This window comes from Hymenobacter sp. UYCo722 (assembly GCF_040547115.1).
Lineage (GTDB): Bacteria > Bacteroidota > Bacteroidia > Cytophagales > Hymenobacteraceae > Hymenobacter.
In genome coordinates this window covers 1-115,343 of the sequence record NZ_JBEPPC010000003.1, presented here as the reverse complement: position 1 = coordinate 115,343, position 115,343 = coordinate 1, and the positions used below count along the sequence as shown (strand labels likewise).

The following is a 115,343-nucleotide window of genomic DNA, read 5'->3' as shown; positions in this document are numbered from 1 at the left end:
TTCTGGAATTTGGCCTGCGCCGCGCCCAGGGCTTCGATGGCGGCCTGGGGGCCAGCCGAGCGGCTTTTTTGGGTGGGGCCGATGCGACCAGCAACGTGCTGGCCGGGCAGCGCTACGGTATTCCGGTGCGCGGCACGCACGCGCACAGCTGGGTGATGGCGTTTGCCAATGAAGTGGACGCCTTTAGGGCCTACGCCCAGGCGTTTCCCGACGATTCGGTGTTTCTGGTCGATACTTACGACACGATTGAGGGCGTGCGCCAGGCCATTAAAGTGGCCCGCGAGATGCGCGCCAACGGCCACGAGCTAGCCGGCATCCGGCTCGATTCAGGCGATTTAGCCTACCTGAGCCGCGAAGCCCGGGCGGTGCTGGACGAAGCCGGCTTCACCAAAACGCGCATCGTGGCCAGCAACGATTTGGAGGAAAATCTCATCACCAGCCTCAAGCAGCAGGGCGCGCGTATCGACACCTGGGGGGTGGGCACGCAGCTCGTGACGGCCTACAACCAGGCGGCGCTGGGGGGCGTGTACAAGCTGGCCGCCCTGCGCAAAGCCGACGACTCGAGCTGGGATTTCACCATCAAGCTCTCCGAGCAAGTGGCCAAAACCAGCATCCCAGGCATTCTGCAAGTGCGCCGCTACCTGAACGAGTACGGCAAGCCCCGCGCCGACATGCTCTACAACACGGCCGAAGACCTGCCCCCGCACCTCATGCTCGTCGACCCCGCCGACAGCACCCGCCGCCTGCCCATCCGGCCCGATACGCAGTTCCGCGAGCTGCTGGAGCCCGTGTTCCGGCGCGGCCAGCGCGTACTCGACCTGCCCACCCTGGCCGAGAGCCGCGCCCTGGCCCAACGCGAAGTGCAAAGCCTCGACCCCGGCGTGCGCCGCTTCCTCAACCCCCACATCTTCCCCGTGGGCCTCGAAATGGGCCTCTACGAGTACCGCACGAGCCTGATTCTGGAGAAGCGGCCGATGCGTTCGGCGTAGGCTTTTTCACACTTGCTTTCTCTTCCACTTCCCGCCGATAGCAGTTCGTGTTGCTATATAGTCAGTTGGCAGGTCAAATAACCCGTTTATGGATGGGTCGTGCATTGCAACCTCATTCAGGCCAACAACAATCATTTCATCGCTTGAACGATTAGCAAATGACCAAGAACCATCTTCGCTATCGTGCCACACCCAACGAATTAGTTTTCCCTTACTCAAAACCGTTTTTGCTATGAATGTGGCCGCATTTTTCGGCTCAAAGAATTTGAAATCAAGCTTGCGGTCAAGCAAAGGCTGGTCGAATTCATAGCTCTTGTCAAATTCCGTTTCCCAAGGAAATCTCCCGGCTTTGTCCGTCCAGAATAATTGCAGCGCTGGAAAGGCTTCATAATCATAAAACCATTGGGCATAACCAAAATAATCAGTGGTATTGTCAGCATCAACTTGGCGAAATTGAACTGGGTGCAGCTCCAGTATCTCGAAGTTATCAACAGCTAATTCCAATGGATTTCCAGCCTTGATTATGTCACCGGCATCGTTCAAAATGGCATGCATAGTATTGAGCGGAAGACCAAAGGCGATTATTTCAGGATGGTTGAAATTTTTCCAGAGGCCAATGGTGTAAGCGAACGCAGGAGTAGCAGTATCTGCTTCAAATAAGCAGACAGTCCATCCGTGTTTTTCAACATCATTTTTGATGTTGATTTCGGCTTGGGTATCAGGTTTCTCGTGCGACATAGCGGCAAAAGTAGCTTGAGCTTTATCACAAAAAAGCCCTGTCGTCAATCAGGACGACAGGGCTTTTAATACGATTAATTGAATTTACGCATACCGCAGTTCGCCCGCGCCCACGCGCAGCGTCACGCCGGGCTCGGCCGTTAGGTGGCCGGCTACCTGCGCCGAGTAGCCACTAGCTTGCAGCGAGGCCACCACGGCAGCGGCCGAAGCTTCTTCAGTAACGATGAGCATGCCGGTGCCCATGTTCCAATAGAGGTAGGCGGTTTCGGGGCTGATGTCGCCGATTTCCATCAGGCGCTGCATGGCGGGCAGGGGCTCAAATAAGTTGTCCAGCACCGCGCCGAGGCCGTTTTTGAGCACCCGCTGGAAGTTATCGGCCACGCCGCCGCCTGTTATATGGGCAATGCCGTGCAGTGGCAGGCCGGCATCGAGCAGGGCCGCCACGCCGGGCGAGTAGATGAGCGAGGGCGCGAGCATGGCCTCGCCCCAGTTGGCGAACTGGTCGGGGCCGTCGTAGGGGGCCTCGTGCCAGTTATCACCGAAAAGCTTTTGAAGCGTCTTGCGGGCCAGCGAGTAGCCGTTAGAGCGGAACGAGGGCGAGCGCAGAGCCACCACCACGTGGCCGGCCTGGGCCGTTTTGCCGCTCAGGGGCTGGGCCAGGCTGGGGTGCAATACGCCAATGGCTGTGGAGCACCAGTTGAAGTTCATTTTCGCGCCGGGCCAGCCGCCGATGCGGTTGCCAAGCTCCGCGATTTCGCCGCCGGTGATGGCCACCTGGGCGAAGTTGGCGGCATCGTGTAGGCCGCGCATCATCTGGTCCACCACGTCGTAGTCGAGGTGGTTCACGTCGATGATGTTGGACAGGTTGGTGGGCACAAAACCGGCGGCAATGAGGTCGTCGGCCGTCATGGCGATGAGGTCGTAACCGAGGGAGTCGTACTTATTCAGGCGCTCGGCCACTTCAATCTTGGTCCCGATGCCGTCGGAGCTGATGCCGAGGCGCTCGCTGCCGAAGCGAATTTCATTGGAGAAGCCGCCGTCGAGGTCCTGGGCGGGCTCGCCGGGCTTGCCGCTGCGGTTGGCGAAGGTTTTTTTCGACCAGTTGTAGGCGTTGCGCGAGGCGGCGTTGCCTTCTTCGATGGAGTAGCCGGCGGGGTTTTTAGAGGAAGTGGACATGAGGGGAATCGTCAGTATTTAGTAGGCTAAATAGAACGTCATGCTGAGCGTAGTCGAAGCATCTCTACCGCAGTAGTAATTATTTACTTTTGCGGTAGAGATGCTTCGACTACGCTCAGCATGACGTTCTTCATTCGTTGTTTTGGCAAATAATTAGTGCTCCGTCGGCTCGGGGGCTTTGGCGCTCACCGACTTCTTGTCTTTCTTTTCGCCGCGGTGGCTGGCGCGCTCCTCCTGCACGTGGCGCAGGTAGTGGGTCACGTCGCCGGTGGGGTACTTGCCCGAGAAGCAGGCGAAACAGCTGCCGCCGTGGCCTTTTTCTTCGGAGAACAGCTCTTCCAAATCCGACAAATCCTGGTAAATAACCTTGTCGGCTTCGATGTAGCGGCAGATTTCGTCCTCCGTGTAGTTGGCGGCAATCAGTTCGGTGCTCATGGCCATGTCGATGCCGTAAATGCAGGGCGACACGATGGGCGGCGCGCTGGAAATGAAGTAGACCTCGGTGGCCCCGGCCTCGCGTAGCAGGCGCACGATGCGGCGCGAGGTGGTGCCGCGCACGATGCTGTCATCCACGACGGCCACTTTCTTGCCCTCCACAAATTCGCGGATGGGGTTGAGCTTCTTCTTCACCACGTCTTCGCGCCCGGCCTGGGTGGGCACGATGAACGAGCGGCCCATGTGGTTGTTTTTCACCAGCGCCCGGCGGTAGGGCACGCCAATTGCCTCGGCCAAACCAGAGGCGGCGAAGTAGCCCGAGCTGGGCACGTCGATAACCATATCGGGCTTCAAACCCGCATCGGCCACCTTGCGGGCCAGGCGCTTACCGAGGCGCACCCGCTCGCGGGCCACCAGCCGGCCATGAATCACGGAGTCTTCGCGGGCGAAGTAAATCTGCTCGAAAGCGCAGAAGTTTTTCGGCAGCGCGTAAGGATTTTTGCGGTGAACCTGGTAGTTGTTGTCAATGAAAATGGCCTGGCCGGGACCGACATTCTCCACGAACTCAAAGTCCAAGTAGTCGAAACAGGTGCTTTCCGATACGAAGGCGTACACCGGGCCGTTGGGCGTGTCGCGCCGTCCCAGCGCCAGCGGCCGGATACCCAGCGGGTCGGTAAAGGCCAGCAGGCCGTGCCCGGCTATCATGGTGATGGTGGCGTAGGCACCCTTCACCAGCTCCTGGGTCGTTTCCACGGCATCGAAAATATCGACTACCGAGATGTGGTCGAGGTCCTTCACGCGCAGCTCCGAGGCGAAGGTGTACATGATGAGTTCCAGGTCGTTGGTGGTTTTGGGCAGCACGTGGTACTTTTCGTGCAGGCGCTTGGCCACCTCGCGGAAGTTGATGACGTTGCCGTTGTGCACCATGGCCAGACCAAACGGGTAGCTGGTGGTGAAGGGCTGGGCGAGGTCCGAATCGTTGGCCCCCTGCGTGGTGTAGCGCACGTGTCCGATGCCGGTGTGGCCCTTCAGCTTCTTCACGTGCTTGGGCTTGAACACGTCGTTGACGAGGCCCTGGCCCTTATGCAGGTGGAAAGAATCGTCGAACGTGGCGATACCGGCCGCATCCTGCCCCCGGTGCTGGAGGGCGGTGAGGCCGACAATCATATCTGCCACGACGTTGTCGGGACCGTGAAAACCTACTATTCCGCACATGGGATGGGGTTGTTAATTGGGTATCTAAGGGTAATCCAGCACGTCATGCTGAGCTTGTCGAAGCATCTCTACCGCTTCGTTGAGTCGATTGAATTACTACTGCGGTAGAGATGCTTCGACAAGCTCAGCATGACGTTCTTTTTTGTTGTTTTTGTATCAGTTCAACCAACGCTTGGGCATATAAATGATGCTCCACGGCTAGGCCGCGCCGCTCGACTTCGGCCAGCGTTTCGGCCCCGCGCAAATCCACCGTTTGCTGGGCGAGGATGGGACCGGTATCGAGGCCCTCGTCCACCAGATGCACGGTGATTTTGGTTTCGGGCAGCTGGTTGTCAAAGGCCCACTCGTAGGCGTGCAGGCCCTGGTGCTGGTGCGTATCGGCGGGGTGAATATTGATGATGCGGCCCGCGAACGGCTGAATGAAGGCCGGCGACAGGATGCGCATGTACCCCGCCAGCACCACCAAATCGGGCTGATACTGCTGAAGCAGCTGGGCGGCTTCGGCATCAAATGTCTCGCGCTTGCGGCCCTGGCTGGGCAGCGAGGCCACTGGGCAGCCAAGGGCAGCCGCCGCTTCAAGGCCAAAAGCATCGGGCTTGTTGCTGAATACGACCACGACCTCGGCCAAGCCTTGCAGGACACCGGTTTTAGTAGCTTCCAGCAGCGCCAGCATATTGGAGCCCCGGCCCGAAAGCAGGATGGCTAGGCGGACCGGCTTCCCGGGCCCACTCAGCGATATTTCCTCTCCGGGAGAGAGCGAAAGCCGAACTTGCTCAAAGGAGGTGAGGAGCTTCATGAGTTTGAGTTGCGCTTCTGGTCTCAATTTACGACGGCGGAAGTGAGCACCGGCTCGGGGCGCTGGGCGATGTCGGGCCGCACGTACATATCCTGGAAGCTGACGATACTGCACGCTTCGTAGGTGCGAGCGGTGGCATCGGCCAAGTCAGTGCCGTGGGCGGTGAGCACGAGCACCCGGCCGCCGTTGGTCACCAACTCGCCAGCCTCGTTGCGCCTGGTCGCGCCGTGGTAGGCATGCACGTGAGCCGGCAGATTATCCAAGCCAGTGATGGGGAAACCAATGGGGAATTTCGGGGCCGGGTAGCCACCCGAGGCCAGCACCACCCCCACGAATGCGCCGGGCCGCTGCACCACCCCTTGCTTGGAGAGGGTGCCGTTGAGAGTGGCTTCTATAAGGGTCAGCAGGCTGCTGTCGAGGGCGGGGAGCAGGACTTCCGCTTCGGGGTCGCCGAGGCGCACATTGTATTCGAGCAGCTTGGGGCCGGTGGGCGTGAGCATGATGCCGAAGTAGAGGAAGCCCCGGAAGTCGAACTGCTCATTCTGGATGCCGCCGAGGGTGGGGTCCACGATGTCGCGCCGGATGGCGGCGAGCACGTTGTCGTCGGCGAAGGGCACGGGGCAGTAGGCACCCATGCCGCCGGTGTTGGGGCCAAGGTCGCCGGCAAGCAGCTGCTTGTGGTCCTGCGAAGTGGCCAGCAGGCGAATGGTATGGCCATCGGTGAGACCGATAATGCTGATTTCGGGACCAGTCAGCTTTTCTTCCAGCAGGAAGGAGAACCAGCCCGAATAGCTCGTTTGCAGGTCATCGAAAGCCGCTTCTGCTTCTTCCGGCGACGAGCACACATATACGCCCTTGCCGGCGGCCAGCCCATCGTACTTCACTACCACGTGCCCGCCCAGCTCGGCCGCTTTCATCCGGGCTTCGGCAATGTTGTCGCTGCGGAAAGCCCAAGCCTGCGCCGTCGCCACGCCGTGACGGCGCATGAACTCCTTGCTCCACACCTTCGAGCTTTCCAGCCGCGCCGCCGAGCGCGTCGGACCGAAAACCTGAATATCGGACCCGGCGAAAAAGTCGGTGATGCCGGCCGCCAGCGGCGCTTCGGGTCCTACCACAATCAGCCGGGCCTCGTGGGCCTGGGCGAAAGCTTTCACCGCCTCAAAATCGAGCGGGTCGATTTCGGGGTGGCTGTTGGGAATGCCGGCGTTGCCGGGCAGCACAAGTACCGTGGCCCCGTCGCGGGTCAGCTTTTCGGCCAGGGCATGTTCGCGCGCGCCGGAGCCGAGGAGGAGAAGGGTTTTATTCGATGCGTTCATACTGGATAAGACAAGCACTTAGCTTATGTCTTGGATAGAGGCAATAAGACCGTCGCGGAAGGTGAATACGGATTGGCCGGTGAGTTGCAGGATAGCACCTGCTTTCAATCCATTAGGCCAGTCGATAGCACTAATGGCAAAATACTTTATGTCAACCCTCGCGCAGTCGGCATTCAAGCAAATTGCTAGTATGCTCTGGTTGCGCTCCATAAATAACGCTAACGCTTTTGTCGCTTGTGCTTCAAAAGCATCTTTTCCATTGGTTCGGAGTGTCACACTGCCATCAGTGACATTCTCAAACACCACCGCTGGATGTAAACACGAGAGCATACCAGCTACATCGAACAGATTATATCCTTCGAGGTAATTTTCGATAATCTCTCGTGCTTGCGGTTCCGTCATGATATTTCTTACAGCGTCCGCAGCTCCTCATCGGTGGCTTTCAGCAGGCCAGCAGCAACAAGGTTGGACAACAAGCGGGCGCGGACGTCAGGGTCTTCGGTTTTGGCGGTGGGCAGGGCCTCGCCCACAACGCGCTCGTAGATGTCGAGGTAGCGGCGGCTGGCTTCCTTGGCTACCTCCGGCGTGAGGGCGCGGGGGTACTGGCCGTCCTGCTTATTGGCAATGAGCCACTGGCGCACGTACTCCTTGTCCATCTGCTCGGCCGTTTCGGGGTTGCGGGCGTAGTCCTCGGCACTCCAGAAACGGGAGGAGTCCGGCGTGTGCATCTCGTCGATGAGAATCAGCTGGCCGTTCAGCAGGCCGAACTCATACTTGGTGTCAACCAGAATAATGCCTTTCTCCTTCAGCAGTTCGGAACCGACTTTGAACAGGGCCAACGACTTTTCCTTCATCTGGTCGTAGAGTTCCTTGCTCACCCAACCCTCGCTCACGAGGTTTTCGGGGGTGATTTCGCGGTCCGACTCCTCCTTGGTGGTCGGGGTCACAATGGGCTCCGGGAATTTCTGGTGCTTGGTCAGGCCGTCGGGTACGGTCACGCCCGAGAACGTGCGCTGGCCTTTCTGGTAGCCCCGCAGCATCGAGCCGGTGATGTAGTTCCGCACAACCATCTCCACCTTAATGGGCTCGGCCTCCTTCACCAGCATGGCGTTGGCATCGATGAGCTTGATGACGTGGTTGGGGATGATGTGCGCGGTTTTGGCAAACCAGAAGTTGGCCAGGCCGTTCAGCACCGCGCCTTTGTGCGGGATGGCCGTTTCGAGTACGCTGTCGAACGCGGAGAGGCGGTCGGTCACAATGATGAGGCGGTCGCCGCTGGGCGCACGCAGGCTGTCGCGGACTTTCCCACGGTGGAGGAGCGGGAGTTGGGGCGGAGCGAAGTGGGTGAGCGTGTTCATCAGCTACGTTTCTGAAAGAGGCTAGTGTTGGTCAGCGAGTTGCGCGGCTGGGGCTGTCGAAGTATTTTTCTGGGCAATGTGCGCCACGATATTCTTAAAAATCCGCAGCCCCTCCCCTTCCTCAGAAGCGTCAGGGTTCTGGCGGCGGCGGCGGGCCCAGTCCGGGTGGTTATAGGCCGACAAAAAGGCCTCCGGGTGCGGCATCAACCCAAACACCTGGCCCGTAGGGTCGGTGAGAGCGGCGCAGTTCAGGGCCGCGCCGTTGGGGTTGAAGGGGTACACATCGGTGGCGCCGCCGTCAAAATCGGCATAGGTAAGGCAGTTCAGGCTCGCGGCTTCGATGGCAGCCTGCGTGGCCGCATCCGGAATCACGAGCCGGCCTTCGCCGTGGCGCACGGGCACCTCCAGTTTGTCCATGCCATGCAGGAAGGGCGTGTTCGATAAGGGGTTCACACGGAGTGTTACCCACCGGTCTTCGTAGCGCCCGCTAGCATTATGGGTCAGGGTTACTTCGGGCGTTACGTTGCCACCCAGGTTGGGCAGCAGCCCCAGCTTCACCAGCACCTGAAAGCCGTTGCAAATACCGAACACGAACTTGCCATTGGCGATGAACTGCTTGATATCATCGAGCAGCGTGCGGCCATCGGGGCCGTTCTGGCGGTAGCGCAGCTTGTTAGCCAGCACCACCCCCGAGCCCAAATCGTCGCCGAAGGAGAAGCCGCCGGGGAAGTTCAGAATGTCGAAATCGTGGATGCTCACCTGCCCGTGCAGCACCTGGTTGAGGTGCACGATGGTGGCCTCCGCGCCAGCCAGGCGGTAGGCGGCCGCGAATTCTTCTTCGCAGTTAATACCAAAACCGGTCAGGATGAGCGCCCGCACGACACCCACCGAAGCGGCCGCGCCGGCTTGTGCCTCCGATTGAACTTTATGTGCTCCTTGAGCCGCTTCTTGTACCATTTCAAAAGTCTTTTGGGCCAATGGAAAAGAGTCTTGTGCTTTTAGAGCGAGTTGGAGTGACTTAGGTTGTCCTTTGAAACAACCCCAAGTAATTTGTTGACTGGACCATTGGTCCAGGCGGCGCGCAGCGTGGCGGTGTTGGCCGAAATAACCGGCTGGCCGGCGTGGCGCACGGTCAGCTGGCCATCCAGCGTCACGCGGCCCAGCCGGGTCGCGCGGTCGCCGAGCAGCTGCTCAAACGCCACCACGTCTTCCGGCGCTACTGTCGCCAGGAAGCGGGAGTGCGACTCCGAAAACAGCTGCGTCGCCAGCGGCAGGCCGGCGGCGGGCAGGTCGATGTCGGCCCCGTAGCCATAGCCGAAGGTGGTTTCGGCCAGCGCCACGGCGAGGCCGCCGTCGCTCAGGTCGTGGCAGGATTGGATAAGGCGCTGGTCGTTGGCCTGACCAATGAGGATGTACAGCGCCTTGGCTTTGGCAAAGTCAACCTTCGGCACGTTGGCTCCCAGCTGGCCGTGCAGGGCGTAGAACTCGGAGCCACCCAACTCGTCGTGGGTTTCGCCAAGCAGGTACACCACATCATCAGCCTGCTTGAAATCGGAGGTGATGGCGCGGCGCACGTCTTCCATCTTGGCCGTCATCGAGTAGAGCACCGTGGGGGGCACCGAAATCTTCACGCCATCGGCTTTGAAGTCGTTTTTCATCGAATCCTTGCCGCTGGTGAGTGGGATGCAGTAGGCGGCCGTGGCGTCGCGCAGGGCTTCGCACATGCGCACCAGCTTGGCCAGCTTCTGCTTGCCATCGGGGTTTGAGGCGGGGTCGTACACCGAATCGGGCACGCAGAAATTGTCGTTCACCGACCAGAAAATGCTGTCGCCGGGCGTCAGGTTCGGCAGCTTTCCTCCTACTGCGATAATCTGCCGCACGGCCTCGTCAAACGAGCCGGCCGACATATCATACGCGTCCAAATCGCCGTAGCGCGGGATGATGCCGTTGCTCACGGCCACGCCTTCCCAGCTCTCGAAGTTGAAGCGCACCACGGCCGCGTCCTGCGGAGCCTGACCGGTTGCGCCCATCAAAGGCTTCACAATCGTGCGGCCTTTCACCTCGTGGTCGTACTGGCGAATAACGGACTCGCGCGAGCAGATATTGAGCGAGCCCAACAGTTGCGTCAGCGTCTCGGTGTAGTCCGTAGCCGCCGGAATCTCCGGCTCGGCAGCGGCGGGCTTGGTCCACTCCGCTTCCAAGATTTTGCGCGGCACGCCCTCGTGCAGAAACTCCATATTCAGCCGCGCCACCGGCGCGCCGTCGAAGCGCACATCCAGGAAACCATCGGCGGTGAAGTGGCCGATATCGGTCAGCTCAACTTCCATTTCCTGGCCCAGCGCCGTGATTTCGTCCATTTTGCCGGGCTCTACAACCAACGTAAACCGCTCCTGCGACTCACTCACGAAAATCTCCCAGGGCCGCAGGCCGGGGTATTTCAGCGGCACGCGCTCCAGCTCCACCACGGCGCCGCCGCTGATGCCGGCCAGCTCGCCCACGGAGGACGACAGGCCACCCGCGCCGTTGTCGGTGCTACATTTTAGCAGGCCGCGCCGGGCGGCAAGCAGCAGGAAATCCATCGCCAGCTTTTGGGTGATGGGCGAGCCGATTTGCACGGCCGTGGCGGGCGCGGTTTCATCCAGCTCGATGCTCGAAAACGTCGCGCCGTGGATACCGTCCTTGCCCACCCGGCCCCCGGCCATGATGATGCGGTCACCAGCATCAATGTTTTTCTCCCACGAGTCTTTGCCCGCGAATTGCATGGGCATCACCGCGCCGGTACCGCAGTACACCAGTGGCTTCCCGGCGTACCGGTCATCGAACACAATGGCGCCGTTCACCGTGGGCACGCCCGACTTATTCCCGCCGTCCTCAATGCCCTTGCGCACCCCTTCCAGAATGCGGCGCGGGTGCAGCTGCCCGGTCAGCAGCGGCCCGTCGTACTCCGGGTTGCCGAAGCACAGCACATTGGTATTGAACAGCAACCGCGCCCCGCCAATGCCAGTAGCCAGCGGGTCGCGGTTGTTGCCCAGAATACCCGTTATGGCCCCGCCGTACGGGTCGATGGCCGAGGGGGAGTTATGCGTTTCCACCTTCCACACAAACAGCGAATCGGCGTTAATGCGCACCGCACCGGCGTTATCTGAAAACACCTTCACCAGCCAGTCGTTGCCATTGGCGCGCAGCTGGCGGTCCACTTCCGAAGTAGCGTCCTTGATGTAGGTTTTGAAGAGGGAATCGACCTGCTTCGTCTCGCCTGTTGCCAGGTCTTTGTAGTTGATGAGCGCCGAGAATTCCTTGTGCTTGCAATGCTCCGACCACGTTTGGGCAATGATTTCCAACTCGCAATCCGTCGGGTCGGCAGGCAGGCCGGCAGCTTTCCGCTCAGTCTGCGTGTCAGCGGCGGCGAAGTAGTCGCGCACGGCCCGCATCTCCTCCAGGTTCAGCGCGTAGATGTTCTTCTTCGAGAGCTGCACTAACGCTGCATCACTCAGGCCGGTCAGTGAAACAACTTCGGTAATGGCTTCGGCCCCACCGCCGGGGCGCGGCGTATAGTCGCGGATGCCATCGGCCACGCGGCCCACTTCCAGCCAGTTGATGAGCTTGTTGCCGAGCAGTTCCTCCGCGATGCGGCGCAGGTCAGTTTCGGGCAGGTCGTTTTCGAGCAGGTAGAGCTTCTTGCTGAAAATATGCTGGGTGTGCACGTCCAGCGGCTCATTCAGAATATCGGCGAGGGCATTTTGGGCGGAGGTGCCTTCGTCGTCGGTCACGCCGGGGCGGCGGGCGACTAGGATATACGTGGCGAAGCCTTCGGCACCGGTCAGCTCATTCAGTTGCACATCGTGCAGCACCGGGTCGGCGAGGCAGCGGGTGGCAAAATCGTGCAGCTGGGTTTCGCTTAGCGGGTAGCGCACTGTGTAGAGGGCAGCGCTGCGCACGCGGCCGGTGGCCAGGCCGAGGTGGCGGGCGGCGGCCTCGGCCACGCGCTGGCCGTCGCCGTCGTGCTGGCCGGATTTCAGCGTGAGCTGAATGGTGTGGGTGGCATTGGGGGTGTTATCGGACATTATCAAATTGACAACGGAACAATCCAGCACGTCATGCTGAGCTTGTTGAAGCAGCTCTACCGCTTCGTTGAATCGATTGGATTACTTTGGAGGTAGAGATGCTTCGACAAGCTCAGCATGATTCCCCTTTTTCCTCTTCTAAACAAACGCTACTGCACTCTCCTCTAAAACGCTTTCTCCGGCCGGCTGCCGGGCTTCACCACCGGCACCCCAGCGGCGCACATTGGGCAGTTCTCGGGAGCAAAGGTCGCCGCCTGAACTTGCAGAAGCGCAAAATGCGGGAAATCTAGCCCGCCTTTTCCGCCCGTGCGGTCAATCAGCGAAGCCACGGCCAGCACTTCTGCCCCCATTTCGCGCAGCAATTTCGCTACTTCCAAGGTGCTTTTTCCGGTCGTTACTACGTCTTCGGCGATGACTACTTTTTCGCCCGGCTCGATGGTGAAACCACGTCGCAGAATCATCTTTCCGTCGGCGTCGCGCTCGGTGAAGATGCCGGGTACGCGCAGCTGCCGGGCCAGCTCGTAGCCAATCACCACGCCGCCCATGGCCGGGCCCACTACCACATCGGGCTTCAAGCCCGCGGCTTCCAGCTGAACCGCGAGGGCAGCCGCGGCGGGGGCCGCCAAATCGGGTCGGCGCAGGAAGCGGGCGCATTGCACGTACGTATCCGAGTGCAGGCCCGACGATAGCCGGAAGTGCCCACTCAACAGGGCATCTTCCTGCCGCAGCAGGTACTCCAGCGTAGCCGCATCGAAAGCGGTGATGGCGGAGGTATAGAATTGGTCGGTCATCTGTTGCAAAAAAGCAAAAAGCCGCGGTGAAGCGGCTTTTTGGGTCAGGCGTGTGCCGGGCTTGCTACGGCCCGAAATTCGTTGATTTGTTCCTGCAGCTCCCGGGCGGCGGTTCCGGCGTCGGGAGCCTGCCAAATTCCCCGCGAGGAGTTGATGAGCAAGCCGCTGCCGTCTTTGCGCAGGCCGGCTCGCAGCGTGGCCGAGAGGTCGCCGCCCTGCACCCCGATGCCCGGCACCAGGAACCATTGCTCGGGGCAGGCGGCGCGCAGCTTAGCCACAGTGGCCGGTTCGGTCGCGCCCACGACCAGGCCCACGGTCGAGTCGGTTATTTCCTCGTCCATCAGCTTGGCCAGGCGGGCGGCCCAGTCGCTGATGGAGCCGCCGCGCGTCATGGCTGCATCCTGCAGGCCGTGCTGGGGCTTATTCGAGGTTTTGGCGAGGGAGAAAACGACTTTGCCGGGTCGGGCGAAGGGCCGGATGGTGTCGTCGCCCATGTAGGGGTTCACGGTTACGCCGTCGGCCCCCACGATGTCGTAGGAGAAGCGGGCGTACTGTTCGGCCGTGTTGGCGATGTCGCCAAACTTCCCGTCCAGAATTACCGGAATGTCCTTCGGGATATCGCGCACGGTTTGCTGAAGCAGGGCCACCCCATTTTCACGGCTCAAAAAGAAAGCCAGGTTGGGTTTGAAAGCGGCCGCAAAGGGCGCGGCTTCGGCAATGACTTCGCGCAGGCGGCGGGCCACGGTGGCGTCGTCGCCGGTCGGGTCGAGGCCGACGCAGAGCAGGGAATTAGCCGCTTGAACGCGGGCAATGAGCTTTTGCATAAGAGCGGGTTGGGTGGGATTGTGAGTTAAAAGTTAAGAGTTAAAAGCAGACATCCAATTTTAACTCCTCACTTTTAACTATTTTCAACAACAGCAACGCGCCTGGGCTATCGGGCCAACGAGGCGCTGTGCGTTACCTCGGCCGCCAGCCGCGCCGCGAGGCCCGGCGACAGCCATTCGCCACTGGCCACCTGCACGGCCTGCGCCCCCACGCGCAAATAGTCCTGCACGTCGCGCAGTGTAAAAATACCGCCCGTGCCGAAGATGGGCAGCGTCAGTTTCTCGTCATTGGCCAGCTCCCACACGCAGCGCTGGGCCAGCGGCCGTAGCGCCTCACCCGAGAGGCCGCCCACCAGTGGCGGGGCAGCGCGGTCGGTGGGCAAATGCAGCACTTTCAGCGTGTTGGTGGCAGCCAGGGCGGTCGCGCCACCTTCCTGCGCACCCAGGGCCAGGCCCCGGATGTGGTCGGGCCATGGCGGCAACTTCACAATCACGGCCGCGTCGTCGCGCAGCTCGTTGCGCACGGCCTCGGTGGCTTCACGCACGAAACGGGCCGTTATATCTCCCCCCGAGCCGCCGGCCGGTACGGTAATATATACCTCTACCCCGGCCAGCTGCTCGCCTACTTCCCGTTGCAGGTAGCGCGCAATTTTGCGAAAGCCCGGCACGCCCGGCGCGGTAATGCTCACGAACACCGGCACGCCGAAGCGGCGCAGACGCGGCAGGTGCTCGTGCACCAGTAGTTCGGCCCCTTCAATGTGCAGGTCGGTACGGTTGAGCAGGGTCTGGTCGGCCACCTGCAGAATGCCTTCGTCGCCGGGCAGGCCGGCGCGGGGCTCCATGGTTACGGTTTTCGTAAAAATTGCGCCCAACTGCTCGTACCCTTCGCCGTCGAGCTCCCACGGGGCCGCCGCCAGGCACACCGCATTCTGTAACGTTATGGCTCCGAATTTCATAAGTATAGCGTCAGTAATGGAAACGAATTATCACCCGCACCTAAAGTTGCCTCATTGCGGGTGACGGTCAGCCGGTGTTGGTGTCCATCGGTGAATGAGTAAGAGAGCAAATGAGTGATTTAAACAGCGCCATAGCCCAGGAATGACTTATCTATTCGAACCAACCGCGCATAAAAAAGCCGTTTCGAAATCCGAAACGGTGGCGGGGCAACAACCAGAAAAAACAGCGGAAATACCGGAGGCAAAATCGGAAAAACCGGCGGCGGCGAAGACCTTCCGGTCCTCTCGCGGGTCGCTGCTGAGCAGAGTCCCGCGCTTCATCAACGAGTTTTTGGGTTGAAGCACGATGCAAAATTACGGAATGTTTACGCCGGGCAAAGGTTGGTAATGTTACCTTTTTATTGCGCGGTTTTTTTCGGTTTTATTTAATCCCCTAACTGACTAGCAAACGCACTTTTCGCCTGCTTTTTTTACGCTGAAAAAAATTCGGGCGTTTATAACCAATTGCTTTGCAAGCACAACCCACCGTAACTTTGACGCTTTATTCCGTAAATGCCGGCCCTGGCTACATTTAGCGGCAAGCAAAAAGCCCTGAAATACGATGTATTTCAGGGCTTTTTTGATTTTTCCTCGGCTTACCTGTTAAAAGCGCAACAAGTCGGGCCGAAATCAAGCAACGAGCACAATATCAACTCGTGGGCCCGGCATCTACTTTCGACTCGATGGTGGCCTGCACGGTGCTGCTCACGGCCGAGAGGATGTTGTAGCCCGTAGCGGCTTCGATAGCGTCTACGCTGGTGCGGTAGCTGCCCCAAGCCGTGCCGATAGAATTGGTGTTGGGCATGTTTACGGCGATAACGCGGGTGCTAGTGGTTACGCGGCTGGCGTCGGAACTGCCCTCGGGCAGCACCACCATCACCTTCCAGCAGTTGCTGGGCACGGTGATGCGGCCACTGCTGATAGTAGTGGCGTAACCATTGGAGCCGGTGCCGCCACTGCCGTAGCTACCGGCAATGATGTACACCTCGTAGCCCTGGCCCACGAGGGTGCGCGCGTAGTTTTCGAGGCCGGCCCAGGTTTGCTGGTTGTTGGTGGGGGCCTGGGGCATCATGTTGGTCATCAGAAAGGTGGCCGTGTTGTCGGCTACCGAGCCAGTGCGGTCGGCCGAAGGGCAGTTGTGGCCACGGTCGAAGCCCGAGCCCGAGTAGCTGGTGCTACCTACGTGGTACCACGAAGAAGGCAGGGCTGCGTCGGACGCGAAGTTGTCCTGGCGGGCGGTGCTGCCCAGCCAGGCGCTGCTTAGGTGCCAGCTCACCCAGTTCGGCTTGCCCTTGTCGCGGCTATACGACAGGGTGTACTGGGTTTTAGTCATCAGGTAGTTGTTGGGCGAGTTCGTGGCGTCAGTCACGGCCCCGCTGGGGTTGCCCATCGCCAGGTTACTGTCGCGGGTGGCATTTTGATTGACCGTGGTGGCGGTGGGGTTTTGGCTGGGAGCAACCGGCTCGACGCGCGAACAGGAAACGGCCAAAGCAGTAAGCAGCGCCAAGCTGCTGATTCGGGTGAGCGTAACCTTCATGTAAAAGTGGATTTGATAAAAGGTTAAAATGATGACCGCAAAATTCCCGCGCTGGAATTACGCCACCACGTCCACAATGTTACGCCTATGTTATCATCCGACCAATTCACTGATTTGCACATCATGTCATCACTATATACTTCAGTTTAAGATGCTGCTTTAACGCCCGGTTTTAGACCAAGCCCCCATGCAAATGGCCCCGCCGGCAATGCCAGCGGAGCCACTCGGGTAGATGAGCCACTATTCCAACCAATGTTTTTCTCCCGGCCAGATGCCGGCGCGGTCTGCTGCCCTATTGGCCGCTCACCACGAGGCGCTCGGTGGCCAGCTTACGGCCGGCCGCATCGCGCAGCACCACGTAGTAGAGGCCGGCTTTGAGCGCGGGGAGGGCTACCCGGCCCGCATTTTCGGTCAGCAGCACCTGGCTCACCAGCTGGCCGGTTTCGGCATAGGTGGTGAGCTGGCCGCCGCCGGGCAGGTTGCGGAAGTCGAGGTGCGCTTCCTGGGCCGTACCGGCGGGGTTGGGATACACGTCGAGCTGAGCCAGGCCCGCCTGTTTGCCCACCGCCACGGCTACTACCGCCGAAAACGACTCGCGCCCGTCGACATCGACCTGACGCAGGCGATAATAGAGCGCGTTGGCACCCAGCGTGCCGGCCTCCGCATCGCGCAACTGGTAGCTGCGGTGGCTGGTGCTGCTGCCGGCGGCAGCTACGCGGCCCACGGCCTGGTAGCCGCTTTCGCCGTTGAGGGAGCGCTCGACCACAAAGTGGCTGCTGTTTTTCTCCGAAGCCGTGGCCCAGCGCAGCTCAGTAGCACCGCCGGTCCACTTAGCCTCGAAGCTGATGAGCTCGACGGGCAGCGGGTATTGCAGCGAAATCAGTGGTACGTCTTCGGCAAAGGCGTAATACACGCGGGTGTTGGAAAGTACGCTTACGGCGCTGGTTACCGTTATTTCGGCATACGTGAAATCGCGCGACGCCAGGAAGGAAATACGACTGATGTCGGTGGAACCCAGGAGCGTTACGCCCAGCAAGGAAGAGCCGGTTTTGGTTTCGATAAGCTTATTATTTGCGTCATACGTCGCGATTGTCAGCCGCTGTAGAGCCGTCAGGTCTAACAGGCCACCGCCCTGGCTCACCGCAAAGCCGACCCGGTTGCCGGCTCTACCCGTACCGTTCAGTTTCAGCTTCAAGCTGGCCGTAGCCGGAGTGGCAAGGGGCGTAATAAGCGTGACGGTGCCCACCAAGTTAAGTGAGCTCAGGTTTATCCCCAATGTGTTGAGCTCAGCATAGTTGCCACTAGTAGAACTGGTAGGAATTATATTATCAGCGGCTAATTGTGGATTGACAACCTGTGAAATAGTCAAAGGCAATGCGTTTACTCTAGTGGTTACAGGAACAGTAATACCTGTTAATGGGTCCCTAACGCTCACCGTAAGGTTAACATCAACGACCACTTGCTGTGTAGGACTGGCACTAAAGGCATCCGCGGGTAATGTGCCCGAGAAATTAGACAGCACAGGGTTCATTCCTTCAAATGCCAGCGGGTCCAGCCCAAATGCGTAGTATACATCAAGGTCGTCGAGCACTGTAAGGTCGATAGATTTAAGAAGTCCTACGCGCGCGATTCTTACTCCGTCGAAAGGCTTATTTGCGGCCGTTTTGAACGATACCTGGGCTTTGTTGCCGGACAGCAAGCTCAGATTAAGAAGATTAAGGCCCGAACGGGTTTCGACCAGCGTGCCGCCGAGATAAGTACTAATTTCCAAGCCACTCAGCACGCTCACGTCTATTAGGCTACTCTGCCCAATCACAAACCCGGCGTAGTAGCCACCCGCCGCGCCGCCCACGGGCACTCCTGCCAGTTTAGCATATATGGCCGGATTGCAGGCTACCGTGGCGGTACTGCGCAGGGTTGCAAAATTGGTCAGACTAACATCAGCCACCTGTTCGGGGGAGGTTACATCGGCGTTAACGCAAAGTGCTAAAAGCGGGCCGCCAGCAACTGATGTGCGGTATTCAGTGCCAGCCGTGGGGGTTGCAAAGCGCGACAGGTAACCAATGGCCCGGGTCTGAATACCCGGCCGCACACCGTAGGCATAAAACACATTAAAGCTGCGGTTGAGACTCGCCACGGAAAGCACTTCGAATTCGACGGCATCGAACGACAGCGTACTGGTAAATTCCAACTGCGTAGGCTGGCTGTTACCTCCTAGTGAGGCTTCCAACACATCTACTCTCACCAGCCGGGTTTCGCGCTCAGCTCCATTGAGGTAGGTACGGAGCTTGACTGCGCCAAGCGCCGTTAAGCTCAGGGCACTGCTGGTATTAGCCAGCACCACGCCCGCACGGTAGCCCGCCGGCGCTTCGCCGGTCAGGTTGAAGCGTAGCGATACGGGCGAGCCTGCCACCGATGCACCGCTCACTTGAACCGTAGTAAATGCGCTAAGTGCTCCGGCCGAGGCATTCACGCCGGCCGTGATGGTGCCACCAGTCGTCACCAGGTTAGTAGGCCCACTTGTGGAATAATAGGCGGGCAGCGTAGCCTGCGCCCAAGCCCCGGGCACCAACCCGATGATTAACAGGCCAATTTGAAGAATAAGGCCCGCGAAGCGGGTCGGAACGGGCTTGCCATTGGAAGTAGTAAAGAATTGCATGGCCGGAAATAAAAAATTGAAGGGATAGTGCGTTGTGTCTGCACCTTCCTTGCAATTCCGCCGCCATTACACTTTGCAATGGCGGGCCGGCTGGCAGTCAATTATATACTATTTTAGCTATGAAGATTATTATTCCCATTCGCGGAAAAAAGTCTATTAATGAGAATTTTCTAATATTATCCACTAAATCCGCTTTTGAATACACTTCGTATGTCCGGTGTTTAGCCCAATAATTTGCCCGCTGCGCGATTTGCAGCGTATTTTTGCAATATAATTTTTCCAATGCGTCTACGTTTCTCACCTGCCGGTTAGGGCCTAATTGCGGGAATTTTAACGCTGTGTTAAATACTTTGCCTGGAAATCCTTCGTCATTTTCCACTACTTGTTCATGGTATCAGTTCTACCCTTCAAAATATTTGTTGTTGAGGACAACGAATGGTACGGTGAGCTGCTGGCGCACCGCCTGGGGCAAAATCCCAATCACAGCGTCCATCGGTTCACCACGGCCAAAGCGTGCCTGGAGCAGCTGGGCGAACAGCCCGACTTTATTACCCTCGATTACTCCTTGCCCGATGCCAAGGGCGAGCAGCTGCTAAGTCAGATTCGGGAGCGCCTACCTGGCACCGAAGTACTGGTGATTTCGGGCCAGGAAGACGTGAGCACCGCTGTGAGCATGCTGCGCCAGGGGGCCTACGACTACCTGGTGAAGGACGACAATACCCTCGACCGCCTCTGGAATATTGTGGGCAAGGTAGAGCAGCAGGCCCGCCTGCGCCGCGAAAACACCCAGCTGCGCCAGCAGGTGGGCGCGCGCTACGGGGCGGCCCAGGCCCTTCTGGGCGAGCACACCACCATGCAGCAGGTGCGTACGCTTATAACCAAGGCGGCCCGCACCACCATCACGGTGAGTGTAAACGGCGAAACCGGCACGGGCAAGGAGGTGGTGGCCAAGGCCATTCACTTTCAGTCGGAACGCGCGGCCCAACCTTTCGTGGCCGTGAACATGGCCGCCATTCCGCGCGAGCTGGTGGAGAGCGAGTTGTTTGGCCACGAGAAAGGCGCTTTTACGGGGGCAGTTGCGCGGCGCGTGGGTCGGCTGGAAGAAGCCAACGGCGGAACCCTGTTTCTGGACGAAATCGCCGACCTCGACCTCGGCCTGCAGGCCAAGCTGCTGCGCGTGCTGCAAGAGCGCGAGGTGACGCGCGTAGGTGGCAACCAGGCCGTGGCCTTCGACGTGCGCCTGATGGTGGCCACGCACCGCGACCTGCTGGATGAGGTGCAGACCGGCCGCTTCCGCGAAGATTTATATTACCGCCTGCTGGGCTTGCCCATTACGCTACCGCCGCTGCGCCAGCGCGGCGATGACACTTTACTGCTGGCCGAGGTGTTTGTGCGCGATTTTTGCCGCCTGAACAACCTGCCGCCGCGATATTTGTCGGAAAGCGCCCGCGAGCGGCTACTCGACCATCCATTCCCCGGCAATGTGCGCGAGTTGAAAGCGGTGGTGGAGCTGGCTACCGTGCTGGCCGACGGCGAGCAGATTCTGGGCGACGACCTGCCGCTGCGGGCCGGCCGGATTTTGGTGGGCGTGGGCAGCGTGCTCTCGCTGCGCGAACAGACGACGGCCATCGTGCAGCAATGCCTCGACGAGATGGACGGCGACGTGCTGGCGGCGGCGGCCCGGCTGCGCATCGGTAAATCAACCATTTATCGGATGATTCAGCAGCAGGAGCTCCGGGTGGGCTAGGCTGATGCCTGCCGATGCTACCGCCTACGCCCATAACTTGCCAGGCGGCGGGCCGATGTGGGTTTGTTGAATTACTTTTCCCAATATGCGCCGTTTTCAACATCCGCGTTTGGCCCGGCGGGCCGCTGTTCCGGCCGTACGCCGGACGGCGGGCCAGCCACCTGCCCAAGCTACCCTGGGGTCGCCCACGTTTGGCCAGGGCCTGGCCGACCAAGTGCCACTCCTACTCTTTACCTACGACCTGCGGCATCAGCGCCTAAAGCACTGCAACCGCCACTGCCACACCGTGCTGGGCTACGACAGCGCGGAGATGCTGGCTTTCGGCAACCGGCTGGCCGATGAGCTGATGCACCCGGAGTCGCGGGCGCAGCTACAGCGGCAAGACGTGCTGGGCCGCCTCGCCTCGGGCCAGCCCCTGAGCTGGGACTGCCGCATACGCCATCGCGACGGCAACTGGCGCTGGCTGCGCATCCGGCTGCTGGCCAGTGCAGTGGATACCACCGGTGCTCCTACCGAGGTAATGGGCAGCGCTGAAGACGTAACGCGGCATCGTACGGCCATTGCCGAGCTGCGCCACAACCGCCACCTGCTACGCCGCATCGTGGACCTGGTACCCAACCTGCTCACGATTTATGACCTGAGCCAAGGCCGCAACACCTACGCCAACCGCCACGTCGAGCAGCTGCTGGGGTATACCAGCGACGAGCTGGCGGCCTTCGGCGAAGGCGAGCTGCTCAAAACCGTGCTCCCTCCGCAGTCGCACCAGCTCATTACCGAGCACATCGCCGAGATGACGAACCTGGCCGACGGCGAAACGCGCAGCCTGGAGTACAGTCTGCGCCACCGCGACGGCTCAACGCGCTGGCTCCGCACGACGCATATTTCGTTCATGCGCGACGCGCAGGGCCGGGTGCTGAACCTGCTCGGAGTATCGGAAGACATTACCGAACGCCGGGCCACCGACGAGCAGCACGAGCAGGCCGCCGCTCACCTGGCCGAGCAGCACCGCTTGTTCCGCCAGGTCATCGACGCCCTGCCCCACCCCGTGTATCTGAAAGACTCCACCGGCCGCTACCTACTGGCCAACGAGGCCATGGCTGCTGTGTTTGGCATGACCCCCGACGAGCTCGGCCAGGCAATTCCACCGCCCCATGTGGTAGCGCCCAACGACTGGGCCCGCTATCAGCGGCAGGACAACCAGGTACTGCGCACCGGCCAGGACCTGACCATGGAAGAATCAGTACGCACGCCAGACGGTAATACGCTGTGGTTTAGCAGTGTGAAGCGTTTGTTTTTGGGAGCCGACGGCCAGGGCCAGGTCCTGGGCGTGGACAGCAACATTACCGAGCTGAAACGCACGCAGCAGGCCCTGGAAGCGGCCATTGCGGCGGCCCAGGTCGATGCCCAGGCCAAAGAGGACTTTCTGGCCAACATGAGCCACGAAATCCGCACGCCGCTGCACGGCATTCTGGGCCTGACGGGCGTGCTGGCCAAAACCGCGCTCAGCCGCAGCCAGCACGATTACCTGCGCCTACTGGGCGAGTCGGCTGAGCACCTGCTCACCGTTCTCAACGACGTGCTGACCACCGCCCGGCTGGGGGCCGGCAAGCTGCAGGCCGAGTCCACCTCGTTCAGCCCCGACGAACTGCTGCGTGGCTGCGCGGCCCTGCTGCGCCCCCGGGCCCGCGAAAAAGAATTGCGCCTGCGCGTGGACAAGCCGACGGCGCTCCCGCCGGTGCTTGGCGACCCGCACCGCCTGCGCCAGGTGCTGCTGAACCTGGTGAGCAACGCCATCAAGTTCACCGAAACCGGGCAGGTGCGGCTCAGCTGCCATCTGGTGGCAGGCCCCACCAGCACAACGGAGCCTGCGGGCACGGTCTGGTTGCGCTTCACGGTGAGCGACACCGGCGTGGGCATGGCCCCGGAAGTGATGGACCAGGTTTTTGAGCCCTTCGCCCAGGCCGCCGCCAGCACCGACCGCGAGTATGGCGGCTCGGGCCTGGGCCTAAGTATTTCGGAAGGCCTGGTACAGCTCATGGGCGGCACCCTGCGCGTGAGCAGCGAGCGGGGCACCGGCAGCACGTTTTCATTCACGCTGCCCCTGCCGATGGCCGCATCGGAAGCGGCCCCGGCCAACCTACCCGCTGCCCCCGATGCGCTGGCTCCGGCGGCCGGCAGCCTACTGCTGGTTGAGGACAACCTCGTGAACAGCCTGCTGGCCGAAACCGTGCTGCGCAACTGGGGCTGGCAGGTAACCACGGCCGCCAGCGGCCCGGCCGCCATCCTGCTGTTCGAACACCGCCCGTTCGACCTGGTACTGATGGACATTCAGATGCCCGGCATGGACGGCGAAACCGCCGCCCGGGCCCTGCAGGCCCACCCCGATGCCGCCCGCGCGACCACCCCCATTATCGCCCTCACGGCCCGTGCGCAGGCGGGCGAGGCCGAGCGCCTGCAAGCGGCCGGGTTTGCCGGCTACCTGGCCAAGCCCTACCGCGAAGAGCAGCTCCTCGAAGTCATTCGCACCGTGCTGGCCCGCGCCAACCAGGCCGCCGAGCCCGTTATTGCATACCACAATTCCACTGCCATGCCTTCCGAAACACCTCTCTACGACCTTAGCAACGTGCGCCAGCTGGTGCGCAACGATGAAGCCATTGTGCGCCGGCTGGCCTGGGCCTTCATCGAAACCACGCCCGCCATTCTCACCGCCCTCGACGAAGCCCTGACGGCCGCCAACTGGGAAGCCGTGGGCGACGCCGCCCACCACCTCAAAAGCTCGCTCGATGGCCTCGGAGTAGAAAGCCTGCGCCACGTCATCCGCGAGATTGAGGCCTACGGGGAGGCGCCGCCCGCGCCGACCCAGGCCGCCCAACAGGTGACGCTGGTGCGCAGCACCACCGAGCAGGTGATGGCCGACCTGCGCCACGAGTTTCCGGAGCAGCACTAGGCACCCGCATGAGTTTTACATTGCCCGGCAATTCGCCCCTGGCACCCATCGTGCTCGATGCGGTGGTGATTGGCGCGGGCCAGGCCGGGCTGGCCGCAGCTTATTATCTGCGGAAGCGCGGCGTGGCTTTTCGGGTGCTGGAGGGAGCGGCAACCGCAGGGGCGGCCTGGGCCGCGCGCTACGATTCGCTACGGCTGTTTTCGCCGGCCTGGGCCAGTGGGCTGCCCGGCCGCCCCTGGCCCGGCAACTCGTTGCGCTACCCTACCCGCGACGAAACCGTGGCCTACCTGCGCGATTATGCGGCCCACTTCAATTTTTCCGTCGATACCGGCCAGCGCGTAACCCGCCTGGCCCCGGCCAGCGGCCAGCCCGGCTACGCGGTGCACACCGCCGCCGGCCGTACTTATCTGGCCCGCTACGTCATCATTGCGACCGGGCCTTATGCGCAACCGCGCGTACCGGCCTGGGCCAACCAGCTGCCGCCCGCCGTGGCGCAGCGGCACAGCCGCGACTACCAGCGCCCCGCCCAGCTGCCCGGCACTGGCCCGGTGGCCGTGGTGGGCAGCGGCAACTCGGCCCTGCAAATTGCCGCCGACCTGGCCGCCACCGGCCGGCCCCTATTCGCGGCTTTCGACGAGCGCACCAGTGCCATTCCCAACAACCAGCTGATGTGGACCGGTTTAACCCTCACCGGCTTTATGAAGGTGCCGCGCCATACCGCGCCGGGCCGCTGGCTGCATCGCCAGCCCGAAGGCGTGGTGAGCGGCGACCTGCACCACCTGCGCCGCCTAGGCAACGTGGCTTTTATTGGCCGGGCCACGGGCGTGCAGTCCGGCGGTATCATTCAGGGCGCGAAAGCCCCCACGCCACCGCTGGAGGCCGTGGTATGGGCCACCGGCTACCGCCCCAACTACCCCTGGATTGAGCTGCCCATTCTCGCCCCCGATGGCTTCCCCCAACACCAGCGCGGCCTTACGGCTGCGCCCGGCGTGGCCTTCCTGGGCCTGCCCTGGCTCGACACCCGCAGCTCGGCCCTGCTGAATGGAGCCGGGGCCGATGCTCGGCGCGTGGTGGCGGCCCTGCTGGCCGGGCAGTAGGCTGCGCAGCCAGCCGCCGGAAGCCGGCCGGAATGCCCAAATCTTATTGAAACCTGCTGGCCATTTTTGGGGTTGAAGAACCAGAAGCCTGCCCCGATAAGGCGTGGCCCGTTATTCATCCGTCATTCCTATTCGCATCATGTTTATTTTCATGCTCGGCCTGTTGCTTGCCACGGCCATTCTCGCGCTCAAAACTGCTTCCAACGTAAAGGAAATGCTGGTACCCGTTCCCGTTAGGGCTCGCTAGTTTCCGATGCATTCGGACAATAAAAAAAGCAGCCATCGGGCTGCTTTTTTTATTGTCTATACCTGCTGAAAATTCGGTGGCTGATTAGCGGATAACCAGCTTGCACATCTGGCTGGTGTTTTCGGCTTCGAGGCGCACGTAGTACAAGCCGTTGGCAAATTTGCTCAGGTCGAGCATTTTGGTGTAGCGGTCGTTGAGTTCGGTGAGGGTCTCGCGGTACATCACCGTGCCAATAACATTAAGTACGCTCAACTCCACCTTTTTGCCCTGCAGGTTGTTGATGGTGAGGTGTACGATACCCGTGCTGGGGTTGGGGTAAACGAGCAGGGTTTTGTTGTTGTCGTCGCCCGGCTTGGCCTGCTGGCCGGGGCGGTGGCGCACCACGGCCGCCGCCGCCGGCGCGGCCGACTGAAGCGGAGCCAGGCCCAGGCCCAAACAAGCGCCGAAAAGTAAAGTTAATAAGTAGCGTTGCATCATAAATAGAATTAGTGCCCCTGAGATTAAGCGCAGTGCGCTTGAACTTAACGATATTTTTTTGTTTTGGTTAGCAAAGATACGAAATCGCTTCGGGTGCTCAAGAAAGAATATACGAAAACCTCGATAAACCGGGCTAATTTCGCCCTAGCTGCTCTCCCTTTGCCGACCAAATAAGTGGATATATTATTAATTGGCGGTGGCCTGGCTGGTCTGGCCGCCGCCCTGGACCTGAGTTCCCGCGGGCACGAAGTAACCTTGGTTGAGCGTAAGCAATATCCCTTTCATAAGGTATGCGGCGAGTATGTGAGCAACGAAGTGCTGCCCTACCTGCGCCGCCTCGGGGCCGACCCGGCCGAGCTGGCTCCGGCCGCCATTGCGCAATTCGTGCTGAGCTCGCCGGGCGGCCGCCTGCTCACGAGTGCGCTCGATTTGGGGGGCTTTGGCGTGAGCCGCTACTTGCTGGATAATTTTCTGTATCGGCTGGCCGTGGCCCGGGGCGTAACATTTCATCTGAAAAACACCGTGACCGATGTGGCCTTCGACGCGGTGGCCGACCGGCATACCGTAACGCTGGCCGATGGCCGCCAACTGGTAGCCCGCGTGGTGCTGGGCACCTACGGCAAGCGCGCCGCGCTGGACCGGCAGCTGCAACGCCCGTTTTTCGGGCAGCGCTCGCCCTACCTTGGCGTGAAATACCACCTGCGCCTGCCGGGTTTCGCGCGCGACGTGATTGCGCTGCACAACTTTGCCGATGGCTATGCCGGTATTTCGGCCATCGAAGAAGACAAGCTGTGCTTTTGCTACCTCACCACCCGCACCAATCTGAAACAGCACGGTACCATTCCGGCCATGGAGCGCGAGGTGCTGGCTCGCAACCCCCGCCTGCGCGAGATTCTGGACTCGGCCGAAGTGCTGTACCCGCAGCCGGAGGTTATTAATGAGATTTCCTTCGCCCCAAAGCAGCCCGTGGAGCAGCATGTGCTGATGGTGGGCGACGCGGCCGGGCTTATTACGCCGCTCTGTGGCAATGGCATGGCCATGGCCCTGCACGGTGCGGCGCTGGCGGCTACGGCTACGCACGCGTTTTTGGCGGGCCGCACCAGCCGGCCGCAGCTGGAGCATGGCTACACCCAAGCCTGGCAGGCCCAGTTTGGGGCACGCCTGCGGGTGGGCCGGGCCGTGCAGCAACTGTTTGGCGGGCCGGTGATGAGCGAGCTGGTGGTGGGCGGCCTGCGCCATTGGCCGGCCGCCGTGCGCGCGCTGATGCGGCGCACCCACGGGCAGCCATTCTGAGCTGACGGGCCGCACGCCAGAATGTTATTGGCACAATTTTGCCAGGACAACCGGTAAACGTGCTTCTTTTACCGTAGATACTGAAACCTGTGGCGCGAGCCGGCAGTTTCGCTCCACGAGCGTCCGAACTATCTGACTTTCTAATTTATTTCCGGCATGCCGAGTTATCTAGGTGCCATTGGCACTGCCAACCCTACCCATCGCATTGCCCAGCCGCAGATTGCCGAGTTTATGGCCCGGGCCCTGCAGTTTGGCGAGGGCGACACGCGCAAGCTGCGGGCCCTGTACCGGGTATCGGGTATCGAGTACCGGTATTCGGTACTGCCCGACTATGGCCGGGCACCGGGTGAGTACACTTTTTTCCCCAACACCCCTACCCTGGAGCCGTTCCCGAGCGTGGGACAGCGCATGGCCGCCTACCGCCGCGAGGCTCTGCCGCTGGCCGTGGAAGCCGTGCGCGCCAGCCTGGGCCAGGTGCCCGACGTAGACGCGGCCACCATCACCCACCTCGTGACGGTGAGCTGCACGGGCATGTACGCGCCGGGTCTCGACATTGAGCTGGTGCAAGCCCTGGGCCTGCGGCCCGACGTGCGCCGCACCTGCGTAAATTTCATGGGCTGCTATGCGGCCGTGAATGCCATTAAGCTGGCCGATGCTTTTTGCCGGTCCGAGGCCGACGCCCGCGTGTTGATTGTGAGCGTGGAGCTCTGTACGCTGCATTTCCAGAAGAGCCCGCAGGAGGACCACCTCATCAGCAACGCGCTGTTTGGCGACGGGGCGGCGGCCTGCCTGGTGCAGGCTAGTCAGCTGCCCAATGGCGCGCCCAGCCTTTCGCTCGACGGCTTTCATTGCGGCCTGGAGCCCGATGGGCACGACGACATGGCCTGGCACATCAACGATTTCGGCTTCGAGATGACGCTGAGCAGCTACGTGCCCAAGCTTATTCAGCGCGGCATCCGGAAACTGACGGACGGGCTACTGGCCAGCCTGCCGGTGCAGCTGAGCGACATCCATCATTTTGCCATTCACCCCGGCGGGCGCAAGATTCTGGAAACCATTGAGGCCGAGCTGGGGCTGACGCGCGAGGATAACCGCCACGCCTACCGGGTGCTGCGCGACTACGGCAACATGTCGTCGGCCACGGTACTGTTTGTATTGCGCGAGGTGCTGGCCGCCGCTACCCCGGCCGACAATGGCGCGCCGGTGCTCAGCTTCGCCTTTGGCCCGGGCCTGACGATGGAGGCCATGCTACTGCAATTATCAGTTAGCAGCGAACAGTTAATAGTTGACAGTGAGCGAAATGATGAGAAGGACCAGTTTCAAAAATCCGAAGCCATCCTGGCAACTGCTCACTGATAACTGTTAAATGTTAACTGAAAGAGCCCCCGGCCCCGAGCTGATGGACGACCTGACGCTGGCCACCGACGACCTGCGCCAGAATCTCGACGAGCTCGAAACCATCAATACCTGGCTGGGCGGCTATGCGCCGGTGCTGCACGCGCTGGCCCGGCTACGCCCGCGCTTTCCGGCCGGGCGGCCCCTGCGCGTGGCCGACCTCGGCAGCGGTGGCGGCGACACCCTGCGCCACGTAGCCCGTTGGGCGCGCAAAAAAGGAGTCTCCGCAGCATTGACGGGTATTGATGCCAATGCCTTCATGCTGGAATATGCTGCCGCCAAAAGCCGGGAATTCCCCGAAATCAGCTACCGGCAATTCGATATTTTCTCGCCCGAGTTTCAAACCGAGCCGTTTGATGTGCTCACGTGCAGCCTGTTCTGCCACCATTTCAGTGATGAGGAGCTGGTGACGCTGCTGCGGCAGTGGCGGGCGCAGGCCGGGCTGGCCGTAGTCATCAACGACTTGCACCGGCACTGGCTGGCCTACTACAGCATTAAGTGGCTGACGCGGCTGCTGGGCGGCTCGTACCTGGTGCGACACGATGCGCCGCTCTCGGTGGCCCGCGCCTTTCGGCGGCAGGATTGGGTGGCGCTGCTGGCACGGGCCGGCATCACGCACTACGAGCTGCGCTGGCGCTGGGCGTTCAGATGGCAGCTGATAATTAGTGAACAGTTAGCAGTTAACAATTAACAGTCGTTTCATTTACGCTGACAAGCTTATCTGAGAGGCTGTTAACTATTCACTACTAGCTGTTAACTGAAAAGCCCGGCGGCCACCCGGAAGGTGTTGGCGTGGGCTTCCACGATGTCGATTATGCCCTCGGAATAGCCGCCGCCCATGCACACCACCACCGGCAGTCGGTGCTGGTGGCAGAGGCCGAGCACCAGCTCGTCGCGCTGGCGGCAGCCGGCGCGGCTCAATCCCAGGTGGCCGAGCTTATCGGTGGCCAACACGTCGACCCCGGCGAGGTAGAACACGAAATCGGGCTGCACTTCGGCCAGGAGGCGCGGGAGCGTGGCGGCCAATAGCGGCAGATAGGCGGCATCGTCGGTGCCATCGGGCAGGGGCAGGTCGAGGTCGGACTGCTCTTTGCGGGCGGGGTAGTTGCGGCCACCGTGCATCGAGAAAGTGAACACGCGCGGCTCATCCCGAAAAATAGCGGCCGTGCCGTTGCCCTGGTGCACGTCGAGGTCTACTATCAGCACTTTTCGCGCGTGGCCGTAGGCCAGCAGCCAGGCGGCGGCGGCGGCCTGGTCGTTCAGCAGGCAAAACCCTTCGCCCCGGGCGCGAAAGGCGTGGTGTGTGCCGCCGGCGATGTTGAAGGCCACGCCATGCACCAGCGCCCGCCGCGCACATTCAATGGTGCCCCCCAAAATGGTGATTTCGCGCTCGAACAACTCGCGCGACCACGGGAAACCGGTGGTCCGCTCCTCCTGCCGGGTAAGCTGGCCGGCGCGCAGGCGGGCGTAGTAATCGGCATCGTGCACGCGCAGGATATCCGCGTCGGGCGGGGGCTGGGCCACAAAAAAATCGGCCGCCGTGGCCGTGCCCTCGTGCAAAAGCTGCTCGGGTAGCAGCTCGTATTTCAGCATGGGGAAGCGGTGGCCGGCCGGCAGCGGGTGGGCGTAGCAGGGCGCGTTGGCGATGGAAAGCATGGGGCAAAAGTCGGCCGCGCGGCCGGCAAAATCGGCTACGCAATTTTATAATATAAAACTTGCCGGTGGCGCTTGCCTTTGTGCCCGGCGGTGTGCTTCTTGCTGATGCGAATACGGCGACCAGCTGCTGGCCAAGCTGAGGAAACCCCAGAGACATCACCAAATACCCTGGCCCGGTGGCCGGGGTATTTTGCTTTCCGGCTTAGCGCCAATCCCAGTAAGGAATGACGTTCTTTTAATTCCCAATTCGAATAATTTCTTAGCCGACGAATTTGGCCCGGGTGCTGGCTGCCTTTTCAGGCGCGGGCGCGGGGCGCAGCGATGAGGCCCGCACCAGCAGCTCGGGCCGCAGGGACACCTGCCGGGGCGTGAAGGCCGCCCCCTTCGAGTCGATGACTTCGAGCAGCAGGCGCACGGCGGCCTGGCCCATTTCTTCGCAGCGCTGGTCGACGGTGGTGATGTTGGGCTCGGCTACGAGCGTGAACGACTCGTTGCTGAAGCCGGCAATGGCCACGTCCTCGGGCACGCGCAGGCCCTGGCGGCGGGCCTCCTGCTGGGCCCCGAGGGCACTGAAGTCGCCGGCGGCAAACACGGCATCGGGTGGGTTGGGCAGGGCCAGCAGCTGGCGCAGGCCGGCCGCGCCCTGCTCCTGCAGCATGTCGGTGTAGATGACAAGGTGCTCGTCTTCGGGCAGGCCGGCTTCGCGCAGGGCATCAAAATAGCCCAGGCGGCGGTTCTTATAGATACTCAAGTGCTGCGGGCCGGCCAGGTGGGCAATGCGGCGGCAGCCTTGGGCAATAAGGTGGCGCGTGGAGAGGTAGCCGCCCTCGCGGTCGTCGAGCACCACGGTATTCACGCTGTCGCCCTCCACCACGCGGTCGAAATACACCAGCGGCAGGCCGCGGCTGCGCAGCTGGTCGAAGTGCTGATAGTCGAGCGTAGTGCGCGAGAGCGATACCAGCACGCCGGCAACCTGGGCGCTCAGCAATGATTCGAGGTTGCGGCGCTCCTGGACCACGTCTTCGTTCGACTGGCAAATAATGACGTTGTAGCCGGCCTTGCTGGCCGCCGTTTCGATGCCGTGCACCACCGACGGAAAGAACCGCCCCTCGATGTAGGGCACCACGATGCCGAGCAGCTTGCTTCGGCCCTTGCGCAGGGCCGAGGCCAGGTGGTTGGGCTGGTAATTATACTTTTTGGCCAGCTTGAGCACTTTTTCCTTCATGGCCGGCCCGATGCTGAAATGGTCGCTGAGGGCGCGCGAGATGGTGGTCATCGACACATTCAGCTCGCGGGCCAGGTCGGCCATCGATACCGGACTGGAGGTAGCCGCGTCCGGAGCGTTTTTTTTTCGGGGAGCCATAGGAATGTGCCGAGCACAGCGGAATTTCCAACCAATAATCAGCCAAAAATAAGCGCGTTGCGCCCACTTCGGAGGTCCGGCCGAGGCGTGATTTTTAGCGGGAGACAACGCATATGCGGAAATTTTTGGCGGACTAAGCAGAATCATCCGCCGGGCCAACCCTATCTAGCCCACCGCAAGCGGCAACGCCCGCCACTACGCAGTGGCATTGCACCACAATAAAAAACCCTCACTACACCAGGTAATGAGGGTTTTCGTGAGGCGTATTGGGCTCGAACCAACGACCTCCACCGTGTCAGGGTGGCGCTCTAAACCAACTGAGCTAACACCCCGGGCTGGCAAACCGGCTGCGGGCCGGCACCGCCCCAAAGATAGTATGCCCAACCCACGAACCCGACAGCGACGCGCTTTTTTTTGTGCTACGGACCCCACGACGGCAACTTTCTGGCCCCGGCAAAGTATAGGGCAAAAAGGAAATATTCATCATCCCTTGTTCCAGTGGCACCAGGCCATACACTTCTTACCTCTTTTACTCATGAAAAAGTCTCTTCTATTTTTGCTTTTAGCGCTCACTTCTACCACCGCAGCTTTTGCCCAGGCCCGCCCGGGCGGCAGCCTCAGCTCGAAAGACTACACCGGCGGTAAGTCGACTGAGTCGGGCAATACCGGCTTCGGCGTGAAGGGCGGCTACAACTTCTCGCGGCCCTACGGCGAAGGCATCACCAACGTATCGGCTTACCACAATTTCCACGCGGGGGTGTACGGCCAGTTTGGCTTCAACAATTTCTCGTCGATGCAGGTCGAGCTGCTCTTCAACCGCAAGGGCTACAATTCCGATATCCGAGGTGCTAACGTGCCAACCACCAACAAAACGACGCGCCTGGACTACGTGGAGCTGCCCATTTTGTACGTAGCCAACCTTACCGATAATTTCAGCGTGCACGTAGGCCCGCAGGTATCGTTGCTGATACTGGCCAAGCAGGGCGATACCAATCTGGGCTTGGCCGAGAAAGGATTTAACACCTTCGACTACGGCGGAATTATAGGCGCTGCCTACCGGGTAGGCCCGGCCAAGATTGGGGCCCGCTACGACCTGTCGTTCGGCAAAATCTTCGATACGAGCAAGACTTACCCCGACGTAAATGGCGGCGGCACTTCCGCTACGCCTCCCGCAGTGCACAATCAGGTAGTGCAGTTGTATGTTTCGCTGGGCCTGCGGCAATAACCAAGTACCGCCGCCGATAGTATATGCAGGAGGCCCCCGGTGGGCCTCCTGTTTTTTTTGCCCGACGCGCTGGGCGGCACCTGCTTACTCCTATGAAAAATATATTTCTTCTCTCTGCCCTGGCGCTGGCCACTGGCCTCGAAGCCCGGGCGCAGGGCGGCCTCACGTCGAAAGACTACGACAATGGCGCTACCGGCACCGAGTCGCGCAATACGGGCTTTGGCATCAAGGGCGGCTACAACGTGTCGAATCTAAGAGGCAGCAATGTTGCCCTTTTCCCAAATGCCAACTCGTTGGCGGCCTTCAATGCGGGCGCGTATGGCCAGTTTGGCTTCACCAACTTCGCCTCGCTGCAGGTAGAGCTGCTGTACAGCCGCAAGGGCTACCACACCGATGCCAGCGCCACAACCGGCCCCGGGGCCTACCAGGCTTTCGATACGCGCCTCGATTATGTGCAGCTGCCCATTCTGTTCGTGGGCAATTTCACCGAAACCCTGAGTTTTCATTTTGGCCCGCAGGTGGGCATTCTGACCAAGGTGTTGCAGGGCGACCAGAACCTCGACCTGAAGGCCAATGGCTACAACAGCCTCGACTATGGCGCGGTGGGCGGCGTGGAAGCCCGCCTGGGCCTGGGGCGTCTGGGCGTGCGCTACGAGTTGGGCCTGGGCAATATCTATCAGGAGGGTACAGTTGTGCGGTACCAGGGCGCGCCGGTAACGCTGAGCGGCGCTGGTACCGACGGCAACATTCACAACCAAACGTTTCAGGTGTACCTGGGCATTGGCTTTCGCAAGTAGCGCATGGTGCTAGCCCTACCCGCCGCCGCCGTGGCGGCCCTGTTTATGCGCCGCGAAGTGCTGCTGGGCCGGGGCCTGACCCTGCTTGCCGCCTGGGTGCTGCTGAACCTGATTGGCAGCGGCTCGCGCCTGGCTCGGGCCGACCGCCGCCACGAAACTTACTACTTCCACAGCCTGAACGTGCTGTGGAACCTGGTGAATGCCGGGCTGGCCGCCTGGGGCATCCTACGGCTGCATTTCAGCCCGCCGGCGGGCCTCGACGCGAGCGCGCTATTGCGTGACCAGCACTTCTACGAAACGTTGTTTGCGGTGAACGCGGGGCTGGATGTGCTGTACGTGCTGGCTGGCAGCTACCTGCGGGCCCGGGCCGCGTGGCCCACCCAGGCCCGCCCCGAGCGCCTGTTGGGCTACGGCCGCGCGCTGTGGGTGCAGGGCGGCTTTTTGCTACTGTTTGATGGGGGCATGTGGATACTGCTGCACAGGATGGCGGCGGGTTGGCCGCTTTCACTGAGATGAGCAATTAATTCCCACTACGGGACAAAATGCCCATTTTGAGAAAAAGCCATTTTCGTTCGTTTGGATAAAGTGGACGTAAGGCGACGAAATACAGCTGTTCGGCGTAAATCAGGGTATCCGCACGGGCAGCGCCGGAGCTTTGCTTCGCATCCAGCCACCAACGACTTACCAGCCTTCTGGTGAGCGAGCCGGGCCGCTGCTCCTGCTTATGCGCCTCTTAATCGTTCTGTTGATTGTTTGCAGCATCCTACGGGTGCCCGCTGCCCTGGCCCGCCCCCTCGACCGCGTCGAGGTAGTGCAGCTGACTTCATCGGCCGGCGGCGTGCGCCTGAGCGGGCTGATGCGCCTGCCCACCGGCAAGGGTCCTTTTGCGGCGGCCGTGCTGCTTTCTGAGCGCGGCACCGATGAGCACAACCCGCTCTCGCCCGATAACCAGCTATTGACTACTATCGCCGACCGCCTCGTGGGCCAGGGCGTGATTGTGCTGCGCCTGCACGAGCGCGGCAACGGCGGCTCGGGAGGCTCGGCCTCGACCACCACGCTGGCCGAGCGCGCCGCCGACGCCATCGCCGCCCTCAATTACCTGCGTACCCAACCCCAGGTTGATGTGACGCGGCTGGGTATGATTGGGCACGGCGAAGGAGCCAACGTGGCCCTTCTGGCCGCTTCGCAGCCGCTAGCACCCACGTTTGTGATAGCCGTAGCCGCCGCGGGCCTCACCGGCCGCGAGCTGCTGGCCAACCAGCCCGTGATGTATGGCAAGGTGCTGGGCACTGACACCCTGGAAGCGCACCAGCAGCACGGCTATCGGCTGGCCGAAACCGCCGCTCAAACCGAAGCCGCCAGCCTGCGCGCCCACGGCTCAAATTCTGCCCAGGTGCAAACCTACCTCGACCAGCAGCACCTGCGCCTGAAGGCTCAGCAGCGCCGCGACCAGGAAGCCCGCGTGAAGCACCAGCGCGCCATGCTCGAAATCGTGCGTCAGACACCCGACAATGCGCAGGCTCAGGCCATCCTCAGCAATATGCTGCGCCAGCGCTACCCGGCTATTGCCTCGGCCGACGTACAAGCCAGCGTCCAGACCCTCACCACGCCCGCCTACCGCAGCTACCTGTCGTTCGACCCCCTGCTGACCTTGCCGCAGGTGCATTGCCCAGTGTTGCTGCTGCAGGGCGACAACGACCCGGAAGTGAACGCTACAGCCAACCTGAGCCTGCTGAAGAAAGGCCTGCGTGACAACCCGCGCATAACCGAGCTACGGCTGCCCGGCCTCAACCACGCCCTGCAAATAACGAAGGAGATAGCGAGCTTCGAAGCACCGCTCTCGCCCGAGGCGATGGACAATATTTACGGCTGGCTGAAAAACCAGAAGTAACACCCAAGCCGGGCCTCGGCAGCAGGTTGGGTGAAAAAGGCAAGGAGGCACCGTGGACTGCCGTCGGGCTTTATTGGATAAAAAAAGAACGTCATGCCCCGGTTGCGCCGGGCATGACGTTCTTTTTTGTATCAAGCTGGCCTTACCTGGTCCTGCCTGCAGAGTGCTGCTTAGTTATGCCCGCCGTGCTGGGGCTCCAGCATTTCTTCCACAATCTTCCTGTTGAAGGCCGGAATATCCTCCGGCTTACGGCTGGTGATGAAGCCGTGGTCAGTTACTACTTCCGAGTCTTCCCAGTGCGCGCCGGCATTGCGCAGGTCGGTTTGCAGGCTGGGCCAGCTGGTTACGCGCTTGCCGCGTACTACGTCGGCCTCAATCAGCGTCCAGGGCCCGTGGCAGATGGCAGCGACCACTTTGCCCGAACCGGCAAACTCCTTTACGAAGGCAACCACGTCCTTGTTGGTGCGCAGAATATCGGGGTTCATCTGGCCGCCGGGCAGCACCAGGGCGTCGTAGTCGGCCGGCCGGGCGTCGGTGATGACTTTGTCGACATTGACCTTGCTGCCCCAGTCCTTTTTGGGGCCGTCCCAGCCCTTGATGGAGCCGCTTTTGAGGGAAATGACGTGGGTTTCGGCCCCCTCGCCTTCGAGGTATTTTTTGGGTTCGTCGAGCTCGGCCTGCTCGAAGCCGTCGGTGGCGATGATGGCAATTTTTTTACCCTTGAGTTTGTCGCTGCTGAAGATGCTCATAGTACGTTAGGAAGTGAGAGTTGTGTAGCCGGAAGAATGCCCGGCTACTTTGGTTTACGCCTGAAAAAGCCACAGGTTGGATAAAATTCGGGCTTTCCAAACCGCCTCCGCGATAAGCAGAGCCGTAGCGCAGCCAGTTGGCGGCCCCGCTCCCACCGCCGCCCGGGCCCGACCCGGACGGCCCGGCGACTAGGCTTTTTTGGCTTTGGCCGGGGCTTTGGCTTTCGCCTCGCGCCAGCTGTATTCGGGCTCGTATCCCAGTTCACGGCGGGCTTTTTCGATGGAGAGCAGCGTTTCGTGCTTACCCAGCTTCTTGCGCACTTCCACACCCGGGAAAACCTTGGCCATCAGTTCCGTCGAGGATTTCGACATCACGGTATCGGCGTTGGCGATGATGAAGGCGTGCATGCCAGTGGCCTCCCACTCCACGGCTTTGCGAATGGCCTGGGCCCCATCGCGGGCGTCGATGTAGGCCCACATGTTCCACTTGCGCTCCTGGGGGTCGTCGTCGTAGGCCGGGAATTTGGCGTAGTCGGCGGGCTCCATCACGTTGCTGAAGCGCAGCCCCACGAGCTTCATATCCGGGGTCTGGTAGCAGAATTGGCGGGCCATGTCCTCCATCAGCACCTTGGCCAGGGCGTAGGCACTTTTGGCGCGCAGCGGGTAGTCCTCGTCCACGGGCGCGTAGGGGGCGGCTTCGTCGAAGGGCTCGCCCAGCGTGGTTTCGCTGCTGGCCCAGATAACGTTGCGGATGCCCAGCCGCCGCGCCGCCTCGAACACGTTGTAAGTGCTCATGATGTTGTTTTGGAAGATGTGGGCATCGGGAGCGATGCGCGGGGTGGGAATGGCCGCCAGGTGCACCACGGCATCAAATGCCTGCGGAGCCACGCCCGCGTAAATGTGCTCGCCCACCGACGAGAGCGCATCGAGCGCCTGGCCAAAATCGGCCAGGTCGGCCACCATGTGGGACACGCTTTCGTCGGCCGGCACGGTGTCGACCACGAATACATCGTAGCCGTGGGCCTGCAAATCGGCCACGCATACTTTGCCCAGTTTGCCGGTGCCGCCCGTCACGAGCACCCGCGGGCGGGGCTTTTGGTTGGTTGGTTTCATAAAAGTAGATGGAATGGGTTCGGGCCTGTTATACGGGCCCGGGGGCCACAGCGCCGGGCGGCTCAGCGGGTCCTTGCTCACCTCACCCCGTTCAGCCCCGCCACCAGCCGCTGCATCGCGTGCTGCCGAAACGGCGAGGGCGCTTCCAGCCCGGTGGCAAAATTGTAGCGCACCACCACCATATCCGCGTTTTTAGCGAAGCGGTTGAGATACACTGGCACGGCGCGAAACAGCGTGAGCACCTCGTAGCTCTCGTACACGAGGTAGGTGCGGCGCAGGTTGGACCGCCGCCGCTCTTCGAGCGTCAGGTCGAAGTAGCCCGTCAGGGGCGAGGAGTTGAAGGCAAATACCTTAGTGATGCGCGGGCATACCAGCGCCGCGTGCTGGGCCAGCCCGCCGCCCAGCGAGTGGCCGGCCGCGAAAATCCGCACCCGCCCGCCGTAGGCCGCGTCAAGTTGGGCCACCACGGCCGGCGCGAGGGCCCGGGCCTGTTCGTACTGGTCCCAGAGCCAGGGGTTGTTGGTGAGCGGGCGCGTGTTGGCCACCCAGTCGGCAAATTCCAGGTAGTTGGTACCCCGGAACACCAATACCGCCAGCGGCGGCGCATTGGCCGGCGTGCGCACCCACACGTCGTAGACCAGCCCGCCCGCCATCAGCTTGCCCTTCGCCGGAGCCAGCGGATAGTCGACGGCGAATGGCCGCCAGCCGCGTTTGGCCAGCTCGCGGCGCTCCACGGCATATTTCACGGTATCCTGCCGGTAGTCGGGCCGGTGGCCGGGGGCCAGTGCGCCCGAGTACACGATGGCGCTGAGCATGGCCAGGTCGGGGGCCAGCTGGTAGTCGGCATCGCGCAGCTGAGGGGTGAGCTTGCCCCGGGCCATTTCGGCCGGCGTGCGGTGGTACTGCCGGCCTTTGATGCCGACCACCACATCATCGGGTCGCTGGCAGGCGCTCAGCAACAGCAGCAGGCTGCAGCCCAACAGGCGTTTCACATTCATTCGCGGCAATGTACGCGCGGGAAATGCACTTTCCGGCAGCAGCCGAGCGTCCGTTACGGTAGGTGCAGCGGCATCGGCCGGCCGGCCCTTGCGCTGGAACCTCACCCCTGCTTTTCCGGGCCCGGGCTGGCATCCAGGCTCTTGTCGGCGGGCGGGGTGGTTTTTTTGGCCTCCACGGCCCGGCTGAAATAGTACCCAATAATGACTCCCACGATTCCACTCTGGGAGCTGACAATCTTTTCGTAAAATGGCATGTAAGTACCCGGGTCGACGCCGGCCTTCGTCAGCACCGGATACAGGGAAAGAATGCCCATAATCAGTAAAAAGCTGCCAACCACCAGCAGGGCCAAAAGACCCTGGATTCTCGAACTATCCATAATATGACGGGTTTGCGGGGTGAAAGAATTCGGTGGCGGGGCCGTTATCGGGGCATGGTGTCGAGCACTGATTTTAGCTGCCTGACTTTTTTATCGTACTCGCCGACGCCGGTTAGGGCCGGCGATTCCTGGTCCGCCGGCGTACCCCAGAAATGCATAAAGCTGCCGTATTGCACGAACACCTTTATCGCGGCGCTTTCGACGGCCAGGCTCGTGGCCGGCTCCAGCCACAGTAGGTACCGGTCCTTGCTCATCCCGTCGGTCGCCTTGCTGACGCGGCAGGACAGGCTATCGGGCCGGTAGGCATCCAGCGCGTAGCCATTGGCCGTCAGGGCCGTCTTTATTTTCCGCAGCAGCTTTGCCTTATTCTGGGCGGGCAGCACCACCACCGGGTTTGCGGGCGGATGCTGCCGGTTCAGCGGGTTGGTCGGGGCTTTGGCAATTAGCTGCTGCACGCTGGCAGCAACCACCACCTTACTGGCCGGACTCATTTTCAGCCGCCTGGGGGTGGCTCCTGCCGAATCGGCCGCCGGCTGCCCGGTATGCGAGCCCTGGGCGCAGGCCACCACCGGCCCCAGCCATAATAGCCCGGCAATAAGCAGCGGGCAGTATCGGAAAGCAGCAATCATGGCAGGCGTGGAATTGGTGGTGCGGGTAGTGGTTGCGCTGCTGCAGCGAGCAGTCTGCCAGCTGTTGCGGCTACGGCCACACATCAGGGCGGCAATCAATTTATCATAAATTTATATATTATTATTTTATCTTGTTATTAATCAACCCTCATTCTCTCCAGGCTGGCGGACGAATGCAGGCCGACGGGTACTCCGGAAGGGCATCAGCAGGCTTTGGGCCAGGAAGGCGCCAGCCCGTCGGAACTGGCCCCGGCCCAGCAGCCGTCCGCATTAATGGTTCACAACGGCGCGAAGCCTCACCCCGGCTTCTCAATTGTCCCCCCTTGGCCCCTTCCCCACCATCCAGACCCCGGCCGCATTTCGTATGGCCGACTAGCAGGCCTCGTTCGCCGACGCCCGCCCGCCAATGGCCGGTTTCAGTTGCGAATTAGCCGTTTATCAGACAGCTTTGATTACTACCCGCTATTTATTCCCTTTCGCCATGTCCTTGTCCGTTAGCACCCGCTCCACTACTCCTTCCACCCTGCTCCCGCGCCTGATGGGGCTCACGCTGCTGGCGCTACTCGGGCTGCTGGTAGCCATCGGGACCCACGCTTAGTCCGGCACCGATACCCCACCCGCGCCGGGCAGCTAGCTCAACAACAGCCCCTGTGCCGTGAAGCGCCGGTAAATGCCGGCCAGAATCTCGCTTTTGGTGAGCTGCTCCTGCCGGATGTTGGTTATCCAGAACAGCACTTTCAGCTCGTATACCTGCCCGTTGATGCTGCTGAGCAGGATTTCGGGCGGCAGGCTGTGCAGGGTGTAGGGGCTGGCGTTGATTTCCTCCTCAATCAGCTCGCGGGCCGTTCGCAGGTCGGTGGGCAGGTCGGTGCCGGGGGCTAGTTTGAGGACGAGGTCGACGCGAATGTGGTCGTTGGTGCGCGTCCAGTTGATGACGTGCTGCGAGAGCAAATCGCCGTTGGGCAGAATAATCTCGGAGCCCGTGAGTGAGGCCAGCTTACTGGAGCGGATGCCGATGTCGAGCACCCGGCCCGACTTGCCGGCCACCTCAATGAAGTCGCCGACGTGAAACGGCCGCTCGAAAATCAGGATAATGCCCGATACCAGGTTGTTCACGATGCTCTGCAGGCCCAGGCCAATGCCCACGCTGAGCGCCCCAAACACGATGGCAATTTTGCTGAGCGGCAGGCCCGTGGCGGCCGTGGCCAGCGCGAAGCCCACCACCACCAGCAGCAGCCGCAGCGCCACCAGCCACGAGCCCCGGTGCCGGGCCTCGGCGTTGGCATCTTCGCCCACCTCGCCAAAGAAGTAGCCGATGTAGCGCTGCAGCTGCGCCGAAACAAACAGAATGAAGAAGAACAACCCGATGTTGCCGAGCGTGAATACCGTGCTGCCCAGCGTGTGCGGGGCCGTGAGCACCTGCTCGAGCCCGGCGTAGAGGCTGGTGTACACGTTGAGATTGGAGGTGAACACCAGCAGCCACAGCAGCGCCGCCACGCCGGTCAGCAGGCGCAGCAGGTGCTTCTCAATCTGGTCGAAATCGAAGCTGGCGGCGCGGCCCTCGCCCGAGCGGCTGCCCAGCATCTGGAGGTGAAAGGCCTCGGTGAACAACTCGACGAACACCGCCAGCCCGATGCCCTGCGTGAGCCCGAAAATGGCCGCCGTGCTGAACAGCTTGGCCAGACTCAGCCGCCCGAACACGTTGCCGACCACCGCCAGCAGGTTCAACCCAATAAACAGCCACGTAACGGGGATGAGAAAGCGCAGCAGGGCCATGGTTTCGCGCAGCCGCCACAGCAGCAGCCCCCCCAGCCCGACTGCCAGCCCGTTGAGCAGTAACAGCCCCCAGCGCGCCCCCAGGCCACTATCGGCGCTGGCATTGGTGAGCGTGAGCACCACCACAAACGCCACCAGCACCAGCCAGTACCGAAACAGGGGCCGCGCCCAGCTGCGGGCAAACACCGCCGTGAGGGCCACCAGCAGCAGCGCCTGCAGCAGCGCCAGGTACACGGGCGGCGGGTGCAGCTCCAGGGCCGGGGCCAGGCTAAACATCACCACGCCGGTAGCCGCCAGCGGCCCCGGCCGCAGGTAACGAAAATCCTCCTCCAGCTCCAGCGTCCGCTGTTGTACCCGCCGGTAGTTGAAGCTGACCCAGCCGTAGAACACCAGCCCGATGAGCAGCATAAAGGCCCAGTTGTCCCAATTGTGAACGAAGTAGTAGCTGATAATTTCCTGCTTATACCGCTCATCATCCAACTCATCGTGGTCGAGCGGGGGCGGCGAAATGGCGCGCGCCGCCCACAACGGCGGAAAGGCGGCCTTGATGGTGGCGCGCCCGAAGCGCCGCAGCTGGTCGCCCACCTCGTCCTGCAATTCCAGGGTCTGAATGTAGTTGGCGGCCACTTGCGTTTGCAGCTGCCGGGTACGCGCAAACCGCTTGGCCAGCAGCCCGCCAATGCGCTGCTGCCGCACCTGCAGGGCCGAGTCGGCGTGCACCAAGGCCTGAGCCGCCGCATCGGTCGCCACAGCTCGCAGGGGCGGGTGCGCCAGGCCAGCCAGCCGGGCCTGCATGCCTTCGAGGGTTTCGTGGGCCCCGCCCAGGGCCGTGCGCCACTCGGCCAACTGCTCCTGCATGTTCACGAGCATGAGCTGGCACATCTGCAGCTGCTTGATGTCGACCACCTGCCCGGTTTCCTCCACGCTGTGCCGGATGGCGTGCAGGTTTTCGTCGATATCGGGCAGTCCCTCGGCCACTTCGCGCGAGTCGAACACGTTGCGCACCTGGCCCGAAATACTGCTTAGAGTGGTGTAGGCCACTTCGAGGCGGTGGGCATCATCGTGGGTCACGGTATCGGGCGCGGCGGAATGGGCGCGGGCCGGGGCGGGCTGGGCCGCCGCGCCGGCCGCCGCTAGCCCGGCCAGCAGCAGCAGGGCCAACCGGCGCAGCCAGGCCGGCTTCATGAAACAGGTAGCCAATGAATTATTCTGAACGAGCATGAATGGGCTTTATACCTGAAAAGTACGCGCAAACCCGGCAGCCCCGGATGCTTCCGGACACCTTGCCGCCAAACGAGGAAACTTATTGACCGGAGGCCGGGTGAGGTTGCGCTGGCCGCGCCATCTTTGTCCCGGCACCTTTGCAACGCCCCCATTCCTCCCACGTCTGTTTTCGCAATGAAACTGAAACGACTACTCCCCTTCCTGCTACTCACGGCCCTGGCCGGGTCCGCCGCCGCCCAAACCTCCCCGCTGTACCAACCGCGCGACATCAAAGCGGCCTTCGCCAAAGGCACCCGCAGCCCCGACGGCCGCCCCGGCCCCAACTACTGGCAGAACCGTGCCCGCTACGACATCACGGTGCAGGCCGCGCCGCCCGCCCGCGACATTCGCGGCCGCGAAACCATCACCTACTTCAACAACAGCCCCGACACGCTGAAGCAAGTACTACTGCGCCTCATCCAAAATATTCATCGGCCCGGCGTGTCGCGCGACGGCGATGCCTCGGCCGACTACCTCACCACCGGGCTCGTGATTGACACCTTCCGGGTGGCCGGCCAGACGCGGCCCGTTCAGGGCACCGGCACCATTGCGGGCGTGCGCCTGCCCAAGGCCTTGGCACCGCACGATTCGGTAAAATTCGCCGTGGCCTGGCACTTCCCCATTTCGGTGGAAAGCGGCCGCGAGGGCATGATTGACCCCACCACGTTCTTCCTGGCCTACTTCTACCCCCGCATCGCGGTGTATGACGACTACGCCGGCTGGGACCGGCTGCCCTTCGTCGACAGCAAGGAGTTCTACAACGATTTCAACGATTACACCCTGCGCGTGCAGGCCCCGGCCAACTACCTTGTGTGGGCCACCGGCACGCTGCAAAACCCCAAACAGGTGCTGCAACCCGCCGCCGCCAAGCGCCTGGATAAGTCGATGAGCAGCGACGCGGTGCTGCACATTGCCACCGCCGCCGATTTGGCCAAGAAGAGCATCACCGCCCAGCAGCCCATGAACACCTGGGTCTGGACCGCCAAAGACATTTCGGACGTCACCTTCGGCCTGAGCGACCATTACGTGTGGGACGCCGCCAGCGTCATCGTCGATGCCAAGGCCAAGCGCCGCGCCAGTGTGCAGGCCGCCTACGCCGATTCGACGGTCGATTTTCGGCAGTCGGTGAAGAACGCGCAGTACGCGCTGGGCTGGTTTTCGAACCCCGCCAACTGGCCCGGCGTGGCTTACCCCTTCCCTAAAATGACGGCCTTCCAGGGCTTTGCCGACATGGAATACCCGATGATGGTGAACGACAGCCCGCAGAAGGACCCCAAGTTCGCCGAGTTCGTGCAGGACCACGAAATCGCGCACACCTACTTCCCCTTCTACATGGGCATCAACGAAAGCCGCTATGCCTTTATGGACGAGGGCTGGGCCACCACGTTCGAGCTGCTCATCGGCCGAACCGAAAACGGCGTGGAGGCTGCCGACAAGCTCTACAAGCAGTTTCGCGTGAACCGCTGGATTCACGACGCCGCCACGGCCGAAGACCTGCCCATCATCACGCCCAGCAGCGAGCTGCGCGCCGGCTACGGCAACAACGCCTACGGCAAGCCCTCGCTCAGCTATTTTGCCTTGAAGGACATGCTTGGCGATGCCACCTTCAAGAAAGCCCTGCACGAGTACATGGACCGCTGGCACGGCAAGCACCCCATTCCGTGGGATTATTTCAACTCGATGAGCAGCGCCAGCGGCCAGGATTTGAATTGGTTTTTCAACAACTGGTTCTTCACCAACAACTACATCGACCTGGCCGTGACGGCCAGCGGCCCCACCATCACGGTGCAGAATATCGGCGGCTTCGCCGTGCCCTTCGATGTGAATGTGGAGTACGCCGACGGCACCAAAGAAACCCTGCACCAGTCGCCCGCCGTGTGGCAGGCCAACCAGAAGCAAGCTACTATCACGGTGAAAAAGGCGGTGAAATCGGTGAAGCTCGACGGCGGGATTTTCATGGATGCCAACGAGAAGGACAACGTGTTTGGAGGGTAATGGTCGTTGCGAGGGGAGCGTAGCAGCTGAGCGTGCAACTACTTCGGCAGCCCGACCCCAGAAAACAATTTGGTAACACTACCAATCTATTCGGCCCCGGCCCATCGTAGATTCGGCAGAAATTCCCGTTTTCGTAGCGCGAAGGCGGGAATTTTTATATCTACCCAAGCCGGTTTCTATGCTGCTACTTCTCCTCTTCCTAGCGGTGCTGCTGCTCACGTATTCCAACGGGGCCAACGACAATTTCAAGGGCGTGGCCACACTCTGGGGCAGTGGCACGCTGGCGTATCGGCCGGCGCTGGTGCTGGCTACAGTGGCCACGTTCGCCGGCTCGGTGTGCTCGTATTTCTTCGCGGAGGAGCTGATTAAGAACTTTTCGGGCAAGGGCTTGGTGCCGGATGATATTATCGGGTCGGTGGCCTTTGTGCTGGCGGTGGCGCTGGGCGCCGCGCTCACGGTGCTGCTGGCCACGCGCTACGGCTTCCCAGTGTCCACCACCCACGGGCTAGTGGGCGCGTTGGTGGGCGCGGGGCTAGTGGCAGTGGGCCCGGCCGTGAATTTTGCCAAGCTGGGCAGCACGTTTTTCCTGCCGCTGGTGGCCGGGCCGGTGCTGGCCGTGGGCCTGGGCAGCCTCGTGTACGTGCTGTTCCGGCAGGGCCGGCGGGCGGCGGGCATCACCGAGAAAAGCTGCGTGTGCGTGGGCGAAACGTGGGTGCCAGTGGCCAGCGCGCCCACGACGGCTTTCACCGCCTTACCCACCTTGCAGGGCAGCGTGGCCACCAACGCCGAGTGCCAGAACCTTTACCAGGGCCGGTTCCTGGGCCTCGATTTCCAGCCCCTCATCAACGGCCTGCACTACGCTAGCGCCGCCGCCATGAGTTTCGCCCGGGGCCTCAATGACACGCCCAAGCTGCTGGGCCTGCTGCTGGTGTGCAAGTTCTTTCAGATGCCCGTCAACGTGCTCATCCTGGCCGTGGCCATGGCCATTGGCGGCTGGCTGAACGCCCGCAAGGTGGCCGATACCATGAGCAAGAAGATTTCCAAACTCAACCACGGCCAAGGATTCACGGCCAACCTGGTGACGAGCGCGCTGGTGATTTTTGCCAGCAAGTTCGGCCTGCCGGTGTCCACGACCCACGTTTCGGTGGGCAGCATCTACGGCATCGGTCTGGTGAATGGCACGGCCAACTCGAAGGAAATCGCCAAAATCGGGCTTTCGTGGTTGCTCACGCTGCCGGTGGCGGCGCTGCTGAGCGCGGGGGTTTATGCGGGGATACGGGCGCTTGGGGTTTAATCGTCCCTTACCACAGAACAGCCAACAAAAACGGTCATGCTGAGCGCAGTCGAAGCATCTCTACTGCACAACTAATCAACCGGTCCAACGAAGCGGTAGAGATGCTTCGACAAGCTCAGCATGACGTTCCAAAATCAACTAGCATCACCACTCCAACTCTTTTGTGAAACACCTCTTCCTATTCCTCCTCCTCTCCCTCCCGCTCTGCTCCCGCGCCCAGGTCACCACCAGCGTGTTTGAGGGCAGCGTGACCAGCCAGAAGGGTGAGGGCATTCCCGGGGCCACAGTGGTGCTCACGCACGAGCCCACGGGCACGCGCAGCGGCACCCAGTCGGACTCCGACGGCAAGTTTTTGCTGAACAACCTCAAACCCGGCGGGCCTTACTCGGTGCAGGTGACCTACGTGGGCTATACCACCCAAAGCCGCGATGGCCTGAACCTGCCCCTGGGCAAGGTGACACGCCAGACGTTTGCGCTGGTTGAGTCATCCACGGAACTGGGCGAAGTGGCCGTAACCGGCCGCAAGGGCGACCCGTTTGCGGCCGACAAAAACGGCCAGAGCTACCACCTCAGCCGCGAGGCCATTCAGGGGGTGCCCACGGTGAACCGCAGCCTGAGCGACCTCACGAAGCTGATGCCGCAAGGCAACAAAAACTCGTTTGGCGGCACCAACTACCGATTCAATAACCTGAGCATCGACGGCATGGCCACCAACGACGTGCTGGGCTTTCAGGAGCCGGCGAGCGGGGCGGGTGGCACAGTTGCCTCGGGTACGCCGGGGGCGCTGGCGGGCACCCAGCCCATTTCCATCGATGCCATCGATGAGATGCAGATTGTGATTTCGCCCTTCAACGTGGCGCTGGGCAACTTCACGGGCGCTAACATCAACGCCGTGACCAAGAGCGGTACCAACCGCCTGGCCGGCACGGTGTACAGCTTCGCCCGCAACCAAATTATCACCGGCCGCAGCGTGGATGCCGACCGCAAGCCGATTGAGAACTATTACGACATTCAGTCGGGCGCCAGCCTGGGCGGGGCCATTATCAAAAACCGCCTGTTTTACTTCGCCAACTACGAAAACCAGCGCCGCGAAGAGCCCGTGCTCTTTGCCCCCGGCGAGCCCGGTGCCCTGGTGCCCATCGAGGTAGCCAAGCAAATCAGCGACAAGCTGAAAAACCAATACGGCTACGACCCCGGCACCTACGGCGCGGCCAACGTGCAGCGCAACAGCGACAAGTTTCTGCTGCGCCTCGACTACAACATCTCGGACAAGCACCGCCTGAGTTTGCGCGACAACTTCGTGGTAGGCCACGCTGACAACCTTGAACGCTCGGCCAACATCCTCAACTTCGGCAACCAGGGTTTCCGGCACAACAGCCGCACCAACAGCCTGGTGGCCGAGCTCAAGAGCACTTTCAACAACCACGTATCGAACCAGCTGATTGCGGGCCTGAACACTGTGACCGAAGACCGCACCTACGACGGCCGCATCTTCCCGCACCTCGAAATCAACTACAATACTTCGACCTCGATTTTTGCCGGCACCTACCGCGAGGCCGCCGTGTACGGCTCGGGCCTGAGCACCACACAAATCACGGATAACCTGACGATTTTCCGGAACCGCCACACCATTACGCTAGGCACCAGCAACGAACTGAACAGCATTAAGTACCGCTTCTTAACGGCCTTTAATGGCCGCTGGCAGTACTCGTCGGTCGATGCCTTTTTGCAGGACAAGCCCAACCGGGTGCGCGGCGTGTACAACATCCAGAACAACGACCCGGACTACAACCGCAGCATTCCATCGGCCGATTTCCGGGCCTTCCTGCTGAGCGCCTATGCCCAGGACGACTACCAGGTGAACAACCGCCTGAGCGTACAGCTGGGCCTGCGCATCGACATGCAGCTGCACCCCGACAAGGTGCCTAATAACCCCGAAGTGGCCAAAAACCCGCAGTTCGACCAGTACCAGAACAAATTTGGGGGCGTGCCGCAGTTTAATCCGCGCGCCAGCTTCAACTACACCCTCAACGAGGCCAACACCGTGCAGCTGCGCGGCGGCACGGGCTTGTTCACGGGCCGCATTCCGTTTGTGTGGTATGCCTACGCACACTACGTGTCGGGCGACCCCTACCATAATATCGACTACAAGCCCGCCAGCGGCAGCGTGCTGCCTATTTCTGAGAACCTCGCCAACCTGCAAAGCCTGCAGCCCGGCCTGGCCGAAGTGAACCTGATTGATAACAACTTCAAGCTGCCGCGCGACTGGAAGTCGTCGCTGGCCGTGGATGTGAAGCTGCCCTACGATTTCAGCTTCACGGCCGAAGGGCTGGTGTCGAAAGTCGTGTCGGGCGTGCTGTTTCAGTCCATCAATTTCAAAGACAACAAAGCCACGTTTGCGGGAGCTGATAACCGGCCGTACTACGCTACTACGGGCAACGCGGCTAAAATCGACCCGCTCTTCACCAACGTATTCGTGATGGGCAACACCTCGAAAGGCTATAACTACAACGCCACCTTCACGCTGGCCAAGCGCATCCCCAACCGGCTCGATGCCTCGCTGGGCTACAGCTACGGCGTGAGCCGCGACGTGGTGAACGGCGTGCGCGTGTCGCCAGCCGCCAACTACGAGTGGAACCAGTCGCTGGTAGCCAACGACCCCGGCCTGGCCTACTCCAATTTCGACCTGCGCCACAAGTTCATCGGAAATTTGGCCTATACCGTGCCGGTGAAGGACAAGTTCAGCCTCAGCGCCAACCTGATTTACATTGCCCGCTCGGGTAGCCCCTTCTCCTTCGTGTACGAAGGCGATGTGAACCGTGACGGCTCGGCCAAAAACGACTTGGTGTTTGTGCCCGCAGATGCCTCGCAAATCCAACTGGCCGACATCACCAACGCCCAGGGCGCGGTGCTGGTAACCGCCGCCCAGCAGTACGCGCAGCTCGACCAGTACGTCGCCAACGATGCCTACCTCTCGACCCGCCGCGGCACCTATGCCGAGCGCAACGCCGCCCGCACCCCCTGGACGCAGCAGCTCGACCTGCGCCTCATCGCTAAGGTGCCCCTCACCAAAACCGGCTCACAACGCCTTGAAGTCTCCTTCGATTTCATCAACCTCGGCAACCTGCTCAACCGCGAGTGGGGCCTGCAATACTTCGTACCCAACCTCAACAACTCGGGCTACGCCCTGATGGATTTCGTCCGCATCGACGCGGCCAAGAACCAGCCGGTGTTTCAATTCCGCAACCCCACCAGCACGCCCTGGCAGACGGACCCCATCAATTCGCGCTGGCAGGGGCAGGTGGGCGTGCGGTACGTGTTCAATTGACGTTCGCCTGGGTCACCTCACGGGCCCCTATGGAGCATGACTTCCTCTGCTGCGGAGAGGGGGGCACGTGTTCGAAGCAGTATTAAAGTGCAGAAGAGCCCAGCGTGATGCGCTGGGCTCTTCCCGCTTAGCACAAAACCACCATTTGAAGCAATGCTGGTATCCCCACTCCTGCGGCGAGGGGGTCATGCCCCATAGGGGTCCCGTGAGGTAACGTCTCAGGCCTCCCGTCGCTGCTTCTTCAGTTGCTGGCGCACCTCTTTCACGCGCTCATCAAACCCGTCCGGGTCGTAGCTCACGCCGTCCACGTCCAGCTCGTCGAGCAGGTCCATCAGGGCGTTGGAGTGGTCGGTGCGGGTGCCATCGGGCGTACTTACGAAAGCCATTTCCGACCACAGCAGGGCCAGCAGGCGCAAACCGTCGTCACTGCGCATCTGCATTTCGAGCACCAGGCGGGAATTGTCGAAGTGGATGAGCTGGCTGCAGATGCGTACTTCGGTACCTTGCCTTGCCGGCTTCAGGTAGCTGATGTGGTGCTTGGTGATGACCCAGGCCGCCTGCTGCTCGCGGGCCAGTTCGCCCATGTTCAGGCTGTAGTGGGTGGTGCTGTGGTCTTCGCGGGCGTTGAGGAAATAGTCGAAGTAGCGCGCATTGTTGAGGTGGCCCAGCATGTCGCAGTCCTGAAAGTAGATGCGGTGTTGGGTTTCGGGGCTTTGGATGAGGTTGGACATTACTTTAGGGCAAGAGGATGTGAGGGTAGGCGGGTGTGAGAGCAAAGGTCAGAAATCGTCCGTCATACCGAGCGCAGCCGAGGTATCTCGCGTGCTGCACTAATCCTTTTGCAACGATTGATTCACTACCACGGCCGAGATGCCTCAGCTGCGCGCGGCATGACGGATGATTCCCCCACACCCTCCTACCCTAAATATGCTCGGCACGCCTAACATTCTGCGGAAAAATCCCTACCTTTTACCACCCAAAATTCCAGCCGCATGTTCTCGCTCAATCCCGCCCGCTCCGCTGTCCTCCAGGCCCTAGCCGACACCTTCGTTCCCGCCCTCGCCGAGGGCATTCCGGCCGGCTCGGCTGGCCTCAACCTGGAGAAATTGCAGGACGCCATCCGCGAGCAGCCCGAGGGGGCGCAGAAGGAATTCTGCCAGCTGCTCGACCTGCTGGAGAAGCCCCTGCTGGGCCTCACGTGGTTCGGCCCCCTGAAACCCTTCCGCAAGCTCGACGCCACGCAGCGCGAGCAGCTGCTGCAAAGCTGGGCGTCGTCCAACCTACCGCAGCTGCGCAAGGGCTTCCATGCGCTGCGCAAGCTGTGCACGCTGCTCTACTATGGTGGCAGCATGGCCGAACTGCCCGCCGCCTGGGGCCACCTCGGCTACCCCGGCCCCGATGACCGGCCCGTGGACACGCCCAAGCCCATTCACACCCTGCAACCCGACGCCGATACCACTTACGAGTGCGACGTGCTGGTAATCGGCTCGGGCGCGGGCGGCGGCGTAGTGGCCGGCGAGCTGGCCGAGGCTGGCTACGATGTGCTGGTCATCGAAAAAGGCCCTTACTGCCACGGCTGCGACTTCACGCAGCGCGAAGTCGACATGCTCGGCACGCTCTACGATGCCAAAGGCACCCTCGCCACCCAGGATGGCAGCATCGGCATTCTGGCCGGGTCCTGCCTGGGCGGCGGCACCACCGTAAACTGGGCCGGGGCCTTCCGCACCCCCGACTACGTGCTGCAGGAATGGGCCCGCGAGCACCAGGCCTCCCACTTCACCACCCTCGAATTCAAGGAAAGCATCAACGCCGTGGCCCGCACCATCGGCGTGAATACCAACTACGCCCGCCACAACGGCCAAAATCAGGCCCTGTGGGACGGCTCGACCAAGCTGGGCCAGGAAGTGAAGCTGATTCCGCGCAACGAAAAGGGCCTCTCCGATTCGGATGAGCACTTCCGCAGCCTCGGCTACTCCTCGCTGGGCGACGCCCACGGCATTAAGCAGGGTACGCTGAACACCTACCTGCTCACCGCCTTCGAGCACGGGGCCCGCATTCTGGCCGATACCAAGGTCGACCGCGTGACCATTGCCAGCGGCCGCGCCACCGGCGCCGAGGCCGTGCACCGCACCGCCGATGGCCGCGAGGTCCGCATCAGTGTGAGAGCAAAGCGCGTGGTAGTGGCCGGCGGGGCCATCCAGACGCCGGCCCTGCTGCTGCGCTCGGGCCTGAAGCACCCGCACCTGGGCCAGCACCTGCACCTGCACCCGACCGTGATTGTGGCCGGCCGCTACCCCCAGGCCATGAACTCCTGGCACGGCCCGAGCATGAGCGTGGTCAACGACACCTACACGATGCTGCACGGCACCAACTTCGGAGCCAAGCTCGAAACGCCTCCCACCCACCCCGGCCTGCTGAGCATGGTGCTGCCCTGGCGCTCGGGCAAACAGCACCAAGAGATGATGCGCGACGCCGACCACCTGGGCTCGTTCATCGTCCTCACCCGCGACCGGGAGGGTGGCCGCGTGAGCATCGACAAGAACGGTGCGCCGCTGATTGACTACGTGCTGTCGGATTTCGACCGCGCCAACATGCTGGAGGGCGTGCGCGCCGCCGCCCAGATTCACGCGGCGGCGGGGGCGCACACCATTTATCTGCCCCACGGCACGCTGCCCACCCTGCAGGTTGAAAATGGCCAGATTACCAACCCCGCCCTGCTCGACCAGCTGCCGCACCTGAGCTGGAAGCCCAACCAGTTCGGCCTCTACAGCGCCCACCAAATGAGTACCTGTCGCATGGGCGGCGACGCGGCCACCCATCCGCTCAAGCTCAACGGCGAAACCGTAGAGGTACAAAACCTCTTCGTGGCCGACGGCTCGGCTTTTCCGGCGTGCAGCGGCGTGAACCCCATGCTCACCATCATGGCCCTGGCCCACTTCACGGCCCAGGGCCTGAAAGCCAGCCGGGCGGTAGAAAAGCAGGCGGTAACGGTGTAGAGACGCATCATGAAACGCCCGCCGTTCCCGTATCTGCTGTTGCTGCCGCTGCTGGCGGTGCTGCTGTTTGGCAATTGCGGCGGGGGCATCCGGGGGTTTCTGACCAGTATGGGCAGTGGCCGACGTGCCCGGTTTGTAGCTATCGTGGCCCACCGCCAAGTCGCCCGCCAGGGGGCCCGCCGACACTTGCGGGGCGATGCCCGGCGCGAAGCCTACCGGGGCATCGAGCAGGCCACCAATGCCCGCCTCGACAGCCTCTTGCCCAGCACCACCGAGCAGCGCAAGCTCCGCAACCGGCGCAATAAGATTGAGCGGCAGCTGCGCCGGTTGCCGCCTTCGGCTACGCCGCTCAAGTAGCGGGTACTTCAGGCTTTTGCCGCTGCGCCCGCCAGTATCAGCCGATGAATCAGGCCACCCGGTCATTTTCTGCGTAATGCTAGCAGTACCGACATTTCTGCATCGCATGCACTGCACCCGCTTCCTCACCCTGCTGACGTTTAGCCTGGCTACGGCCAGCTGCTCCATTTTTCATCACGACAAGCCCGCCCCGGTCGTTGAAACCGTGCGCACCGAAAGCTCGCCCGCGCCGCCCACCGCCGCCCGCGACCTGGCCGATGTGATGAGTACCGAGCTCAAGCTCAGCCCCGACCAGACAGGCCGCGTACGCAGCGTCCTCAACGGCACCCTTAAGGAATCGAACGCGGCCAAGGAGAAACTGCCCGCCCAGTCGCCCCAGCTTATGGCCGAGCTCAAGCGCATCAATATCAGCTCGCAAAAAGAGCTGCGCACGGTGATTGGGCCCGAAAAGTTCAAGCTGCTGCAAACCAAAGGCGTGCAGCAAAAAATTGCCGCCGACATGCAGCAGAAGCAATAGCGCCCACAAACCAAGGCGGCCAGACTCCGCATTTTCTTCTTAGCACGCCGGGCATGTGTACTTTTCGGGAGCCGCCCCCGGTATGCCTGAGCGCACCGGATGCGCCGCTCTCCGCTATTGTTCATGCCTACCGCCCGCTTTGCAACTTACCCGGCTTCCGTTCGACTATTATTCGGCATCTACTCCGTGTGCTTTCTGGCCGGCACCTACACGCACGTAGTCGGGCTGATGCGGCGCGGGTTTCTGGCGTTTCCTGTGCCGTTGGGCATCGGGGTTTTCTGGGATGCCCTGACGCTACTCGACCCGCTAACCGTGTTGCTGCTGTGGTGGCATCCAAAAGCGGGTATCCGGCTGGGCCTGGCCATTATGACGGCTGATATCTGCGTGAATACCTACGCCTACCTAGCCGGCTATTGGGGGCCGCCGGCGCCCAACATGGTGCCGCTCTACCTCTGCTACCAGGCGCTGTTCGGAGTTTTTCTTTTTGCCACGGCCCCGCTGGCCTTCCACCGCTTGGCAACCGCCAGAGGCCCGCAGTAGCGACCGCCGCTACCAGCGCGGGCTAGTTGCTTCTTCTACCACCGCCAGCGACGCAATGCTGGTATCCTCATGCGCGTCGGCCGCGATAAGCAGCAGGTTTTGGGAAGGCCGGGCACTCATGGCTATTCGTACTTCCGCACACCGGAGCGGAACCTGCTGCTACTGCGCTGCCACAACGGTGACTCCGCTCGCCTACCGCACCCGCGCCCGCCGCAGCACCCGCGCAAACAGGCCGGGAGCCAGCCGTTTCAGCAGCAGGCCCCAGGTTTCGCGGCCGCCAATGGCTACTTCGTCGCGCTCCTGCGCCACGGCGCGCACCGCCCGGCGGGCAAACTCGGCCGGGGCCAAGCCGGCGGCGGTAGCCTCGTCCATTTCGCCCAGAGCGCGGCCGTCGCCGGTCAGGGCATTCACCGAGACGCCGGTGCGGATAAAGCCCGGACAGATGATGCTGATGCCCACGCCGCTGCCGTACAGCTCGGCCCGCAGCGAGTCGAAAAAGCCGTGTAGCGCGTGCTTCGCGGCCGAATAGGCACTCCGGTAGGGCGTGCCGAACTTGCCCACCAGGCTACTGATGACCACCAGCCGGCCGCTGCCCTGGGCCAGCATTGCCGGCAGCACGGCCTTACTCAGGGCTACGGGGCCAAAATAGTCGACTTCCATCAGGCGGCGGTCCACTGCCAGCGAGGTTTCCAGAGCCAGGCTGCGCTGGCTGATACCGCCGTTGTTGATGAGTACATCGAGCCGGCCAAAATGGGCCTGCACGGCGGCGACGGCGGCCTCAAAAGTGTCGGGTGCGGCCAAATCCAGCGGCAGCACCAGCGTCTCGGCCGGGGCGCAGGCGGCGGCCACGCGGCGCAGCTCACCCTCGTTGCGGGCCGAGAGCACCAGCCGCGCACCCTGCCGGGCCAGCTCCCGCGCCAGCGCCTCCCCGATACCGGCCGAAGCCCCGGTTATCCAGACGACTTTGCCTCCAAACTCCACGCTACAAATACTTCACTAGCAGGCCCACCAGCTTCTGCACGCGGCCGGTGTAGGGCGGGTACATGGCCTTGATGCCGGTAAAGCCCACCCGCTGGCGCATCACACCTTTCTCATTGCTGAAAGCCAGGAAGCCCGCGTGGCCGTGGGCTTTGCCCAGGCCCGAATTGCCCACGCCGCCGGTGGGCAGCTCGGGGTGGGCGAAGTGCAGCACCGTTTCGTTCACGCCCGCGCCGCCGGCCGAGATGTTATCGAGCAAATAGCGGCGGTTTTCGGCGTTGGTCGTGAACACGTACTGCGCCAGCGGCTTGAGCCGGGCATTGACGTAGGCAGTGGTTTCGCTCAGGTTTTTGTAGGTGAGCACGGGCAACAGCGGGCCGAAGATTTCTTCTTCCAGCACGCGGGCATCGGCGGGCACGTTGGTGAGAATGGTGGGCTCGATGTAGTTCTGGCTGGCATCGACTACGCCGCCCACGGCCACGGTGGCCCCCTTGGTCTGGGCATCCTCCAGCAGGCCGGCGAGACGGGAAAAGTGGTGCTCGTTCACGATGCGGGCCAGCGAATCGGATGCTTCGATGCCCGCGCCGCCGGGGTTGTAGGCCCGCTCGATGGCGGCTTTCAGCTCCTGCACCAGCGCCGGCTGCACGCTTTCCTGCACCAGTAGGTAGTCGGGGGCCACGCAGGTCTGGCCGTTGTTGAGGAACTTGCCCCACACGATTTTTTCGGCCGCGTCGCGCAGGTTGGCAGTTTCATCCACCACGGTGGGGTTTTTGCCGCCCAGCTCCAGCGTGAGGCCGCAGAGGTGCTCGGCGGCGGCGCGCATCACAATCTTGCCCACCTCGGGGCTGCCGGTGAAGAAAATATGGTCCCAGGGCAGCTTCAGCAGGTCGGTGGCTACTTCCTTGCCGCCCTGCAGCAGCAGCACCTCGTCGGGCCGGAACAGGTCTTCGCACAGCTTCTGCAGCAATGACGAGGTGGCGGGCGTTTGCTCGGCGGGCTTGATGACCACGGCGTTGCCAGCCGCGATAGCTGAAATCAGCGGGCCCACGGCCAGGTAAAACGGGTAGTTCCAGGGCGAAATAATCAGCACCACGCCCTTGGGCTCGACCTGCACCCACGAGCGGGTGCCCAGCAGGGCCATGCTTGCACCCACCGAGCGTGGGGCCATCCACTTTTTGAGGTGCTTGCTGGTGTGCTTGAGCTCGACCAGCGAAGTCCAGATTTCGGTGAGGTCCGTTTCGGCCGTCGGCTTGCGGAAATCAGTTAGCAAGGCCTGCTGAATAGCCGTCCGGTGGGCGTGCAGCCAGTCCGAGAGCTTGCCCAGCCGGGCCCGGCGCGCATGCACGCCTGCGTTGCGCAGCTGCGGTGCCCGTTGCCGCAGGGCCTCAAACTGCACCTGAAATGGGTTGGGCGCGGGAGCGGAAATGGCCACGGCGGGCGCGGCAGCAGGCGTCAGAACAAGTGGTTGCATGGGTGGGAAGGCAGGGAAAGCAGGCACCGGGGCCGGGCCTGCCAGCAAGATACGCGGCTTGCACAACATTACGGCTACTTATCCGTCTGCGGGGTTGGCTTGTTACCTCAGCGTGTCCGCTACGCGAGGTTGGTAGTACCTTTGCGGCCTTGTTCGCCGATTCCGCCTTCCCTGGCTGATTCCACTGCTATCCCTGCTTGCCGAAAAAACTACCGCGGCAAGCTCATTATTAATTAGTTGATTAATTACGTGTCGTTTTTTACCCCTTGCCGCTCCTGGCGGCTGTTTGCCCCTCTATTTTTCAGTCTGGCGGTCGGCAGTGCTCACGCGGCTCCCACCGCACCGGTTTTTACGGATACCCTCTGCGTAGTCGCCGATACCACCCAGGCACCCCCAAAACCAGCTGCCCTGGCCGCAGCCCGCACTGCAACGCCGCCCCACATCCACCCGCGCGACGCCAGCGGCCGCATTACCGACTACACCGTGGCCCCGGGCGTGACCTGGCACTACGACAACACCAAGGCCTTCAGCTGGGCCTACCACATTCCGCGCGATTTGGGCCAGTTCCCAAAATTCGCGTTTCGGTCTGCGAACAAGGAGACGCTACTGGGCCTCGCGGCCAGCTCGGTGGCGCTGTGGGCCTTCGACCAGGTGCTGCTGGATGGCGCGCAGCAGTTTGGTCGTTTTATCAATCTGAAGGCGGCCAGCACCCAGAAAACACTGGTATACATCCCCTTCCGCGTGGGCTCGGCCAACCTGCCCTTCGAGTTTAACGTGCCCGACAACCTCAACAGCACTTTTTATTACCTCGGCGATGGCTGGACGCACCTGGCCGTGGCCAGCAGCTTCTGGATTTACGGCGGCGTGAAGAAGGATAACCGCGCCCTGCGCACCTCCAGCCAGCTCGGCGAGGCCATTTTCAGCACCGGCTTAGTGGTGCAAACCATGAAGCGCCTCACCGGCCGCCAAAGCCCCTACGTGGCCACCCAGCCCCGGGGCGAGTGGAACCCGTTTCCCGCCTACAGCACCTACCAAAGCTTCGTACCCAACTACGACGCCTTCCCCACCGGCCACCTGGCTACGGCGATGGCCACGGTTACGGTCATCGCCGAAAACTACCCCGAATACCGCTTCGTGCGCCCCGTGGGCTACTCGCTGATGGGCCTGCTCGGCTACGCCATGCTCAACAACGGCGTGCACTGGGCCAGCGACTACCCAGTGGGCATCGCGCTGGGCTACGCCTTCGCCAAAATTGCCGTGCGCAACGGCCGCACCCGCGTGCAGCTCCCGGCCGATAGCACCTCAGCGGCGCAAGGAACCGGCTTCCGAATGCTGCCGCACCCCAAGCCCTGGTACCGGCGTGGGCAGTTTGCGCCCTACACGTACGGGCCGTTCACGGGGGCCAGCTGGTCGATGCGGCTGTAAGGCAGCAAAATCCGCTGGCCAGCCGATTTCGTTGATGGTAAATCAGCTTCCGTACGTACTTTTAGTATTCCGGAATATGCGGCCCGCGCCGCCTTATCGTAACCGTTATGGCCGTCTACTACCCGACTGTTACCACCCCACCTCTGGCCGAAAGCCAGGCTCAGCTGCGCCAGCAGCTTATCCTGCTGACCGATTTTTGGGATACCTGCTCCGAGCTGGAACTCAGCGTCCACCCCGGTCCCGGCCGCTGGAGCCGCAAGGAAATTCTGGGCCACCTCATCGATTCGGCCCTGAACAACCACCGCCGCATCGTGGGTGCCTGCCTGGCCCCGCCACCCCACCAGCTGCGCCCCTACGACCAGGATGCCTGGGTGCGCGCGGCCGACTACCAGCACTTTCCTTGTGCCGACCTGCTCGCCCTCTGGACCAGCCTGAACAACCTCATCATACACCTCATCGACCGCCTGCCGCCCCACCTGCTCGCGCACGAGTACCTGACTCTGAACGGCAATCCAACCACCCTGCACTGGCTTATCAGCGACTATGCGCTGCACCTCGAGCACCACACGTGGCAGATTATCCACGGGGACTGAGCCGGCACCTGACGCACACAAAGAAGCCCGCTCCTGAGTCAGGAGCGGGCTTCTTTGTGATTGCGGCCGGGCTTACTTAAATAGGCCCTTTTTCACGGTACGATGCCCGTTTTCATCGATTTTCACTTTCGTGCCGTCGGCCATTTTGATTTTCACCGAGCCGTCGTCGTTGCGCTTGATTTTCGCGCCATTCTCGTACTTGGTTTTCTTATCACCGTCGTTCTGGTTTTCCATCTTCTTAATGCCCGAACCCTGGCCCACGCTGCCACGACGCACGGTAGTGGCCGATGAAGTGGTAGTTACCGTGCCGGGAGCCAGCGAATAGGGGCCGTCGCCGTAATTGGCACGGTTGGCCGAGTAGGAATTGTAGTAGCCGGGGTTATTGAGGTCGGTGCGGATTTCGTTGTCCGCGTCGTCGTTAATCTGACGCAGCGTAGTGTAGCGGCCTACCGTGTCGGTCACGTAGCGGTTGTTGGCTTCGCCCAGGCGCTGGCCGCGGGTGTAGTAAGTACGCTCGATGCGGGTAACCACGGCCGGGTCGGTCAGCTTGAGGTCTTCGGCCATCCGGGCGGCGAGACGGCGGGCTTCGTCGTGCACGGCCACGGTGTCTACGGTCGTGGTGGTCGTCGTCGTGGTAACGGTTTCGGGCGTAGTAGTTGTGGCGGTCTCAACCTTTTTGTCCTGCGTGCAGGAAGCGGTGGCCAGCGTGGCGGCGGCCAACAGGCCCAGGAGTTTGATGTTCATGTGAAGGGTACTAAAGAAGTGTAAAACGGCGGTGTAGCCATTTTTAGGGGCTGATACGGCGGGGCTTGCCACGGGGTTATGCAGCAGTTGCCCTAGGCATTCACCACCGAGCCACCGTTGGGGTGCAGCGTCTGGCCCGAGAAGTAAGAGGCGTCTTCCGAAGCCAGAAACACGTAGGACGGGGCTACTTCCGAAGGCTGGCCGGCGCGGCCCATCGGCACGTCGTGGCCGAACAGCGGCAGCTTCAGCAGCCCGATACCGGTGATGAACGGCGTCCAGATGGGCCCGGGGGCTACCGAGTTCACCCGAATACCCTTCTTGATGAGCTGCAGCGACAGCGCCCGCGTGAAGGCCGTGATGGCCCCTTTGGTCGACGTGTAGTCAAGAAGCATCTCATTGCCCTTGAAACCGTTCACCGAAGCGGTGTTGATGATGGAATCGCCCTCCTTGAGGTGCTTCACGGCGGCCCGCGCGATGCGGAACATGGCAATAATATTAAGGTTGAAGATGCTGTCGAGCTCCTCGTCCTTGATTTCTTCCAGCGAGTCGTGCCAGTTCTGCTCGGCCGCGTTGTTCACCAGAATATTGAGCCCGCCCAGCTCGGCTACGGTGCGGTCCACGATTTCCTGGCAGAAGGCCGGAGATTTCAGGTCGCCGGGTAGCAGCAAACAGCGGCGTCCGTGGGCCGTCACGAGGTCACGCACCTTTTCGGCATCCTGCTGCTCGGTGGGGAAGTAGCAGATGGCCACGTCGGCCCCTTCGACGGCAAAATGCACGGCCACGGCCCGGCCAATGCCCGAGTCGCCGCCCGTGATGAGGGCCACTTTGCCCTTCAGCTTGTCGGCGCCCTTGTAGCCGGGCCGGATGAACTCGGGCTCGGGCGTCATCTTAAATTCGAGGCCGGGGTGGCCGGCCCCCGCGTCCTGGCTCTGGGGCGGGAAAATGGTGGGTTTATCAGACATCGAAAGAAATGATAGTTGGATGGAATGCGTGTATGAGCTAACGAGCGGTAGCGGCGCGGGTTGCCCGGGGTTCGCAATGAAGTAGGGGCGGGGCTTGCCCCCGCCCGGGCGTTCGTAACCGTCGGGCGCAATCGGTGCAATGGTGCGAGCGCCCGGGCGGGGCAAGCCCCGCCCCTACCTCTAGGCGTACCTTTGCGGTGTTCGCTTCCCGCGTTGCTTGGGTTTCAGCGTTTCCTTTTTCTTCATTCGCCGCGCCTTATGCCGTCCAGCTCCTCCATTCGCCTCAATAAATTCATCAGCGAAAGCGGGCTGTGCTCGCGTCGCGAAGCTGACCGCTACATTGCCGAAGGGGCCGTGCTGCTGAATGGCAAGCCCGCCCAGATTGGCGACCAGGTGGGCCCGCGCGACCGCGTGAGCGTGAACGGCCACAAGCTGGAACCCCGCCAGGCCGAAGATGCCGTATACCTGGCCTTCAACAAGCCGGTGGGCATCACCAGCACTTCGGAGCCGGGCGTGCGCGGCAACATCGTCGATTACGTGAACCACGCCGCCCGCGTGTTCCCCATCGGCCGGCTGGATAAAGACTCGTCGGGCCTGATTTTTCTGACCAGCGACGGCGACATCGTGAACAAGATTCTGCGGGCCGGCAACCAGCACGAAAAGGAGTACGTGGTGACCGTCGACCGCATTCTAACGGACCGCATGCTGGACGAAATGGCCGCCGGCATTCCCATGCTGGGAGCAGTGACCAAGAAGTGCGTTATTCAGAAAGAAACGCCCTACATCTTCCGCATCACGCTAGTGCAGGGCCTGAATCGCCAGATTCGGCGCATGGTGGAGCATTTTGGCTACGAAGTCGTGAGACTGGAGCGCGTGCGCATCATGAACGTGAGCCTGAAGGGCCTGCCCGTGGGCGACTGGCGCGAGCTGACGCCCGAAGAGCTGGCCGGCATCATGAAGATGGTGGCCAAATCGAGCGGCACCGAAGAAGCCTCGGGCGGCCGGCGCGGCGGCAAGGCCCCGGCCGGCAAAGCGGCGGCCACTGCCACTGGCCCCGACAGCCAGCCCGGCAAGCCGCGCCCCCGCAAGCCGGGCCCACCCACCATGTTCAACCCCTCGGGCACCGGCTGGTGGGGCCCGCGCCCCGAAAAAGAAGCGGCCGGCGGCAAAACCACGCCCGGCAGCAAGCGCCCGGCCAAGGCCGGGCCGGGTGGCCCAAGCCGGTCGGGCAGCCTCGGCACGCGGCCGAAAGGCCCCGGGGCCGGGGGCCCGGCGCGCCCCAAAAGTGCGGGCACGGGTGGTTCGGCCAGGCCCAAAAGCACCGGTTCGGGCACGGGCAGCCGCCCGGCCGGGCGCGGCAAAGGCCCGGCCCCGCGCCGGTAGCTGGCATTAGATAGCTGCTACTGCTTTTTCAGCACCGCCAGCGCCACCTGCAAAACCGGGTCGGCGCTGGTTGAATTGTTTTTACTGCCCGGCCCTAAATCAACGTACACCTGCGGCCGGTACGCCTCGCGCGGCTGACCATTGACGTGGTACAGCCGCTCGACGGGAAAGCTAAAGCCAATGCCGGAGTGCGGCAGCTTGTAGGAGTAGATGGCCCCACGCAGCCGAGCCATTTCGGTGCCCACCACGGTGGCCCGGCCCAGCGCATCAAAACCGATAGCCAGGCCTTCGCCCATGCTGCCGGTCCAGCGGCCCACCAGTATGGCCACGGGCTTGGTGTAGCGCGGGCCGCGCGGGGCCACCAGCTCCAGCCAGCGGCGGGGCACGCCAGTTCGGGCTTCCTCGTTGGGCAACTCGTGGCGCTGGTAAGGGGCTTCGCGCCCGATGAAACGGCCCATGATGGCGCGGGCCACGGTGCTGTTGCCCCCGCTGGGCGTTTCGCGCAGGTCGAGCACCAGGCTTTGGGTGTTTTGCAGGCTCGTCAGGGCACTATCGAATTGCGCAATCAGGCGGTTATCGCCCAAGCTGTTGTTGATTTTCAGGTAGCCGATGTGGCCAGCCGCGTCTAGGCGGCGCACATCGAGGCGGGCCGCATACCGGGAGGTTTCGAGCAGCGGCGTGGGCACGTCGGGCTGCATCACGAACGAGCGGCCACCGGCCTGCCCGCGCCATTCGCGCGGGGTGCGATGGTCGCCGGCCAGCAGCTGGCCTAGGGCGAAATCGCGGGCGGCGGGTTCGGGAGCGCGTAGGCTTTGGGGCAAAAAGGGCCGCATAGCCGCGGCCACAGGCATGCCATTCACGGTGTCGATGACGGCCCCGGGGCGCAGGCCCGCGCGCTCGGCCCCATACCCCGCGCGCACCTGCTGCACCACCGCCTGGCCCTTGACGAAGGTGGCCCATACGTCGGTGCCGGTGGGCACGAGGCGGCGCGAATCGAGCCGGTTGGTACCAAGGCCGGCGTGGTTGTCGTAAAGTTCGGCCAGGGCATTTTCGAGCAGCCGTACAAAGGCCCGGCGGCTACTCAGGGTGTCGGCCTGGGCGCGGTAGCTGGTGCGCACGCGGGTCCAGTCGGTTTGCTTTTGAGCGAAGTAGCCGTAATTGTCCCGGATAGTTTGCCAGAAGAAATCGAAGTCTTCCACATACTGCTGGTGAGTGAGCGGCGGCGTGCTGGTGGCCAGCAGCGGGGCCGATAGCACTAGAATCAGAGCCCATTGCACATACCGGCGCTGTCGTTGATTCATGGGGCAAAGAAATAAGAAACGGACGCATATTGCGTCGCCTCCCGGAATTTAAGCCGGCTGTTTTGCCGTTAGCTTCCGGATGAAATACTTACTCGTGCTGCTTTTGCCGTGGCTCACCGGCGCTTTGTTGGCCCCGCCCACGCTCCCGCCCCTCCAAATTGCCGAGCAGTTTGTGGCCCCCACCGGCTGGCCCGAGATGCAGGACTACCTGTGCTGCGAAGTAGCCGGGCAAGCCAAAAAGCAGACCTTGGGCCAGCAGATTCCGCAGCAGCAAAACCGCCGTTGTGAGCTAATTGGGCAGGATTCGGCTACGGCCGTGGTGGCGGTAGAGCTGCGCGACCCAACCAGCCGGCGCGACTTCTACCTGCACTTCCGGCACGATAGCACGGGCTGGAAGCTGGGAGCCATTCGCTCGCTGGCCATGACGCACCTGGGCCCGCCCATGGTAGCCCTGCTCACGGGCCTGCCGCCCGCCGAGGTGGCCAACTACAACCGCAAGCACCCCGACGCCAGCCACGCCTTCACGGTGGGCAACCTGCGCCTCTGGACTAGCGCCGACGCCGACATTGCCACCCACTTCCGCCGCCACCGCACCGATTTCCAGAAGCTGCTGCGCCGGGTGCAGGCGGGCAAGTTCTTCGCCCCCACCCTGCCCGGCCCCAACGAGCCCGCCGCCGAGCAGGCCGCCAACGCCGACCCCGCCGTGCACGCGCTGCTGCGGCGGCTGTTTCTTAGCCGCGTCACGCGCCGGGCTCCCGCCTGCGGTAGCTGCCTGGCCTTCGTGATTGGCGGCAAAACCAACAGCTCGGTGGGCTTGCTCTATCAGCCCGAGGCTGGTAGCTTGCCGACCATGTCGCCCAACGGGCTCATCGTGCTGCGGCCGCTGGGCGAGGGCTGGTATCTGTACAAAACGTCGTAATACAAAACGTCATGCAGAGCGCAGCGAAGCATCTCGTTCGCCACCACTAATTCATGACGCTGTAACGATTGATTTACAACCACAAGCGAGATGCTCCGCTCTGCATGACATTCCAATGTCTGTTTTCCCATGAAAAACCCCTCCCCTCCCCCCGCGCCAGCTGTGCCCGCCGAAAAAGACCAGCTGCACCCGCGCAATCCGCACCGTGCGCCCTACGACTTCCCGCTGCTTAGCAAAGTAACCCCGGCGCTGGCGGCCTTCGTACGGCCCAACCCCTACGGCAGCCTGTCGATTGATTTCGCCGACCCAGCCGCCGTAAAAGCCTTAAACCGCGCCCTGCTGAAACACTTCTACGGCGTCGAACACTGGGATATTCCGAAGGGCTACCTGTGCCCGCCCATTCCCGGCCGGGCCGATTACGTGCATTACCTGGCCGACTTGCTGGCCGAAAGCAACGGCGGGGTGCTGCCGCCCGGCGAAGAAATCACGGTGCTCGACGTGGGCGTGGGGGCCAATTGCATCTACCCCATCATCGGCCGGCGTGAATACGGCTGGCACTTCGTAGGCTCCGACATCGACGGCGTGGCCGTGCGCGCCGCCCAGCAGATTGAGGCCGCCAACCCCACGCTGGCCGGGGCCATCGAAGCGCGCCTGCAGCCGGCCCGCACCCGCATCTTCGACGGCCTCATCCAGGCCGGCGAGCTGTTCGACCTCACAATGTGCAACCCGCCGTTCCACGCTTCGGCGGCGGCGGCGGCGGCCGGCTCGCAGCGCAAAACCAGCAGCCTGGGTACCGGGCGCAGCCCCCGGCCGGTGCTGAACTTCGGGGGCCAGAACAACGAGCTGTGGTGCGAGGGCGGCGAAGCGGCGTTCATCCGGCGCATGGTGCAGGAAAGCGGCCGGCGGCCCCGCACCGCCTACTGGTTCACGTCGCTGGTGTCGAAAAAAGAAACCCTGCCCGGCGTATACCGCGCCCTGAAAACGGCCGGGGCTACCGAAGTACGCACCATCGAAATGGCTCAGGGCCAGAAGAAAAGCCGCCTCGTGGCCTGGACTTTTCTCACGCCCGCGCAGCAGGATGCCTGGCGAAAGAGCCGTTGGGCTATTCTATAATAGCGTCATCCTGCCACGGCCTTTGTATATTGCGTATCTTCGCAACAATACACCCGTCCGCGCGCTTTTACTGCTCCGGCAGAGAGGGCCGGGCACAACAGATTTAGCAGCAAAAAACTATGGGTAGGTCTCAAGAGACATTTGGTAAGAAAGACAACGAGAAGAAGCGCGCAAAGAAGAAGACAGAGAAGGAGGAGCGCAAAGTAGAGCGTCAGGCCAACGCCAAATCCGGCGCGGCCCTGGAAGAAATGTTTGCCTACGTTGATGAAAACGGCAACATCACCTCCACCCCGCCCGACCCCACCAAGAAGCGCGTCATCAAAGACGAGGACATTCGCATCAGTGTGGCCAAGCAGGAAGACCGCGAGCCCGAAGACACGCAGCGCACCGGCAGCGTCACGTTCTTCAACTCGTCGAAGGGCTATGGCTTCATCCGCGACTCGCAGACGCAGGAGAGCATTTTTGTGCACGCCAACGCCTTGGGCGGCCTCACCATTGGCGAAAACGACAAGGTGACGTTTGAAGTGGAGATGGGCCCCAAAGGCCCCAACGCCGTGCGCGTACGAATGGGTGGTGCCACCCCACCCCCAGCCGCCGCGCCGGCTGCTCCGGCCGCCGAGTAAGCGCCCGAACAGCTACTAAAAAAGCCCCGCTCCCAGCTGCTAAAGCTGCGGGCGGGGCTTTCCTTTGCACTGATGCGAGGCTAAGTACTTTTGCGCGACTACTTGAACTAGAATTGGGGAACGTACTCCCCGGGGCGCTAGGCGTTGGCGTCCATGGCGGCTAGGCTGCTTTCGGCCGCGTCGGCATCGGCAGTCGTGGTGGCGTCGGGGCGGGCGGGCAGGTCGTTGCCGTTCAGGCGTTTGGCCAGGTAACCAACACCCAGGGCCATGAGGGCAGCGCCGCCCAGTACTTTCTGGGTGGTGCTGAGCTTGCTTTTACGCAGGTTCTTGATAGATTTGGCGGCCCCGCTCAGCAGGGTGGTTTTTTTGCCGGCTTTGGTCTTTTTGGTTTTGTCCTTGGTCTTTTTCATGGCGGAAATGGGTTGGATGATGAGTAAAAATTACCGGCTCTACTCTTCCGCGGCAAAGCGGGCGCGCTTGGGATGTTTGCGCGGGGCAGGCGACGTAGGCTCCGCTTCGGCGGCGATGGTGCGGGGTGGGTCGACGGTAGGCGTGGGCGTGCTGGCCTCGTCTTGGCTGTCGCGGGCGGCGAGGTAGGTGAGGCCGGCGGCGGCCAGCGCCAGCCCGCCCACCAGTTTCTGTCCGGTGCTGAGCTTGCCGATTTCGCGGGTCACCTTCCGGAATTTCTTCAGCGAAGCCTGGGCCAAGTCCAGAAGGTCTTCCGAGGCCGCGTCTTTTTTCGAGTGTTTTTTCTTGGCTTTAGGCATGAGCGTGGAGCTTACAAAGGTTTCGAGCAGGAATTGAAGCGGAAAGGCCATGGGAGAAAGTAGCTTGAGCGACCAATGCGGAGCCTAGCCGGCGCAGCGCAGGTACGGAACAGGGTATTCGCAAGGCCGGGCCCGAAGGTTGTCGAAAATCCGAAGGAATAAATTCGTGGGGCCCGCTAAAATGCTCCGGCCCGGCTTCACCAGTCTGATTTAAAAGCTTTGCTTCCCAGGCCATTGCCAGTACCAGAGTGGCCGCAAAGCGCTACAGGAAAGCACGGCATAATTTCAAGTCTGATTTTAACCCAGGAAATACGGGTTTGAAACGCCGAAAAATTAACTGGAACCGGGATTGTTTTTTAACCGAAGGCCGCGGGCGCTTTGCGCTCCCGGCTGCTTCCGGCACCATTCCCCCTTATAGCGAATAGAGCCGGGCCAGCAGTTTCCCCAGCGCTATAAAACATTGCTGGCTAGCGTGTGCCGTAAGCGTGCAGCTGATGGGCAACCGTCGCACCAGCCCTGGAACTGGGCTTTACATCTGGCAAAAATGCCGCTAGCTTGCGGCAGAAATCAACTCCAAAAAGCGGGCATTCCGGCGGCGTTCGAATCGCTGCAACACGGTATCGTCAACGGCAACACGGGGCCGGCTCGGAGCTTCCTTCTTCGTCTTCCCTGACCCATTTCTTACCCATTTCCAAACCCACTCCAACCCTATGAAACCAACTTATACCCGGCTGCTTCTGGCGGCCACGCTGGCGCTAACCTGCGCCACCGCCCACGCCCAAACCTACCAGCAGGTGTGGGCCGACGAATTCAACGGCACGGCCGTGAACACCTCCAACTGGGCCTTTGAAACCGGCGGCGGCGGCTGGGGCAACAACGAAAAGCAGTACTACCAGGCCGCCAATGCCACGGTGGCGAACGGCGAGCTGCAAATCACGGCCCGCCGGCAGAGCGTGGGCGGCATGCCCTACACCTCGGCCCGCCTGAAAACCCAGGGACTGAAGCAGTTTGCCTTTGGGCGCATGGAAGCGCGCATTAAAACGCCGCTGGGGCAGGGGCTGTGGCCGGCGTTCTGGATGCTGGGCAGCAACATCAACACCGTGGGCTGGCCGTATTGCGGCGAAATCGACATTTTAGAACAAATAAACGCCGACAGCCGCTGCTACGGCACTGTGCACTGGGACAGCAACGGCCACGCTCAGTACGGCGGCAACATCGCCACCGCGCCCAACGTGTACCACGTCTACAGCATCGAGTGGACGCCAAATTACATCCGCTGGTTCGTGGATGGCACCAAGTACCACGAAATCACGATTACCAACGGCACGGGCGGCACCGAGGAGTTTCAAAAGCCCTTTTTTCTGCTCCTGAACCTAGCCGTGGCCGGCGACTGGCCCGGCCAGACCGTGGACGAAAGCAAGCTGCCCGCCACCATGAGCGTGGATTATGTGCGAGTGTACCAGCTCACGAATGCTGCGCCCGCCTTTAGCCGGCAGTTGGAAGCGGAAGCCGCCAACGTGAACAACGGCATGGTGGTCGAAGCCTGCTCCGACGCCGGTGGCGGCCAGGATATGGGCTACATCGATGCCGACGACTACCTGGTCTGGAACGCCATCAACTTCCCCACCAGCGGTAGCTATACCATCGAATACCGGGTTGCCAGCGGGGCCGGCGGCGGCACCATTTCCTCGGATTTGAACGCGGGCTCGATTGCTTTTGGCAACACGGCCGTGCCCGGCACCGGCGGCTGGCAGAACTGGACCACCGTGTCGAAAACCGTGAACGTGAACGCCGGCACCTACAACTTTGGCGTGTTTGCTCAGACCGGCGGCTACAACCTCAACTGGGTCCGCATCACCAAGGTCGGAGCCCGGGCCCTGGCCACTACCAGCGCCCGCACCGCCGCCCTGCAAATCTACCCCAACCCCGTTGTCGACCAGCTTACCCTCGCCGACGGCCTGGCGCTGGCCGGCCAGCCCTACGAAATTCGCAACGGCCTGGGCCAGCGGGTGGCCAGCGGCACCCTCGCCCCCACCGCTACCGTGGACGTGGCCGGGCTTCCCGCCGGTATCTACACCCTCACCGTTGCCGACGCGAACGCACCGGCCATCACGCGGCGCTTTGTGAAGTAACCGCCGCTGCGTCAGCAACTGCTACCCAAAGGGCTGCCCGCGCGGGTGGCCCTTTTGGTTGTGATGCGCGTTTCGGCTGCCGGGCAAGCGGCCATTCCTTGGCTGTTGCGGGCGAGTCCGAGGGTTTTCAGGGCCGGGTAGCGGGCTCTTATAACGATATCGGGAACGCCCCGGCGGGAGGACGCAGTGTGATGGTGATGTTGCTCCTAATCGAGCAAAACATCAGTTCGTACCGGCCCACCGCGCGCGGGGTAGGTAACCGGGTGATAGCCTCCACGGCGGCTGAAAGGGACGCGCTACCTCGCCAGCAGTCTCCAACGCACGTTTGCCGATTACTACGCCTGTACCAGCCGGCCCCTCGCCTTCCAGCACCGCAGCAAAACGACGCACCAGTTTGGCCTGCTTGCGGGTGTTTCCCGCACCAACCCCAGCTTCAGCGACGTCACAAATCCCGCGTACCCAACGTTCGACAGCTACACCCAGACGGGACCCACCGGGGGGCTGTACTACTACGTTTCGCTGCCCGGCAACCTGGGTCATTTTTCGCTTAATAATGACCTGCTGTTCACCGCTTTCAAGAGTTCCGGCAGCCGTAACGACTTTATCTCCATCAACAATTACAGCAGCACTACCGTTGCGCTGGAGCTGGCCTACCTAAAGCTCAACACGCTGCTACGATTTACTCAGCCGCTGGGTGCCGGGGCCATTTTCATCAATGCCGGCATATCCAACGCCTACGCTGTGCGGGCTAAGTCGGAAAAAACTGTGCGCCAGACCTTCTATTCCTCGGAGCGCACGGCTACCACCGCACTGTTCCCCGACCTGCGTCGCTACGAGCAAGGCCTGATAGCCGGCATTGGGGGCAGCTTCAAAAAGATGTCCGTTGAGGCTCGCTACGAGTACAGCAATGGCTTTCTCCTTTCCAAGCAGCTAGGCTCCGGGTTCGACCGCTACTCGCTGTTGGTCGGCTATCGGCTGCACTAGCGCGCCGGGCGTCCGAACGCGAAGGTGCTTGTGGTCCGGAAGCAGCTGGCGGGGCGGCGGAAGCGGCAGGAGCGGCATTTCCGGGTATTGTCTGGGGCTGTATCGTGAGAACTAGCTGTAAACTGCGCGTTATTTACTGCCGAAATAATTGAGTAGTCCAACCATGCGCTTTATTCCTGTTTTCTACCTGAAATGTACTGTTGCAGGCCTAGTCCTCGTGCTGTCGGCCTGCTCGCCTCGTGTCATCACCCAAGCTGTCCAAAGCCCCCACCCCGTTACGGCCGCACCGGGTTTTGTGGTGATTAAAGAAACCGACACGTTTACCGGCCCTGCGGAAGAGGTGGGCGACATTGAAATAAAAGATGCTGGGCTGACGCTCAGCTGCGATTACGAAACGGTGATTGCGCTGGCCACCAAAGAGGCGCAAAAGATTGGTGCCAACGTGCTGAAAATTTACGAGCACCAACTACCCAACAACTGGAGCACTTGTCACCGCATTAAGGCCAAAGCGTTGCGGGTGGCCGACTTAGTCCCTTACGAGCAGGAGATAGTCTGGAACGCCACGCGCCGGCTCACGCCCGCCGATTTCAAGGCCAGCACCGACAGCCGGCCCTTCGAAGCAGCTACGAGCAGCGGGTTTCGCTACCACTACTCCGGGCGCTTGTTCCAAGGCAAAGTGCAGTTCATTGTCGAAACGGTGTTCGACTGCCAGAACTCCTACTTCAAAGGCAAGCAAGACCCTGCGCGGACCCTGGCCCACGAGCAGGGCCACTTCGACATTACCGAAATCGCCGCTCGCCGCTTCACCAAAGCCATTCAGGAGCAAGTAGCCGATACCAAAGAGCTGGAGCAGAAGCAGGAGGCCATTTCCCGTCAAATCATGACCGAAACGCAGGCCATGCAGGATAAATACGACAGCGAAATTTACGCCGACCGCAGCCAGCAGCCAACCTGGCTCGCCACCATCGTCCAGCAGCTCAATGGCCTGCAAGCCTACGCGGGCAAGGAAGTCACGTTGAGAATCAAGATTTAACTCGCCGTACCGCGAAGCAAAAAGAGGCTGAAGCGCCCGTAGCTTCAGCCTCTTTTTCGTTTCTGCCGCGAGAGCGGGATTACATATGAATCGCCCGATTCTCGGTGGCGGCCAGGCAGGCTTCTTTCATGGCCTCGGCGTAGGTGGGGTGCGAGTGGCTCATGCGGGCCACGTCCTCGGCGGAGGCGCGAAACTCCATGGCGGTCACGGCTTCGGCGATGAGGTCGGCGATGCGCGGCCCAATCATGTGGACGCCCAGGATTTCGTCGGTGGTTTTGTCGGCCAACACCTTCACGAAGCCGTCGGTGTCGCCGCTGGCGCGGGCCCGGCCGCTGGCTTTGAAGGGGAACGAGCCCACTTTGTAGGCCTTGCCCTGCTCCTTGAGTTGCTCCTCAGTGTAGCCCACGCCGGCCACTTCGGGCCAGGTGTACACCACGCCGGGGATGAGCAGGTAGTTGATGTGCGGCTTCTGACCCACGATGGTTTCGGCCACGAACACCCCTTCCTCCTCGGCCTTGTGGGCCAGCATGGCCCCCCGAATTACGTCGCCGATGGCGTAGATGCCGGGCACGTTGGTTTGCAGGTGGGCATCGACCTTGATGCGGCCGCGCTCCTCCATTTCGATGCCGGCGGCTTCGAGGTTGAGGCCAGCGGTGTAGGGCCCGCGGCCCACGGCCACCAAGCAGTAGTCGCCCTCAAATTTCACCTCCTCCCCTTTCGGGTTGAGGGCGGTCACGGTCACGCTGTCGCCCTCGCGGGTGGCCCCGGTTACTTTGTGGCTCAGGAAAAACTCGATGCCGATTTTGCCCAGCACGCGCTTGAGCTCCTTGCCCAGGCCGCGGTCCATGGTCGGGATGAGCGAATCGAGGTACTCCACCACCGATACTTTCGCGCCGAGGCGGGCGTAGATGGAGGCCATTTCGAGGCCGATTACGCCGCCGCCAATCACGACCATGTGCCGGGGCACTTCGCGGATATTCAGGGCCTCGGTGCTGGTGATGATGCGCTCCTTATCCTGGGCAATAAACGGCAGCACCGTGGGCTTGGAGCCAGTGGCGATGATGACGTTCTTGGTTTCAATGGTCTGGGCCTCGCCGCCCTCGGTGGGCGCGATGCTGATGTGGGTTTTATCAACGAACGAGCCGAGGCCGGTGAGCACGTCGATTTTGTTTTTCTTCATCAGGTAGCCGATGCCCTCCACGTTGGCCTTAACCACGCCGGCCTTGCGGTCAATCATGCGGTTCATGTCCACGGTCAGGTTGTCGAGGCCGATGCCGTGCTCGGCGAACACCGAATGGGCGTTGTGGTAGTGCTCGGACGAGTCGAGCAGGGCCTTGCTGGGGATGCAGCCGACGTTGAGGCAGGTGCCGCCTAAGGTGGGGTATTTCTCAATAAGGGCCGTTTTAAGGCCGAGTTGGGCGCAGCGGATGGCCGCTACATAGCCCCCGGGACCGGAGCCGATGACGGTGACGTCGTATTGATTCATGAGTAGCGCGTTGATGAAGCTGCGCAAAGGTAACACCGCCTTTGGCAGGCCACAGGTAAAACATGGCCTTAGCGGAAGGCACCGTGCTGGCTTGGATGAGGCCGGGGCGGCCTTCACTGGGTGGGGTTGCCCCTACTTTAGCAGCCTCACCCACTTACTGCCCCAAGCCCTTCGCCTCCATGCATCCGCTGCGCGCTTATCTCCACCGCTTTGTGCCCACCCTGACGGACGCCGACTGGCAGCCGCTGGCCGAGGCCCTGCGCCCGTGCCACCTGGCTCGCGGCGAGCATTTTGTGCAGGCCGGCGAGCGCCGCTCCGAGCTGGCGTTGCTGCTCAGTGGCAGCTGCCGCCTCTACTACCCCCGGCCCGACGGCGAGGAGCGCACTACCTACTTCTTCTTCGAAAACCACCTGCTGGCCGATTACTCCGGCTGCCTGACCGGCCAAGCCAGCCAGCTCAGCATTCAGGCGCTCACCGACACGGAGCTGGTCGTCTTCGACTACGCGCTGCTGCGCCGGCTCTACGACGAGCGGCCGGTGTACGAGCGGTTCGGCCGCCTACTGGCCGAATACCACCTGCTCGGCACCGATGCCCGCCTGGTCGAGCACCTGCTGCTCTCGCCCGAGGAGCGCTACCGCGCGCTGCTGGCCAGCGGCAAAACCAAGATTCTCGAGCGCATCCCGCAGCACCTGGTGGCCAATTACCTCGGCGTAACGCCCGTCTCGCTAAGCCGCATTCGGGGGCGGGTGGCGCGTAATCGGGGCCAGTAAACGGGGCGATGCCTGGCATGCGCGGAGCAGCGCATTTCTTAGCTTTTGTTATCGTTGGGCGGGTCTGAGCAGACGGAATTTTGAGGTATTCAACGTCACCCCCTTATCCGCTCTCCGCGCCGATGAAAAATCTGCTGAAACTCGAAGAACTCGCCGAAGCCCTGTTCGCCCTGGTCCTCTTTTCTCGCTTACCCTACGCGTGGTGGGTACTCCCCGCCGCCTTCCTGCTCCCCGACCTGAGCATGGCCGGCTACCTGGCCGGGCCGCGCGTGGGTGCCGCTTGCTACAATTTCGCCCACCACAAGGCGCTGGCCGTGGCGGTGGGGCTCGCGGGCTGGTGGCTCGGCCAACCGATGCTGGAGTTGGCGGGCACGGTGCTTTTCTTTCACAGTGCGGTAGACCGGCTGCTGGGCTACGGCCTCAAATACACAACCGGCTTCCGCGACACGCACCTGGGCCGCGTGGGCCAGGACAAGGAGCCGGCCATTGCGGTCGGAGCTCATAACTAGCTAGGACTTCCGCTAGTCCATCAGCACGCCGATGTAGTAGTTGAACGTGTCTACTTCCAGCGTTTCCTTATTGGCCCCGGCCAACTCCGGGATGGGCGCAAACCGTGCGGTGGGCGTGATAAACCGGTACTCGCCGCCCTTGAGCCGCACGCGTACCGGCATGTCGAACTTCTCTACCTCGCTCACCCAGCGGGCCAGGGTTTTGCCGTCCTCAAAGCGGATTTCCAGCGTGGGAATGCTGGCGTGGCGCAGGTACTGGTCGAATATTTTAGTGAAGTCCCGGCCGCTTTCGCGGTTGAGGTAGTCGATTACCTGCTGGCCCGTCACGGTCTGGTGATAGAATTTGGCCGAGAGGCCGCGCAGCAGCTGCCGCCACTTCGCGTCGTCGTTAAGGATGGTGCGGAGGGTGTTCAGCAGGGCGCTGCCCTTGTCGTACATGTCGCCGGAACCCTCCTTGTTCACGCCGTAGGGGCCGATGATGGGCTCATCGTTCGAGATGTTGCGGCGCTGGCCGTGGATGTACTCCTGGCCGGCCTGCTTGCCAAACTGGCTTTCCACGAACAGGGCCTCCGAGTAGGTGGTGAAGCTTTCGTGCACCCACATATCGGCAATGTCCTGGGTGGTGATGTTGTTGCCGAACCACTCGTGGCCGCTCTCGTGGATGATGATAAAGTCCCACTTCAGCCCCCAGCCGGTGTTGCTACGGTCGCGGCCAAGGTAGCCATTCTGGTACTTGTTGCCGTAGGCCACGGCACTCTGGTGCTCCATGCCGAGGTGCGGGGCATCCACCAATTTGTAGCCATCCTGATACCACGGGTACGGGCCGAACCACGACTCCATGCTCTTGAGCATGGGTTTCACGTTGGCGGCGAACTGGGTTTTAGCCTTGGCCAGGTTTTCGGGCAACACCCAGTAGTCGAGCGTGAGGGGTCCTTTTTCGCCCTGGTACAAGTCCGAAAAATGCTGGTAGTCGCCCACGTTCAGGGCCACGTCGTAGTTGTTGATGGGGTTGCGCACGGCCCAGTCGAAGCGGGTGTAGCCGTCTTTCAGCTTGGTGGTTTTGCGCAGGCGGCCGTTCGAAACGTCCTTCAGGCCGTTGGGCACGCTGATGCTGATGAGCATGGAGTCCACCTCGTCAGCCTGCTGGTCCTTGGTGGGCCACCAGATGCTGGCTCCCGTGCCCTGGCAGGCGGTAGCGACCCAGGGCTGGCCCGCCGCATCGGTCGTGAAGACCATACCGCCATCCCAGGGCGCTTTTTTGGCCACCGTAGGGTTGCCGGAGTAGTACACGGTAAACTCGTCGCGGCTGCCTTTAGCAATGGCCTTCGGGAAGGTGACGAACACGGCATTGGCCTCGCGGGTGAAGGGCACTTCCTGGCCTTTATACAGTACCTTCTCGACTTGTAGGTTGGCAAAGAGGTCGAACTGCAGCCGGGTGAAATCCTGCGTGGCCATGAAGCGGAAGAGGTTGGAGCCGCTGATGAAGCGCTTAGCCGGGTCCAGCCGCACATCGAGGTGGTAGTAATTGATATCGTAGCAGGTACGCAGCGGCGTGGTGAGGCTGCCGCGCAACGAGTCGGCGCGGGTGTAGGCAGCGGGCTTGGGCTGGAGCAGCTGGGCAGCGGCAGGGTTCAACAGCGCCAGCAACACCAGCAGCGTGAGCGGAAATTTCGCTTTGTTCATCATGCAAAGCAACAACAGCAAGGCGCAAGGCGGGCGTTTCCGCCGCGCGAACTTTACGCTACGCGGACCCGTCCGCGATAAGACGACGTAGTTTTGCAGCAGCACTTCGTGATTTTATGCCTGCTTCATCCTCTACCGCCACGCCTTCGCGGGCCGCGCTGTTTACCGCTTTTGCGCTCGTCTACCTCATTTGGGGCTCCACCTACTTGGTCATGAAGTTTGCCGTGGCCAGCATGCCGCCGCTGCTCATGGCTGGCACCCGCTACGGGCTGGCCGGCGGCCTGCTTTACGGCTTCATGCGCTGGCGGGGCGAACCCGCCCCCACGCGGCGCGGCTGGGCCTACGGGGCCCTGATTGGGGTGTGTCTGCTAGGTTTCGGCAATGGCGGCACCACGTTAGGGGTCGTGTATTTGCCTAGCGGCATCACGGCGCTGCTGGTGGCCACGGTACCCATGTTTCTGGCAGTGCTGGGGTGGCTGAGCGGCGTATCGCCCCGGCCCACGAAGTGGGTGGCGTTGGGCCTGGGCGCGGGCATGGCGGGCATGTACCTGCTGGCCGCGCACCCCACTACCACCGCCGTGAAAGTACCGGGCCATCAGGGCCTGGGCATTTCTGTGGTGCTGCTGGCTTCGCTGGTGTGGTCCATCGGCTCGCTCTATGCCAAGAATCACCAGCCGGCGGTTTCGCCTTTCACCTCGGGTGGTATGCAGATGCTGTGCGGCGGCGCGGCCATGCTGGTAGTGGGCCTAGTACGCGGCGAGGCCGATGGCTTCACCCTGGCGCAGGTCACGGCCAAGTCGTGGCTGGCATTTGGGTACTTGGTTACCCTGGGGTCCATTGTCGCTTTCTCAGCCTATATCTGGCTACTCCGGGCCGTAGAGCCCGCCCTGGCCGGCACCTACGCCTTCGTGAACCCCGTGGTGGCGGTGCTGCTGGGCTGGGCTTTCGCCGGCGAAGTGCTGAATCCGCAAATGCTGGGCGGCGCGGCCCTGATTGTGCTGGCCGTGGGCCTGGTAGTACTGGGCGGCAAAAAAGTTGCACCAAAATAATTGCGCAACCGTTTGCTCTGATGTTGCGTATGGGCGTACCTTAGTCATCCATTCCCACCATCACCATGTCCGACATCACGACTCCCCTGCCCGATATCGAGTCTGCGCGCGACGTGCAGACCCTGGTAGATGCTTTCTACCACAAGGCCAACCACGATGAGCTGCTGGCCCCCGCCTTCCGGGCGGCGGCGCACGTGTACTGGCCCCGCCACCTCACCAGCTTCTACGAGTTTTGGGCGACGGAACTGCTTTCGACCCGGCCCGTCGCTGCGCCCCGGCCGGTGCCCTCACACCTGGCCCTGCCCCGCTCCACTTCGCACCACAACCGCTGGGTGCAGCTCTTCGATGCCGCCGTGGAAGAGCGGTTTGCCGGCCGGTGCGCCGGCCGTGCCAAATCGGTAGCCCGCCAGGTGGCCGCTGCCCTGGTTGAAGGCATGCTGCACTACCACCCGCTGCCGGTTGATTAAACCACTATCCCCCGCTAACGACAGCACGCTCCCGGACCGCCACCATTCGATGGCCCATCCGGGAGCGTGCTGTCGTTAGCGGTGGCTGGGCTGCGCCTTCAGCAATGCGGCTCCACTGCTAAGTACCAGCGCATCTTCGCCCACCCCCACGGCCGCAACGGGCCAATTGGCCTGTTTGCTGATGCCCATCCGCAGCGCATAGCTGACAAAAGTGGCCACCACAGCTCCCAGCCCCCCCACAATGGCTCCGGTGGCGGTGTTCCCTTCGCGCGATTTGTACAGCGCCGCCCCTACCAGCGCGCCCGACAGCAGGCGGCCAACCAGCGCCGGCGGCGCAATGCGGTTGGGCGTGGAAGGCAACTTATCCATCACCATCTCACCAGCGGCTGCCAGCCTGAAACCGCTAGCCACCAGCGGCTTTTGCAGCAGGCGCAACGGCGAGTTTAGTAGAAGCCACGAGGGGTTGCGGGAAAGGTAGTGGCTAAGCAATGCCGGGGCGCTCATGCTGCGCATACCGGCCAGGGCAGCAAAGCCTAAGGTGGGCCAGAACCTGGCCGGCCGCGATTTGGATTTAAATTTAGTTTGTTTCATGAAAGCGTAGAAATAATGGTGGTGTAAGGCCATAACGCAGCCCCGGAACCAGGGTTGAAAGCGGGGCTACGAAACCTTCCGTTGCTCATTGCGCCAATGTCCAGCTTATCAACGTGTAGGCCGCTGGCACAACCGCTATGCTGGCTTCGCAGGCCTCCTTTTACCGACGGTTGCAGCAGCAACGTATTCAACAGGAGTTGTATTCATATCACACCAGGCCTGCCTGCTGAGCGACGACAGGCGACGCCGATGTTCATAAAAAATGCCGTTCTGCTAGCAGAACGGCATTTTCAACTTCCAAAAGCATTCTCTCGGCTACACGCCGAACATCATGCGGGTCGGCTCTTCGAGCAGCTCTTTCAGGCGCACCAAAAATGAAACCGACTCGCGGCCATCGATGATGCGGTGGTCGTAGCTCAGGGCCAGGTACATCATGGGGCGAATCACCACTTGTCCGTTTTCGGCAATAGGCCGCTGAATGATGTTGTGCATCCCCAGAATGGCCGACTGCGGCGCATTAATAATCGGCGTGCTCAGCATGGACCCGAACACGCCACCGTTGGTGATGGTGAACGTGCCGCCCGTCATCTGCTCGATGGTGAGCTTGTTGTCGCGGGCCAGCGTGGCCAGCCGCACCACTTCCTTCTCAATGCCTTCGAAGCTGAGCTGCTCGGCGTTGCGAATCACGGGCACCACCAGCCCTTTCGGGGCCGATACGGCGATGCTGATGTCGCAGAAATCGGCATACACAATGTCGGTACCGTCAATCTGGGCATTCACGGCGGGCCACTCCTTCAGGGCAATACAAACCGCTTTGGTGAAGAAGGACATGAAGCCCAGGCCCACCCCATTCTTCTCCTTGAACTTGTCTTTGAACTTGTTGCGCAGGTCCATGATGGGCTGCATGTTCACCTCGTTGAAGGTGGTGAGCATGGCCGTTTCGTTTTTCACCGTCACGAGGCGGCGGGCCACCGTTTTGCGCAGGTTGCTCATGCGCTCGCGGCGCACTTCGCGGCTACCGGCGGCTGGCACCTGGTTGTTGGGGCTTGGTGCCTGGCTCGCGGGCGCTGCCGCCGCAGCTGCTGGGGCCGGCGCGGCCGGCCGGGCCTGGGCATTCTGCGCGTCTTCCTTGGTAATGCGGCCATCGCGGCCGGTACCGGTTACATCGGCAGCGGCAATTCCTTTCTCATCAAGCATCTTGCCAGCGGCCGGTGAGGGCACACCGGTTGCATAAGTAGCCGCGCCCCCGGGAGCCGGGGCCGCAGCCAGCGCCGCCACGGGAGCTGCCGGAGCCGCCGCCGCTACCGGGGCCGAAGCAGCCGCGCCGCTACCGCCTTCGATGCGTGCAATCACCGCGCCGATGCTGATGGTTTCGCCCTCCTTCACGGCGTGGCGCAGGGTGCCGGCCGCTTCGGCGGGCAGCTCAAAGGTGGCCTTATCCGATTCGAGCTCGGCAATCACCTCATCGCGGTTCACCTGGGCACCGTCTTCTTTCAGCCATTTGGCCACCGTTACTTCCGTAATGGATTCGCCCACGGTGGGAATTTTCATCTCGACCGAGCCACCGCCAGTGGCGGGAGCAGCGGCCGGGGCGGCCGCCGCAGCACCACTGGCGGGCGTGCCGCCGTAGCCGGCCTGGTCGCTGGCAGCGGGATTTTCCTCGCCTTTAGCGATGGGGTCGGCAGCGGGGGCGCTGGCAGCGGCTGGGGCCGGCGCGGGAGCAGCGGCCGCCGGAGTAGCACCAGCGGCAGCGCCATCCAGCTCGGCAATCACGGTGCCGATGCCGATGGTTTCGCCCTCCGCCACGCGGATTTTCAGCACGCCATCAGCCTCGGCGGGGAGCTCAAACGTGGCTTTGTCCGATTCGAGCTCGGCAATAACCTCGTCACGCTTCACGGCCTCGCCGTCTTTTTTCAGCCACTTGGCAATCGTGACTTCGGTGATGGATTCGCCAACGGCGGGAATTTTGATTTCGAGGGCCATAAACGGGGGTGGCGGAAAAGAGTGTCTTTCTTGAAATATTAAGATGATGAGCGCCGCAGACTGGCCCTGCGGTGCCAGCTGAAGCTTACCACGCCAAGCTAGTCCAGCTTCTTGGCTGCTTCGGCGGTGGCTTTAATGTTGGCATCGGCCACGGCTTCTTTGGGCTTGTCGAAGGCGCGGGCCACAAGGTCCTTCTGCTCCTTCACGTGGATTTTGTTGTAGCCGGTGGCCGGCGAAGCCGAGGGCTTGCGCGCCACCACATCCTCCAGCTCACGGCGCATGTAGCGCAGCATGAAATTCCAGTAGCCCATGTTCTCGGGCTCTTCCTGCACCCAGTAAATTTTGGCTTTGCCGTACTTGGCCAGCTCGGCGTCGAGCTGCTTTTTGGGGAAGGGGTGCAGCTGTTCGAGGCGCACAATGGCCACGTCTTTGCGGTCGGAGCTGCGCTGCTCCTCCAGCAGGTCGTAGTACACCTTGCCCGAGCACAGCAGTACGCGCTTCACTTTTTTGGCCTCGGCGAAGTTATCGCCCAGCACCTCGCGGAAGTGCCCGCCGGTAAACTCGTCCAGCGGCGACACGCACAATGGGTGGCGCAGCATGCTCTTGGGCGACATCACCACCAGCGGCTTGCGGAAGCTCCACGTCAGCTGCCGACGCAGGGCGTGGAAGAAGTTGGCCGGCGTCGTGATGTTGGCCACCACGATGTTGTTCTCGGCCGCGAGCTGCAAAAACCGCTCGGGGCGGGCGTTGGAGTGCTCGGGGCCCTGGCCTTCGTAGCCGTGGGGCAGCAGCATTACCAGGCCGTTCATGCGCTGCCACTTGCTTTCGGAGCTCACCACGAACTGGTCAATCATGGTCTGGGCCCCGTTGGCGAAGTCGCCGAACTGGGCTTCCCACACCACCAGGGCCGTGGGGTTGGCCATGCCGTAGCCAAACTCGAAGCCCAGCACCGCATACTCGCTCAGCAGCGAGTTATAGATGCTCAGCTGCTCGTGCTCGCCGTCGATGTTGTTGAGCGAGTTGTACGGGGCCGAGGTTTCGGCATCGTGCAGTACCGCGTGGCGGTGCGAAAACGTGCCGCGCTGCACGTCCTGGCCGCTTACGCGCACGGTATGGCTTTCGGTGAGGAGCGAGCCGTAGGCCAGCAGCTCGGCGGCGGCCCAGTTCAGCACGCGGGTTTCGTAGAACATCTTGCGGCGCTCCTTCAGCAGGTTATCAATCTGCTTGATGGGCTTGAAGCCGTCGGGAATCGTGGTCAGGGCCTTGGCCACGCGCTCCACGGTTTCGGCCGTAATGCCGGTTTCGGGCGACTGCTCAAAATCCTCGGGCGTGCTGCGGCGCAGGCTGCGCCACTCATTTTCGAGGGCCTGGTACTTATAAGGCAGGGCTTTCTGCTTCACCAAATCGAGGCGGGCCTGTAGGGTGTCGCGGAAATCCTTGTCCATCTGGGTGGCCAGCTCGGCATCCACGTCGCCGCGCTGCACCAGCATGGCATTGTACACCTCGCGCGGGTTCTGGTGCTTCGAGATGAGGTTGTAGAGCGTGGGCTGGGTGAACTTGGGCTCGTCGGACTCGTTGTGGCCGTGGCGGCGGTAGCACACCATATCAATAAAAATGTCGGCGTGGAACTGCTGGCGGTATTCGGTGGCCAGCTGCACGGCAAACACCACGGCTTCGGGGTTGTCGCCGTTCACGTGCAGGACCGGCGCATCGATGATTTTAGCCAAATCCGTCGAGTAAATCGACGAGCGGGCATCCTCAAAATCAGTAGTGAAACCGACCTGGTTGTTAATCACGAAGTGAATGGTGCCGCCCGTTTTGTAGCCCTCCAGCTGCGACATCTGGGTCAACTCGTAGCCAATCCCTTGGCCGGCCAGCGCGGCGTCGCCGTGAATGAGGATGGGCAGAATCTGGTGGTAGTCGCCGCCGTACTGATGCTCGATTTTGGCCCGCACGAAGCCTTCCACCACCGGGTTCACCGCTTCCAGGTGCGAGGGGTTGGGGGCCAGCTTCAGGTTCACTTTCTGACCGCCGCTGGCCTCCACTTCCGACGAGTAGCCCATGTGGTACTTCACGTCGCCGTCGCCCATCGTGAGGTCGGGCACGGCGGTGCCTTCAAACTCCGAGAAAATCTGCTCATAGGTCTTGCCCATGATGTTGGCCAGCACGTTCAGGCGGCCGCGGTGGGCCATGCCAATCATCACCTCTTTCACGCCCAGCTCGGCCCCCTTGCCGATGATGGCATCGAGGGCCGGAATGGTGGTTTCGCCGCCTTCGAGCGAGAAGCGCTTCTGCCCCAGAAATTTGGTGTGCAGGAAGTTCTCGAACACCACAGCCTCGTTCAGCTTCTTCAGAATGCGCTTCTTGTACTCCACACCGGGGTTGAACGCCAGCGAGTCGCGCTCCACCTTTTCGCGAAACCAGTCGAGCACCTGCGGGTCGCGGATGTACATGTACTCGAAGCCGATGGGGCCGGTGTAAATCTTTTCCAGCGCCGTCACAATGTCGCGCAGGGTGGCTTGGGTGCCCAGGCCCAGCACTTCGCCGTTGCGGAAGGCGGTGTCGAGGTCGGCTTCGCTCAGGCCGAAATCAGCCAGGTCGAGGCGGGGCTTGCGGTCTTTGCGCTCGCGCACGGGGTTGGTTTTGGCGCGCAGATGACCCCGGCTGCGAAAGGCGTGGATGAGGTTGCGCACGGCCGTTTCCTTATCCGAAGCGGGTGCGCCGGTGGCCAGGCCGGGGGCGTTGTTGGTCGAAGCCGACGTGTTGAGCACCCCATAATCGTCGGGCTGCGGGCGTGGGCCGGGGGCGGGCGAGGCCGTGGTGGTCAGGGCACTGCCGTTGGAGGCCGCGGGACTGCTGGCGGCCGCACCGGGCAACACGGGGGCACCTTCCGGAAACTGCTGCGAAAAATCAAAGCCTTCGAAAAACTTACGCCAGCCGAAATCCACCGATTCGGGGTTTTCACGGTAAGCCTGGTACAGGGTTTCGATGGCCGCCGCGTCGGCGTTGGCGATATAGGAATAGGCGTCCATTGGGAATTCAGCTTAAGTAAGGCGGCGTAAAAGTAACGCGCCTAGCAGTCAGGTAAAAACCTGCAACCGGGTACGCGAATTAACCTTACGGTCAGGTTTATAGCTCTCCTGCCATGACTTACCATGACTGACTTGCTGCGTCAAGTTATCAAAATCCATCCGCTTGCCGGGATATATAGTTACGCACCGGCTGTAAAACCGTTGGATTCACGGTGGGCAAAAAATTGCATCGTAGTGGGTCGAATAATATAAACTTTTGCCTATATGAAGACTAACAAGCCTAGTAAGCACCTTTTCAATTGGATAATTTATTTAGTTTAAACTAATCTGGGTAGCTATCCGTTAATACTTTTCTGCCCAGGCCGAAACGGCTGGGCAGTACCCATAACGCCGGGCTCAATGGCGCGCTCACGAACCTTATTTTGATGAATAATGCACGATTAATTATAGATATAGTACTGGCCGCCGCCGCTTTGGCTGCGCCTCTATTCCACACCGCTCCGGCGGCCCGGACCAATACCAACATGACCCGCTTTTTTGCTCCAGCAGCGGCTAGTCGACTAAAAAGCCGCCGCCTGACCCGGACCAGTAAGCTGGTGGTGAGCAGCCCAACCTACACCGTGACCGCCACTGCCTACCAAGCCGTGCCGGGCCAGACGGACGACGAGCCGTTCGTGACGGCCGATAATTCCCGCATCAAACCACACTACGGAAGTAAAAAGCGCTGGATGGCTCTGTCGCGCGATTTGCTGAAACCCTGGGGCGGCCGTTTCAAATTTGGCGATAAAGTGCGTGTACGGGGCATTTCACCCAAGCTTGATGGGGTATACACGATACACGACACCATGAACCGCCGCCACCGCCATTGCATGGACATCCTGACGCATGTGAGCGAAAAGTTCGATATTTTTCAGAAGGGCGTGAAGATTCAAAAGGTAGAGGAGGTTGACCTCGCTTACGCTAAACTTTAACGCTATTTCTATCGGCATTGCAAAAGCCCCGCGCCTCCATCAGGAAGCGCGGGGCTTTTTCGTGCTGCGCAGTACCCGCTTACCTAGGCACTGCCATTTTAAAGATGCTGAACCTGGCCCCGGGCTGGCCGACGCCTTTGTTCCAGCTCGCCGTTTTGTGGATGGCCGAGGTGGCAACGTACAACGCATTAGCCGTAAAGCTGTACGTATCGGGCCATTGCAGGCGGTCGTCCTGCACCAGGGTTTCGATTTTGCCGGCGGGGGTGCGGCGCATCAGGGCGCTGTTTTTGAAGGACGTGAGGTAAACGTTGTTGGCCGCGTCAATTTCAAGGCCATCGGTAGCGGGAATTTCGCCCACGATTTCGACCTGTCGGGCCAGTTGTGCGTCGGTGAGGGCAGCATCGCGCAGGGCAGCGGTTTTGATGCGGTAGAGCTTGTGGCCAGTGAGCGGGCAGTAGTACAGGTAGGTGTTGTCGGTGCTCAGGGCAATGCCGTCGACGTTGAATTGGGCGGGTTTGCCCTGCAAATCAAGCATGGGGTGGCCGGCGGCTTTAATCACGAGGCCCTTTTCGGCTTTCATCGAGGGGTGCAAAGCCAGTAGGCGGCGCGACTTCAACGTTTTCAAATCGGTAACGACCAGCGCGCCGAGGCCCGATTCGGTCAGGTAGGCGTAGTTGTGCTGCAGGTCGATGCGGACGTCGTTGAGGTAGGACTTGCGCGGGGCTACACTTTCCGGGAAGGCAACAGTGAGCAGCACCTGGCCGTTTTTGGGGTCGGTTTTAACCAGCTTAGGGCCACCGGGCACGGTGAATTTGAGGCCAGGCGCGGCGGGGTCGAGAACCCAGAGCATGCCCTGCTTATCAGTTTGCACGGTTTGGGGGCAAATCCAATGCTTGAGGGGCTCGTTCTTGACCGAGTCGTTCCACATGCACCAATTGGCATCGGGATAAGGCTTGAGCGTATTGTTAGGCCCTACTTCGGCGATGGGATATACCGGGTTATAGTCCCAGCGCGGAAAGCAGGCGAAGATTTTGCCGCCCGGCTCCACGGCCACCCCCACCATTTGGGGAGCGGTGAACTCGGCCACAACTTGCAAAGGCGAGTTGGCCGGGGCGGCGGGATTGGTGGCAGTGCCAGTCGTATCGGAAGCGGCCGGGGCAGCAGCTGATTCCGGTTGGCGGGCGGGCGATGAGCAGCTCCCCAGCAACAGGCCGGTGGCGGCCAGCAGTGCGGCACCGCTAGCGGCGATAGGACGAGAAAAAAGCATGGCGTTTGAAGGAGAAAGAGCAAAAAATATCCTCGCCGGGCTGGGCGAGGATATTTCATACGGCCTGCAGAGCCAGTCGTTGGCCCTGCATGGCTGGCAGCGCTGCGCTAAAGCCGCCTTGCTATTAACGCTTAGTTGAATCGGGGGCCGCGGGGGTAACTACCGCCGCCGCCGAATCGCGGGCGGCAGCAGCTTTTTGCCCCGTCTCCGCCCGCGAAGGCAGTACCGGGGCCGGGTTGGCAGGGGCCACGCGCACGGTTTCGGGTGCGGCGGTGATGGCGGGCAGCGGAGCCACCTGCGGCCCGGTTTCGATGGGGGCGGCGACCGAGTCGGCCGCCGTTTGGCTGGTGCTGGAAATGTGCTCCGAGGCGGGGCGGGTGAAGCCCAGGTAGGCGACTACCGCCAGAAACACCAGCACGCCGGCAATAGCCAGCACCAAGCCCAGCGAAGAATTCGGCGCGGCGGGCGGGCTGGCGGGGTCAAGGGCATTCGCATCGGTCAGCATTTCCGCTGCTACATCGCCGGAGTCGCCATCGGTAACCGGGAAATCGGCCGATGCCTCGGTCCTAAACAAAGGTTCGGGTACGGGCTCAAAAACCCGCGCCTGCGTTTCCTCCCTGTGCGGCGCGGGGCGCGAATCGAACTGGCCGGGATTCGATAAGCTTAGTGGGCTGGCTGGCGGCAGAGCAGGTGCGGGGTGTGCCGTGGGCGCTTCCGGCGCGGGCAAGGCCGGGGCTACGGGCGCGATGGGCGCGGCGGCGGCAGGGTCGGGCGCGGCGGGCGCGAAAACAAGACGCTGCTTCAGGGCTTCAAACTCGGTGGGCGTGAGGGCCCCGGCATCGAGCATTTCCTTGAGCTGGCGCAGCGTATCGAGGGGCGACGAGGGGTTTTCCATGGTAGAGCCAATACGGCCGGATGCGGGGCTAGTTTTTGCGGTCGAGAGCAGTGAGGCGGTCGCGGCGGCGTTGCAGGCGCTGCCGGTTTTGCTCCAGCTGCACGTTGGTCCCGATGAGCGTGACCGAATCGGCCCGCGACTGCGTCAGGTTTTCGGCGTTTTTCTTCATCAACTCCTCGATGCGCTTGAGGTTGGCCGTGGTGTTGCTTTGCAGGTTCAGGCGTTCCTTTTCGAGGTGCTCTTTTTCCTTCTCGACCGCTTTCACCTTCTTCTCGCCTTCGGCCACCATGGTGCGGTAGGCATTAAGGCGGGCTGCCCCGGCGTAGCTCTGCACCATGGTGCGCAGGGCCTCGTATTCGGTTTTGGTCTTGTCGGGCGAGAAGAAGGTGTTGTCGTCGAAACCGCCGAACACCGACACTTCAGCTACCGAATCGGACGGGGCCGTGATGGTCGCATAAAGGTCGAGAAGCTTGCCCGAAATGCTGCTCGCGGGCACCTGGCGGGCCGTGAGCACGTCGCTTTTCATGAAGCCCAGTACGCCGCCGCTCTTGAACTTGACGTTGTAGCTGCTCTTCATCCAGCTCTGGAAAAAATCGCGCACGTCGGAGGCCGAACCATCAACCTGCACTTTGAAGGCCGGGCGCGGGCTTTTGTTGTAGCTCACGTCGCCGGGGCGCACGTCGTAGAGCTGGGCAGCCGCCGGGCGGGCGGCGAGCAGGCCCAGCAGCACCAGGCACAGGATATAAATTTTTACCATTGCAACGGTTTTCAAAAGGCCATCAACTGGCCAAAAGTAAGGCCGGGGGCGGGCAATTTCGGCTGGTGGGCTGGGGCAGCGCGGGCGGGCACACTATTTCCGATGTATTTTTAACCGCCCAAATCTTTCTTCTTGAAGCAGCTTGCCGTCTTTGTCTTGTTGGCCGTTTTCTGCTATAATTTGGTAGGGGCGTACCCGGTTGCGCTGTGGCGGCAGCACGAGCTTCGGCAAGCGGCGGAAAGCAAGCGCCGCGCCACCCTCCCCGACCGCGCCTTGGTACGCGTGGCGGTGGCCCGGCAGGCGGCGGCCCGGCCGAAGCTGGTGTGGCACGAAGCACAGGAGTTTTCGTACCGGGGCCAGCTGTTCGACGTGGTGCGGCAGCATGCCCGCCCCGATTCCATCATTTACTTCTGCTGGCCCGACCGAGAAGAAGCGCACCTGCTGGCCAGCCTGGCAGAGCACGTGCGCGAGTTCGCGCAGCCCGATGCCGGCACCCGCAAGTCGGCGCAAAAGGTCTTGGACTATCTGGCGAAGCTCTACTTATTGCCAGCGGCCGAAAGCCACCCGGCCGCGTTGGTGCGCACGGCCATCGGCCGGCGCTATCCTCACTACACCGTCGGGCTGCGTTCGCGTGTCCGCAGCGTGCCCTACGCACCACCGCAGGGGCAAACGGCGGCCATCGCCTAGCCAGCCCTTGGCTGGCCGGGCCGCCTGGCCTCGGCCAAACTACTTTTTTCTGAAGCTGCGGCCGGCCGGCGGCCGTGCCCATCGGGCGCGGCGTAGGTGCGGCTGCCTCCGAAAAATTCCCCCTCCCCTCTTGCTTACTGAAGTCTCCCGCCACTTGGCTGTTTCGCGGCGAAACGGCCGGTGGCTGGGGCTTGATAATCGTTTTTTAGTATGAAATTTTTCTATGCCCGGTTGCTGCTACTGGCGGCAATCGTTTTGCTGAGCGTGCCCGCCTGGGCGCAATTCAGCGCCACTGGCACCGTGCTCGACCAGCAGAGCCGGCAGCCGCTGGTGGGGGCCGTGGTGCTGGTGCCCGGCCAGACGATGTCGGTTGCCACCGATGAGCAAGGCCATTTCGCGCTGAGCGCGGCTACCGAATTCCGCGCGGTACGCGTGCAGCTGCTGGGCTACCAGCCGCAGGAAGTGCCTCTGAAAGGCCCTGGCTTGCCGCTGAATATTACCCTGAAGCCCTCCAACACCGGCCTGAGCGAGGTGCAGGTGATTGGCTACGGCACGGGTACCGAGCGCAAACTGCTGGAAACTCCGGCCGCGCTCAGCATCGTGACCGAGCCGGAGCTGCAGCGCAACAACCCGGTTTTCCTGCAGAATACCCTGAACCAGGTGCCCGGCGTGCGCATGAACGTGCGTAGCGCGGCCTCCCAGTCGAACCTGGTTATCCGGGGCATTGGCGGTACATATGGGCGCTTTGGCATCCGGGGCATTAAGCTGTACCAGAATGGCATCCCGCTGTCGGAAGCCGATGGCACGACTTCGCTCGATGACCTCGACTACACCACCCTCGGCCGCATTGAGGTGATTAAGGGGCCGGCTTCGACCATTTACGGGGCCACGCTGGGCGGCGTGGTGTCGTTCCAGACGCGCAAGGCCACGCCGGGCACCAGCCTGCAGCTGGGCACCACGGTGGGTAAGTACGGGCTGTTCCGCACCAATACCGGCATCGGCGTGGGCACCGATAAGGTGAACCTGCTGGTGAACTACGGCCACCAGGAAACCCAAGGCTTTCGCGACGCGCACGGCAACAGCCGCAAGGACTACGTGACGGTGGCCGGGGACTTTTACGTGAGCGACAAGCAGACGGTGAGCGTACTGGGCACCTACACCAACGTGCACGACAACTTTGCCGGCGAGCTCGACAGCACGGACTACTTCACCAGCTACACCAAAACGGCCCCGGCCTACGTCAGCAAAGACATTGGTGTGGATGCCGAGGTTACCCGCCTGGGCCTCACCCACACCTACCGCTTCACGGGCAACTTCGCCAACACCACCAGCCTGTTCACCACCAACTCGTATTCACTGAGCCCGGTCGAGCCCAACTTCGCCCACATTCAGCGGGGCAAGCGCGGGGTGCGCAGCGTGTTCACCTACGCGCCGCAGCTGGGCAGCGTGCCGGTGCGGCTGGCGCTGGGCACCGAGTACCTGGCCAATCAGGACAACAACAAGCGCTACGCCATTTCGGCGGTCGGCGTGTCCGGGGCCATTACGTCGGACCAGGAAGTGAAGTCGACCCAGACCAACACTTTCGTGCAGGCCGAAGCCTCCGTGACCACCCACACTACCCTGACGGCCGGCGTGAGCTACAACGTGGTGAGCTACGATATCCAGGACCTGATTCCGAAAACCGCGCCGGCCCAGAGCCTGACCGGCTACCGGCAGTTCAAGCCCACCTACACGCCGCGCGTAGCGGTGCTGCACACCTTCAACGACCAGGTGGCCGTGTTTGCGCAGTACAGCACGGGCTTTTCGCCGCCCATCAGCAACCAGATTTCGCTCTCGTCGGGCCCCATCAACCCCGACGTGAAGCCCGAGACCAATGAGAATTTTGAAATCGGCTCGCGGGGCCGCGTGCTGCGGAATTCCATCGACTACGACGTGACGCTGTTTCGGATGCGCGTGCAAAACGGCCTCGTGGCGCAGACCAGCGGCGGCATCACCTCCTTCGTAAACTCGGGCGAATCGCAGTACCAGGGGCTGGAGCTGGCGTTGTCGGGCAACCTGGTGCCCACCGAAGCGGCCGGCGAACTGCGGCAGCTGCGCCCCTTCGTGCGCTACTCCTACACCGATGCCGAATTCAAATCCTACAAGCTGGGGACCAATGACTTCAGCGGCCGGCAGGTCACGGGCTCGTTCCGCAACCTGTTCACCGGCGGCCTCGATGTGGATACCCGCGTCGGGGCCTACCTCAACCTGACGGCGCAGTACACCGACCACACCCCGATGAGCGACAACAACGCCCGCTACGCGGCGGCCTACTGGCTGCTCAACAGCAAAATAGGCGTGCGCAACAAGCTGTTTGGCCACCTGGGCTACGACGTGTTTGCCGGCCTCGACAACATGAGCGACGTGCGCTACGTGGCCTCCGTGGCCCTCAACCAGGCCACGCCCGTGGGCAAACCCACCTTCTACAACCCCGGCCTGCCGCGCAACTGGTACGCCGGCGCAAACCTGAACTACACGTTTTAGGAGCGCATCACAGGAACGTCATGCTTCATTTGGCGTTCAATCAGGTTTGCAGCTTCCCCTTTCCTCCGAATTCCAACGATTCCTATTTCGTGAAAAAACTCCTTTACGCCACCCTGCTGCTGGCCGCAGCCGCCTGCAACCGTTTCAAAAACGAGGAAGCCGCCAGTGCCTCGCCCAAGGCCGAGCGCATCGTATCGGTGGCGAAGCAGCTGACGGAAATGATTTTTGCGCTGGGCGCGGAAGACCGGCTCGTGGGCGTCGATTTATCGAGCACCTACCCGGCGGGCGCTAAAAAGCTGCCCACCGTGGGCTACCACCGCCTGCTCAGCGCCGAGGGCATTATTTCGCTGAAGCCCACCGTGGTTTATTCCGATGGCAACGTGGCCCCGGCGGCCGTGATGACGCAGCTGCGTGGCGTGGGCATTCCCGTCAAGGAATTCGCCCCCACCAAAACCATCGCCGAAACCTGCCAGCTCCTGCAGCAGCTCGGCGACCTGTTTGGGCGGCGGCCCCGGGCCGACTCACTGGCCCGGCAGCTGACGGCCGACATGCAGCTGGCGGCCGACAAAGTGAAGCAGTATCCCGCGCACCCGAAGGTGGTTATTATTCATTACGGCCTGCAAAAGAACATTTACCTGGCGATGGGCCAGCAAAGCGTCGGCACGCAGCTGGTGGCCTGGGCCGGCGGCATCAATTCGCTGAACGCGAACGAAGGCATGAAGCCCATCAGTCCCGAGCTGATTGCCGAAGCGCAGCCCGACGTAATTCTGGCCACCGATTTTGGCTACGACCGACAGGGCGGCCTCGAGAAATTCAAGCAGTTACCCGGCATCGCCCTCACCCCGGCCGCCAAGAACAACCGCATTTACCGCGTCGAGGAGCACGACCTAGTGTACCTGGGCCCGCGCACCGGCCAGAACGTGCTGCGGCTGCAGGAGCTTATCCATCAGAAGTTGTAGCTGGCATCAATCAGCACGTTGTGCCGAGCGCAGCCGAGGCACAACGCTCGCTGTCACTAATCCTTTCGATTGAATTACTACCACACGCGAGATGCTTCGGCTGCGCGGACGCTAGATGAAGCATGACGTTTCTTTTGCCGCAACCAATTTTCCTTCTTCGTGAAACCCTCTCCCCGCCGCGTACGCCTCTACTTTGCTCTGCTGGCCGGGGCCCTGCTCGTGGCAGTGGTACTCTCGGCCCGGCTGGGGGCGATGACGCTCACGTTCGCGGAAATCGGCGGTTTTATAAGCGGCAATACTTCCAGCCCCGACCCCACGGCCGGGCTGCACCGGGCCGTGTTCTTTCAGATTCGGCTGCCGCGGGTGTTGCTGTGCGCGGCCGTGGGGGCGGCGCTGGCCATGTCCGGCACGCTGATGCAGGCCCTGTTCCGCAACCCCATCGTGGAGCCGGGCCTGATTGGCACTTCGGCCGGGGCGGCGCTGGGGGCGGCGGTGGTGTTCGTGCTGGGCAACTCGCTGAGCTGGGCCAACGTGCCCGTGCTGGGGGCGCTGGTGTTGCCGGCGGCGGCTTTTGTGGGTGCGCTGGCGGCCACGGGGCTGGTATATCGGCTATCGGCCGCTGCCGGTGGGGGCCGGGTACCGGTAACCTCCATGCTGCTGGCCGGTATTGCCGTGAATGCGCTGGCGGCCGGTGGCACCGGCTTTCTGTCCTTCATTGCCCGCGACCCGCAGGCCCGCTCCATTACCTTCTGGAGCTTGGGCAGCTTTTCGAGCGCCGACTGGCCTTCGCTCTACCTCGTGGGCACGGTTACCGGCCTGGGTGGGCTGCTGGCGCTGCGCTACGCCAACGCGCTGAATGCCCTGCAGCTGGGCGAACACGAGGCCGAATACCTGGGCATCGACGTGCGGCGGCTGCAGAATCGGGTGCTCCTCCTCAATACGCTGCTGGTGGCGGTGGCCACGGCCACGGTGGGCGTCATCGGGTTTGTGGGCCTGGTGGTGCCGCACCTGTTGCGGCTGCTGCGTCTCACCGACAACCGGGTGCTGCTCGTGGGTTCGGGGCTGCTGGGGGCGGTGCTGCTGGTGGTGTCCGACACGGTGGCCCGCGTCATTATTGCCCCGGCCGAGCTGCCCATCGGCGTGCTCACGGCGGTGGTGGGCGCGCCGGTATTTCTGGGGCTGCTGTCGAAGCACCGTATTGCGGGCCTCGGTTAGCGGCCACGTTGCACGTCATGCTGAGCTTGCCGAAGCATCTCTACCGCGCAACGCAACCTATTTTACCGCTGCAGTAGAGGTGCTTCGGCAAGCTCAGCATGACGTTCTACTTCTTTTAATTTCTGAACAACTCACTCCCTGAACGTGCTTAGCCTCGACCATGCTTCCTTCGTTGTTGCGGGTAAAACCCTGCTCCGTGACGCCTCGCTGGCTTGCCGGCCGGGCGAAACAACGGTGTTGCTGGGGCCCAACGGCGCGGGCAAAACCACGCTGCTGCGCCTGCTGGCCGGCCTCTACGCCCCCACCGAAGGCCGCGTGCAGCTCGATGGGCAGGCGCTGCACCGCCTCGACCGCCAGACCCTGGCGCGCAAGCGGGCCGTGCTATCGCAGGAAATCCACCTGGCTTTTCCGATGACGGTGGAAGACGTGGTGCTGATGGGCCGCTACCCGCACTACGGGCGCAGCACCCCGGCCCACGACCAGCGCATTGCCCAGCAGGCACTGGCCACGCTGGGCCTAGCCAGCTTTGCCGACCGCGATTACGCCACCCTGAGCGGCGGCGAGGCCCAAAAAGTGCAGATGGCGCGCGTGCTGGCCCAAATATGGGAGCCACCAGCCACGGGCAGCCGCGTGCTGCTGCTCGACGAGCCGGTGGCCAGCCTCGATATCCAGTATCAGCACCAGCTCCTGCAGGTGGCCCGGCAGCTGGCCCAAGAGCAGGCCATCGTGGTCACCATTCTGCACGACATCAACCTGGCCCTGACCTACGCCGACCGGCTGGTACTGCTGAAGAACGGCCGGATTCACTGCATCGTCGAACAGCCGGCCGCGCTGACGGCGGAGGTGCTGCGGGAGGTGTTTGAGGTGGACCTGCGGGTGATTGCCAACCCCCTCACCCAGCAGCCGTTGGTGGTGTATGCCGGGCCGGCCGCTGGAGGCGCGGCAACGCCCGTCAGGCAATAGCCACCCGGCTTTTTAGCGCAGTTCGTGGCGGTCGAAGGCGGCCTGCAAATCGGCGCGCATGGCCTGGAAGCGGGCAATGGCGGCGGCCAGAAACTCGTCGTCGAGCAGCTCGCGTACTTCGGCATCGGAGCCGGTGAGCAGGTCGAGCTCGGCCACTTTGTAGGTCTGCTCGAGGTTGCCCTGCTCCAGCTTCAGCAGGAACTTGCCATTCCAGGCCAGGAGCGTGATTTTGACGGCGGGATGAGGGATATCGGCAACGTGGCGCATGACATTGGGAGGCAGGTTGAGCAGCGGCCGCGAAGGTAGCAGGGCCGGAGCGGGCACGATGAAGTTTTAGCAAAATTCGGGCGTTGCCCAACCCGCCGGCCTGGCGGCCGTACATTGCGCTTCCTGACTAACGCCTTACAGCGCGGACAGGTGGCTGTCATCCCGCAAAAGAAGAGCTTCCTGCAATCGATTGAGGAAGCTTTTTTTTGCCCGTACCCCAACCAGTCGAATCAAGGCTTCCGGGCCACCAGCTTCACTAGCCGCAGCTGCTGTTTGGTGAAGTCGGCCGTGCCAATGGGCTCTTCGTAGCGCACGATTTTCAGGCCCGCGGCGGTGTATAATTTTGGCAGTTCACCGGTCTTGAAAAAGACGCGGTAGTCGCCGCCCACAACCTGTATCTTTTCGGTGGCGTCCAGGTGGAAAGCTTCGAGCACGACGATGCCGCCGGGCTTGAGGGCCCGCATCACGCGGGCGGCGTAGTCGCGCCCCCCGGCGTAGCTCAGCACGATGAGGTCCCACTGGTTGGTACCCCAGTCGTATTTGGCCATGTCGGCCACTTCAGTGGTGATTTTCACGCCTAGTTTGGCAGCCCTGTTCTGGGCGTAGGCCAGCGCTTTTTCGGCCACATCCACACCCGTAACCTGCCAGCCGTGTTGGGCCAGATAGATGGCATTGCGGCCTTCGCCCATATCGGCATCGAGGGCGGTGCCAGGCTTGCGGCCTTGCACGGTTTCGACCAGCAGGGCGTTCGGCTGCTCGTTGAGGGTGCGGGCGCGGGCCACCGAGTCGGTCAGGATGTAGTTCCAGCGTACGCGGGTGCGCTCGGCCAGCTCGCGGTCGTAGGCCGCCTTTTGGGCGGCGGTGGGGTTGGCCGGCAGCACCGGGTCGGGGCCGAGGCCGGGAATGGGCGGCAGGCTGCGCTTGGCCGGGGCCGCGCCGGTGGGCTGCTGCGCCCAGGCCGGGCTGGCAGCCAGGAGCAGGACGGCGCTCAGCAACAAGCTGGCTGGCAAGAGAACCCGAAAGGAAATGGATTTCATAGCGCGTTCAAATCAATTGGATTGCTATAAACCTACTCACTAAATAGATAATAAACTATATTAAAGATGGCGGCTTCCGCCCGTGCCATGTGCCGGCAGCGCGTATTTTTCGGCCATGAACAAGCTCTTTCTTGGCGCGCTGGCTTTGCTCCCACTCGCGGCCGCCGCCCAAACCTCTCCCCCGTCCGTGCTCACCCCCGAAAAGCTGTGGCAGCTGGGGCGGCTGGGCGAAATGGCCGTGTCGCCCGATGGCCGCACCGTGGCCTATACCGTGACGCGGTACAGCGTGGCCGACAACAAAGGCAACGCCGACATCTGGACTGTGCCCGTAGCCGGCGGCCCAGCCCAGCGCCTGACGGAAACGCCCGGCTCGGAAAACACCCTGAACTGGCGGCCTGACGGCAAGCTGACGTTTATTTCGGGCGCAAGCGGCACCGACCAGCTTTACGTGATGAGTGCCGATGGCACCGGCAAAACCAAGCTCAGCGAGTTCCCCGACCAGGGCCTGAGCAACCTGAAATACGCGCCCAAGGCCAATTTCATCCTCTACACCCAGGACGTGAAATCGAGCCCAACCACGCTTGATATGTTCCCGGACCTGCCCAAGGCCGACTCCAAAATCATCGACGACCTGAACTACCGGCACTGGAACGTGTGGGACGACCACCAGGCCAGCCACGTCTTCTTCCAGCCGCTGAACGCCGACGGCAAGCCCGAAGGCTACGGCAAGGACCTGATGCCCGGCGAGAAATTCGATTCGCCCCTGATGCCCGACGGCGGCAGCGAGCAGCTGGCCTTTGCGCCCGACGGCTACCGCATTGCCTACACCAGCCGCAAGCTGACCGGCAAGGCCGAGGCCGAAAGCACCAACGCCGACATCTACCTCTACGACATTCACGACCAGAAAACCGTGAACCTGAGCGAGGGCCTGGGCGGCTACGACACCGAGCCCGCCTTCTCGCCCAACGGCCGGCAGGTAGCCTGGCTGAGCATGGCCACGCCGGGCTTCGAGAGTGACCGCAACGGCATCGTGGTCTACGATTTCGCCAGCAAAAAGCGGGAGGACATCACCAAGGGTTCGGAGCTGAGCGCGGCCAACGTGCGCTGGAGCGCTGATGGCAAAACCATTTATTTCCTGGCCGTGGTAGAAGGAACGGAGCAGCTGTACTCGGTACCGGGCAAGGGCGGCAAAATCCGCCAGCTGACGACCGGGGCGCAGAACTACAATTCGTTTGAATTGGTGGGGAAAGACCAGGCCGTAGCTAACCGCACCACCCTCTCAGCTTTCGCCGATATCGTGCGGCTCGACCTGAAAACTGGTAAGGAAACGGCCCTTACCACCATCAACCAGCAGGAGCTGGCCGGCATCAAGCTCGGCAAGGTGGAAGACCGCCGCGTGACGACCACCGACGGCAAGCAGATGCAGGTGTACGTGATTTACCCGCCCGATTTCGACCCGGCCAAAAAGTACCCCACGCTGCTCTACTGCCAGGGCGGCCCGCAGTCGCCCATCACCCAGAGCCAGAGCTACCGCTGGAATTTCCAGCTGATGGCGGCCAACGGCTACATCGTGGTGGCCCCCAACCGGCGCGGGCTGCCCGGCTTCGGCCGCGAGTGGAACGACGCCGTTTCGGGCGACTGGGGCGGCCAGGCCATTCGCGACTACTTCTCGGCCATTGATGCCTTCAGCAAGGAACCGTTTGTGGACAAGGACCGCCGCGGCTGCGTGGGGGCCAGCTACGGCGGCTACGCGGTGTACTACATCGCCGGCCACCACGAGGGCCGCTTCAAAACCTTTATTGCCCACGACGGCCTCTTCAACCTCACCAGCTGGTACCCCAGCACCGAGGAAATGTTCTTCGCCAAGCACGACATGGGCGGCGCGCCCTGGGATGCTACGCCGAGCAAATCCTACCAGGAATTCAACCCCCAGCTGTTCGTCAAAAACTGGGACACGCCCATTCTGGTCATCACCGGGGGCAAGGATTTCCGGGTGCCCGAGGGCCAGGCCATGGAAGCCTTCGGCACGGCGCAGCTGCGCGGCATTCCGAGCCGGTTTCTGTACCTGCCCAACGAGGGCCATTGGGTGCTGAAGCCGCAGAACGCCATTCTGTGGCAGCGCGTGTTTTTCGACTGGCTGGGCCGCACCCTGAAGCCCGACGGCGGCAAGGCGGCGAAATAGGGCAGCGGCCAATTGAAAAACACAACCGCTTGGTGCTTTGGGTGGGTTTTTGAAATTTTGCACCTTCCCCAGCGAGCTGCAATGCCGTTTCCGCCCCGGCCCAGGGGGTGTCGGTCTGGGGGGGCAGCCGGCGCGGCGGCCCAAATCAATTGCGCACCACCCCATCCGCCGGGAGCGTTTCTACGTTAGGAAAGCGGTACCTTACGGGTAATTTATTTTTCTGAAAAAGAAAGAATTAGGGTCCGATAGCATTTAGCAAATAAGCGTCAGGATTTGTACGGACGAAGGCAGCTTTGGCTACTGCGTCCCTACGAGTTCGGGCAACATTAACAAACCGAAAACTCGCCTACCGGGCCAGTGCAACTACCCCCATGAAGGAAAGTGAAAAGCGTTACCGCCGGCTGATTGAAGCCAGCCAGGACTTGCTGGTGACCGTAGACCTGCAGGGCCATATCATCGACACCAACGAGGCGGGTGTGAAGCTGACCGGCGTGGACCGCGAAGCCCTGATTGGGTCGGACTTTTTTCAGTATTTCACCGAGCCGGCGGTGGTGCGAGCCGTATACCGTGAGGTGATAGCCAGCGAGGCCGTGAGCAACGTGCCCTGCACACTGCGCCACGCCACTGGCACGCTCACCGAGGTGCTCTTCGACGGGTCGGTGAACAAGGACGACCACGGCCAGGTGCTGGGTGCGGTGCTGGTGGCCCGCGAAGTGGCCGAAAAAAACTGGGCTACCGAGCTGGGCATCGCCAACAAAGAGCTGGCTTTCCAGCACAACGAGAAGGAGAAACGCGCCGATGAGCTCAGCATCGCCAACGAAGAGCTGGCGTTCCAGAACGACGAGAAGGAGAAGCGCGCCGCCGAGCTCAGCATTGCCAACGAGGAACTGGCCTTCCAGAACGATGAGAAAGGCAAGCGGGCAGCCGAGTTGGGCATTGCCAACGAGGAGCTGGCCTTCCAGAACGACGAGAAGGAGAAGCGCGCCGCCGAGCTGGGCATTGCCAACAAGGAACTGGCGTTTCAGAACGATGAGAAGGAAAAGCGGGCGGCCGAGTTGAGCATTGCCAACGCTGAACTGGCGTTTCAGAACAACGAAAAGGAGAAGCGGGCGCAGGAGCTAAGCATTGCCAACACCGAGTTGGCATTTCAGAACGACGAAAAAGAAAAGCGGGCGCAGGAACTCAGTATAGCCAACAAGGAGCTCGCGTTTCAGAATGATGAAAAGGAAAAGCGGGCGCAGGAACTCAGTGTAGCGAACGAGGAGCTGGCCTTCCAGAACGACGAGAAGGAAAAGCGGGCCGCCGAGCTGGGCATTGCCAACGAGGAGCTGGCCTTCCAGAACAACGAAAAGGAAAAGCGCGCCCAGGAGCTGAGCGTAGCCAACGAGGAACTGGCCTACCAAAACGACGAGAAAGAGAAGCGCGCCGCCGAGCTCAGCATCGCCAATACCGAGCTGGCTTTCCAGAACGACGAGAAAGAAAAGCGCGCCCAGGAGCTGAGCGTGGCCAACAAAGAGCTGGCTTTCCAGAACGATGAAAAGGAGAAGCGGGCGCAGGAGCTGAGCATTGCCAACACCGAATTGGCTTTCCAGAACGACGAGAAGGAGAAGCGCGCCGCCGAGCTGGGCATTGCCAACATCGAGTTGGCGTTTCAGAACGACGAGAAGGAAAAGCGCGCCGCCGAATTGGTGATTGCCAATAAGGAGCTGGCGTTTCAGAACGATGAGAAGGTGAAGCGGGCGGCCGAACTGCGCATTGCCAACTACGCCCGTAGCCTGATTGAGGCCAGCCGCGACCCGCTGGTGACCATCAGCCCCGAGGGCAAGATTACCGACATGAACCTGGCCACGGAGTACATCACCGGCATAGCCCGCGAGCAGTTGCTGGGCTCCGACTTCTTTGCCTATTTCACCGAGCCGCAGATGGCCCGCGAGGTGTACCAGGAGGTGTTTGCCAAGGGCACCGTGGCCGATTCGCCGCTCACGCTGCGCCACAAAAACGGCAAGCTGACCGACGTGCTGTTCAACGGCTCAGTGTACAAAAACGACGAGGGCCACGTACTGGGCGTGGTGATTGTGGCCCGCGACGTGACCGACCAGAAGCGCATTGCCACCGAGCTGACGGAAGCCAAAATTGCCGCCGAGCGCGCCACCGTGCTGGCCGAGGAAGCCCAGGCCAAAGCCGAAAGCGCGACCCAGATTGCCGAAGATGCCGTGAAGGCCAAGCAGCAGTTTCTGAGCAACATGAGCCACGAAATCCGCACGCCCATGAATGCCATTATCGGCTTCACGAAGGTGGTACTGAAAACGGAGCTCACCGATAAGCAGCACGAGTATCTGACGGCCATTAAGCTGAGCGGCGACACGCTGATTGTGCTGATAAACGACATTCTGGACCTAGCCAAAGTGGACGCGGGCCGGATGACGTTTGAGCAGATTCCGTTTAAGCTCGCGGCCTCGGTGTCGGCGATGGTGCACTTGTTCGAGACCAAAATCCAGGAGAAAAACCTGGAGCTGGTGATGGAATACGACGACCGAATTCCGGAAGTGCTGGTGGGCGACCCCGTGCGCCTGCACCAGATTATCCTGAACCTGGTGAGCAACGCCGTGAAATTCACCAGCGAGGGCAGCATCACGGTGGGCGTACGGCTGCTGGTGCAGGACGCGGAAAAGGTTGTGCTGGAGTTCGCCATCACCGATACCGGTATTGGCATCGAGCAATCGAAGCTGGGCACCGTATTCGACAACTTCCAGCAGGCTACCAGCGGCACCAGCCGCCTGTACGGCGGCACGGGCCTGGGCCTGGCCATCGTGAAAAACCTGGTGGAACCGCAGGGCGGCACCATTCACGTGAAAAGCCGGGTGGGCGCGGGCTCCACGTTCAGCTTCGTACTGAGCTTTGCCAAAACCCTGGAGAAAGCCGACGCGGACACCAACCTGACGGTGGAGCTCGAATCCGGCTTTCAGGACGTGAAAATTCTGGTGGTGGAAGACATTGCCCTCAACCAGCTGCTGATGAAGACGCTGCTGGAGGACTTCGGCTTCGCGATGGAAGTAGCCGGCAACGGCCAGATTGCCATCGAGAAAATGGCCACCACGCCCTACGACATCGTGCTGATGGACCTGCAAATGCCCGTCATGAACGGGTTTGAGGCCACCGAGCACATTCGCACCGTGCTAAAATCCAACGTGCCCATCATCGCCCTCACGGCCGACGTGACGACCGTGGACGTGGAGAAATGCAAGGCCGTGGGCATGAACGACTACATCTCAAAGCCCATCGACGACAAGCTGCTCTACAGCAAAATCATTAAGTACCTGAAAAGCGCGGGCTTTGCCAATAAAGCCGCTGCGGAAGCCGCCGAGGAGCTGCCCACCGCTGCCCTCACCTGCGTCAACTTCGACTACCTGCGCCGCGTCACCAAGACCGATAACCGCATGGCGGAGATGATTTATCTGTACCTGCAGGAGATTCCGCCGCTGGTGCAAACCATGAAAAAGGCCATCGCGGAAAACGAGTGGGCTGCGCTGAAGTCGGCCACCCACTCCATCATTCCCACGTTTGCCACGATGGGCATCAACCCAAAATTCGAAAACAACGCCAAAGACCTGCAAGCCCTGGCCGGCATCCTCCTCGCCGATGATACCGGGGCCGAGGCGGCCAGCGTAAACCTGGCCGAGGTGCACCGCCTGTTCCTGAAAATTGAAGCTGTGTGCGAGCTGGCCGCCGCCGAGCTGGAAGAAAAGCTGCAGCGGCTGTCGCAGACGCGGCAACCGGCACCGACGAAGAAGTAGCGTAGTTAAATAGGCTGTCGTGCCGAGCGCAGCCGAGGCATCCCGCGTGCTATCACGAGTAAAATCGCTGAAACGAAGTGAGCCAGATACCTCGGCTGCGCTCGGCACGACGGCCCTTTCTGCGCGTTAGATTAGCGGGCCAGCACCTCGGTTACTTTGCCGATATCGGTGCTCACTTTTTGCAGGAAGGTGAGTTGTTCGAGCAGCGACTTGTCGTCGGTGAGGACGTCGACGCTGGGCTCGGCGGGGCCGAGCTCGGGCGCGGAGGGCTCGGGGGCCGGCGCGATGCGACCCAGGCTTTTGCTCAGGGCTGCCACGGCGCTGGTGAGGGCGCGGCGGCTCTCGGGCGGGAAGGGCGGCACAGCGGGTGCGGCCTCGCGCAGGGTGCCCGTGAGCGCGGCAATGTTGGACGAGAGAATATGGTTCAGCACCACGAATTCGTGGGTTTTTTCGGGCTCGTGCTGCTTGCTTTTGGGCTCGGTGAGCATGCGCTGGAAAGCCGCCGCGAGGTTGGCCCCACTCACGTACACGTTTTTGCGCAGCAGGCGGTACTCGTGGGGCGGCAAGGGGCGGCCGGCGAGGCGGTCGGCCAGCTGGCGCAGGTAGGCCAGGTTGGCGCGCAGGGCGGCGGCCATGTAGTCGGTCAGCTTCTCCGATTCCCAGCTCGGAAACAGCAGCCAGCCCGCCCCAAAGGCAATGCCGCAGCCCACTATTGTGTCGACGATGCGCTCCTGGGCCACCCCCAGAAAGGCCAGCCCCAGAAACCGGAACATGATGAGCAGATAGGCCGTGAGAAACACCACCGTAACCAGGTATTTGGTGCGCTGGAAGCTGTAGGCCACCACCATAAACGCCACCAGAATGGCAAGGCGCGCTTCGGGCCAGGGCACGGCCCACAGCACGGCCCCGCCCAGCGCCCCGCCGGCCAGCGTACCCACGATGCGCTCGGTATTGCGCTGCCGCGTGAGGCTGAACCCGGGCTTGAGCATGATGGTGACGGTCATCAGAATCCAGTAGTTGTGCTGGCCGTGCCACAGCGTTTCGGCCACGAAGAAGGCCACCAGGCAGGCCACCGTCATGCGCACGGCGTGGCGGAACACGGCCGATTTCATGGTCAGGTTCTGGGCAAAGGTGCGCAGCTCGATTTCCTGGTGGGCCACGAAGCGGCCGTGCTCGGCGGCGCGGCTGGCGGGAGGGGCGGCGGCCGTCAGGGCCTCATCGAAGAAGCGCTGGATGTTGCCTACCCGCCGAATGATGTCGCGCAGGTTCACCAGAATTTTTTTAAGGACCAGGGCATGGCTGCCCAGTCCGGCTTCCGCATCCAGGCCACTGATGCGGACTTGCAGGCGCTCCCATTCGGCAGCGAGCTGGGGGCCGGTGCCGCGATAAGCGTGGTTGGCCTGAATGGCCACCCCGAGGTGGTCGAGCTCGGTGGCCACGTGCCGGATGAGCCGGGCCACCTCGGCCAGCACGCCGGTACGGGCAAACTCTGCGCGCACGGCCGCGTAGTCGTAGTAGCCCACGGTGATGCGCTCATATAAGTCGACGGTCTCGACGAAGGTGAGCACCAGGCGGCGGCCGGTGCTGGTGGTTTCGTTCACAATCTGGCGGGTGCGGAAGAGAAAGTCGCGGGCGGCTTCCTGCTTCTCGTTCACCACCACCTGCTGGGCCACCAGCTGGCGGTAGTCGTCGTCGAGGTCGGTGCGCGGCTCGTAAAAGCGGGCCTTCAACGCCAGAAAGCCCGCCAAGGCGTGGATGCACTCGCCCAGTGCCTGCTGGGCCGGGCGATAGGGCCGCACCTGATAGGCCAGCAGTGCCAGCCCCGCGTACCAGAGCCCGCCCAGCAGCAACAGGCCCGCGTGCAGGGGCGCAGCGGCCAGCGCGGGCGGGTGGGCCAGCAGCAGCACCGCGTTCAGCAGGCCGGCGGTGCCCACCGCGCCAGCCCGCGCGCCCCACACCAATAGCATGGTCAGCCCGAAACTGAGCGCCCCGATTTCGAGGGCCAGCGTCCAGATGTTGAGGGCGGCGACGCTCGTGAGCAAGGCCGTGCCGGTTACCACCGCCAGGGCGGCCAGCATGCCGTTGCGGCGGTGGGCGGCCGGGCCGGGCGTATCGGTCACGCTTAGGCACACGGCCCCGATGGAGATGGTGAGTCCCTCGTCGAAGTGCCCCCACTGCCCCAGCAGCGCCGCCGGCAGCAGAATCGACACCGTGATGCGCACCCCGTCGGTAAAATTCTGGCCGGAGAAAAAATAGCGAAGCTGGCGCGAGTGCTGGTTCATGCGGCGAAGATGGGAACTGCCCGGGTTAACGCACGAACGGGGGGCCGGGGTTGGGCGGGCACCTACAGCGCCACGGGGCCGGCGGGCCGCTCCTCATCGGTCGCCACCGAGTCCGGGTCGTCGTACACGGTGTTTTCCAGGTCGTCAACGCAATTTTCGAGTTGGGCCACTTTTTCCTCTTTATCGGCCAGCCGTTGCCGCAGGGCCGCTATTTCGCGGGCCTGGAGTTGCTGAGTGGCTTCGAGCTGCTCCAAACGCACCTGCCCGGATTGGCAGGCGCCCAAAGCCAGAGCCAGCGCGGCCGCCAGCGCGCTTCGATAAAATACCTGAGCGAATGCGTGAGCTTTCATTGACCCAAAACTACGCAGCGTGTTGTGTTGAACGCAGCCGAAGCCTCTCTATCGTTTAAGTAGTCGCGCAAAAATAACGGCAGCAAAAAAGGAGGTCATGCTTATCTGGCGTCCGCTTGTCGAAGCATCTCTACTGCTTCGTTGAATGGCCCTTGCGAAGCGGTAGAGATACTTCGGCTGCGCTCAGCATGACCGCCTTTTTTTTCTGTCTGCCCCGCGCTAGTACAGCACGTCGTGCACCGCCTCCAGCTTGGGTGGCAGCTCGGTTTCCTGCAACAGCTCGCGGATATCAATCTCAATGCTGCGGCAAATCGACGTCATGGGCACGTCGTAAATATCGTTTTCGAAGGGATTTTCGCTGGTGTGGCCCACCACTTCAATCACATTGAACACCCACGACACCAGTACCGAAAAGGGCACCATCAGCCACACGTGGTATTGGCCCAGGGCGGCGCGGCTGTCGAACTCCTCGACCAAACCCAGCGGTAGAATGGCGGCAAACACCCACACGAACACGAAGCTGAAATACGCGAACTGGCGCGGAAACGGCGTGTTTTTGATGCGCTCGCAGCCCCCCTGCGCGTTCAGCAGGTCCTGAATGGTCTGCATCATGGCCACCTGCCGAAATTCGGTGAGCAGGCCGCGCTGCTCCAGCTCGCGCAGCTCCACGCTCTGGCGGCGCAGCAGGTGGGTGGGCGGGTTGCTGAGCAGCTTGGCCGTTCCAGCCTCATCGGCGGGCAGAAAGGGGGCCACCTCGGCATCCCAGAGCTCGGCGGTTTGGCGGCGCAGGTGCAGGCGCAGGGCATTGCACCACGCCACCTGGCGGTAGAGCAGGCGGCGGTGGGTTTCGGCCAGCTCGACCGGCCCCAGGCTAGCCGCATCCGCCGGCATCTGCACGAAATCGAAAGACCGGATGGCCCACACCCGGCTGGTGTTCACGATGCTGCCCCACAACTGCCGGCCCTCCCAAAATCGGTCGTAGGAGCCGTTGCTCTTGAAGCCGATGTAAAAGGCCACCGCCGTACCAAGCAACGCCACCGGCTGCCACGGAATATCGAGCACATGCACGTTGAGCGGCCCGTAGAGCAGGCAAATCAGTGTGTTATAAATCAAAAAGACGAGGAGGCTGCGGCGCGTGAGCTGCCATACTACCTCCCAGCGCAGGTTTTTACGAACGTACATAGGTGCCCATAACTAGGCGGGTCGCCACGGAGTTGCGGAGCCGGCATTAAAACCCCGTTAATTCACTCACCGGCCTTCGCCGTTCAGCGCGGCAACGCACTTGAGCTCAATGGCAATGGGCGTAGGCAGGCAGTTGACTTCCAGCGTGGTGCGGCAGGGCTGGGCCGTGGCAAAATACTCGGCATAGAGCCGGTTATAAAGGGGGAAGTCATCCTTCATGTTGGTGAGGAACACGGTCACGTCCACCAAATCATCCCACTCGGCCCCGGCCTCCTCCAGAATATAGCGCACGTTCTGGAACACGGCCCGGCACTGGCTTTCGAAGTCGTAGCGCAGCACGCCGCCGTTGGCATCGAGCACCACGCCCGGAATGGCGGGCTGCCCGCGCTGGCGCGGCCCCACGCCCGACAGAAACAACAGGTTGCCCGCACGGCGGGTGTACGGGTAAGCGCCCACGGGCTCGGGGGCGCGGCTTTCGGTGGCCATGGCAGTTGGTGAAGGCAGTGAATAATGAAGTATTCGGCGTCAAATAACGTCATCCCGACGAGAGACGAATTTACCCTGGCGGGGGGTTGTCGATATTTGCAGCGCAGGCCCGGCACCATTTTGGGTAGGCCGGGCTTTGTTTAGGTGCCGTCAGGCAGCGCATTCGGCGCATCAAGGCAGCGACGAAGCACCTGGCCCGCAGCCCTTAATGCCATCGGCTGGATTGCGTTGCATGGGCATAATGCGCCGCACTGCCTGACGGTCAGCCCTGTTATCGACTCGTTTACTCTTATTCGCTTCATCACTTTATTCATTTATCTACGCATGAAATCTTCGTCCCTCCTGCTGCTCGGCGGCCTTGGTTTTTTCAGTGTCAGCTTCGGCGCGCAGGCCCAGAAGCGCAAAATGCCGCCCAAGCCCTCGGCTACCGAAGTTTATGACTCGGTGGGCCAGCCGGCCGTACCACTGGGCGGCACCGAGAAATACGGCCGGTTTCTGGCCGACCACCAGCAATACCCCGCTGCCGCCATGCAGCGCGGCGCGCAGGGCACCGTGCGGGTGAGCTTCGTGGTGGAAAAAACCGGCACCGTGAACGAAGTAAAAGTCGAAAGCCCCGTCGCGCCTGAGCTCGACGCCGAAGCCATTCGCCTCATCAAAAGCGGCCCGCAGTGGTCGCCGGCCAAGAACCACGGCCTGGTGGTGCGCCAGCGGGTGGTGGTGCCGGTGTCGTTCGTGATGTCGCCGGGCTCGACGGTGGTTATGCGCCCGGGCAAGGACCAGTCCATCAGCACGCCGGCGGCCGACATCGCCGCCTCGGCCAACCCCGACCGCCCCGCCGTGGTGGCCCCCGACCGCCCCACCCAGCCGGTGGGCGGCAACCAGGCCTTTTTCGACTGGGTTGAAAAGAACCAGCAATACCCGCTGCTGGCCCGCCAGCGCAAGATTCAGGGCAAGGTCATCATGGAGTTCGTGGTGCAGTCCGATGGCCGACTCACCGATGCGCGCATTGTGAAGCGCCTGGGCTCGGGCCTCGACGAGGAGGCTTTGCGCCTCATCAAGGCCGCGCCGAAGTGGGAGCCGGCCATGTTCCAGGGCAAGGCGATAAAGCAAAAGATGGTGTTGCCGGTTCTGTTCCAGCTGTAAGCCCGGTTAAACGGCAAATTCCCCTCACTATTACCATTACCAACCACAGACCGGAGTTGCGGGGCAGGCGCAATTCCTCACCCGCTTCTCCTGCCGGCCCCGCGCCCATGCCTTCCTCCTGCTCTCTGACTGCTGCTATGAAACCTGCTACCGCCATCGCGCCACCCGCCCAAATCTGGCCCCATCAACTGCGTTATCGGGAGGGGGCCCAGGCGCTGGCCCGGGATTTATTTGATGCCCTGGACGAAGACCTGAAGCCTTTTGTGCTGCTGCTGGCCCTGCCCGTCGACGACGCGCTGCCCGCCCGCTGCCTCGAACCCGCCGACTGCGACCTGCCCGCCGAGGCTTTCTCGGATGCCGTGGCCCGGGGCCGCATGCGGCAGCTCACCACGCCCTGGCCGTTCCCCGACCGCGACGACATCACGGCGGCCTCCATCCGACGCAAGCACCAGGGCATCGGCATCCGCGATGCCGTGCAGCAAACCCTTAATGCCCTTGATGAGCACGGCCACTACCAGCACTTTGCCGGCTGGCCGGTGGAGATAAATGGCTATTTCGTGACGACGGTGCTGCGCCTGCTGCGCAAGCCGCTGCGGGCCTACCCGTCGTTGCAGCCCGCCCGCTACTACACCGATGGCAAGCCGCTGGCCCCGTCGCTGCTGCTGGCGGCCATGTATCGCTTCAACGAAGAAGGCGTGAAGACGCTGAGCGAGCCCGAGCCGGGAGCCAGCATTTTTGTGCGGCCCCGCGAAAGCGAGGAGCTGCTGCGCGCCGCCGGCAAAACCTTCCTCGACACACCCGCCCAGGCCCTGGGCCTCGACCCGGCCAACACCAAGCTCTTTGCCACCTGCAACACCATCAGCAGCCTGCGCTACGAGGGGGCCGAGGGCGTGGGCAAGCTGCTGCTGGCCCGGCGCGGCCATCCCAACATCGAAGAGGTTTTCGCCCTCACCTGCCCCACCGAGCTCACGGATTACCGCGCCGTGCGCAAGCTGCTGGAAATGGCTACGCCCGACGTGCACCTGCTCGCGGATGGCGAAAAAGTGTATGCGCTGGGTCACCAAATCGGCCACTACGATGCCGTGCGCGAGGATTTGTTCGCCATCAACTTCGTTACGCACTACGCCTGGGAACTGCAGCACGCCGGCCACGTGCTCATGCGCTCGCATTATGGCCTACCTGGTTTGCCGCGCACCCGCCTCAGCCGCACCACGTTCCGCAAGGCCCTCAAGCGCACCTTTGCCCTCACCGAGGCACCCAAGGTCGAGCGCCTCTGGGACGTGGTGCTTGAAGCCAGCCGCCAGCCGCACGGCACGCTTCTGGTCATCACCACCGAGGCCCTGGCCGAAGCCGACCGCCTGAAGCTGCAATGCACGCTCATCGAGCCCGTGCCGCTCACCCCGCTCATCACCCGCCTCGTCACCAGCATCGATGGGGCCGTGCTGCTCGACCCGGAGGGCTACTGCTACTCCATCGGGGTAATTCTGGATGGCCGCGCCTCGGGCCGGGGCGACAGCACGCGCGGGGCGCGCTACAACTCGGCCCTGCGCTACATCGAAAGCTCCGACTACCCCTGCCTGGCCGTGGTAGTGAGCGAAGACGGCATGGTAGACGTGATTACGTCGGTGCCAGAGTAGCGAAAGCACGTGCCCAGCATGCATTGAACACGGCTTCTCCGCCTTTCCGTCTCATTGGGAATTTGATGCCTTTCAAACGGAGCGGAAACAGAAGCTAATGCAGCAAAAGCTACTGCCACCGAAAAGCTTGGCTACTGAAAGCATAGCTATATCGCAGCCAGAGCAGTTGTATCGCGGCCGTGCGAGCATTCTGCAACAGCCACCGTTTCTGTGAACCGCATCAGGATTCAACGGTCAGTACTATTTTAGCTGCATGCTTGGAAAGCACCTGAACCACCTGCTGGCAGCGCTCTACTGTCGCAATCGGTCAACGATGAAGTTTGCAGGCGACGCGAGCGTGGTCGCGATTGCCAAACTCCAGGTGTGCCTGGTGTGGTTGCTATACGGCCTGCCCCTGCTAGGTGCCGTGGGCCGACTGTGGACGCACCGGCAAACTGACCTGCATCTGACCAGTAGCAACCGTTTGGACGTGGTGCTGATGCTGGTGTCCTTATTCGGAGTCGTTCACCTGTTGGCATGGCCGACCGAGCGCTTAGTCGCCTTTGCCGCTAATGCGGAGCATCACGTTATCCTACGCCAAGGACAACGCACTTTCTTGGCCCTGCTGGCCGTAGGTTTCCTTTGGATGGTCGTAGTGGCCAAATACAATGCGGGGACACTGTGATACTCTAACGATTTAGGATAGGAAACCTCTCCTTTAAACGTTGCTAACCGCTTGCAAACGGTTAGCGAACTGTTCTGTAAGCGATTTCGGCCGTTTTCCTAAACACAATATTTTGCTCAACCGTGCTGTCAGTGGGCGCAGGGACCGGCAAGGGCTGTCGGCGGGTAGTTAGCGGGTTCCGCCCACCGGCTTCTGCTCCAGTTGTTGCAGGGGGCTCGTGGTTTTGGCCGCTTGCATGGGATTGGACGCGGCGGATTGTTTCTGCTCGAACAGCTCGAAGCGGGAAGCGGACGGCTGGCGGGGAATGGCGTTGTTGCTCTCATCCGTGTCGGCCGTTTGCTGGAAGGGGTCGAGCACGAAGCGTATGACGGGCTTTTTGGTCACCATGATTTTGGTGACCTGCGCGTTGTTCTTGCGCCAGATTTCGGCCGGGATGGTCTGCACTTCGGTCGTGTTGTCGGCGTAGGTGAGCTGCACGATGACGGGCATGACCAGCCCGCCCACGTTGCGGAGGCTCAACTCGTAGAAGTGCTGGCTGTCGCCGAGGCGCTGGCGCTGCTCGGCCGTGAGGCCGCCGAGCAGGGCGGCGTAGCGCTGCTGGTCGGCGGGCGTCACGGCCAGCGGGTTGTAGTTGTTGTAGAAGTCCTTCAGGTCCGGCTTTTCTTCCACCAGCGTCTGCTTGACGTCGGTGGCGTTGCGCTGGGCCGAGAGGGACGGCACAGCAGCGGCCTGCAGCTGCTGGGCGCGGGCCTTCTCCACGGCCGGGTCGGCGGTGCTTGCCTGGTAGGCCTTCACCCCTTCGAGGCTGATGTCGCAGCGGTCGGTGGTGTAGAACCAGCCGCGCCAGAACCAGTCCAGGTCCACGGCCGAGGCGTCCTCCATCGTGCGGAAAAAGTCGGCGGGGGCGGGATGCTTGTAGGCCCAGCGCTGGGCGTAGGTCTTGAAGGCGTAGTCGAACAGTTCGCGGCCCATCACCGTCTCGCGCAGGATGTTGAGGGCCGTGGCCGGCTTGGTGTAGGCGTTGGGGCCAAACTGCAGCACCGACTCCGAGTTGGTCATGATGGGGGTTTGCAGGCTGTTGTCGGTGCGCATGTACTCCACGATGCCGGCCGGCTCGCCGCCGCGGGAGGGATAGTTGCGTTCCCACTCCTGCTCGGCGAGGTACTGCATAAAGCTGTTCAGGCCCTCGTCCATCCACGACCACTGCCGCTCGTCGGAGTTCACCATCATGGGGAAGAAGTTGTGGCCTACTTCGTGGATAATCACCGAAATCATCCCGTATTTAGTCCGGGCCGAGTAGGTGCCGTCCTTCTCGGGCCGGCCACCGTTGAAGCACAACATCGGGTACTCCATGCCGCCGATGGGGCCGTGCACCGAAATGGCCACCGGGTATTCGTACGGGATGGTGCGCCGGGAATACGACCGGATGGTGTGCGCCACGACTTCGGTCGAGTACTTGCCCCAGAGCGGGTTGCCTTCCTTGGGGTAGTAGCTCATGCACAGCACCGGCTTGCCGCTCTGCGTGATTTGCAGCGCGTCCCAGATAAACTTGCGCGAACTGACCCAGGCAAAGTCGCGCACGTTTTTGGCCACGTAGGTCCAGGTTTTGGTGGCTGTGGCGCGGCTACCCTCGTTCTTCACGGCCTCGTCGGGCGTGATGATGAGCACGGGCTTGGTGGCCGTTTTGGCGGCGGCCAGGCGCTTGAGCTGCGGGGCGCTGAGCACCTGCGCGGCGTTCTGGAGCGTGCCGGTGGCACCCACCACGTGGTCGGCCGGCGCGGTGATGCTCACCCGGTAGTCGCCGAAGGGCAGCGCAAATTCGCCGCTGCCCAGAAACTGCTTGTGTTGCCAGCCCTGGTTGTCGGAGTACACGGCCATGCGCGGGTACCACTGGGCAATCTCGTACAAGTAGTTTTTGTCCTCCGGGAAGTATTCCCAGCCGTTGCGGCGGGGCCGCGTGCCGTTCACGTTGTAGTGCCACTTCACGCGGAACGCGAACGTCTGGCCGGGGCGCAGGGGCGCGGGCAGGTCCACGCGCATCATGGTGTAGTTCGTCACCGTGTGCAGGGCCTGACCGTCCTGGCCCGTCACGCTCTCCACCTTGAAGCCCCCGTCGAAAGTGGGCAGCAGGGTTTCCAGCGCGGCAAAGCTCATTCGGTCCTGCAGCTGGCTGACTTCCGTGGTGGCCGTTATCGAGTTTTTGGCCAGTACGTTCTGGTCGAGCTGTAGCCAGAGGTACGGCAGCGTGTCCGGCGAGCGGTTGGTGTAGGTAATGGTCTCGCGGCCGCTGATGGCCTGCCTGGCATCGTCGAGCGCGACGTGGATGTCGTAGTCGGCGCGCTGCTGCCAGTAGTCCTTGCCCGGTGCCCCGCTGGCGGTGCGGTAGCTATTGGGGGTGGGCAGCACCGTTTCGAGCTGTGCAAACTTGTCGGTGCCCGAGTTGGAGGTTTGAGCCGCCGTGGGCCGGGGGCCGGCCAGGGCCAGCAGCCCGCACACAACCGTGGGCAGGCCGTTGCGGAGAAGTCGTAAGGGAGTTCGCATCCGGAAAGGTAGGCCGATGGCGTCCGTATTCCATCACGTCATGTCAACACGCGCTTGGACGCTCGTAATTCTGAACGGCGCGCGTTTACGCCAGTACCTTTTTCCTGAACTCCGGTTTTCCTTAAATTGGACGCTTTTTGCGTGCCACTAGGTAGATGCCTAGTACAATTAGCGGGAACATAGACAGAAAAAGCACTGTGTTCCATGGAGGCCCAATGGGCTCTGCAAAACCAATCCCACCTAGTAGCCACCCGCTAATAATCAGGACTGACCCAATAATCTTGTCCCAAAATCTAAAGACTGTAGCTGCCATATTTTTGTATTGCAAATTAAAAGCTCACGCGCTCTGTGCCTGGTCAGAACCGTCAAGCGGCTTCCAGGATAAAGTCGGCGGGGATGCCCAGACGCTTATAGAGCCGCTTGGCCAAGTCCAGGTTGATGCGCCGGCCCTGCAGCACATCGCTCAGGCGCGAGGCCGGGATATCGAGCAGGGCGGCCAGGTTTTTCTTGTTGAGCTTGCGCTGGTACATCTCCAGCTCCAGCCGGCCCACCAGGGTCTGCGGCGCGGGCAGCTCGTAGCCCTGCGCCTTCTCGTAGGCGCTAATGGCATCGCGCAGCGCCCGCATGGGGGCCAGGTCGGCGGGTTCGTGGTCCATCCAGGCCGTGAACTGGTCCAGGGCCTGTTGATAATCGGCTTCGGTGCGATTGTCCATGGAAATCAGCTTATAAAACGGGAGAGAAGGAACGAGTACTCAAATGATGTCGGCGTCGATGTGGTCGTACTGTTGGTGCGTGCCCACGAAGCGGATGAACACGGTGCGGGTGGCGAAGTGCAGCCGGGACACCAGGCGGTAGCGGTTGCCCCGGATTTGAACACGTAGCGCCCGTCCCGGGTGTACTCCGCTGTGTTGTAGGCCCGCACCACGTCCGCGTGCCGGGCCCAGTCGCTTTCCTGCACGAAGGCGTACCAGGCACTCAGCGCCTCCTTCGCATCGGGGTGCTTGTACCAAAACTCCCGCAGCGGCTTCTGGGAAATGATGACCTTGCCCCAAAGGCACCACCTATAATTCTAAAATTGATAATTTTATTCTAAAATATGTAATTGCAAATACAGCAACTACGTTCACCTGCCGGCGCTTTTGCTATTCCGACCGTATTGCTGAACGTCCATAGATGTGCAATTGCCGCCTTGTCTGAGCAATGTTACGGCGTGTCAGAACTTCAGTAGTGGGAAGTGTGCTATCGGATATAGTTATCCTCAACCACAAGATTGGGAGTTGTGGGTGCTCGGTTTCGCTCTTCAAATCGGAGGGTGAGCGTATGCTTGGTCAAAACTGCGATTGTGCAGCGAAAGCGAGTGAAGTCAAGGTCGTTTCCCTGCCGCACGTATTTATAGCTTTTGCGCATGCTGGGACCTATCGTGGTGTCATAAATAAGAGAATCGCTGGTTATCTGCATATTAAAGCTCTTGTCAGGAACAGTGCTTTTGTCTTTAACCTGTCCAGAGGCGTCAACAACATAGCTGGTGGTGCTTTCGCCATTCCAGCGGCCCAGCAAGTCAGGCTCCGGTTCCGGCGAATCATTTTTGCAAGCAGTCGTGAGCAGACCAATGCCTAGCAATAAGAAGGATACAAATTGTTTCATCAGTTGAGGCGGGTGTAGCGGCTCTGGAGTAGGGCTGCAAAATAGAAAGTGCAGAGCAGTTGAGCGGTAACGGGTGTTTTGTACTAAGGAACATGCCCCACATGATAAGGCTAGGCAGGGAGCAAGAACGAAGTAGTTAAATGGCTCCTATTTTTGAACGGGCCGTGTTCACCGACCTACCGTTTACCTGAACCCTTTTTTTGCCAGTTGGACGCTGTACTTTGCTAGCCATGACAATTTTGAACACAAGCAAATGGCTGTTAAAGAAAGTGCATAGGGCCTTCTTCTTACTGTTTCTTTCGTTTTATGCACTGGTTAAGCCTTTGGATAAAAGAGGAAATGGAGCGGTGGTCGCCATTGCTTTTTTAAGCACCGCCTTGGCCCTATACTCAACCCTCTTGTGCAACGTCACGCTAGCGCATATTGCTTTGAAAACAGGCGCACAGCTCACGCATGACATCGCGTTGTATTATGCGCTCTACACGTCTGCGGTCATTGGATTTGCTGCGTTTTATTATGCGTACCTCACTAAAATTGTTTCCACATCAGTCCTGCCAACGGTGAAGTTCGGGAGGGGGATGACCGCGTTCCTGGCGCTGTTCTCTCTGGTTTTCTATTTCACTTCCTTTTTCGTGACTATTGTTTACTAATTGCTTCGCTGTCAAACGCTCCAAAAACTGAACAGGGCGCGTTTACCTTGCCACCGTTTTGATGAACTGTTATTTGCCCATGAACACGCTACGCCTGCTGTTGCTCTTGCTGGGGACTGGTCTTCCGTTCGCCACGCTGGGGCAAGTAACACGCATTGCGCTCGCACTCGAAGTCGAGGGCCATCCCCAGCCGCTGGAGGAGTTCAACGCGCAGCTGATGGTCGCCGGCGACACGCTGCGAGCCCGCGGCCCCAGCCCCTACTTTGAGGTGCCGGAGCGGCTATATGGCCAAAAGGGCACGGTCTGGGTGGCCAGCGGACGCACCCACCTACGGTTTGCCACCGTTCCCGTGGTGTGGAACCGGCAAGTGCCCCGCTGGACCTTCGGGGTGGACCGGGCCCCGTTTGACCGGCACCGGGTCTGGGGCAAAACGCCCCGACGGGCTCGAACCGCCTACTTGCTCGACAACAGCATCGGGATAACCTATTCCTATTTCGACTGAGTGGTAAAGGCCAAGCCGAAAGGCAAACGCTCCTTTTCCTAAATCACCAGTAGCAGGCCAGTATCAAGCGTCCCGCAAGCTACTGCAGTGCCAGGTGAGTTTAGGAAACCCGTCTACGAATCAACGTTTACGAAATGCCCGAAGGGGATGCGTTTCGTAAACTCCGGTTACCGCGTATGCTACACGAAACGACCCGTCCCTAAAAGGCTATTTTTTGGGTCTCTGAGAAGTCCAACCAGTTGATGCTACCCCGGGCTATCAGCGACGGCAACCGCCTGACCACTAAACGAGCCGTTCGACAGCGCGGCAACGAGTACCGAAACCGCTTTACCTTGCGCAGGCACCGGCTGTCTCTCAACCACCTCGCCCCAACTCTTATGCCCCACCCCTACGCTTCCCTGAAATCCAGCTTGCTGCTGTTACTGCTGCTGGCCCTCTCCCTCCCCGGCTTCAGCCAGTCGAAAAGCAAGTCTAAAGCGCCGAAAGGCACTAGCGCGGCTCTCGATTCGGCGCTGTACAACGGGCTGAAGTGGCGCTCCATTGGGCCGTATCGGGGCGGGCGCGTGAGCACCGTGGCGGGGGTGCCGGGCCAGCCCAACCTCTACTACATGGGCGCGGCGGGCGGCGGCGTGTGGCGCACCAAAGACGGCGGCGGCACCTGGGAGAACATTTCGGACAAGTATTTCGGCGGCTCCATTGGCTCGATAGCCGTGAGCGAGGCCGACCCCAACGTGATTTATGCCGGCCAGGGCGAGGAAACCGTGCGCGGCAACGTGTCGTCGGGCTTCGGGGTCTGGAAATCGACCGATGCCGGTAAGACCTGGGCCAACGTGGGGCTGACCGACTCGCGCCACATCGGCCGCATCCGCATTCACCCCAAAAACCCCGATGTGGTGTTCGTGGCCGCCATGGGCGACCTCTACCAGCCCAGCGACATGCGCGGCGTGTACCGCAGCAAGGACGGCGGCAAAACCTGGCAGCGGGTACTCTTCGCCAGCCGCGACGCGGGTGCCGTCGACCTCACTTTCGACCCCAGCAACCCGCGCATCCTGTACGCCACCACCTGGAACGTGCGCCGCACGCCCTACAGCTTCTCGTCGGGCGGGCCGGGCTCGGGGCTGTGGAAAAGCGTGGACGGCGGCGACTCCTGGCAGGACATCTCGCATAATGACGGCCTGCCCAAGGGCACGCTCGGCATTGGCGGCGTCACGGTATCGCCCGCCAACCCCAACCGGGTGTGGGCGCTGCTGGAAGCGGCCGAGGGCGGCCTGTTTCGCTCCGACGACGCGGGCCAGACTTGGAAGAAAATCAACGAAGACCGCAGCCTGCGCCAGCGCGCCTGGTACTACACGCGCCTTTACGCCGACCCGCGCGACGAGGACATGCTCTACGTGATGAACGTGTCATACCACAAAAGCAAGGACGGCGGCCGCACCTTCGAGAGCCGCAACGCCCCGCACGGCGACCACCACGACCTTTGGATTGCGCCGGAGAACCCCAGCCGCATGATTATTGCCGACGATGGCGGGGCCCAAATCAGCACCGACGGCGGCCTGAACTGGACCACCAACGACAACCAGCCCACCGGCCAGTTCTACCGCGTCGTCACCGATACGCACTTTCCCTACCGCATCTACGGCGCGCAGCAGGACAACTCCACGGTGCGCATTCTGCACCGTAGCAGCGGCAGCACCATTGGCCAGCGCGACTGGGAGCCCACGGCCGGCGGCGAAAGCGCGCACATTGCCGTCGACCCGCTGAACCCCGATATCGTGTACGGCGGCAGCTACGACGGCTACCTCACCCGCGTCGACCACGCCAACGACCAGAGCCGCCTCATCAACGTGTGGCCCGACAACCCCATGGGCCACGGGGCCGAGGGCATGAAGTACCGCTTCCAGTGGAACTTCCCCATCGTGTTTTCGCTGCACGACCCCAAGAGGCTGTTTGCCGGCTCGAACCACCTGCACGTGAGCACCAACGAAGGCCAGTCGTGGACCAGCATCAGCCCCGACCTCACGCGCAACGACCCCAAAACGCTGGGCTCGTCGGGCGGGCCGCTCACCCAGGACAATACCGGCGTGGAATACTACGGCACCGTGTTCGCCATTGCCGAGTCGCCGGTAGAGGCCGGGGTTATCTGGACCGGCTCGGACGACGGCCTGGTGCAACTGACCCGCGACGAAGGCAAAACCTGGACGAAGGTGACGCCCCCCACCCTGCCCGAGTGGAGCCTTATCAACAGCATTGAGGCCCACCCTACCCAGAAAGGCACCGCCTACCTCGCGGCCACCCGCTACAAAACCGGCGACTTCCGCCCCTACCTCTACAAAACCACCGACTACGGCCGCAGCTGGACGAGCATCGTGGCCGGCATCGCGCCCACCCACTTCACCCGCGTGGTGCGCGCCGATGCCAAGCGCGCCGGCCTGCTGTACTGCGGCACCGAGTACGGGATGTACGTGTCGTTTGATGATGGTGCTCGCTGGCAGCCCTTCCAGCTGAACCTGCCGCCGGTGCCCGTGACGGACCTCACCCGCAAAGACGACCAGCTGATTGCCGCCACCCAGGGCCGGGGCTTGTGGCTGATTGACGACATCACCCCGCTACACCAGCTGACGCCGGCCGTGGCGGCCAGCCCGGCCCACCTATTCAAGCCCGCCGCCAGCTACCGGCTGGAGGGCTCGGGCTCGGCCACCATCCCCAAAACGGCCGGCCAGAACCACCCCGGCGGCGTGCTGCTGCACTATTACCTGGCCCAGAAGCTCGACACCGCCCGCACCCTGAAGCTGGAGATTCTTGACACCAACGGCCAGCTGGTTCGGACTTTCACGAACCACCCCAAAGTGGAAAAAGACGTGAAGGACGGCAAGCCCAAAACCGGCGCGGCGGCCACCAAAGACCTATTGGTCACCAAGAAAGGCTTCAACCGCTTCGTGTGGGACATGCGCTACGAGGAGGCCGCCAAATTTGATGGGATGATATTGTGGGGAGGCGGTACCGAGGGGCCGCGCGCGGTGCCCGGCACCTACCACGCCCGCCTCACCCTGGACAAGCAGCCCCCCCAGGAAACCGAGTTCGTGATTATGCCCGACCCGCGCGCCAAGGCCACTCCGGCCGATTTGCAGGCCCAGTTCGCCTTTTTGCAGACAGTGCGCGACAAGCTGACCGAAACCAACAACGCCGTGCGCGACATCCGCACCATGCGCGGGCAGCTCAAGGCCCTCACTACCCCCCTGAAAACCGAAGCCGCCTACCGCGACATCGTGCAGGCCGCCGACGCCATCGACAAGAAGATGACGGCCGTGGAAGAATCGCTGTACCAGACCAAAAACCGCAGCGACCAGGACCCGCTCAACTTTCCCATCCGCCTGAACAACAAGCTCGCCAACCTCACCGACCAGGCGGGCTCTGGCGACTTCGCCCCCACCGACCAGGCCCGCGCCGTGCAGCAGGAAATCACCAACCAGATAAACGAGCAACTGGGCAAATTCCGCCAGCTTCAGGAGCAGGATTTACCGGCGCTCAACAAGCTCATCCGCGACAAGGCCGTGGATGCTATCGCGGTGCCCAAACCCACGCCACCAGCCGCGTCCAGCTCGCTGTAGCCGGGCCAGGCAGAAAAGCAGTCTGCATACCAATGGGACAGTCATGCTGAACGCAGGGAAGCATCTCTACTGCGCAAGTAATTATTTAGGGGCTTAGGAAGCAAAAATCAGGAATAGGGGCGTAACTTCTTGTTATGCAACCCACTAACCGCTACTATAAGTGCAGCAAACTTTCGGAG

At 62.0% G+C, this 115,343-nt stretch carries 95 protein-coding genes and 1 tRNA gene (1 of these 96 running past the window's edge); 46 read left to right on the top strand and 50 right to left on the bottom strand.

The window, feature by feature from the left end; all coding sequences use genetic code 11:
• On the top strand, nt 1-989 hold the 3' portion of the coding sequence (locus tag ABIB44_RS10080; RefSeq protein WP_354584531.1) for a nicotinate phosphoribosyltransferase. Its footprint begins 502 nt before the window's first position; the window shows 989 of its 1,491 coding nt (coding positions 503-1,491); its start codon lies off the left edge, out of view; the stop codon is at nt 987-989.
• 6 nt (nt 990-995) lie between these two features.
• On the opposite strand, the gene ABIB44_RS10075 is transcribed toward ABIB44_RS10080, so the two are convergent.
• The 12 genes from ABIB44_RS10075 to ABIB44_RS10020 all read right to left on the bottom strand — a co-directional run bounded on the left by ABIB44_RS10075 (nt 996) and on the right by ABIB44_RS10020 (nt 14,658).
• Nucleotides 996-1,727 (bottom strand): DUF4262 domain-containing protein, encoded by a 732-nt coding sequence (locus ABIB44_RS10075; RefSeq protein ID WP_354584530.1) that lies wholly within the window; start codon nt 1,725-1,727, stop codon nt 996-998.
• A gap of 84 nt (nt 1,728-1,811) precedes the next feature.
• The gene (locus ABIB44_RS10070) at nt 1,812-2,903 is read right to left on the bottom strand and encodes an AIR synthase-related protein (RefSeq protein ID WP_354584529.1); all 1,092 of its coding nucleotides are present in this window, start codon (nt 2,901-2,903) and stop codon (nt 1,812-1,814) included.
• 153 nt (nt 2,904-3,056) lie between these two features.
• Nucleotides 3,057-4,553: an amidophosphoribosyltransferase gene (gene purF / locus ABIB44_RS10065; RefSeq protein WP_354584528.1), complete on the bottom strand. Its 1,497-nt coding sequence runs from the start codon at nt 4,551-4,553 to the stop codon at nt 3,057-3,059.
• A 124-nt stretch (nt 4,554-4,677) separates the two neighbouring features.
• Nucleotides 4,678-5,349, bottom strand: a complete 672-nt coding sequence (gene purN, locus ABIB44_RS10060; protein WP_354584527.1) for a phosphoribosylglycinamide formyltransferase — start codon at nt 5,347-5,349, stop codon at nt 4,678-4,680.
• A gap of 23 nt (nt 5,350-5,372) precedes the next feature.
• Nucleotides 5,373-6,665 (bottom strand): phosphoribosylamine--glycine ligase, encoded by a 1,293-nt coding sequence (gene purD, locus ABIB44_RS10055; protein ID WP_354584526.1) that lies wholly within the window; start codon nt 6,663-6,665, stop codon nt 5,373-5,375.
• Nucleotides 6,666-6,683: 18 nt separating this feature from the next.
• The gene (locus tag ABIB44_RS10050; RefSeq protein ID WP_354584525.1) at nt 6,684-7,067 is read right to left on the bottom strand and encodes a nuclear transport factor 2 family protein; all 384 of its coding nucleotides are present in this window, start codon (nt 7,065-7,067) and stop codon (nt 6,684-6,686) included.
• A gap of 8 nt (nt 7,068-7,075) precedes the next feature.
• Nucleotides 7,076-8,023, bottom strand: a complete 948-nt coding sequence (locus ABIB44_RS10045; RefSeq protein WP_354584524.1) for a phosphoribosylaminoimidazolesuccinocarboxamide synthase — start codon at nt 8,021-8,023, stop codon at nt 7,076-7,078.
• Nucleotides 8,024-8,044: 21 nt separating this feature from the next.
• Complete coding sequence (locus tag ABIB44_RS10040) at nt 8,045-8,980, bottom strand: phosphoribosylformylglycinamidine synthase subunit PurQ (RefSeq protein ID WP_354584523.1); 936 nt, start codon at nt 8,978-8,980, stop codon at nt 8,045-8,047.
• A 41-nt stretch (nt 8,981-9,021) separates the two neighbouring features.
• On the bottom strand, nt 9,022-12,087 hold the full coding sequence (locus ABIB44_RS10035) for a phosphoribosylformylglycinamidine synthase subunit PurL (protein ID WP_354584522.1): 3,066 nt from the start codon (nt 12,085-12,087) through the stop codon (nt 9,022-9,024).
• Nucleotides 12,088-12,251: 164 nt separating this feature from the next.
• Nucleotides 12,252-12,878: an orotate phosphoribosyltransferase gene (gene pyrE, locus ABIB44_RS10030; protein WP_354584521.1), complete on the bottom strand. Its 627-nt coding sequence runs from the start codon at nt 12,876-12,878 to the stop codon at nt 12,252-12,254.
• 44 nt (nt 12,879-12,922) lie between these two features.
• Complete coding sequence (gene pyrF, locus ABIB44_RS10025) at nt 12,923-13,702, bottom strand: orotidine-5'-phosphate decarboxylase (RefSeq protein WP_354584520.1); 780 nt, start codon at nt 13,700-13,702, stop codon at nt 12,923-12,925.
• A 107-nt stretch (nt 13,703-13,809) separates the two neighbouring features.
• Entirely contained in the window at nt 13,810-14,658 is an 849-nt protein-coding gene (locus tag ABIB44_RS10020; protein ID WP_354584519.1) for a dihydroorotate dehydrogenase, read from the bottom strand.
• Between the two features lie 142 nt (nt 14,659-14,800).
• Here ABIB44_RS10020 and ABIB44_RS10015 point away from each other — a divergent pair, with 142 nt between their 5' ends.
• Nucleotides 14,801-14,998, top strand: coding sequence for a hypothetical protein (locus ABIB44_RS10015; RefSeq protein WP_354584518.1), 198 nt, complete (start codon nt 14,801-14,803; stop codon nt 14,996-14,998).
• A 348-nt stretch (nt 14,999-15,346) separates the two neighbouring features.
• Here the strand turns inward: ABIB44_RS10015 and ABIB44_RS10010 are convergent, their stop codons facing one another.
• Together ABIB44_RS10010 and ABIB44_RS10005 are read right to left on the bottom strand one after the other, a co-directional pair.
• Complete coding sequence (locus ABIB44_RS10010; protein ID WP_354584517.1) at nt 15,347-16,234, bottom strand: DNA/RNA non-specific endonuclease; 888 nt, start codon at nt 16,232-16,234, stop codon at nt 15,347-15,349.
• Between the two features lie 292 nt (nt 16,235-16,526).
• Nucleotides 16,527-18,893, bottom strand: a complete 2,367-nt coding sequence (locus ABIB44_RS10005; protein ID WP_354584516.1) for a T9SS type A sorting domain-containing protein — start codon at nt 18,891-18,893, stop codon at nt 16,527-16,529.
• Nucleotides 18,894-19,281: 388 nt separating this feature from the next.
• On the opposite strand from ABIB44_RS10005, the gene ABIB44_RS10000 reads away from it, so the two are divergent.
• The 3 genes from ABIB44_RS10000 to ABIB44_RS09990 all read left to right on the top strand — a co-directional run bounded on the left by ABIB44_RS10000 (nt 19,282) and on the right by ABIB44_RS09990 (nt 24,684).
• Nucleotides 19,282-20,640, top strand: a complete 1,359-nt coding sequence (locus tag ABIB44_RS10000; RefSeq protein WP_354584515.1) for a sigma-54-dependent transcriptional regulator — start codon at nt 19,282-19,284, stop codon at nt 20,638-20,640.
• Between the two features lie 85 nt (nt 20,641-20,725).
• Nucleotides 20,726-23,587 carry a PAS domain S-box protein gene (locus ABIB44_RS09995; RefSeq protein ID WP_354584514.1) on the top strand — a complete coding sequence of 954 codons (2,862 nt, stop codon included), beginning with the start codon at nt 20,726-20,728 and terminating at the stop codon, nt 23,585-23,587.
• Between the two features lie 8 nt (nt 23,588-23,595).
• Nucleotides 23,596-24,684, top strand: coding sequence for a flavin-containing monooxygenase (locus ABIB44_RS09990; protein ID WP_354584513.1), 1,089 nt, complete (start codon nt 23,596-23,598; stop codon nt 24,682-24,684).
• A gap of 331 nt (nt 24,685-25,015) precedes the next feature.
• On the opposite strand, the gene ABIB44_RS09985 is transcribed toward ABIB44_RS09990, so the two are convergent.
• The gene (locus ABIB44_RS09985; protein ID WP_354584512.1) at nt 25,016-25,408 is read right to left on the bottom strand and encodes a T9SS type A sorting domain-containing protein; all 393 of its coding nucleotides are present in this window, start codon (nt 25,406-25,408) and stop codon (nt 25,016-25,018) included.
• A 174-nt stretch (nt 25,409-25,582) separates the two neighbouring features.
• Here ABIB44_RS09985 and ABIB44_RS09980 point away from each other — a divergent pair, with 174 nt between their 5' ends.
• The 3 genes from ABIB44_RS09980 to ABIB44_RS09970 all read left to right on the top strand — a co-directional run bounded on the left by ABIB44_RS09980 (nt 25,583) and on the right by ABIB44_RS09970 (nt 28,787).
• Nucleotides 25,583-26,701, top strand: a complete 1,119-nt coding sequence (locus ABIB44_RS09980) for an NAD(P)/FAD-dependent oxidoreductase (RefSeq protein WP_354584510.1) — start codon at nt 25,583-25,585, stop codon at nt 26,699-26,701.
• A 156-nt stretch (nt 26,702-26,857) separates the two neighbouring features.
• Nucleotides 26,858-28,057 (top strand): type III polyketide synthase, encoded by a 1,200-nt coding sequence (locus ABIB44_RS09975; protein WP_354584509.1) that lies wholly within the window; start codon nt 26,858-26,860, stop codon nt 28,055-28,057.
• Between the two features lie 10 nt (nt 28,058-28,067).
• Nucleotides 28,068-28,787, top strand: coding sequence for a methyltransferase domain-containing protein (locus ABIB44_RS09970; RefSeq protein WP_354584508.1), 720 nt, complete (start codon nt 28,068-28,070; stop codon nt 28,785-28,787).
• A gap of 62 nt (nt 28,788-28,849) precedes the next feature.
• Here ABIB44_RS09970 and ABIB44_RS09965 read toward each other — a convergent pair whose 3' ends face one another.
• The 3 genes from ABIB44_RS09965 to ABIB44_RS09955 form a co-directional block, all read right to left on the bottom strand.
• Nucleotides 28,850-29,752 (bottom strand): histone deacetylase family protein, encoded by a 903-nt coding sequence (locus ABIB44_RS09965; protein WP_354584507.1) that lies wholly within the window; start codon nt 29,750-29,752, stop codon nt 28,850-28,852.
• A gap of 259 nt (nt 29,753-30,011) precedes the next feature.
• Nucleotides 30,012-31,115 carry a LacI family DNA-binding transcriptional regulator gene (locus ABIB44_RS09960; protein ID WP_354584506.1) on the bottom strand — a complete coding sequence of 368 codons (1,104 nt, stop codon included), beginning with the start codon at nt 31,113-31,115 and terminating at the stop codon, nt 30,012-30,014.
• A 257-nt stretch (nt 31,116-31,372) separates the two neighbouring features.
• Nucleotides 31,373-31,447 (bottom strand) — tRNA-Val (locus tag ABIB44_RS09955).
• A 203-nt stretch (nt 31,448-31,650) separates the two neighbouring features.
• Here ABIB44_RS09955 and ABIB44_RS09950 point away from each other — a divergent pair.
• From ABIB44_RS09950 to ABIB44_RS09935, 4 genes are all read left to right on the top strand, one after another.
• Nucleotides 31,651-32,340 (top strand): porin family protein, encoded by a 690-nt coding sequence (locus ABIB44_RS09950; protein WP_354584505.1) that lies wholly within the window; start codon nt 31,651-31,653, stop codon nt 32,338-32,340.
• A gap of 92 nt (nt 32,341-32,432) precedes the next feature.
• On the top strand, nt 32,433-33,137 hold the full coding sequence (locus tag ABIB44_RS09945) for a porin family protein (RefSeq protein ID WP_354584504.1): 705 nt from the start codon (nt 32,433-32,435) through the stop codon (nt 33,135-33,137).
• Nucleotides 33,138-33,140: 3 nt separating this feature from the next.
• On the top strand, nt 33,141-33,653 hold the full coding sequence (locus ABIB44_RS09940; RefSeq protein WP_354584503.1) for a DUF6992 family protein: 513 nt from the start codon (nt 33,141-33,143) through the stop codon (nt 33,651-33,653).
• Nucleotides 33,654-33,861: 208 nt separating this feature from the next.
• Nucleotides 33,862-35,028: a CocE/NonD family hydrolase gene (locus tag ABIB44_RS09935; protein ID WP_354584502.1), complete on the top strand. Its 1,167-nt coding sequence runs from the start codon at nt 33,862-33,864 to the stop codon at nt 35,026-35,028.
• Between the two features lie 170 nt (nt 35,029-35,198).
• On the opposite strand, the gene ABIB44_RS09930 is transcribed toward ABIB44_RS09935, so the two are convergent.
• The 6 genes from ABIB44_RS09930 to ABIB44_RS09905 form a co-directional block, all read right to left on the bottom strand.
• Nucleotides 35,199-35,777: a type 1 glutamine amidotransferase domain-containing protein gene (locus ABIB44_RS09930; protein WP_354584501.1), complete on the bottom strand. Its 579-nt coding sequence runs from the start codon at nt 35,775-35,777 to the stop codon at nt 35,199-35,201.
• Nucleotides 35,778-35,966: 189 nt separating this feature from the next.
• The gene (locus tag ABIB44_RS09925; protein WP_354584500.1) at nt 35,967-36,890 is read right to left on the bottom strand and encodes an NAD-dependent epimerase/dehydratase family protein; all 924 of its coding nucleotides are present in this window, start codon (nt 36,888-36,890) and stop codon (nt 35,967-35,969) included.
• Nucleotides 36,891-36,967: 77 nt separating this feature from the next.
• Complete coding sequence (locus ABIB44_RS09920) at nt 36,968-37,882, bottom strand: Tle-like phospholipase domain-containing protein (protein ID WP_354584499.1); 915 nt, start codon at nt 37,880-37,882, stop codon at nt 36,968-36,970.
• Nucleotides 37,883-37,989: 107 nt separating this feature from the next.
• On the bottom strand, nt 37,990-38,202 hold the full coding sequence (locus tag ABIB44_RS09915) for a hypothetical protein (RefSeq protein WP_354584498.1): 213 nt from the start codon (nt 38,200-38,202) through the stop codon (nt 37,990-37,992).
• Nucleotides 38,203-38,309: 107 nt separating this feature from the next.
• Nucleotides 38,310-38,894, bottom strand: a complete 585-nt coding sequence (locus ABIB44_RS09910) for a hypothetical protein (protein WP_354584497.1) — start codon at nt 38,892-38,894, stop codon at nt 38,310-38,312.
• A gap of 630 nt (nt 38,895-39,524) precedes the next feature.
• Complete coding sequence (locus tag ABIB44_RS09905) at nt 39,525-41,855, bottom strand: mechanosensitive ion channel family protein (RefSeq protein ID WP_354584496.1); 2,331 nt, start codon at nt 41,853-41,855, stop codon at nt 39,525-39,527.
• A 213-nt stretch (nt 41,856-42,068) separates the two neighbouring features.
• Here ABIB44_RS09905 and ABIB44_RS09900 point away from each other — a divergent pair, with 213 nt between their 5' ends.
• From ABIB44_RS09900 to ABIB44_RS09890, 3 genes are all read left to right on the top strand, one after another.
• Entirely contained in the window at nt 42,069-43,928 is a 1,860-nt protein-coding gene (locus ABIB44_RS09900; RefSeq protein ID WP_354584495.1) for a M1 family metallopeptidase, read from the top strand.
• 178 nt (nt 43,929-44,106) lie between these two features.
• Entirely contained in the window at nt 44,107-45,222 is a 1,116-nt protein-coding gene (locus ABIB44_RS09895; RefSeq protein ID WP_354584494.1) for an inorganic phosphate transporter, read from the top strand.
• A gap of 163 nt (nt 45,223-45,385) precedes the next feature.
• Nucleotides 45,386-48,550: a TonB-dependent receptor gene (locus tag ABIB44_RS09890; protein ID WP_354584493.1), complete on the top strand. Its 3,165-nt coding sequence runs from the start codon at nt 45,386-45,388 to the stop codon at nt 48,548-48,550.
• A gap of 218 nt (nt 48,551-48,768) precedes the next feature.
• Here the strand turns inward: ABIB44_RS09890 and ABIB44_RS09885 are convergent, their stop codons facing one another.
• A complete protein-coding gene (locus ABIB44_RS09885) occupies nt 48,769-49,281 on the bottom strand; it encodes an acyl-CoA thioesterase (protein WP_354584492.1) in 513 nt (170 codons plus the stop codon).
• Between the two features lie 261 nt (nt 49,282-49,542).
• Between ABIB44_RS09885 and ABIB44_RS09880 the strand changes: the two genes are divergently transcribed.
• The 4 genes from ABIB44_RS09880 to ABIB44_RS09865 all read left to right on the top strand — a co-directional run bounded on the left by ABIB44_RS09880 (nt 49,543) and on the right by ABIB44_RS09865 (nt 52,960).
• Nucleotides 49,543-51,546 (top strand): FAD-dependent oxidoreductase, encoded by a 2,004-nt coding sequence (locus ABIB44_RS09880; RefSeq protein ID WP_354584491.1) that lies wholly within the window; start codon nt 49,543-49,545, stop codon nt 51,544-51,546.
• 9 nt (nt 51,547-51,555) lie between these two features.
• Nucleotides 51,556-51,903, top strand: coding sequence for a hypothetical protein (locus ABIB44_RS09875; protein WP_354584490.1), 348 nt, complete (start codon nt 51,556-51,558; stop codon nt 51,901-51,903).
• A gap of 106 nt (nt 51,904-52,009) precedes the next feature.
• On the top strand, nt 52,010-52,420 hold the full coding sequence (locus ABIB44_RS09870; protein WP_354584489.1) for a hypothetical protein: 411 nt from the start codon (nt 52,010-52,012) through the stop codon (nt 52,418-52,420).
• A 123-nt stretch (nt 52,421-52,543) separates the two neighbouring features.
• Complete coding sequence (locus tag ABIB44_RS09865) at nt 52,544-52,960, top strand: hypothetical protein (RefSeq protein ID WP_354584488.1); 417 nt, start codon at nt 52,544-52,546, stop codon at nt 52,958-52,960.
• A gap of 192 nt (nt 52,961-53,152) precedes the next feature.
• Here ABIB44_RS09865 and ABIB44_RS09860 read toward each other — a convergent pair whose 3' ends face one another.
• Together ABIB44_RS09860 and ABIB44_RS09855 are read right to left on the bottom strand one after the other, a co-directional pair.
• Nucleotides 53,153-53,941, bottom strand: a complete 789-nt coding sequence (locus ABIB44_RS09860) for an SDR family oxidoreductase (RefSeq protein ID WP_354584487.1) — start codon at nt 53,939-53,941, stop codon at nt 53,153-53,155.
• A gap of 1 nt (nt 53,942) precedes the next feature.
• The gene (locus ABIB44_RS09855) at nt 53,943-55,409 is read right to left on the bottom strand and encodes an aldehyde dehydrogenase family protein (RefSeq protein WP_354584486.1); all 1,467 of its coding nucleotides are present in this window, start codon (nt 55,407-55,409) and stop codon (nt 53,943-53,945) included.
• Between the two features lie 249 nt (nt 55,410-55,658).
• Here ABIB44_RS09855 and ABIB44_RS09850 point away from each other — a divergent pair, with 249 nt between their 5' ends.
• Both ABIB44_RS09850 and ABIB44_RS09845 read left to right on the top strand, forming a co-directional pair.
• Nucleotides 55,659-56,834 carry a phosphatase PAP2 family protein gene (locus ABIB44_RS09850; protein WP_354584485.1) on the top strand — a complete coding sequence of 392 codons (1,176 nt, stop codon included), beginning with the start codon at nt 55,659-55,661 and terminating at the stop codon, nt 56,832-56,834.
• A gap of 107 nt (nt 56,835-56,941) precedes the next feature.
• Entirely contained in the window at nt 56,942-57,427 is a 486-nt protein-coding gene (locus tag ABIB44_RS09845) for a DinB family protein (RefSeq protein WP_354584484.1), read from the top strand.
• Between the two features lie 72 nt (nt 57,428-57,499).
• Here the strand turns inward: ABIB44_RS09845 and ABIB44_RS09840 are convergent, their stop codons facing one another.
• Both ABIB44_RS09840 and ABIB44_RS09835 read right to left on the bottom strand, forming a co-directional pair.
• Nucleotides 57,500-58,171: a hypothetical protein gene (locus ABIB44_RS09840; RefSeq protein WP_354584483.1), complete on the bottom strand. Its 672-nt coding sequence runs from the start codon at nt 58,169-58,171 to the stop codon at nt 57,500-57,502.
• 92 nt (nt 58,172-58,263) lie between these two features.
• The gene (locus ABIB44_RS09835) at nt 58,264-59,133 is read right to left on the bottom strand and encodes an SDR family oxidoreductase (protein WP_354584482.1); all 870 of its coding nucleotides are present in this window, start codon (nt 59,131-59,133) and stop codon (nt 58,264-58,266) included.
• A gap of 258 nt (nt 59,134-59,391) precedes the next feature.
• Between ABIB44_RS09835 and rluF the strand changes: the two genes are divergently transcribed.
• A complete protein-coding gene (rluF, locus tag ABIB44_RS09830; protein ID WP_354584481.1) occupies nt 59,392-60,516 on the top strand; it encodes a 23S rRNA pseudouridine(2604) synthase RluF in 1,125 nt (374 codons plus the stop codon).
• A gap of 17 nt (nt 60,517-60,533) precedes the next feature.
• On the opposite strand, the gene ABIB44_RS09825 is transcribed toward rluF, so the two are convergent.
• The gene (locus tag ABIB44_RS09825; RefSeq protein ID WP_354584480.1) at nt 60,534-61,817 is read right to left on the bottom strand and encodes a S41 family peptidase; all 1,284 of its coding nucleotides are present in this window, start codon (nt 61,815-61,817) and stop codon (nt 60,534-60,536) included.
• Between the two features lie 79 nt (nt 61,818-61,896).
• On the opposite strand from ABIB44_RS09825, the gene ABIB44_RS09820 reads away from it, so the two are divergent.
• From ABIB44_RS09820 to ABIB44_RS09810, 3 genes are all read left to right on the top strand, one after another.
• Nucleotides 61,897-62,736 (top strand): hypothetical protein, encoded by an 840-nt coding sequence (locus ABIB44_RS09820; protein ID WP_354584479.1) that lies wholly within the window; start codon nt 61,897-61,899, stop codon nt 62,734-62,736.
• A gap of 129 nt (nt 62,737-62,865) precedes the next feature.
• On the top strand, nt 62,866-63,849 hold the full coding sequence (rlmF, locus tag ABIB44_RS09815) for a 23S rRNA (adenine(1618)-N(6))-methyltransferase RlmF (RefSeq protein ID WP_354584478.1): 984 nt from the start codon (nt 62,866-62,868) through the stop codon (nt 63,847-63,849).
• A gap of 119 nt (nt 63,850-63,968) precedes the next feature.
• Entirely contained in the window at nt 63,969-64,472 is a 504-nt protein-coding gene (locus ABIB44_RS09810; protein WP_354584477.1) for a cold-shock protein, read from the top strand.
• 137 nt (nt 64,473-64,609) lie between these two features.
• On the opposite strand, the gene ABIB44_RS09805 is transcribed toward ABIB44_RS09810, so the two are convergent.
• Together ABIB44_RS09805 and ABIB44_RS09800 are read right to left on the bottom strand one after the other, a co-directional pair.
• Nucleotides 64,610-64,882 (bottom strand): hypothetical protein, encoded by a 273-nt coding sequence (locus tag ABIB44_RS09805; protein ID WP_354584476.1) that lies wholly within the window; start codon nt 64,880-64,882, stop codon nt 64,610-64,612.
• A 39-nt stretch (nt 64,883-64,921) separates the two neighbouring features.
• Nucleotides 64,922-65,290 carry a hypothetical protein gene (locus tag ABIB44_RS09800; RefSeq protein ID WP_354584475.1) on the bottom strand — a complete coding sequence of 123 codons (369 nt, stop codon included), beginning with the start codon at nt 65,288-65,290 and terminating at the stop codon, nt 64,922-64,924.
• A 659-nt stretch (nt 65,291-65,949) separates the two neighbouring features.
• Here ABIB44_RS09800 and ABIB44_RS09795 point away from each other — a divergent pair.
• The 3 genes from ABIB44_RS09795 to ABIB44_RS09785 all read left to right on the top strand — a co-directional run bounded on the left by ABIB44_RS09795 (nt 65,950) and on the right by ABIB44_RS09785 (nt 69,388).
• Nucleotides 65,950-67,371, top strand: coding sequence for a carbohydrate-binding protein (locus ABIB44_RS09795; protein WP_354584474.1), 1,422 nt, complete (start codon nt 65,950-65,952; stop codon nt 67,369-67,371).
• Between the two features lie 765 nt (nt 67,372-68,136).
• Nucleotides 68,137-68,355, top strand: a complete 219-nt coding sequence (locus ABIB44_RS09790; protein ID WP_354584473.1) for a hypothetical protein — start codon at nt 68,137-68,139, stop codon at nt 68,353-68,355.
• Nucleotides 68,356-68,518: 163 nt separating this feature from the next.
• Complete coding sequence (locus tag ABIB44_RS09785) at nt 68,519-69,388, top strand: DUF922 domain-containing protein (protein ID WP_354584472.1); 870 nt, start codon at nt 68,519-68,521, stop codon at nt 69,386-69,388.
• Nucleotides 69,389-69,467: 79 nt separating this feature from the next.
• On the opposite strand, the gene lpdA is transcribed toward ABIB44_RS09785, so the two are convergent.
• Nucleotides 69,468-70,874, bottom strand: a complete 1,407-nt coding sequence (lpdA, locus tag ABIB44_RS09780; protein WP_354584471.1) for a dihydrolipoyl dehydrogenase — start codon at nt 70,872-70,874, stop codon at nt 69,468-69,470.
• A gap of 212 nt (nt 70,875-71,086) precedes the next feature.
• Here lpdA and ABIB44_RS09775 point away from each other — a divergent pair, with 212 nt between their 5' ends.
• Both ABIB44_RS09775 and ABIB44_RS09770 read left to right on the top strand, forming a co-directional pair.
• Complete coding sequence (locus ABIB44_RS09775; RefSeq protein ID WP_354584470.1) at nt 71,087-71,644, top strand: Crp/Fnr family transcriptional regulator; 558 nt, start codon at nt 71,087-71,089, stop codon at nt 71,642-71,644.
• A gap of 122 nt (nt 71,645-71,766) precedes the next feature.
• Nucleotides 71,767-72,153, top strand: a complete 387-nt coding sequence (locus tag ABIB44_RS09770; RefSeq protein WP_354584469.1) for a DUF4260 domain-containing protein — start codon at nt 71,767-71,769, stop codon at nt 72,151-72,153.
• A gap of 12 nt (nt 72,154-72,165) precedes the next feature.
• On the opposite strand, the gene ABIB44_RS09765 is transcribed toward ABIB44_RS09770, so the two are convergent.
• On the bottom strand, nt 72,166-73,839 hold the full coding sequence (locus ABIB44_RS09765; RefSeq protein ID WP_354584468.1) for a M1 family metallopeptidase: 1,674 nt from the start codon (nt 73,837-73,839) through the stop codon (nt 72,166-72,168).
• 113 nt (nt 73,840-73,952) lie between these two features.
• On the opposite strand from ABIB44_RS09765, the gene ABIB44_RS09760 reads away from it, so the two are divergent.
• Together ABIB44_RS09760 and ABIB44_RS09755 are read left to right on the top strand one after the other, a co-directional pair.
• Nucleotides 73,953-74,885, top strand: coding sequence for an EamA family transporter (locus tag ABIB44_RS09760; protein WP_354584467.1), 933 nt, complete (start codon nt 73,953-73,955; stop codon nt 74,883-74,885).
• Nucleotides 74,886-74,950: 65 nt separating this feature from the next.
• The gene (locus ABIB44_RS09755; RefSeq protein ID WP_354584466.1) at nt 74,951-75,352 is read left to right on the top strand and encodes a group III truncated hemoglobin; all 402 of its coding nucleotides are present in this window, start codon (nt 74,951-74,953) and stop codon (nt 75,350-75,352) included.
• Between the two features lie 75 nt (nt 75,353-75,427).
• Here ABIB44_RS09755 and ABIB44_RS09750 read toward each other — a convergent pair whose 3' ends face one another.
• The 3 genes from ABIB44_RS09750 to ABIB44_RS09740 form a co-directional block, all read right to left on the bottom strand.
• Complete coding sequence (locus ABIB44_RS09750) at nt 75,428-75,943, bottom strand: DUF4126 family protein (RefSeq protein ID WP_354584465.1); 516 nt, start codon at nt 75,941-75,943, stop codon at nt 75,428-75,430.
• 315 nt (nt 75,944-76,258) lie between these two features.
• Nucleotides 76,259-77,926 (bottom strand): 2-oxoglutarate dehydrogenase complex dihydrolipoyllysine-residue succinyltransferase, encoded by a 1,668-nt coding sequence (gene odhB, locus ABIB44_RS09745; RefSeq protein ID WP_354584464.1) that lies wholly within the window; start codon nt 77,924-77,926, stop codon nt 76,259-76,261.
• Between the two features lie 98 nt (nt 77,927-78,024).
• On the bottom strand, nt 78,025-80,958 hold the full coding sequence (locus ABIB44_RS09740) for a 2-oxoglutarate dehydrogenase E1 component (RefSeq protein ID WP_354584463.1): 2,934 nt from the start codon (nt 80,956-80,958) through the stop codon (nt 78,025-78,027).
• Between the two features lie 524 nt (nt 80,959-81,482).
• Between ABIB44_RS09740 and ABIB44_RS09735 the strand changes: the two genes are divergently transcribed.
• Nucleotides 81,483-81,929 carry an RlpA-like double-psi beta-barrel domain-containing protein gene (locus ABIB44_RS09735; RefSeq protein ID WP_354584462.1) on the top strand — a complete coding sequence of 149 codons (447 nt, stop codon included), beginning with the start codon at nt 81,483-81,485 and terminating at the stop codon, nt 81,927-81,929.
• Between the two features lie 79 nt (nt 81,930-82,008).
• Here ABIB44_RS09735 and ABIB44_RS09730 read toward each other — a convergent pair whose 3' ends face one another.
• The 3 genes from ABIB44_RS09730 to ABIB44_RS09720 form a co-directional block, all read right to left on the bottom strand.
• Complete coding sequence (locus tag ABIB44_RS09730) at nt 82,009-83,196, bottom strand: SMP-30/gluconolactonase/LRE family protein (protein WP_354584461.1); 1,188 nt, start codon at nt 83,194-83,196, stop codon at nt 82,009-82,011.
• Nucleotides 83,197-83,320: 124 nt separating this feature from the next.
• Complete coding sequence (locus tag ABIB44_RS09725) at nt 83,321-84,091, bottom strand: SHOCT domain-containing protein (RefSeq protein WP_354584460.1); 771 nt, start codon at nt 84,089-84,091, stop codon at nt 83,321-83,323.
• A 28-nt stretch (nt 84,092-84,119) separates the two neighbouring features.
• Nucleotides 84,120-84,848, bottom strand: a complete 729-nt coding sequence (locus tag ABIB44_RS09720) for a hypothetical protein (RefSeq protein ID WP_354584459.1) — start codon at nt 84,846-84,848, stop codon at nt 84,120-84,122.
• A gap of 132 nt (nt 84,849-84,980) precedes the next feature.
• Here ABIB44_RS09720 and ABIB44_RS09715 point away from each other — a divergent pair, with 132 nt between their 5' ends.
• The 5 genes from ABIB44_RS09715 (at nt 84,981) to ABIB44_RS09695 (ending at nt 91,195) form a co-directional block, all read left to right on the top strand.
• Entirely contained in the window at nt 84,981-85,535 is a 555-nt protein-coding gene (locus ABIB44_RS09715) for a hypothetical protein (protein ID WP_354584458.1), read from the top strand.
• Between the two features lie 210 nt (nt 85,536-85,745).
• The gene (locus ABIB44_RS09710) at nt 85,746-88,058 is read left to right on the top strand and encodes a TonB-dependent receptor domain-containing protein (RefSeq protein ID WP_354584457.1); all 2,313 of its coding nucleotides are present in this window, start codon (nt 85,746-85,748) and stop codon (nt 88,056-88,058) included.
• Nucleotides 88,059-88,147: 89 nt separating this feature from the next.
• Nucleotides 88,148-89,017 (top strand): heme/hemin ABC transporter substrate-binding protein, encoded by an 870-nt coding sequence (locus tag ABIB44_RS09705; protein ID WP_354584456.1) that lies wholly within the window; start codon nt 88,148-88,150, stop codon nt 89,015-89,017.
• Between the two features lie 159 nt (nt 89,018-89,176).
• On the top strand, nt 89,177-90,232 hold the full coding sequence (locus tag ABIB44_RS09700) for a FecCD family ABC transporter permease (protein WP_354584455.1): 1,056 nt from the start codon (nt 89,177-89,179) through the stop codon (nt 90,230-90,232).
• Nucleotides 90,233-90,376: 144 nt separating this feature from the next.
• Nucleotides 90,377-91,195 (top strand): heme ABC transporter ATP-binding protein, encoded by an 819-nt coding sequence (locus ABIB44_RS09695; RefSeq protein WP_354584454.1) that lies wholly within the window; start codon nt 90,377-90,379, stop codon nt 91,193-91,195.
• 12 nt (nt 91,196-91,207) lie between these two features.
• Here the strand turns inward: ABIB44_RS09695 and ABIB44_RS09690 are convergent, their stop codons facing one another.
• Nucleotides 91,208-91,519, bottom strand: coding sequence for a hypothetical protein (locus tag ABIB44_RS09690; protein WP_354584453.1), 312 nt, complete (start codon nt 91,517-91,519; stop codon nt 91,208-91,210).
• 173 nt (nt 91,520-91,692) lie between these two features.
• Complete coding sequence (locus ABIB44_RS09685) at nt 91,693-92,499, bottom strand: class I SAM-dependent methyltransferase (protein WP_354584452.1); 807 nt, start codon at nt 92,497-92,499, stop codon at nt 91,693-91,695.
• 115 nt (nt 92,500-92,614) lie between these two features.
• Between ABIB44_RS09685 and ABIB44_RS09680 the strand changes: the two genes are divergently transcribed.
• Both ABIB44_RS09680 and ABIB44_RS09675 read left to right on the top strand, forming a co-directional pair.
• Nucleotides 92,615-94,681, top strand: a complete 2,067-nt coding sequence (locus ABIB44_RS09680) for a S9 family peptidase (RefSeq protein WP_354584451.1) — start codon at nt 92,615-92,617, stop codon at nt 94,679-94,681.
• Between the two features lie 371 nt (nt 94,682-95,052).
• Nucleotides 95,053-98,475, top strand: coding sequence for a PAS domain S-box protein (locus tag ABIB44_RS09675; RefSeq protein ID WP_354584450.1), 3,423 nt, complete (start codon nt 95,053-95,055; stop codon nt 98,473-98,475).
• 131 nt (nt 98,476-98,606) lie between these two features.
• Here ABIB44_RS09675 and ABIB44_RS09670 read toward each other — a convergent pair whose 3' ends face one another.
• From ABIB44_RS09670 to ABIB44_RS09655, 4 genes are all read right to left on the bottom strand, one after another.
• A complete protein-coding gene (locus tag ABIB44_RS09670; RefSeq protein ID WP_354584449.1) occupies nt 98,607-100,757 on the bottom strand; it encodes an FUSC family protein in 2,151 nt (716 codons plus the stop codon).
• Between the two features lie 62 nt (nt 100,758-100,819).
• Complete coding sequence (locus tag ABIB44_RS09665) at nt 100,820-101,107, bottom strand: hypothetical protein (RefSeq protein WP_354584448.1); 288 nt, start codon at nt 101,105-101,107, stop codon at nt 100,820-100,822.
• A 219-nt stretch (nt 101,108-101,326) separates the two neighbouring features.
• Nucleotides 101,327-102,289: a bestrophin family protein gene (locus ABIB44_RS09660; protein WP_354584447.1), complete on the bottom strand. Its 963-nt coding sequence runs from the start codon at nt 102,287-102,289 to the stop codon at nt 101,327-101,329.
• A 66-nt stretch (nt 102,290-102,355) separates the two neighbouring features.
• Nucleotides 102,356-102,775 (bottom strand): RidA family protein, encoded by a 420-nt coding sequence (locus tag ABIB44_RS09655; RefSeq protein WP_354584446.1) that lies wholly within the window; start codon nt 102,773-102,775, stop codon nt 102,356-102,358.
• 324 nt (nt 102,776-103,099) lie between these two features.
• Between ABIB44_RS09655 and ABIB44_RS09650 the strand changes: the two genes are divergently transcribed.
• From ABIB44_RS09650 to ABIB44_RS09640, 3 genes are all read left to right on the top strand, one after another.
• Nucleotides 103,100-103,918, top strand: a complete 819-nt coding sequence (locus ABIB44_RS09650) for an energy transducer TonB (RefSeq protein WP_354584445.1) — start codon at nt 103,100-103,102, stop codon at nt 103,916-103,918.
• Nucleotides 103,919-104,055: 137 nt separating this feature from the next.
• Entirely contained in the window at nt 104,056-105,555 is a 1,500-nt protein-coding gene (locus ABIB44_RS09645; RefSeq protein ID WP_354584444.1) for a DNA integrity scanning protein DisA nucleotide-binding domain protein, read from the top strand.
• Between the two features lie 253 nt (nt 105,556-105,808).
• Nucleotides 105,809-106,219: a hypothetical protein gene (locus ABIB44_RS09640; protein WP_354584443.1), complete on the top strand. Its 411-nt coding sequence runs from the start codon at nt 105,809-105,811 to the stop codon at nt 106,217-106,219.
• Between the two features lie 168 nt (nt 106,220-106,387).
• Here ABIB44_RS09640 and ABIB44_RS09635 read toward each other — a convergent pair whose 3' ends face one another.
• From ABIB44_RS09635 to ABIB44_RS09620, 4 genes are all read right to left on the bottom strand, one after another.
• Nucleotides 106,388-108,760 (bottom strand): M1 family metallopeptidase, encoded by a 2,373-nt coding sequence (locus ABIB44_RS09635; RefSeq protein WP_354584442.1) that lies wholly within the window; start codon nt 108,758-108,760, stop codon nt 106,388-106,390.
• 365 nt (nt 108,761-109,125) lie between these two features.
• Entirely contained in the window at nt 109,126-109,473 is a 348-nt protein-coding gene (locus ABIB44_RS09630; protein WP_354584441.1) for a hypothetical protein, read from the bottom strand.
• A 39-nt stretch (nt 109,474-109,512) separates the two neighbouring features.
• Nucleotides 109,513-109,605 (bottom strand): type II toxin-antitoxin system HigB family toxin, encoded by a 93-nt coding sequence (locus tag ABIB44_RS09625; protein ID WP_354584440.1) that lies wholly within the window; start codon nt 109,603-109,605, stop codon nt 109,513-109,515.
• 394 nt (nt 109,606-109,999) lie between these two features.
• Nucleotides 110,000-110,404 carry a hypothetical protein gene (locus ABIB44_RS09620; RefSeq protein WP_354584439.1) on the bottom strand — a complete coding sequence of 135 codons (405 nt, stop codon included), beginning with the start codon at nt 110,402-110,404 and terminating at the stop codon, nt 110,000-110,002.
• 230 nt (nt 110,405-110,634) lie between these two features.
• On the opposite strand from ABIB44_RS09620, the gene ABIB44_RS09615 reads away from it, so the two are divergent.
• The 3 genes from ABIB44_RS09615 (at nt 110,635) to ABIB44_RS09605 (ending at nt 115,164) form a co-directional block, all read left to right on the top strand.
• A complete protein-coding gene (locus ABIB44_RS09615; protein WP_354584438.1) occupies nt 110,635-111,054 on the top strand; it encodes a hypothetical protein in 420 nt (139 codons plus the stop codon).
• A gap of 79 nt (nt 111,055-111,133) precedes the next feature.
• On the top strand, nt 111,134-111,556 hold the full coding sequence (locus tag ABIB44_RS09610; protein ID WP_354584437.1) for a hypothetical protein: 423 nt from the start codon (nt 111,134-111,136) through the stop codon (nt 111,554-111,556).
• 377 nt (nt 111,557-111,933) lie between these two features.
• Complete coding sequence (locus ABIB44_RS09605; RefSeq protein WP_354584436.1) at nt 111,934-115,164, top strand: WD40/YVTN/BNR-like repeat-containing protein; 3,231 nt, start codon at nt 111,934-111,936, stop codon at nt 115,162-115,164.
• The last annotated feature ends 179 nt before the right edge of the window (nt 115,165-115,343 follow it).

Coding starts and splice junctions, on each gene's coding strand:
- ABIB44_RS10075 (WP_354584530.1), bottom strand. CDS start 1,727: ATGTCGCACGAGAAACCTGATACCCAAGCCGAAATCAACATCAAAAAT.
- ABIB44_RS10070 (WP_354584529.1), bottom strand. CDS start 2,903: ATGTCCACTTCCTCTAAAAACCCCGCCGGCTACTCCATCGAAGAAGGC.
- purF (WP_354584528.1), bottom strand. CDS start 4,553: ATGTGCGGAATAGTAGGTTTTCACGGTCCCGACAACGTCGTGGCAGAT.
- purN (WP_354584527.1), bottom strand. CDS start 5,349: ATGAAGCTCCTCACCTCCTTTGAGCAAGTTCGGCTTTCGCTCTCTCCC.
- purD (WP_354584526.1), bottom strand. CDS start 6,665: ATGAACGCATCGAATAAAACCCTTCTCCTCCTCGGCTCCGGCGCGCGC.
- ABIB44_RS10050 (WP_354584525.1), bottom strand. CDS start 7,067: ATGACGGAACCGCAAGCACGAGAGATTATCGAAAATTACCTCGAAGGA.
- ABIB44_RS10045 (WP_354584524.1), bottom strand. CDS start 8,023: ATGAACACGCTCACCCACTTCGCTCCGCCCCAACTCCCGCTCCTCCAC.
- ABIB44_RS10040 (WP_354584523.1), bottom strand. CDS start 8,980: ATGGTACAAGAAGCGGCTCAAGGAGCACATAAAGTTCAATCGGAGGCA.
- ABIB44_RS10035 (WP_354584522.1), bottom strand. CDS start 12,087: ATGTCCGATAACACCCCCAATGCCACCCACACCATTCAGCTCACGCTG.
- pyrE (WP_354584521.1), bottom strand. CDS start 12,878: ATGACCGACCAATTCTATACCTCCGCCATCACCGCTTTCGATGCGGCT.
- pyrF (WP_354584520.1), bottom strand. CDS start 13,702: ATGCAAAAGCTCATTGCCCGCGTTCAAGCGGCTAATTCCCTGCTCTGC.
- ABIB44_RS10020 (WP_354584519.1), bottom strand. CDS start 14,658: ATGAAATTCGGAGCCATAACGTTACAGAATGCGGTGTGCCTGGCGGCG.
- ABIB44_RS10015 (WP_354584518.1), top strand. CDS start 14,801: ATGACTTATCTATTCGAACCAACCGCGCATAAAAAAGCCGTTTCGAAA.
- ABIB44_RS10010 (WP_354584517.1), bottom strand. CDS start 16,234: ATGAAGGTTACGCTCACCCGAATCAGCAGCTTGGCGCTGCTTACTGCT.
- ABIB44_RS10005 (WP_354584516.1), bottom strand. CDS start 18,893: ATGCAATTCTTTACTACTTCCAATGGCAAGCCCGTTCCGACCCGCTTC.
- ABIB44_RS10000 (WP_354584515.1), top strand. CDS start 19,282: ATGGTATCAGTTCTACCCTTCAAAATATTTGTTGTTGAGGACAACGAA.
- ABIB44_RS09995 (WP_354584514.1), top strand. CDS start 20,726: ATGCGCCGTTTTCAACATCCGCGTTTGGCCCGGCGGGCCGCTGTTCCG.
- ABIB44_RS09990 (WP_354584513.1), top strand. CDS start 23,596: ATGAGTTTTACATTGCCCGGCAATTCGCCCCTGGCACCCATCGTGCTC.
- ABIB44_RS09985 (WP_354584512.1), bottom strand. CDS start 25,408: ATGATGCAACGCTACTTATTAACTTTACTTTTCGGCGCTTGTTTGGGC.
- ABIB44_RS09975 (WP_354584509.1), top strand. CDS start 26,858: ATGCCGAGTTATCTAGGTGCCATTGGCACTGCCAACCCTACCCATCGC.
- ABIB44_RS09970 (WP_354584508.1), top strand. CDS start 28,068: ATGTTAACTGAAAGAGCCCCCGGCCCCGAGCTGATGGACGACCTGACG.
- ABIB44_RS09965 (WP_354584507.1), bottom strand. CDS start 29,752: ATGCTTTCCATCGCCAACGCGCCCTGCTACGCCCACCCGCTGCCGGCC.
- ABIB44_RS09960 (WP_354584506.1), bottom strand. CDS start 31,115: ATGGCTCCCCGAAAAAAAAACGCTCCGGACGCGGCTACCTCCAGTCCG.
- ABIB44_RS09950 (WP_354584505.1), top strand. CDS start 31,651: ATGAAAAAGTCTCTTCTATTTTTGCTTTTAGCGCTCACTTCTACCACC.
- ABIB44_RS09945 (WP_354584504.1), top strand. CDS start 32,433: ATGAAAAATATATTTCTTCTCTCTGCCCTGGCGCTGGCCACTGGCCTC.
- ABIB44_RS09940 (WP_354584503.1), top strand. CDS start 33,141: ATGGTGCTAGCCCTACCCGCCGCCGCCGTGGCGGCCCTGTTTATGCGC.
- ABIB44_RS09935 (WP_354584502.1), top strand. CDS start 33,862: ATGCGCCTCTTAATCGTTCTGTTGATTGTTTGCAGCATCCTACGGGTG.
- ABIB44_RS09930 (WP_354584501.1), bottom strand. CDS start 35,777: ATGAGCATCTTCAGCAGCGACAAACTCAAGGGTAAAAAAATTGCCATC.
- ABIB44_RS09925 (WP_354584500.1), bottom strand. CDS start 36,890: ATGAAACCAACCAACCAAAAGCCCCGCCCGCGGGTGCTCGTGACGGGC.
- ABIB44_RS09915 (WP_354584498.1), bottom strand. CDS start 38,202: ATGGGCATTCTTTCCCTGTATCCGGTGCTGACGAAGGCCGGCGTCGAC.
- ABIB44_RS09910 (WP_354584497.1), bottom strand. CDS start 38,894: ATGATTGCTGCTTTCCGATACTGCCCGCTGCTTATTGCCGGGCTATTA.
- ABIB44_RS09905 (WP_354584496.1), bottom strand. CDS start 41,855: ATGAAGCCGGCCTGGCTGCGCCGGTTGGCCCTGCTGCTGCTGGCCGGG.
- ABIB44_RS09900 (WP_354584495.1), top strand. CDS start 42,069: ATGAAACTGAAACGACTACTCCCCTTCCTGCTACTCACGGCCCTGGCC.
- ABIB44_RS09895 (WP_354584494.1), top strand. CDS start 44,107: ATGCTGCTACTTCTCCTCTTCCTAGCGGTGCTGCTGCTCACGTATTCC.
- ABIB44_RS09885 (WP_354584492.1), bottom strand. CDS start 49,281: ATGTCCAACCTCATCCAAAGCCCCGAAACCCAACACCGCATCTACTTT.
- ABIB44_RS09880 (WP_354584491.1), top strand. CDS start 49,543: ATGTTCTCGCTCAATCCCGCCCGCTCCGCTGTCCTCCAGGCCCTAGCC.
- ABIB44_RS09875 (WP_354584490.1), top strand. CDS start 51,556: ATGAAACGCCCGCCGTTCCCGTATCTGCTGTTGCTGCCGCTGCTGGCG.
- ABIB44_RS09870 (WP_354584489.1), top strand. CDS start 52,010: ATGCACTGCACCCGCTTCCTCACCCTGCTGACGTTTAGCCTGGCTACG.
- ABIB44_RS09865 (WP_354584488.1), top strand. CDS start 52,544: ATGCCTACCGCCCGCTTTGCAACTTACCCGGCTTCCGTTCGACTATTA.
- ABIB44_RS09855 (WP_354584486.1), bottom strand. CDS start 55,409: ATGCAACCACTTGTTCTGACGCCTGCTGCCGCGCCCGCCGTGGCCATT.
- ABIB44_RS09845 (WP_354584484.1), top strand. CDS start 56,942: ATGGCCGTCTACTACCCGACTGTTACCACCCCACCTCTGGCCGAAAGC.
- ABIB44_RS09840 (WP_354584483.1), bottom strand. CDS start 58,171: ATGAACATCAAACTCCTGGGCCTGTTGGCCGCCGCCACGCTGGCCACC.
- ABIB44_RS09835 (WP_354584482.1), bottom strand. CDS start 59,133: ATGTCTGATAAACCCACCATTTTCCCGCCCCAGAGCCAGGACGCGGGG.
- rluF (WP_354584481.1), top strand. CDS start 59,392: ATGCCGTCCAGCTCCTCCATTCGCCTCAATAAATTCATCAGCGAAAGC.
- ABIB44_RS09825 (WP_354584480.1), bottom strand. CDS start 61,817: ATGAATCAACGACAGCGCCGGTATGTGCAATGGGCTCTGATTCTAGTG.
- ABIB44_RS09820 (WP_354584479.1), top strand. CDS start 61,897: ATGAAATACTTACTCGTGCTGCTTTTGCCGTGGCTCACCGGCGCTTTG.
- rlmF (WP_354584478.1), top strand. CDS start 62,866: ATGAAAAACCCCTCCCCTCCCCCCGCGCCAGCTGTGCCCGCCGAAAAA.
- ABIB44_RS09810 (WP_354584477.1), top strand. CDS start 63,969: ATGGGTAGGTCTCAAGAGACATTTGGTAAGAAAGACAACGAGAAGAAG.
- ABIB44_RS09805 (WP_354584476.1), bottom strand. CDS start 64,882: ATGAAAAAGACCAAGGACAAAACCAAAAAGACCAAAGCCGGCAAAAAA.
- ABIB44_RS09800 (WP_354584475.1), bottom strand. CDS start 65,290: ATGGCCTTTCCGCTTCAATTCCTGCTCGAAACCTTTGTAAGCTCCACG.
- ABIB44_RS09795 (WP_354584474.1), top strand. CDS start 65,950: ATGAAACCAACTTATACCCGGCTGCTTCTGGCGGCCACGCTGGCGCTA.
- ABIB44_RS09785 (WP_354584472.1), top strand. CDS start 68,519: ATGCGCTTTATTCCTGTTTTCTACCTGAAATGTACTGTTGCAGGCCTA.
- lpdA (WP_354584471.1), bottom strand. CDS start 70,874: ATGAATCAATACGACGTCACCGTCATCGGCTCCGGTCCCGGGGGCTAT.
- ABIB44_RS09770 (WP_354584469.1), top strand. CDS start 71,767: ATGAAAAATCTGCTGAAACTCGAAGAACTCGCCGAAGCCCTGTTCGCC.
- ABIB44_RS09765 (WP_354584468.1), bottom strand. CDS start 73,839: ATGATGAACAAAGCGAAATTTCCGCTCACGCTGCTGGTGTTGCTGGCG.
- ABIB44_RS09760 (WP_354584467.1), top strand. CDS start 73,953: ATGCCTGCTTCATCCTCTACCGCCACGCCTTCGCGGGCCGCGCTGTTT.
- ABIB44_RS09755 (WP_354584466.1), top strand. CDS start 74,951: ATGTCCGACATCACGACTCCCCTGCCCGATATCGAGTCTGCGCGCGAC.
- ABIB44_RS09750 (WP_354584465.1), bottom strand. CDS start 75,943: ATGAAACAAACTAAATTTAAATCCAAATCGCGGCCGGCCAGGTTCTGG.
- odhB (WP_354584464.1), bottom strand. CDS start 77,926: ATGGCCCTCGAAATCAAAATTCCCGCCGTTGGCGAATCCATCACCGAA.
- ABIB44_RS09740 (WP_354584463.1), bottom strand. CDS start 80,958: ATGGACGCCTATTCCTATATCGCCAACGCCGACGCGGCGGCCATCGAA.
- ABIB44_RS09735 (WP_354584462.1), top strand. CDS start 81,483: ATGACCCGCTTTTTTGCTCCAGCAGCGGCTAGTCGACTAAAAAGCCGC.
- ABIB44_RS09730 (WP_354584461.1), bottom strand. CDS start 83,196: ATGCTTTTTTCTCGTCCTATCGCCGCTAGCGGTGCCGCACTGCTGGCC.
- ABIB44_RS09725 (WP_354584460.1), bottom strand. CDS start 84,091: ATGGAAAACCCCTCGTCGCCCCTCGATACGCTGCGCCAGCTCAAGGAA.
- ABIB44_RS09720 (WP_354584459.1), bottom strand. CDS start 84,848: ATGGTAAAAATTTATATCCTGTGCCTGGTGCTGCTGGGCCTGCTCGCC.
- ABIB44_RS09710 (WP_354584457.1), top strand. CDS start 85,746: ATGAAATTTTTCTATGCCCGGTTGCTGCTACTGGCGGCAATCGTTTTG.
- ABIB44_RS09685 (WP_354584452.1), bottom strand. CDS start 92,499: ATGAAATCCATTTCCTTTCGGGTTCTCTTGCCAGCCAGCTTGTTGCTG.
- ABIB44_RS09680 (WP_354584451.1), top strand. CDS start 92,615: ATGAACAAGCTCTTTCTTGGCGCGCTGGCTTTGCTCCCACTCGCGGCC.
- ABIB44_RS09675 (WP_354584450.1), top strand. CDS start 95,053: ATGAAGGAAAGTGAAAAGCGTTACCGCCGGCTGATTGAAGCCAGCCAG.
- ABIB44_RS09670 (WP_354584449.1), bottom strand. CDS start 100,757: ATGAACCAGCACTCGCGCCAGCTTCGCTATTTTTTCTCCGGCCAGAAT.
- ABIB44_RS09665 (WP_354584448.1), bottom strand. CDS start 101,107: ATGAAAGCTCACGCATTCGCTCAGGTATTTTATCGAAGCGCGCTGGCG.
- ABIB44_RS09660 (WP_354584447.1), bottom strand. CDS start 102,289: ATGTACGTTCGTAAAAACCTGCGCTGGGAGGTAGTATGGCAGCTCACG.
- ABIB44_RS09655 (WP_354584446.1), bottom strand. CDS start 102,775: ATGGCCACCGAAAGCCGCGCCCCCGAGCCCGTGGGCGCTTACCCGTAC.
- ABIB44_RS09650 (WP_354584445.1), top strand. CDS start 103,100: ATGAAATCTTCGTCCCTCCTGCTGCTCGGCGGCCTTGGTTTTTTCAGT.
- ABIB44_RS09645 (WP_354584444.1), top strand. CDS start 104,056: ATGAAACCTGCTACCGCCATCGCGCCACCCGCCCAAATCTGGCCCCAT.
- ABIB44_RS09640 (WP_354584443.1), top strand. CDS start 105,809: ATGCTTGGAAAGCACCTGAACCACCTGCTGGCAGCGCTCTACTGTCGC.
- ABIB44_RS09635 (WP_354584442.1), bottom strand. CDS start 108,760: ATGCGAACTCCCTTACGACTTCTCCGCAACGGCCTGCCCACGGTTGTG.
- ABIB44_RS09630 (WP_354584441.1), bottom strand. CDS start 109,473: ATGGACAATCGCACCGAAGCCGATTATCAACAGGCCCTGGACCAGTTC.
- ABIB44_RS09620 (WP_354584439.1), bottom strand. CDS start 110,404: ATGAAACAATTTGTATCCTTCTTATTGCTAGGCATTGGTCTGCTCACG.
- ABIB44_RS09615 (WP_354584438.1), top strand. CDS start 110,635: ATGACAATTTTGAACACAAGCAAATGGCTGTTAAAGAAAGTGCATAGG.
- ABIB44_RS09610 (WP_354584437.1), top strand. CDS start 111,134: ATGAACACGCTACGCCTGCTGTTGCTCTTGCTGGGGACTGGTCTTCCG.
- ABIB44_RS09605 (WP_354584436.1), top strand. CDS start 111,934: ATGCCCCACCCCTACGCTTCCCTGAAATCCAGCTTGCTGCTGTTACTG.